Origin of the sequence: Thauera sp. WB-2, from assembly GCF_027594845.1 — a bacterium.
Taxonomy (GTDB): Bacteria; Pseudomonadota; Gammaproteobacteria; order Burkholderiales; family Rhodocyclaceae; genus Thauera; species Thauera mechernichensis.
The window spans coordinates 1,251,315-1,366,657 of the sequence record NZ_CP088935.1 but is presented as its reverse complement, the minus strand read 5'-3'; the positions used below and the strand labels follow the sequence as shown (position 1 = coordinate 1,366,657).

Below are 115,343 nucleotides of genomic sequence, written 5' to 3'. Positions count from 1 at the left end.
CGGCTTCGAAGAAGTACCCGATGGGTGCATCGGGCTGGCCAGCCTGGATGTCACGGGCAATACGCAGCGCCTCAGCAGCGTCGCCGCGCGCCATCACAGCGGCGATCAGACGCTGCTGGATGTCAACCGCGGCGGGCGCAATGGAGAGTGCGCGGCGCAACGACTGCTCCGCCGCCGTCTTGTCGCCCAGCATGGTGTAGACCTCGGCAAGGAACAAGTGCGGCTGCGGCGAACGCGGCATCAGACCCGCTAGCCGGTTGAGCGAGGAGATACCCTGCTGGCTGTCACCCGCAGCGACCTGCGCCCGGGCAAGGGCTTCGACCGCACGCACCTCGTCAGGGTGCGCGGCGGCCAGCTTCTGCGCAACCTGCAGCGCACGCGGGAATTCGCGCTGCTGCAGGTGATGTGACACCAGGGCGAGACTGGCCGCTACACCGCCCGGTGCGGCACCGTCGGCGCGCTCCAGGGTGGCAAGTACTTCCGCAGCAGCCGCGCCGGTGGCGCGCTGAAGTTCGGCCAGTGCAAGGTGTGCTTCCACGTTTCGCGGATCGCGCTGGATGACCGCCCTGATCCGTGCCAAAGCGCCCTCCGGCTGACGCTCTGCGAGATCCAGACGCGCAAGGTTGACCGCTGCGGCAAGATAACCCGGCTGCAGCGCGAGCGCCTTTTCGAACGCGGCACGTGCCGCGGGAACGTCGCGCTTCGCGAGCATCAGGCCACCGCGCAGATTGTGCACCAGCGGGTTGTCGGGCTGCTTCTCTTCAAGTTGCAGTTGCGCCTCGAGGGCCTTGTCCGCCTCCCCCCTGCGCAGATGCGCCACGACAAGGGCAAGGTCGGCCTGAATCGCAGCCTGATCCATCTGTGCGGCGGACTCCAGGTCGGCAAACGCGGCATCGGCATCGCCGCTGGCCATGCGTGCCACCCCCAGGCGCAAGCGCGCGCGGGCATCCTCCGGGGCAGCCTCGGCCGCCTTGGCGAAATACTCCTCGGCACGCTGGTAGTCGTTGTTGGCAATGAACACCTGCCCGGCCAGCGCCAGTACGCGGGGGCTCGGATCGGGCATCTGCAGCATGGGCTGGAGCAATTCGAGCGCGCGCGTCGCGTCGCCGGTGGCGAGATGCGACGCGATGAGCATCTGCCTCGCCATCAGCTGTCCGGGCGCGCGCTCCAGCACTCGCCCGAGATGTGTGCGCCCGAGCACATGCTCGTTCATGCGCACCATCACCGTGCCGGCGAGGAGCTCAGCGGGAAGATAGTTCGGTGCCTGCTTGAGGACCTGCATCAGGCCATCGCGCGCTTCGCTCAGGCGCTCGGCGCGGTAATCCATGAAGGCACGCAGGTAGCGCGTGGTCGGATGGGCAGCCGCAACCGATTGCATGGCGGCCAGTGCCCGCTCGGCTTCTTCGAACTGCCCCTTGCGCATCAGCAGAGAGACGTGATTGAAGTGATAGTGGACGGTCCCGGGCGAGGCCTTGAGCGCAGCCTGCAGCGCCTGCACCGCCACATCGAGGTCTCCCTTGCTGACGAGAATGTCGCTGAGCACTGCATGTGCCTCTGCATGCGCCTCGGCACGGGCGATCGCATCCCTGGCCTGAGCCTCCGCAGCATCGAGTTCGCCCTTTACCAACAGGGCACGAGCCAGCCCGACGCGGGCATCGGCCTGGGCCGGATCGGCCGCGATCGCATCGCGGTAGGCCTTGAGCGCCTTGTCGACATCACCCTTGCCAAAGTGGGCGTCGCCAAGCGCGCCAAACACTACAGCCTGCGCTCTTGCGTCGGGCAGGCGGGTGCCTTCGAACTCCTTGAGCACCGCGTCGAACTCGCCGGCGCGGACCATCGCCTGAAGCAATAGCGGAATGACCTCCTCGCGCGCATGCCCCAGCTCGCTGGCACGGCGCAACTCCTTGACGGCACCTGGAATCTCGCCCTGCTGGAGATTGATCTTGCCCAGCAGGAAACGCGCCTCGGTCAGGCTGCCATCTTCCTGTAGCGCATTCTTGAGCTGGATGCTGGCCGCGGTGAGGTCGTTCTTTGCGATGTAGTCCTTGGCCGACCCGAGCATCTCCTCGGTACTGGCGCCGCAGCCAGTCAACAGGGCGGACACCAGCGCGGTCACCGCCAGCCCACCCGCAGCACGCGACCAGCTGCTACGAGGCATCGAGTGGTTTTCTTGACTCACGAACCATTCTCCTTCTTGAGGCCGAAGCGGCCCAGCAGATCATAGAGCGAGGGCCGGCTCACGCCGAGTATCTCGGCTGCGCGGGCAACATTGCCGTTCGTACGTGCCATCACCTTGAGCACGGCACCGCGCTCGGCCTCATCGCGAACCTGGCGCAGGTTGAGGTGCTCGAGACTATCGTCGGGCGTCTGCAGTCCGAGGTCGGCTGCGGTGATGCAGTCGCCCTCGGCCATGATGACGGCGCGCTTCATGCAGTTCTCGAGCTCGCGCACGTTGCCGGGCCAGCGATGCGCCTCGATCGCCGACAACGCATCATCGGCAAGTACGAGCGAACGCCGTGCATTATCACGCGCAAAACGTTGCGCGAATGCGTGCGCAAGCAAGGTCGCGTCACCCTCGCGCTCACGCAACGCGGGAATCTCCACGACGATCTCGGCCAACCTGTAGTAGAGATCCTCGCGGAATACACCGGCGTGGATCTGCGCCTTCAGGTCACGGTGCGTTGCACATACGATGCGCACGTCGACCGGTATCTCCTCGCGCCCACCGATGCGTTCGATGCAGCGTTCCTGCAGGAAGCGCAGCAGCTTGGCCTGCAGGGGAAGCGGCAGATCGCCGATCTCGTCGAGGAAGAGCGTGCCACGGTGAGCGGTCTCGATCTTGCCTTGGGTCTGCTTGACCGCGCCGGTGAAGGCCCCCTTCTCGTAACCGAAAAGCTCGCTCTCGAGCAGAGCGTCGGGGATGGCGGCACAGTTGATCGCGACGAAACGCTCGTTGGCGCGCGGCGACAGTGCATGCAGGCCGCGCGCAAGGATCTCCTTGCCCGTCCCGCTTTCTCCAAGCAGGGCTACCGTCACCGAGGCCGAGGCCAGCTTCTCGATCGTTCGGCAGATCTTGAGCATCGCCGGGTCGCGCGTGAGCAGACCGGACAGGGGCCCCGCCTGCAGCGCAGACAGGCGCGCATTTTCCATCTGCAGGTCGTGCATGCGGAAAGCGCGATCGATGGTGAGGATCAGCAGTTCGGGCTCGAAGGGCTTCGCAAAGAAATCGTAGGCCCCCATTCCTACCGCCTTCACCGCATTCTCACGGTCATGCTGGCCGGTGAGTACGATGACTTTGGTATCGGGCGCAAGCGTGAGGATCTCTCGCAACAGCCTGAAGCCTTCAGTGACATCATCGGGCGCGGGCGGCAGGCCAAGGTCCATCGTGACGACCGCAGGCTCATGCTTGCGCAGTTGCGCAATCGCACTCTCACGATCACCGGCCACAACCGTGTCACAAGCGTCGAGCGCCCAGCGCATCTGTTTCTGCAGCGCCGGGTCGTCCTCGACGATCAAAAGCGTTCGCTGCTTGTCTGACATGGGATTCCGTTACTCCTGCACCCGATACCGGGATCACTGGCCGCGCTGATTGCGCGGCAGGGTTATCGTCACACGCGTCCCCTTGCCCACTTCGCTCTCGAAACGGACTTGACCACCAATCTCACCGAGATACTGGCGTGTCTCGAACACACCGATCCCCATGCCGCTCGTCTTGGTCGTCTGAAAGGGTCGCGACAATCGCTCGCGAAGAAAGTCCGCGGTCATGCCACAACCGCTGTCCTCTACCACAACCTGCAGCGCATCGCCGGCCTCGGTTACGGTCACGGCCACCTTACCATCCTCATCCGTGGCATCCAGTGCATTTTGCACGACATGCCCAATGATTCGCTCCAGCCGCTGCGGATGCGCATTGACCTCGAGCGGCGCTGCCGCTTCGAGCCGCAGTTCGACCGCTGGCCGCAGTGCCCGCCTCGAATGACAGACCGCCTCGAGGAGCGTGACAAGCTCGACTGGCCGCGGGGGATCGATCGAGCGCTTCTCCTGGAGTTGTGTCATCAGCCCGCGCATGCGCGCCTCAACATGGGCAACGGTTTCGAGCATGTCCTGCTGGAACTCCGGGTTGTCTCGATGCCGCTCGGCGTTGCGCAACATCAGCGAGAGCTGCGCAACGAGGTTCTTCAGATCGTGCACGACAAAGGCCGACATGCGATTGAAGGAATCGAACTTGCGCGCCTCCAGTAGCGCCTCGGCGGCGAGCATCCGCTCGAGATAGCCCGCAGCTTGTCGCTGTGCGGTCTTCAGCAGGTCCAGCACCTCCCAGTCGATCTCGAACGGCGTACGCGGCGAGCCAAGCACGACAAAGCCGATGAGCTTGTCCGAAGCCTTGAGGGGAATCACCAGCCACGCGTCACCAAGATCGGACAAGCCAGAGGGCAGCACCAGGCCCTCGTAGTGCCCCGGCCGCGCACGGAACTCCGCCAGGTTGATGACCCATTCGCGCTCATCCAGGAAGCGGACAAAAACGGAATCCTGCGCCTCGACCCAGTCGGACGCGGGCTGATTGAGGCGCGAGTGCATTGCAAAGTTGCCAAACGCGTCGCGCAACCAGAGCCCCCCTCCCGGACTCTCGACGAGGTCACACAGCGCCTTGACCACCGATTGTCCAAGGTCGAGCCCCGAATCGCTCGATGACAGCGCCTGGGTGAAGCGCAGCCACTCATTGCGGTAGTCGTAGCGGTACGAGAACAGGTGCTTGCTGATCAGGACGCGCAAGCGTGCTCGCAAGCTGCCCGAGAACAACAGAGCGCCAAGCAGGACCATGCCGGCGAACAGCAGGGTCATCTGCAGCGCCCGGCCCCAATCACCGCCGAAGTAGCGCACGTAGTACGCTGCCCCCGCGATGACCAGCAGATAGACCCCGGCTCCAGCCAGCGCTGTCGAGTGAAAGACCACCTCGCGCGAAACGGACATCCTGAGCGTCCACGACGGACTGCGGATACCCGCAAGCACGATCAGCGGAATGAGCAAGGCATGTACGAGACCGCGAACCGCCCAGACGTCGAAATCGATTCGCGAGAACAGGAACGCGTCGGCGAAAAGATAAAGGTCAAAGATGTACCCTGCCGCCAATGCCAGACAAAGCGGCTTGATACCCCACCGCGAGTTGGCCGGAAGTCCCCGGTACAGCTGCTCGACCAGCATTAGACCAATAACCGCGTGCGCGAGCCAGGCCACCAAGGCCGGCTGTACGGGCAACGCTGCGCGATCGACGACAGCCTCGGTCGCGAGCGCGGCGAACTGGGCCACCAGCACGGCAAGCGCGAGCAGCGCCGGCCAGCGCAGACGCCGCCCCCACAATGGCAGGGAAAGAATGATCAGGAATGCAAACCAGGCACCACCACGCAGCACGTCGAGCAATGCAGCCGCGAGCAAGCCCGCCACGCCCTCGCCGGCAACATTGAACGACGACGCGATCGCCCAAGCACTGGACAGCACGACCGCGGCGAGCAATACACCGCCAGGCAACCCTCCCCGCCAAGCGACGAAGATATACAGCGCGAAAAGCAGATAGGCGGCACCGGCAATTCCGTAGCCCCACGTCGCGATCTCACCCAAGATCAGGCCTCCTCACCTGCCCCGGGCCGGCGCTGAACGGTTGCACTCAGTGCGCACCCTCGCCCGTCAGCACGACGCGCACGGTCTCGAACAACACCAAGGTGTCGAGGATGAGCGTGTGATTCTTCACGTAGTACAGGTCGTACTGCAGCTTTTCGGCCGAGTCATCAACGGACGCACCATACTGATAGCGCACCTGCGCCCAGCCGGTCACGCCCGGCTTGACGCAATGCCGAACCGCGTAGAACGGAATCTGCTGAGTAAGCTGATCAACGAAGTAGGGACGCTCGGGACGCGGCCCCACCAGACTCATGTCACCGACAAGCACATTGAAGAGCTGCGGCAACTCATCGATGCGAAGCTTGCGGATCACCCGACCCACGCGGGTCACGCGATCATCGTTCGAACTCGCCCAACGAGGCTTGCCATCACGCTCCGCATCGCGGCGCATGCTACGGAACTTGATCACACGGAATGGCTTTCCGCCCAGCCCCACGCGCTCCTGGCCGTAGAACACTGGCGCACCATCCTCAAGCAGGATCAATATCGCAGTGATGATCATCACTGGCAGGGCCAGAATCAGGAGAAGCGAACCAACCACAAGGTCGAACACCCGCTTGATGAACGTCCGCGCCCACCCCTGACGAAAGCCATCACCGTAGATCAGCCAACTCGCACGCAGCGAATCCAGCCGAATCTGACCGAGCGAGCGCTCGAAGAAAGTGGACAGGTCCAGGATCCGGATACCACCAAGCTTGCAATCGAGCAGTTCGCGCAGGGATAGAACTCCACCTCGCCGCTCGCGCACAGCGACGATCACCTCGTCTACACGGAGCTTGCCAGCAACGTCAAGCAGGCTACCCGGAGGCAAAACCTGACGTGGCTCGACCTCGACACGCTCCTGCCCACCCACAGGAAGGAACCCCACGACATCCACGCTGCGCTGCAAAGGCCGCGTCAGATCCCTGTACACAGCCAGGGCATCCCGTCCGGTCCCCACGATCAGGACACGCGGCACGAAGAAACCTGCAGCCTGGCGCTGATTGACCACCACCCTGAGCATCAGCAGCGAGCACAACAAGACAAGGATGCTCACCTGCATCGGGTGCGGCGCGATCTCCGGCCAGGGCATCAGGCCAAACGTCACGTACGCCACCGGCACACTGACGACGAGGGAGAGTGCCACGCGCGCAAATGCCTGCCTGCGGCAACGCTGATACACAGGCCGGTACAAGCCCATCGCGGCATTGAGACCGATCATGGATGCCGCGAACACCAGCGCGGCAGGCACCCAGGCCGCCCAGTCAAGGGCACCGGGCGCAGCCTGGAAGGCAACAGCCCCCAGCACCACGATGAACAACAGCGCAGCATCGAACAAGACCTGATGCAGCGTATGCGTTGGTAGGTAATGGCTGAAGATCTTCAGCATGGAGAACCTCTGCGTCCGTGGTCGTGTTCGTCGGCTAGACCTTCCGGTCTGCCAGCTCGCCACCAAGATAGCTGATCGACCCATGCACGCCTATTAAATCGATCACGCTCATCGACCAAGAGTCGAAGTTAAAAAATCAATCGAAACAACAGATTCAAGCAAAACCGCAGATCGACACATCCCGCGAGCATTGATTTTAGCATGTGGAGACGGTAGCTTTCCGAGGCTAGACCCCTCACCCACCCCAGGAGAAAAGCATGAGCAGCACGGCCCGCGATTTCGCTGAAGTTTATGGATATCGATTCGAAGACCTCACCGTTGGCATGAACGCCGCAGTCTCACGCACCGTCAGCGAAGCGGACATCCTGCTGTTCGCTGGCGTTTCGGGGGACACCAACCCAGTACACCTGGACGAAGAGTTCGCTGCCAGCACGATGTTTGGCGGACGTATCGCGCACGGCATGCTCTCCGCAGGCTTGATCTCCGCCGTCTTCGGAACCCGCCTGCCCGGTCCCGGCTGCATCTACCTTTCCCAGAACCTCAAGTTCAAGGCACCGGTCAAGGTCGGTGATACGGTCGTTGCGCGTGTTACGGTCAAAGAGCTGAAAGTCGAAAAACGCCGCGCCGTTTTCTCGACGGTTTGCACTGTGCGAGGGGCAGTCGTTCTCGACGGCGAAGCCGAGCTGCTCGTACCGGCACGCGACTGACTCATCCCCCACTACGCGCCCGACCGAACGTCAGCCTTGCCGCGTTTTCGAGCGCGTTGTGGGTGGCGTTTATGTTTATTCGGCGCGTTGACGTAACAAAGCCCTGCTTTCTTTTGAGAGCAGGGCTTTGTTTTGTGGGTTAGTCTGACGATGACCTACTTTCACGAGGGCGGACCTCACTATCATCGGCGCATGTGCGTTTCACGGTCCTGTTCGGGAAGGGAAGGGGTGGTTCCACACAGCTATGGTCGTCAGACTTTGACTTGTTCTTCAGCGTATTGAGCTGAAGCAAAGTTAGGAAGAAGTGTTGTGTGATTGTCTGGTGTGTTGATGCTTTCACCAGAGAGTCGAGTTCGTTTTGTGTTGAAGGTTATAGGATCAAGCCACACGGGCAATTAGTACCGGTTAGCTGAACGTGTTGCCACGCTTACACACCCGGCCTATCAACGTTGTGGTCTTCAACGACCCTTCAGGGGGCTCGAGGCCCCGGGGAAGTCTCATCTTGAGGCGAGTTTCCCGCTTAGATGCTTTCAGCGGTTATCTCTTCCGCACATAGCTACCCGGCGATGCGACTGGCGTCACAACCGGTACACCAGGGGTGCGTCCACTCCGGTCCTCTCGTACTAGGAGCAGGCCCTCTCAAACTTCCAGCGCCCACGGCAGATAGGGACCAAACTGTCTCACGACGTTTTAAACCCAGCTCACGTACCACTTTAAATGGCGAACAGCCATACCCTTGGGACCGGCTACAGCCCCAGGATGTGATGAGCCGACATCGAGGTGCCAAACTCCGCCGTCGATGTGAACTCTTGGGCGGAATCAGCCTGTTATCCCCAGAGTACCTTTTATCCGTTGAGCGATGGCCCTTCCATACAGAACCACCGGATCACTATGACCTGCTTTCGCACCTGCTCGTCTTGTTGGACTCGCAGTCAAGCCACCTTTTGCCATTGCACTATCAGTACGATGTCCGACCGTACCTAGGTGACCTTCGTACTCCTCCGTTACCTTTTGGGAGGAGACCGCCCCAGTCAAACTGCCCACCATGCACGGTCCCCGACCTGGATTCACAGGCCTGGGTTAGAACCTCAACGACACCAGGGTGGTATTTCAAGGTTGGCTCCACCGGAACTGGCGTCCCGGTTTCATAGCCTCCCACCTATCCTACACAAGTCCCGTCAAAGTCCAATGCAAAGCTACAGTAAAGGTTCATGGGGTCTTTCCGTCTAGCCGCGGGGAGATTGCATCTTCACAAACATTTCAACTTCGCTGAGTCTCAGGAGGAGACAGTGTGGCCATCGTTACGCCATTCGTGCAGGTCGGAACTTACCCGACAAGGAATTTCGCTACCTTAGGACCGTTATAGTTACGGCCGCCGTTTACCGGGGCTTCGATCAAGAGCTTGCACCCCATCACTTAACCTTCCGGCACCGGGCAGGCGTCACACCCTATACGTCCACTTTCGTGTTTGCAGAGTGCTGTGTTTTTAATAAACAGTCGCAGCCACCGATTCTCTGCGACCCCGTTCCGCTCCGGCCGCGAGGGCCTTCACGTACCAGGGGCATACCTTCTCCCGAAGTTACGGTATCAATTTGCCGAGTTCCTTCTCCTGAGTTCTCTCAAGCGCCTTGGTATTCTCTACCAGCCCACCTGTGTCGGTTTGCGGTACGGTCACTCTTAGACTGAAGCTTAGAGGCTTTTCCTGGAAGCCGGGTATCACTCACTTCGGATCCGAAGATCCTCGTCATCACGCCTCAGCTAAGCCACGCGGATTTGCCTACGCAGCACGCCTACACGCTTAAACCACCTATTCCAACAGATGGCTGAGCTAACCTTCTCCGTCCCCCCATCGCATCTAAGAGCGGTACAGGAATATTGACCTGTTTCCCATCGACTACGCATTTCTGCCTCGCCTTAGGGGCCGACTCACCCTGCGCCGATGAACGTTGCGCAGGAAACCTTGGGCTTACGGCGAGGGTGCTTTTCACACCCTTTATCGCTACTCATGTCAGCATTCGCACTTCCGATACCTCCAGCATCCCTTACGAGACACCTTCGCAGGCTTACGGAACGCTCCCCTACCACGTGTCAAAGACACATCCGCAGCTTCGGTTCATGGCTTGAGCCCCGTTACATCTTCCGCGCAGGACGACTCGACTAGTGAGCTATTACGCTTTCTTTAAAGGGTGGCTGCTTCTAAGCCAACCTCCTAGCTGTCTATGCCTTCCCACCTCGTTTGCCACTTAGCCATGCATTTGGGACCTTAGCTGGCGGTCTGGGTTGTTTCCCTCTTGACACCGGACGTTAGCACCCGATGTCTGTCTGCCGTATATCACTTTGCGGTATTCGGAGTTTGCTATCGCGGGGTAGATCGCAATGACCCCCCCAACGATTACAGTGCTCTACCCCCGCAAGTGTCCGTACGACGCACTACCTAAATAGTTTTCGGGGAGAACCAGCTATTTCCGGATTTGTTTAGCCTTTCACCCCTATCCACAGCTCATCCCCTAACTTTTCAACGTTAGTGGGTTCGGACCTCCAGTACCTGTTACGGCACCTTCATCCTGGCCATGGATAGATCATCCGGTTTCGGGTCTACGCCCAGCGACTAAGTCGCCCTTATCAGACTCGCTTTCGCTACGCCTCCCCTATTCGGTTAAGCTCGCCACTGAACGTAAGTCGCTGACCCATTATACAAAAGGTACGCAGTCACCCCTTACGAGGCTCCCACTGTTTGTATGCATGCGGTTTCAGGATCTATTTCACTCCCCTCCCGGGGTTCTTTTCGCCTTTCCCTCACGGTACTGGTTCACTATCGGTCGATCACGAGTATTTAGCCTTGGAGGATGGTCCCCCCATCTTCAGACAGGATTTCTCGTGTCCCGCCCTACTTGTCGCACGCTCAGACCCGCCACCGGCTTTTCGCATACGGGACTATCACCCTGTATCGTCGGACTTTCCAGACCGTTTTGCTAAGCTGATGGTTTAGTCGTGCAGGCTGCTCCGCGTTCGCTCGCCACTACTTGCGGAATCTCGGTTGATTTCTGTTCCTGCGGCTACTTAGATGTTTCAGTTCGCCGCGTTCGCCTCCTCAGACCTATGTATTCAGTCTGGGATACCCCTTGCGGGGTGGGTTTCCCCATTCGGACATCGTGGGATCAAAGCTCTATTGCCAGCTCCCCCACGCTTTTCGCAGGCTTACACGTCCTTCATCGCCTGTGATCGCCAAGGCATCCACCACATGCACTTAGTCGCTTGATCCTATAACCTTGGATCCTCTCCGATCTTGCGATCTCGAAGACCCTTCGTACAGGAACGAACTCGTTTGTGCGATCCGGCACTACGCTGACAAGCTCAGCACCGGATCAATGCAATCACACAACTTGCAGTACGCACCGGCTCGGTACGTACTACACTTCTTCCACTTTGTTAAAGAGCGAACCTCAAACAACCGACAACCGACTCGAACGGAGTCGCCCATCGATCAAGAAGTCAGACATGACGACATCGATCACCATGTCTGACTTCTCGAACGCCTACTTGCAGCACCTGCTTTCATGCCGCACGAGTTCTGGTGGAGCTGGTCGGGATCGAACCGACGACCTACGGCTTGCAAAGCCGCCGCTCTCCCAGCTGAGCTACAGCCCCCTCTCGTGTCGAGCAACCAAAAAGACTTGGTGGGTCTGGTTGGGTTCGAACCAACGACCCCCGCCTTATCAAGACGGTGCTCTAACCAGCTGAGCTACAGACCCTCTCATATGCTTCGAGGCTCTTCGCCTGAACAACCGATAAGCTGTGGATACTTGGCAGACCGTGATCTGTTCTCTTGAAAGGAGGTGATCCAGCCGCACCTTCCGATACGGCTACCTTGTTACGACTTCACCCCAGTCATGAATCTCACCGTGGTAAGCGCCCTCCCGAAGGTTAAGCTACCTACTTCTGGTGAAACCCACTCCCATGGTGTGACGGGCGGTGTGTACAAGACCCGGGAACGTATTCACCGCAGCATGCTGATCTGCGATTACTAGCGATTCCGACTTCACGTAGTCGAGTTGCAGACTACGATCCGGACTACGATCGGCTTTAAGGGATTGGCTCCACCTCGCGGCTTGGCAACCCTCTGTACCGACCATTGTATGACGTGTGAAGCCCTACCCATAAGGGCCATGAGGACTTGACGTCATCCCCACCTTCCTCCGGTTTGTCACCGGCAGTCTCACTAGAGTGCCCAACTAAATGATGGCAACTAGTGACAAGGGTTGCGCTCGTTGCGGGACTTAACCCAACATCTCACGACACGAGCTGACGACAGCCATGCAGCACCTGTGTTCTGGCTCCCGAAGGCACCCTCGCCTCTCAGCAAGGTTCCAGACATGTCAAGGGTAGGTAAGGTTTTTCGCGTTGCATCGAATTAATCCACATCATCCACCGCTTGTGCGGGTCCCCGTCAATTCCTTTGAGTTTTAACCTTGCGGCCGTACTCCCCAGGCGGTCGACTTCACGCGTTAGCTGCGTCACTCAGTGCATTGCTGCTCCGAACGACTAGTCGACATCGTTTAGGGCGTGGACTACCAGGGTATCTAATCCTGTTTGCTCCCCACGCTTTCGTGCATGAGCGTCAGTACAGGCCCAGGGGGCTGCCTTCGCCATCGGTGTTCCTCCTGATATCTACGCATTTCACTGCTACACCAGGAATTCCACCCCCCTCTGCCGTACTCTAGCCTTGCAGTCACAAACGCAGTTCCCAGGTTAAGCCCGGGGATTTCACATCTGTCTTACAAAACCGCCTGCGCACGCTTTACGCCCAGTAATTCCGATTAACGCTCGCACCCTACGTATTACCGCGGCTGCTGGCACGTAGTTAGCCGGTGCTTCTTAGTCCGGTACCGTCATCCATGGCCTATGTTAGAGACCACGATTTCTTCCCGGCCGAAAGAGCTTTACAACCCGAAGGCCTTCTTCACTCACGCGGCATGGCTGGATCAGGGTTGCCCCCATTGTCCAAAATTCCCCACTGCTGCCTCCCGTAGGAGTCTGGGCCGTGTCTCAGTCCCAGTGTGGCGGATCATCCTCTCAGACCCGCTACGGATCGTCGCCTAGGTGAGCCTTTACCTCACCTACTAGCTAATCCGACATCGGCCGCTCCAATCGCGCGAGGTCTTGCGATCCCCCGCTTTCTCCCTCAGGACGTATGCGGTATTAGCGTACCTTTCGATACGTTATCCCCCACGACATGGGCACGTTCCGATGCATTACTCACCCGTTCGCCACTCGCCGGCAGGCCGAAGCCCCCGCTGCCGTTCGACTTGCATGTGTAAAGCATGCCGCCAGCGTTCAATCTGAGCCAGGATCAAACTCTTAAGTTCAATCCAGCAAAGTACTCAAAATACTGACTTTAATCAGCATGAGCACCTAATCATTGTGAAACCAAAACGACCGAAGTCGCTTTCGACCACAACCACCAAGCACCCACACTTATCGGTTGTTCAATTTTTTAAAGAGCGCTACATTCGCTGCAGCAGAGAAACGAGATTATGATCAGCTTCAAACTCACTGTCAAGCATTTCGTGAATCTTTTTTTACCGCCGCCCGGCTACGCCGAACAAAGATCCACCAAACACCCACCTCACTTCCCAACCCCACCGCCGCCTGCACTTCCGAAGAAACCGCTGCAGCGCTGAAGAGGTGCGCATTATAGACACCCAATCCATACCGTCAAGAAAAATAACGATCAAGGTTTTAAATGGATGTATGCAGCCGAACTTCAGCAAGGTAGCGAGCCTGGGCATCCAATCGCGACCGGCGCCGCTCAGTCGATGCCTGCTCGAACACCAAGGGCGGATGACTATCAGCCAACCTGAAACACTTGCAGCCGGTAACCTCGAGCGTCACCAAACGGCGAGGGCTGCTCCCCAAGCAAGCGTAGTTTGAGCACCCCCCCACCGTGCTTCATGAACACGGTCTCCGTGCCCACCGCCTCTTCCGGCCCCAGCAGCAGGCGCACAGCCTCCCCGCGCGCAGGCTGATCGCACAGCAGCGCCTCAATTGAGAGCCGACCATCATCCAGTACAACCAGCACCGGATGACGTGACACCAGCTCAAGTCCGAGGCGGGCATGATCGGGCCACATCTGAAGGCGCCTGACGACGGCGAGTTGCCAGCCCTCGCCATCGGTGAAGCGGACTCCAAGCAACTCACCGACGTCAGGCCAAGCACCAGAGGGGTCGCTTGCAGCCCTTATCTGCAGGCCGCTGCGACTGAGGTCGCAGACCCGCCAGACTCTCGCGAGCTGCCGCACCTCACCAGCAAGCACCTGACGCAACTCCATCAGTCCGCGTGTGATCTCTACCGTAGCATCCTGCGCATAACGCTTGCGCAAGCGAACCGGGGGCGTCCTGGACCACTGATTGCGCAGCCTCCTTACGGCCTCCAGCATCAGCTCACGGGGAAGCTTGCCAAAAACGAGCGGCACGTTACCTTCAGCGAGCTGCCGCTCGAAACCAACCAGCAGCTCGTCGGCCCCCCAGGGAGCAAAGCACAGCTGACTGACAGCGCCAGTCGAATACCGCCGCTGCGGTGCGCCCCCGGCACCGAGGTCTATCACGTACTGGGGCGCCCCCGATACGGCAGAGCCAAGAGACAGAAAAGGTACGCAGGTATCGACGAGATGGACCATGGCGAGCGCTCGATCCAGCTCCAGCTGATCAAGACCAACGCTGTGATAGGCAACAGCACGCAGAAACTCTCGCGCCACCCCGGGCACGTCGCCCACGATCAGGCCTGCGTCCGCGCTGACGGTTTCAACGAGCAAGCCTGACAGGCGCTGCCAGAGCACCTCGTCCGGACTGAAGCGATCGCAGGCCGACCACTTGATGGCCTCTACGAGACTGCCGGCAAGACGCAGACGAACGGTTCCGTTCCCCGCCGCTGCCAACGCCTCCGGTGATATGCACCAGTAGGCATCGCAGACAGCCATTGATGCGTCACGAACACCGGCAAGCCACCGCCCCCACCAATTTGCACCGCGACTCGGGTCGCGCTCGACACCACGCGCCACCGAGAGCGGCGCTGCGCGCTCGATAGCCGTACGCAACGCATCGTCAAAGGCGGATGCCACCGAGAAGCCGGCGGCCTCGGCTCGCGGACTACCAGGCTTGTAGAGGGCACGCAGGGTGGCTGTGGCTGCCTCCAGCCCAGCGACAGGATTACCTCCACCCGCCAACACCCCGGCAGGCGTGAAATCGAGCGTCGCTGCCATATTATCCACCCCTGCCCCCCAGATCGCGGCGGCTCGTACGCGGACAGCCTCCGGCTTCGCGCAAGTCGGACCTGCGCATATTTCATATAGTCGAGCTTAGCACAATGTTCGCCCTGCACGCCGCTCGGCGCCTGGGCTTGCGCCCCGTCGCCAGGGCATCCGCACGCCGCGCGCGGGAGGCCCTATCATCACTCCGCCGCAGGCCCACCGGGACACACCGACACGGATCGCTGGCGACGTTTTCATTGCGGGCTAAAATCACGCTTTTACACGAGATGAAGCGATGCAACAGTACCTGGATCTGATGCGGCATGTGCTCGAGCACGGTGATGCAAAAACTGACCGCACTGGGACAGGCACCCTGTCCGTGTTCGGTTGGCAGATGCGATTTGATCTGCGCGCCGGCTTTCCATTGGTCACGACCAAGAAGCTCCATACGCGCTCGATCATTCACGAACTGCTGTGGTTCCTGCAAGGCGATACCAACATTCGCTACCTGAAGGAGAATGGGGTGTCGATCTGGGACGAGTGGGCAGCGCCCGATGGTGAGCTTGGCCCGGTGTACGGCAAGCAATGGCGCCGGTGGGAGACAGCCGACGGTCGCAGCATCGACCAGATCGCCCGCCTGGTTGAGGGCATCCGGCGCAACCCCGACTCCCGCCGCCACATCGTGTCCGCGTGGAACCCAGGCGAGGTCGACAACATGGCACTGCCGCCCTGCCACGCCCTTTTTCAGTTCTACGTCGCGAACGGCAAACTGTCTTGCCAGTTGTATCAGCGCAGTGCGGACATCTTCCTCGGCGTGCCCTTCAATATTGCTTCCTACGCCTTGCTGACCCACATGGTTGCACAGGCGTGCGAACTCGAAGTCGCCGATTTTGTCTGGACGGGTGGAGATTGCCATCTCTACATGAATCACCTCGAACAGGCTCGCGAGCAGCTCAGCCGCACGCCGCGCGCCTTGCCGCGGCTCGTACTCAACCCGCAGGTGAAAGACATCCTGGCGTTCCGCTTCGAGGACTTCGCCCTCGATGGTTACGACCCCCACCCGCACATCAAGGCCCCTGTTGCCGTATGAATGACAATACCCCCGAGATCGTGATCGTCGCAGCAGTCGCCCGCAACGGGGTGATCGGGCGCGACAACGGACTGCCCTGGCGCCTCAAGGCTGACCTGCAGCATTTCCGCACCCTGACCATGGGACACCCCATCCTGATGGGCCGCAACACGTGGACGTCCCTGGGACGCCCGCTGCCCGGACGGCGCAACATGGTGGTCACCCGCGACCCCGCGTTCACCGCGGACGGCGCCGAAGTCTTCCATGACCCTCAAGCCGCCATTGCAGCCGCAGCCGGCGCCAGCACCTTGTTCGTGATTGGTGGCGCTCAGCTCTACAACACCCTGCTCAGGCAGGCCGACCGCATGGTGTTGACCGAGGTGTGGGCAGACGTTGACGGCGACGCGCACTTCCCGATGCTGGACCGCTCGCAGTTCATCGAACTGCGTCGCGACGCACGCACGGCCGATACCGACAACGAGTACGACTTCGACTTCGTCGAATACCAGCGCTGCTGAGCCAGCGAAGAAAATGAAAAAGGGCCGCTCAGCGGCCCTTTTTCACGTGTTGCGGCTACGAGCGCGCTCAGTCGGCAACGCAGTCGACGTGGTAGCGCCCATCTTCGCCCTTCACGAGACCATGGATATCAGTCTCAAAGCCAGGGAAGCGGGCATTGAAATCGCGCGCGAACTTGAGGTAGCGCACAATCGTGGCGTTGAAGCGCTCGCCCGGGATGAGCAGCGGAATACCCGGCGGATAAGGGGTTACCAGCATCGCGGTGACCCGACCCTCGAGCTCGTCCAGAGCCACGCGCTCGATCTCACGGTGAGCCATCTTCGCAAAGGCATTGGCAGGCTTCATTGCCGGCACCATGTCCGACAAGTACATCTCCGTGGTCAGGCGCGCGACATCATGCGCCTTGTAGAAGCTGTGGATCTGGTCGCAGAGATCCTTCAGGCCCACGCGCTCGTAGCGCGGGTGCTTGGCGATGAACTCGGGCATCACCCGCCATAGCGGCTGGTTGCGGTCGTAGTCGTCCTTGAACTGCTGCAACTCCGTCACCATGGTGTTCCAGCGGCCCTTGGTGATACCGATGGTGAACATGATGAAGAAGGAATAGAGCCCGGTCTTCTCGACAATGATGCCGTGCTCGGCGAGATACTTGGTGACGATCGCCGCCGGAATGCCCGTATGCTCGGCGAAGTCTCCGTCCATGTTGAGGCCCGGCGTGATGATCGTGGCCTTGATCGGGTCAAGGATGTTGAAGCCATCGGCCAGGTCTCCGAAACCATGCCAGCGCTCGCCCGCCTTAAGGGTCCAGTCTTCACGCGTACCGATACCCTCTTCGGCCAGGAACTCCGGCCCCCACACCTTGAACCACCAGTCGTCATCGCCGAACTCGGCGTCGACCTTGCGCATTGCGCGGCGGAACTCGACAGCCTCCGACAGCGACTCATTGACCAGCGCCGGCCCGCCAGGCGCCTCCATCATCGCCGCAGCGACGTCGCAGGACGCGATGATCGCGTACTGTGGCGAGGTCGAGGTATGCATCAGGTAGGCCTCGTTGAAGATGTCGCGATCGAGCTTGCGCGTCTGCGAGTCCTGCACCAGGATCTGCGAGGCCTGGCTCAGGCCGGCCAGCAGCTTGTGCGTGGATTGGGTCGAGAACACCATCGACTCGCGGCAGCGCGGACGATCGGCGCCGATGGCGTGGTAATCGCCGTAGAAATCGTGGAACGCCGCATGGGGCAGCCAGGCTTCGTCGAAGTGCAGCGTATCGATCTCGCCGTCGAGCATGTCCTTGATCGTCTCGACGTTGTACACCACGCCGTCATAGGTCGACTGGGTGATGGTGAGGATACGCGGCTTCTTGCTCTTGGCTTCACGTGCGAAAGGGTTCGCCTCGATCTTCTTCTGGATATTCTCGACCGAGAACTCCTCGAGCGGAATCGGTCCGATGATGCCGTAATGGTTGCGCGTCGGCGTCAGGAACACCGGTACCGCGCCGGTCATGATGATCGAGTGGAGGATGGACTTGTGGCAGTTGCGGTCCACCACGACGATGTCACCGGGCGCGACCGTGGTGTGCCACACCATCTTGTTCGAGGTCGATGTGCCGTTGGTGACGAAGTACAGGTGATCGCAGTTGAAGATGCGCGCCGCGTTGCGCTCCGAGGCCGCCACCGGGCCGGTGTGGTCGAGCAGTTGGCCGAGTTCGTCGACCGCATTGCACACGTCCGCGCGCAGCATGTTCTCACCGAAGAACTGGTGGAACATCTGCCCCACCGGGCTCTTGAGGAAGGCGACGCCGCCCGAGTGCCCCGGGCAGTGCCATGAATACGAGCTGTCGGCCGCGTAGTGCGTGAGCGCACGGAAGAACGGCGGTGCCAGCGAATCGAGGTAGTTCTTCGCCTCGCGCACCACATAGCGAGCGATGAACTCCGGCGTATCTTCGAACATGTGGATGAAGCCGTGCATCTCGCGCAGTACATCGTTGGGGATGTGCCGCGTGGTGCGCGTCTCGCCGTGCAGGAAGATCGGGATGTCCGCATTGCGGAAGCGAATCTCGACCACGAATGCGCGCAGATCGGCAATCGCCTTGGCCGAGGCCTCGGGCGACGAGAACTCCTCGTCGTCGATCGACAGAATGAACGTCGATCCGCGGCTCTGCTGCTGGGCAAACGAAGTCAGGTCGCCGTAGCTGGTGACGCCCAGCACCTCCATGCCCTCGTCCTCGATCGCCTTGGCAAGCGCGCGGATCCCCAGTCCGGACGTATTCTCCGAGCGGAAATCCTCGTCGATGATGATGATGGGGAAATGGAATTTCATCCTGGTCCTCTCCAGCGGGGTCCTTGCGGGACGGACAAAACAGGCAATTTACTCGTCGAGCGTTGCCTGCACGTTACCGAAAGTGGTTCGAGAAAGCACAAGGGGCCGTCAGGCGGCCCCGTTCATGCAGTGGTGGCACACGCCAGCGCTCAGATCTTGGGCAGGGTCACGCCAGTCTGTCCGAGGTACTTGCCACCCCGGTCCTTGTAGGACGTTTCACACACGTCGTCCGACTCGAAGAAGAGCATCTGCGCAACACCTTCGTTGGCGTAGATCTTGGCCGGCAGCGGCGTGGTATTGGAGAACTCGAGCGTCACATGGCCCTCCCACTCCGGTTCGAGCGGGGTGACGTTGACGATGATGCCGCAGCGCGCGTAGGTGCTCTTGCCCAGGCACACCGTCAGCACGCTGCGCGGAATGCGGAAGTACTCGACCGTACGCGCCAGCGCAAAGGAATTCGGCGGGATGATGCACACGTCGCCAGTGAAATCGACGAAGTTGCGCGCGTCGAAATCCTTCGGATCGACGATGGTCGAGTTGATGTTGGTGAAGATCTTGAATTCGTTGGCCACGCGCACGTCGTAGCCATAGCTTGACGTGCCGTAGGAGACGATGCGGCCGCTGTCGTTGCTACGCACCAACTCCGGCGCGAACGGCTCGATCATGCCGGCCTCGTCGGCCATGCGGCGGATCCACTTGTCGGACTTGATGGACATCGGCGCGTTTCCAGTGCGGCCCCGGGGGCCGGTTTCAAAGCGCGTGAGTGTAGGGCAAGCGCGCGCCGCAGGAAAGGGCATCGCGCGCGAGCTGCCCTCCTGCAGCATCCCGCACGCCCGGCCCGTGAACTCAGCTGTTCTTGACCACGATGTTAGGGAACTTGTGGGTCATGTCCTTGGCCTTCTCTGCAATACGCACCGCGACCTTGCGCGCGATCTGCTTGTAGAGCGCAGCAATGCGGCCGTCCGGATCGGCCACCACGGTGGGGGCCCCGCTATCGGCCTCGGAGCGGATCTGGATGTCGAGCGGCAAGGCGCCAAGGAAGGGGGTGTCGAAATCGGCACACATCTTCTCACCCCCGCCCTGCCCGAAGATGTGCTCCTCGTGGCCGCACTTCGAACAGATGTGGATGCTCATGTTCTCGACCACGCCGAGGATGGGCACCCCCACCTTCTCGAACATCTTCACCCCCTTGCGTGCGTCGAGCAAGGCGATGTCCTGCGGCGTGGTGACGATCACAGCCCCGGTTACGGGCACGCTCTGCGACAGCGTGAGCTGGATGTCTCCGGTACCCGGCGGCATGTCGATGACGAGATAGTCGAGGTCGTGCCAGGCGGTGTCCTTGAGCAACTGGTTGAGGGCCTGCGTTGCCATCGGGCCGCGCCACACCATCGGCGTATCCTGCTCGATCAGGAAGCCGATCGACATCGCCTGCAGGCCGTAGGCCTCGAGCGGGATCATGGTCTTGCCATCGTCCGACACCGGACGCTGGTCACCGATGCCCAGCATCTGGGGCTGCGATGGCCCATAGATGTCGGCATCGAGGATACCCACGCGCGCGCCCTCGGCCGCCAGCGCCAATGCCAGGTTGACCGCCGTCGTGCTCTTGCCGACACCGCCCTTGCCCGAAGCCACTGCGATGATGTTGCGCACGCCCGGCAGCAGCTTTACCCCCTGCTGCACTGCATGGGCCACCACCTTGCTGCTGACGCGCGCTTCTACGCTGGTCACGCCGGGCAACTTGGCCAGCGCATCCGCGAGCAAGGCCCGGATCGGCTCATGCTGGCTCTTCGCCGGATACCCCAGTTCGACGTCGAAGCGAACGCTGCCGCCCTCGACCACCAGATTGCGGATGCTGCGCCCGGTAATGAAATCCTTGCCCGTGTTCGGGTCGATCAGCTGGCGGAGGGCTTCGGTTACGGTTTCCTGATCAAGACTCATCGCGTTTTCCTTGATAATCCGGGATCGCCGAACATTGGCGAAATCCGCCGCATCATACCGGAGCGCAACGTTTCGCTCATCCGCGACGGCAGCAGGGTTTCCCCCCTGCTGCGAACGCTCCCTTCAGACTCGACCACACACCCTAGCCATGATGAAAGCACGCCCCCCCAAACCGTCATGCCTCGCCCTGCTTCCCCTGGCTCTTCTGGCCGCCTGCGCAACCCCCGGCCTCGCACCCGGCGAAAAGGCCGGCGGCGACCCTGTGCACAAGCATGCCTTGGTACGGCCGGCCACTGCAGCGCCGGACTGGCAGGCACTGCGCACCGAACTGGGCACGGTGGCCAGCACGCTGCCCGCCATTCAGATCGGCCCCATCGACGCTGCAGGCATCAACCTGCAGATCCCAGTCGCGGACGGCTTCACTTCGGGCAGCACCGAGATCCGCCCGTCGCTCGCACACGTGCTCGACACCCTCGCCCCCGTCCTCGCCGAGAACCTCAACGTGCTGGTGAAGGTCATCGGCCACACCGACAGCCAGGGCAGCGAGATGGTCAATCTGCGCTTGTCGATCGCGCGCGCGGAGGCCGTCGTCGAACACCTGCGCCAGCGCGGCATCGGGCTCGAGCGTCTGCAGGCCGACGGCCGCGGCGAGGCCGACCCGCTCACCAGCAACGCCACCGAAGAGGGGCGCATGCGCAACCGCCGAGTCGAACTGCTGCTGCGCCAGTTGCCCTGATCTCCTGCGCGCCGCGCCGCGAACCATACGTCGGCGGCTGCGTTTGATAAACTCGGCGTCTTTAATCTGCGCACGCCCAACATGTCCCGCAAGCTCCTCGTCACCAACGCCCTGCCCTACGCCAACGGCGACATCCACCTCGGCCACCTGGTGGGTTACATCCAGGCCGACATCTGGGTGCGCTACCAGCGCATGCGCGGCCATGCGGTGCACTACGTCTGTGCGGACGACACCCATGGCACGCCGGTCATGCTGCGCGCCGAAAAGGAAGGCCTGACCCCCGAGCAGCTCATCGACCGCGTGCACGGCGAGCACCTGCGCGACTTCACCGCCTTTGGCGTCGCCTTCGACAACTACCACTCCACGCACAGCGCCGAGAACCGCTTCTACGCCGAGGACATCTACGGCAAGCTCAAGACCGGCGGCCTCATCGACACGCGCTCGATCGAGCAGTACTACGACCCGGTCAAGGAGATGTTCCTGCCCGACCGCTTCATCAAGGGCGAGTGCCCCAAATGCGGTGCCGCCGACCAGTACGGCGACAACTGCGAAGCCTGCGGCGCGGCCTACGCCCCCACCGAACTCAAGAACCCCTACTCCGCGGTATCCGGCGCCAAGCCGGTGCTGAAGACCTCGGAGCACTACTTCTTCCGCCTCTCGGACGAGCGCGCGGTCGCCTTCCTGCGCGAATGGACGCGCGGCACCAACACCGCCGGTGAGCGCCGCCTGCAGGCGGAGGCCGCCAACAAGATGAAGGAGTGGCTCGGCGAAGCTGGCGAAAACAAGCTTTCCGACTGGGACATCTCGCGCGACGCGCCCTACTTCGGCTTCGAGATCCCGGGCGCGCCGGGCAAGTACTTCTACGTCTGGCTGGACGCGCCGATCGGCTACCTCGCCAGCTTCCGCAACCTCGCCGAGAAGCGCGCCGCCACGGGCGAGACGATTGCAGTCGAGGATTACACCGACGCCTCCCGCGCCGCCGTGGCCGGCACCGAGATGGTGCACTTCATCGGCAAGGACATCCTCTATTTCCACGCCCTGTTCTGGCCGGCGATGCTGAAGTTCGCCGGCTATGCCACCCCCAGCCAGTTGTGCGTCAACGGCTTTCTCACCGTCGACGGCGCCAAGATGAGCAAGAGCCGCGGCACCTTCATCACCGCGCACTCCTACATCGCTCAGAAGCTCAACCCCGAGTGGCTGCGCTACTACTTCGCCGGCAAGTCCAACGGCACCATGGAAGACGTCGACCTCAACCTCGACGACATGATCGCCAAGGTCAATGCCGACCTCGTCGGCAAGTTCGTGAATATCGCCAGCCGCTGCGCCGGCTTCATCGGCAAGCGCTTCGACGGCAAGCTGGGCGAAGTCGATGCCGCCGCCTGTGCCGAGTTCGCAGCGGCCTGGACCGAGGGTCGCATCGCCGCCGCCTATGACGAGCGCGACTACAGCCGCGCGCTGCGCGAGATCATGCGCCTGGCCGATGTCGCCAATCAGTACGTCAACGACCACAAGCCGTGGGAGCTCGCCAAGCAGGAAGGCCAGGAGGCCCGCCTGCACGCCGTGTGCAGCACCGCGCTGACCATGTTCCGCGACCTCACCCGCTACCTCAAGCCGGTGCTGCCGGCGCTGGCCGCGCAGGTCGAGGCCTTCCTCGCCATCCCGGCGATGGACTGGCGGGGCGACTGGGCAGCACTGCCCGCCGGCCACGCCATCCAGGCCTATAGCCACCTGATGACGCGCGTCGAGCGCAAGCAGATCGATGCCCTGCTCGAGGCCAACCGCGAGTCGCTCGCACCTGCCGCGGCGCCGGCCAAGGACGCTGCGGTAGCCAAGGCTGCGTCCTCACAGCAGCGCCACGCCGAGAAGCAGCAACACGCTGCGCAGTCAGCCGAGACACCCTCGGCCCACATCTCGATCGATGACTTCACCAAGGTCGACCTGCGCATCGCAAAGATCGTCAACGCAGAGCATGTCGAGGGTGCGGACAAGCTGATCCGCCTCTCGCTCGACATCGGCGAGACGGATGAGGCCGGCAACCCCAAGCCGCGCCAGGTCTTCGCCGGCATCAAGTCGGCCTACGATCCCGCCTCGCTGGTCGGGCGCATGACGGTGATGGTCGCCAACCTGGCACCGCGCAAGATGAAGTTCGGCATGAGCGAGGGCATGGTGCTGGCGGCCTCGGACACCGACGGCAGCACCCCAGGGCTCTTCATCCTGTCGCCTGACGCCGGCGCCCTGCCTGGCATGAAGGTCAAGTAAGGCGCCGACTTCATGCCGCTCACGCCCTCGAAACGCTGGATGGTCCTGCATCACGCAGGTCGAGGGCGGCTGTCTCCCTAGCGCCGCCCGTCGGGCGGTGCTGCAAGCTTCGTCCAGACCTGCACCGGAGACAGCATGAAGATCCAGTTCCGCCCCAAACTCCTCGACACCCTGCCCGGCTATGGCCGCAGCGGCCTCGCCGGGGATATCTCCGCCGGCATCACCGTCGGCGTGCTCGCACTGCCGCTGGCGATGGCCTTCGCCATTGCCTCGGGCATGTCGCCCACGGCCGGCATCTGGACGGCAATCGTCGCCGGCCTGCTCATCTCCTTGCTGGGTGGCTCGAAGGTTCAGATCGGCGGCCCCACCGGCGCCTTCATCCCCATCATCTACGCCATCGTCGTCGACCACGGCGTGCAGAACCTGCTCATCGCCACCATGATGTCGGGCGTGCTGCTGTTCGCCATGGGTGCGCTGCGCCTGGGCAACATGATCCGCTTCATCCCGCTGTCGGTCGTCATCGGCTTCACCAACGGCATCGCGGTGGTCATCTTCATCTCGCAGATCAAGGACTTCCTCGGCCTGCAGGTCGACAATCTGCCGGGTGAGTTCTTCGCCAAGATGGCGGCGCTGTGGAGCGCGCTGCCGAGCATCGACCCTGCCACTGTCGCCGTCGCCACCGCCTCGCTCGTCATTCTGGTGGGCTGGAACCGGCAGGCTGCACGCTCTGCCTGGATGCGCCGCCTGCCCGGCCCACTGGCAGTGCTGATCGTCATGACGGCAGTCAATGCCCTGTTCGCCCTGCCGGTCGACACCATCGGCAGCCGCTTCGGCGGCATTCCGCAGGAGATCCCCAGCTTCGGCCTGCCCGAACTCAGCCTGGGCACGCTGGGCAAGCTGATCACACCGGCACTCACCATTGCGCTACTCGGCGCCATCGAGTCGCTGCTGTCGGCCCGCGTTGCCGACAGCCAGATCGACGACCGCCACGACCCCAATCAGGAGTTGATGGCACAAGGCATCGCCAACGTCGCCGCGCCGCTGTTCGGCGGCTTCGCCGCCACCGGCGCCATCGCGCGCACCGCCACCAATATCCGCAGCGGCGGCCGCACTCCGATCGCAGGCGTGATCCATGCCGGCGTGCTGCTGGCGATCGTGCTCGCACTCGCCCCCCTGGCCAGCCACATCCCGCTCGCCACGCTGTCGGCCATCGTAGTGGTGGTCGCCATCAACATGGGCGAATGGCACGCCTTCGCACCTGGCGAGCTGACACGCTACTCGCTGCAGTACCGCACCATCCTGCTCGGCACCTTCTTCATCACCGTGCTGTTCGACCTCACGCTGGCAGTCGAGATCGGCATGGTGCTGGCGAGCCTGTTCTTCATCTACCGGATGTCGGATCTCACCCGTATCGAGCGCGTGGCACTCGAGGACTACTACGGTGCAGGTGCAGTCGAACGTACAGACGGTACGCCACGCATTCTCGCCTACAAGATGTTCGGCAGCCTGTTCTTCGGCGCCGCCAACAAGCTCGAGAACCTGCTGCTGATGCAGGATGGACATCCCGACGTGGTCATTCTGGACATGGACAAGGTCATCAGCATCGACACCACCGGCCTGGACATCCTGCAGACCCTGCATCGCAACCTCGGCAAACGCGGCGCCTACCTGGTGCTCTGCGGCCTGAACGCGCAGCCGGGCTCGCTGGTTTTCCGCTCGGGCTTCCTGGACCAGCTTGGCGACGGAAACGTCACCGACAACCTCACCGCAGCGCTGATCCGTGCCCAGCAACTCAGCGGCAAGGAACCGGAGCTGGCCTATGCCTGAACAACGCGGTGGCAATGCTCACGCCGGGTAAACCACCTCGACGGCCTCGGGTGGCAGCCACTCGCGCAGACTCTCGAGCAAGGCGTCCTCGAGCCTGACGCGCCACGCCTCGCCCAAGGGCAGTTCGGCCTCGGCCGCAGCATTGCGGTAACGCACGCGAATCGGACAGCCGCCGTCACGGAAGGGCTCGAGCAGGGTCTGCAGTTTGCCCGCCGCAGCGAGGGGGCCTCCGCTCGCTGCGGCCTCGCCGTTGATGCGCAAAGCCAGCGCGCGCGCGAAGCGGCTGCGCGCCTCGCCAAGCGTGAGCAGGCGGTCGGCGTTGATGCGCAGCCCGCCGGAGAAGTCGTCGTTGCTCACCTTGGCCTCGACCACCAGCACCTCGTCGGTGACGATCTTGCCGCGGCTGGCCTCCAGAACCTCGGAGTACACCGTGACCTCGCGCGGCTGGGTGCCATCATCGAGCAGAATGAAGGCCATCTTGCCGCGGTTGCCAACCTTGGTGCGCTGCTCCATCACAACGCCGGCGAGCATGGTCAGGTCGCGCGAGGGCTCGAGCTGGGCCAGCGTGCGGCGGACGAAGCGACGCACCTCGGACTTGAAGGCATTGAATGGGTGGCCGGAGAGGAAGAAGCCGATCGCAAGCTTCTCCTCCTTGAGCCGCTCGCGCTCGGTCCAGGGGCGGATCCTGGCGAACTCGGGCGCCGCACCCGCAGCCTCCGGCATCAGGTCGAAAAGGCCTCCCTGCATGGCGTTGGCCGCCGCCTGCTCGGCAGCTTCCATCGCCAGTGCCACGGTGGCCATCAGCTGGGCGCGGTCCAGGCCCTGGTGGCCTGACAACGTGTCCATTGCGCCAGCGCGGATGAGCGCCTCGATGACGCGGCGGTTCACCATGCGGCGGTCGACGCGCTCGCAAAAATCGAACAGGTCGCGGAAAACACCCGCTTTCTCGCGCGCCGCGAGGATCGCCCGCACCGCTGGCTCACCCACGCCCTTCACCGCACCCAGGCCGTAGCGGATGGTCTTGCGGTCCACCGGCACGAAGCGGTAGTCGGATTCGTTCACGTCCGGCGGCAACACCGCGATGCCGTTGGCGACCGTATCCTCGTAGAAGATCTTGACGGTGTCGGTATTGTCCAGGTCGGACGACATCGTCGCCGCCATGAAGGCAGCGCAGTGGTGCGCCTTGAGCCAGGCAGTGTGGTAGGTGACGACCGCGTAGGCGGCGGTGTGCGACTTGTTGAAGCCGTACTCCGCGAACTTGGTCATCAGGTCGAAGAGTTGCTCGGCGAGCGCCGGGTCGTAGCCCTTGTGCTTGGCGCCCTCGGCAATGGTGGCGCGATGCTTGGCCATCTCATCGGCCTTCTTCTTGCCCATCGCGCGACGCAGCATGTCGGCGCCGCCCAGGGTGTAGCCGCCGATGATCTGCGAGATCTGCATCACCTGTTCCTGGTACACGATGACGCCGTAGGTCGGTTCCAGGCAGGCTTTCAGGTCGGGGTGGAAGTAGTCGATCTCCTGCTGGCCCTTCTTGCGCAGGATGAAGTCATCCACCATGCCCGAGCCGAGCGGACCGGGGCGGTAGAGCGCGAGCACCGCGATGATGTCCTCGAAGCGGTCGGGCGCGAGCTTCTTGAGCAGCTTCTTCATGCCGTCCGATTCGACCTGGAAGATCGCCGTGGTGTTGGCGTCCTTCAGGATCTGGTAGGCGGCGGGGTCCTCGAAGCCCAGGCTCATGAGGTCGGGGCGGTTCCCCGTCATGCGCTCGATGTACTCCAGCGCGAGCTCGATGATGGTGAGGTTGCGCAGGCCGAGGAAGTCGAACTTGACCAGGCCGACGGCTTCGACGTCGTCCTTGTCGAACTGGGAAACCGGCGTGGCGTCATCGCCGTCGGCGATGTAGAGCGGGCAGAAGTCGGTGAGCTTGCCTGGCGCGATCAGCACGCCGCCGGCGTGCATGCCGACGTTGCGGGACAGGCCCTCGAGCGGCTGCGCCAGGCCCCACAAGGTCTGGATGGCCTCGCCGTCGTTGCCGTCCTTCATCATCTCGCCGATCTGCGGCTCCATCTCGTAGGCTTTGTTCAGCGAGACGGGCTTGGCGCCCTCGATCGGGATCAGCTTGGACAGGCGGTCGCACAGGCCGTAGGGCAGGTCGAGCACACGGCCCACGTCACGCACCACCGCCTTCGATGCCATGGTGCCGAAGGTGGCGATCTGGCTGACTGCGTCCTTGCCGTAGCGCTCGCGCACGTACTCGATGACGCGGTAGCGGTTGTCCTGGCAGAAGTCGATGTCGAAGTCGGGCATCGACACCCGCTCCGGGTTCAGGAAGCGCTCGAACAGCAGCGCGTACTCGAGCGGGTCGAGGTCGGTGATGTCGAGCGAATAGGCCACCAGCGAACCCGCGCCCGAGCCGCGGCCCGGACCGACCGGCACGCCGTTCTTCTTGCCCCAGCGAATGAAGTCGGCAACGATCAGGAAGTAGCCCGGAAAACCCATCTGGATGATGGTGTCGGTCTCGAACTTGAGCCGCTCCTCATAGCGCGGACGCTGCTTCTCGCGTTCTTCGGGATGGGGGTAGAGCTGGGCGAGGCGCCGCTCGAGGCCGGCCTTGGCCTCGTGGACGAGAAAGTCGTCCAGCGTCATGCCCTCGGGGGTCGGGAACAGCGGCAGGAAGTTCTTGCCCAGCTGTACCGTGAGCGAGCAGCGGCGTGCGATCTCGACCGCGTTCTCGAGCGCCTCGGGGAGGTCGGCGAAGAGCTCGCACATTTCGGCCTGGCTCTTGAGGTACTGCTCCTCGGTGAAGTCGCGCGGCCTGCGCTTGTCGGCGAGCACATAGCCCTGGGCAATGCACACGCGCGCCTCGTGGGCGCGGAAGTCCTCGCGCTTGAGGAACTGCACCGGGTGGGTCGCCACCACCGGCAGTCCGAGCCGCCCGGCGATGTCCACCGCATGGCGTATGTATGCTTCGGTGCCGGGATGGCCGGCGCGCTGGACCTCGATGTAGAACGCACCCGGGAAGAGGCGGGCCCAGTCGGCCGCGAGTTGCTCGGCAAGGTCGCGGTTGCCGGCAGCGATGGCGGCGCCGATGTCGCCGCTCATCGCACCTGACAGGCACAACAGTTCGCTCGCTGCACCGCCCTCGAACCACGCACGACGCATCTCGGCACGGCCGCGGTGCTTGTTCTCCAGATAGGCGCGCGTCAGCAGCTCGCACAGCTGACCGTAGCCTGCACGGCTCTTGCAGATGAGCAGCACGCGCTGCGGCTTGTCGCGCTCGGCTTCGTTCTGGATCCAGGCATCTACGCCGATGATCGGCTTGATGCCCTTGCCACGCGCACCCTTGTAGAACTTGACCATGCCGAACAGGTTGGCAAGATCGGACATGCCGAGCGCCGGCATGCCATCGGCCGCGGCGACGGCGATCGCCTGGTCGAGCTGGACGATACCGTCGGTGATCGAGTATTCGGAGTGCAGGCGGAGGTGGACGAAGCGCGGAGCGCTGGGGGCGAGGCTCGACTCGCCCGGGGAACTGGCTGCGGAATTCATGGCGCCAATTCTACCCGACCCGCCCCCTCGCCCGTACTCAGGGCAGCAGCACCGTGGAACCGGTCGTTCTACGCCCTTCGAGCTCACGATGCGCCTGTGCGGCATCCTTGAGCGCAAAGCGCTGCATGATCTCGATCCGGACCTTGCCGCCGCGCACCACCTCGAACAGCGCTGCTGCACGCTCGAGCAGCTCCTCGCGCGTGGCGATGTAGTCGGGCAGACCGGGGCGGGTCACGAACACCGAGCCCGACTTGTGCAACAGCGCGCAGTCGAACGGCGCAACCGGCCCGGTGGCATTGCCATAGCTCACCATGGTACCGCGCCGCTGCAGGCAGGACACCGAGTCGAGGAAGGTGTCGCGTCCGACCGAGTCATAGACCACGGCCACGCCCCTACCCGCGGTCAGTTCGCGCACGCGCTCGGGAAAGCGCTCGCGCGCATAGACGATGACGTGGTCGCAACCAAGTGCCAGCGCGCGCGCCGCCTTGTCGTCATTGCCCACCGTGCCGATCACGGTGGCGCCGAGCAGCTTGGCCCACTGTACGAGGATCGAGCCCACGCCGCCCGCGGCCGCATGCACCAGGATCGTCTCGCCGGCCTTCAGCGGGTAGGTCGAATGCAGCAGGTAGTGTGCGGTGATCCCCTGCAGCATCATCGCCGCGCCCTGCTCGAAGGAGATGTCGTCGGGCAGCGGTACCAGGAAGCGCGCCGGGATGTTGCGCTGCTCGGAATAGGCATCGAGCGGGCCGTTGGTGTAGGCCACGCGGTCGCCTGCCTTCACCTCGGTAACGCCCTCGCCCACCGCCTCGACCACGCCCGCCGCCTCCATGCCCAGACCGGAGGGCAGCGCAAGCGGATAGAGCCCGCTGCGATGATAGGTATCGATGAAGTTGAGTCCAACCGCGTGGTGGCGCAGCCGCACCTCGCCCGCCGCCGGAGGCGGCAACACAACCGCCTCCCACTGCAGGACTTCGGGGCCGCCGGTGCGGTGAAAACGAATCGCGTGGCTCATGCGTGATCTCCTCTTTGTCGTTGCCCGCCCAGATGGGCGGCTCCTCATGGTGGCGCTCAGCGTACCAGCGAAATCCCCAGTCGGTACTGTGGGTCCTTCTTCTCGTCGTACTCGAGCAGGGTCTCGCCGTACCCTCTGTAGGCCTGCAGGTGCACGAATGCGCCCACACCGGAAAACACGCTGCGCCGGATGGGGTAGGACAGGTCGTACTGCGTACCGATCTTGCCGGCAGTCCCGCGCCGGACCAGTGCGGAGAACAGCAAGCCGTCATCGCGCCCGAGACGCAGTGCGAGCTCGCCATGGCCACGGTAGCGAGCGATATCCGGGTTGTCGTCACGATCGAGATAAGTCCACAGCTTTGGCGCCACACCGAGATAGGTGCGTCCGTCGGCAAACAGGTAACGCCCCTCGGCGCGCAGGAACAGGAGGTCGATACTGCGCGACGGCGTGTCCTCCTCGCCGTTCGACTCATGTTCGTAGCCGCCGGACAAGGTCAGCGCGAGGCGATCCTCGGCGTCTGTCGCTGCGACGCTGTAGAACAGCGTTGGCCGGAAGCTCGAGTCGCGAAAGGGCTTGGATTCGGACTGCAGATCCCACAAGGAGGTCTGTGTGAAGCCGAAGTACAGCCCTGTCGCCACCGGGATATTCTCGCCGACGATGCCCCGCTCGGCGAAGATGCGGTACTTGAAGCTGAACTGAAAACGCGCCGACACGGGGTCCCTGCCACCGACCAGGAAGTACATCGGCTCATGGAAGGCGAGGCCCGACGGCTCGACCGGCGGCGTGCCGGCAGCCATCCTGGCAACGGGCGCCATCTGCTCGAGTGCGCCCGCCGGCGAAAGCTCCGCTGAATCGGTGGCGGTCGTTGCGGCGGCGGCCAGCAGCAAACGCGCCTGCGGCTGGTCAGCCAGGGCCAGCGTGACCACGCCATTGACCTCCATCGGCCAGCGCGCAAAGTAGCGCCGCTGGCCCGCAGCCCCTGGAGCCGCGGCCATGGCCACGAGTTCGATCGCGACCTGGGGCGAGCCGCCGGGCAGCTCGATACGCGCCGGCAGTCGATCCGGCCACTGTGCCGAGCTACCCGCAGCGACGACGACGACCTCGAAGCGTTGGCCGGGAACGACTCGTGTGTCGGTCGCCGCGAGCAACCAATCGCCAGCCTGCACGGGTGCCGAGAAGGCAAGCAACAGCGCCGCCCCGACCACACAGAGCGGACGCGACAGAAGATCAGGCAATACAATCAAGACCGCATGCTCCCTTGAAACGATGTGGGGCAGCCGCTCGCGCGGCCACCCCATGTCATGGGCGACGCCTGCGCCCACATCAAAAGCACCCGCCCGAATCAAGCTCTGGCGTTGCGCGACTCCTTGGCATCCACTACGGCGAGCGCTGTCATGTTCACCAGCCGGCGCACGGTCGCCGACGGCGTCACGATGTGCACCGACTTCGCCGCCCCGAGCAGGATCGGCCCAACCGACACGCCATCGCCATTCGCCATCTTCATCAGGTTGAAGGAGATGTTGGCGGCGTCGAGGTTGGGCATCACCAGCAGGTTGGCTTCCCCCTTCAGGTCGGAGTCCGGGTGCAGCTTGTCGCGAATCTCTTCGGAGAGCGCGGCATCGCCGTGCATCTCGCCATCGACATTCAGGCCAGGCACGGTCGCACGCAGGATCTCGCAGGCTTCGCGCATCTTGCGTGCCGAGGCCGAGCCCGAGCTGCCAAAGTTGGAGTGCGACAGCAGCGCCACGCTCGGCTCGATGCCAAAACGGCTCAGCTCTTCAGCAGCCATGCGGGCAATCTCGGCCACCTCTGCGGCGCTCGGATTCTCATTGACGTAGGTATCGGTGATCGCCAGCATGCGCTTGGACAGCAGCAGCAGGTTCATCGCTGCGAACTGCTTGGCGCCCGGCGCGAGGCCAATGACGTCCTCCACCTGCTTGAGATGGTAATCGTAGGTACCGAAGGTGCCGCACACCATCGCGTCGGCGTCCCCGCGGCGCAGCAGCATGGCGCCGATCAGGGTGGTATCGCGGCGGATCTTGGCCTTGGCGAGGTCGGGCGTCACGCCGTCGCGCTTCATCAACCGGTAGTACTCGTTCCACAGTTCGCGGTAGCGCGGATCGGATTCCGGATTGACGATCTCGAAGTCGCGCTCGGGCCGGAGGTTGAGGCCGATCTTCTTGATGCGCATCTCGATGACCTCGGGACGGCCGATCAGGATCGGGCGCGCCAGGCCTTCGTCGAGCACCACGCGCACTGCGTGCAACACGCGCTCGTCCTCACCCTCGCAGTAGATCACGCGCTTTTGCTCGGGCGGCACGGCCTTGGCCGCCGAGAACACGGGCTTCATGACGATGCCGGACTGATAGACGAAGGCGTTGAGGCTGGTGACGTAGGCGTCGAAATCCTCGATCGGCTTGGTCGCCACGCCCGAGTCCATCGCCGCCCTCGCCACCGCGGGGGCGATCTTGACGATCAGGCGCGGATCGAAGGGCTTGGGGATGATGTACTCGGGGCCGAAGCTCAGCTCCTGGCCACCGTAGGCGCTGGCGACGATGTCGCTGGCCTCGGCTTCGGCCAGTTCGGCGATCGCCTTCACGCAGGCGAGCTTCATCTCCTCGTTGATCGTGGTCGCGCCCACATCCAGCGCACCACGGAAGATGAAGGGGAAGCACAGCACGTTATTGACCTGGTTCGGGAAGTCCGAACGGCCGGTAGCGACGATGCAGTCCGGACGCACGGCCTTGGCGTCGGCCGGCAGGATCTCGGGGTTCGGGTTGGCGAGCGCGAAGATCAGCGGCTGGTCGGCCATCTTCGCGACCATCTCGGGCTTGAGCACACCGGCGGTTGACAGGCCAAGGAAGACGTCGGCGCCGACGATCGCATCGCCCAGCGTGCGCGCATCGGTCGTCTGGGCGTAGCGCGCCTTGGTCGGCTCCATGTTGGCCTCGCGGCCCACGAAGATCACCCCCTTGGAGTCGCAGACGAAGATGTTCTCGCGCTTCAGACCGAGGCTGACCATCAGGTCGAGGCAGGCGATCGCCGCCGCGCCGGCACCCGAGCACACCAGCTTGACCTTGTCGATGTCCTTGCCGATGACCTTGAGGCCATTGAGCAGGCCCGCGGCAGAGATGATGGCGGTGCCGTGCTGGTCGTCATGGAAGACCGGGATCTTCATGCGCTCGCGCAGCTTCTGCTCGATATAGAAGCACTCGGGCGCCTTGATGTCCTCGAGATTGATACCGCCCAACGTGGGCTCGAGCGCGGCGATGATCTCGATCAGCTTGTCGGGATCGTTCTCTGCCAGTTCGATATCGAAGACGTCGATATTGGCGAACTTCTTGAACAGGCAGCCCTTGCCCTCCATGACCGGCTTCGAGGCCAGCGGCCCGATGTTGCCCAGGCCGAGCACCGCTGTACCGTTGGTGACCACCGCAACCAGATTGCCACGGCTGGTGAGTTCGAAGGCCTCCGCAGGATCGGCAACGATGGCGTCGCAGGCTGCCGCCACGCCGGGCGAATAGGCAAGCGCGAGGTCACGCTGGTTGGTGAGCCCCTTGGTGGGCACGACTGAAATCTTGCCGCGTGTCGGCGAGCGGTGATAGTCGAGTGCGGCGGCGATGAAATCCTGGTCCATGTTCTCCCCTCTGCGAGTCTTGAGGTATGTCGTGTCTGAAACGCGGGCGAGCACTTCGCCCGCGGGGCGACAGCGGACCGGGACGGTCGCGCTGCGTGGGCATCGTTCGGGATGTTCTCGGAAAAGCGGAATTGTTTTTGTGGCTGCGCGTCGAGCGGCGCAGGAACGACCTCGATTGACGTCGCGGAAGTTTAGCGCAGCCGCCCCCATTTGGCATCGCGCCGGACTGATCTGGCGCATCACGACGGCGATGGACACCGCCACACACCCCGCCAGCGGCCGTTTTTGGCAGAATGCGGGCTCCGGACGCGCCGCAGGCAGGGCGTGGCGCATACGAACAGGGGGAGAAAGGCATGCGGCGAGTGGTGTTCAATCAGAAGGGCGGAGTCGGCAAATCCACCATCACCTGCAACCTGGCGGCGATCAGCGCGCAACAGGGCAAGCGCACCCTCGTCGTGGACCTCGACCCGCAAGGCAACTCGACCCAATACCTCCTCGGCGCGAATGGCGAGGACCTCGAAGCCACACTGGCGGATTTCTTCGACCAGACGCTCAACTTCAAGCTCAACCCGCGCGGTACCGAGGACTTCATCGTCGCCACCCCTTTCGAGGGCCTGCACGTGATGCCCTCGCATCCGCAACTCGAGGAGCTGCAGTCCAAACTCGAGTCGCGCTACAAGATCTACAAGCTGCGCGATGCGCTCGAAGAGCTGGCAAAGGACTTCGACTGCGTCTACATCGACACGCCGCCCGCGCTCAACTTCTTCACCCGTTCGGCGCTGATCGCGGCCGACGCCTGCCTGATCCCCTTCGACTGCGACGAGTTTTCGCGCAAGGCCCTGTACTCGCTGCTCGAGAACGTGCAGGAGATCAAGTCCGACCACAACCGCAACCTGCAGGTCGAGGGCATCGTGGTCAACCAGTTCCAGCCGCGCGCCACCCTGCCGCAAAAGGTGGTGCAGGAACTCATCGATGAAGGTCTGCCCGTGTTGCAGCCCTACCTGTCGGCTTCGGTGAAGATCAAGGAATCGCACGAGCAGGCCAAACCGATGGTCCACCTCGATCCCAAGCACAAGCTGTCGCAAGAGTTCGTCGCCCTGCACGACACGCTGGCACGCAAGTACGGCGCATGACGTGTTGCACGGGCGGCGATGACGCTGCCCGTGCCTTACCGTGCGAAGCCGCTCAGAGCTTCGCCGCCACCCAGTCCTTCACCGCCGCCAGCGCCGCCGGCAGGTTCTCCGGCTGGGTGCCGCCGGCCTGGGCCATGTCGGGACGGCCGCCGCCCTTGCCGCCGACCTGCTGGGCGACAAAGTTGACCAGCTCGCCGGCCTTGACCTTGGCGGTCTGGTCGGCAGTGACACCGGCAATCAGGCTGACCTTGCCCTCGCCCACGCTCGCCAGCACGATCGCGGCCGACTTGAGCTTGTCCTTGAGCTTGTCCATGGTGTCGCGCAAGGTCGGCACGTCAGCGCCTTCGAGCATCGCGGCGAGCACCTTGAGGCCGCCAAGCTCCACCGCCTGGCTCACCAGCTCGTCACCCTGGCTGGCGGCAAGCTTGCCCTTGAGGCGGGCGAGTTCCTTCTCCAGCGCGCGTACGTTGTCGAGAATGCCGGCGACGCGCTCGGCGACCTCGTCGGGCTGGACCTTGAGCAGTGCGGACATGCCCTGCACACGACGCTCCTGCTCCTGGGTGTAGCGCAGCGCGTTCTCACCGGTGATCGCCTCCACACGGCGGATGCCGGCGGCGACGCCGCCCTCGCCGACGATCTTGAACAGGCCGATGTCGCCAGTACGCTCGACATGGGTCCCGCCACACAACTCCTTGGAGCTGCCGATCGACAGCACGCGCACCTCGTCGGCGTACTTCTCGCCGAACAGCATCATCGCGCCGGACTTCTGCGCTGCTTCCAGCGCCATCACCTCGGCGCGGGTGTCGGTGTTGGCGAGGACCTCACGGTTCACCAACTCCTCGACCTCACGGATCTCCTCGGCCGTCATCGGCGCAGTATGGGCGAAGTCGAAGCGGGTCTTGTCGGGGTCCACCAGCGAGCCCTTCTGCTGCACGTGGGCGCCGAGCACCTCGCGCAGGGCCTTGTGCATGATGTGGGTGACCGAATGGTTGCGCGCAGTGGCGGCTCGTGCGGCCACGTCCACCCGGGCGCTCACGCCCTGGCCCACCGACAGCCTGCCGGTGCGCACCACGCCGTGGTGGCCGAACACCGCGGCCTGGATCTTCTGCGTATCTTCCACACCGAAGATGCCTGCGCCGCCGCGCAGCTCGCCGCGGTCGCCGACCTGGCCGCCGGATTCGGCGTAGAACGGCGTGTGGTCGAGCACCACCACCCCCATCTCGCCCTCGAGCAGCTCATTGACCGGTGCGCCATCCTTGTACAGCGCGAGGATGTTGCCCTTCTCCTCCAGCAGCGTGTAGCCGTGGAAGGCGGTCTCGGGGCCGTCGTAGTCCAGGTTGGCCGCCATCTTGAACTTGCCTGCGGCACGCGCCTGCTCCTTCTGGCGTGCCATCGCGGCGTCGAAGGCGAGGGCATCGACGGTCACATCACGCTCTCGGCAGATGTCCGCGGTGAGGTCGAGCGGGAAGCCGTAGGTGTCGTGCAGCTTGAAAGCGGTGTTGCCGTCGAAGACCTTCTTGCCCGCGGCCTCCATCGCCGCGAGCTCGGCCTCGACGATCGCCATGCCGTTCTCGATGGTGGCGAAGAAGCGCTCTTCTTCCTGGCGCAGCACGTCCACGATGCGGCGCTCGCCGTCCTTGAGCTCGGGATAGGCGCTGCCCATCTCGCCGACGAGGTCTGGCACCATCTTGTGGAAGAAGGCGGCGCGCGCGCCAAGCTTGTAACCGTGGCGGATCGCACGGCGGATGATGCGACGCAGCACGTAGCCGCGACCTTCGTTGCCCGGGATCACGCCATCGGCGATCAGGAAGGAACAGGCACGGATGTGGTCGGCCAGCACCTTCAGCGACGGCGAGTCCATGTCGGCCGGTTTATTGGCAGATGAGGTTTCGCGGGCAGCGGCCTTGATCAACGCCTGGAACAGGTCGATCTCGTAGTTGGCGTGCACGCCCTGCAGCACCGCCGAGATGCGCTCCAGACCCATGCCGGTGTCCACCGAGGGCTTGGGCAGCGGATGCATCACGCCCTGCTCATCGCGGTTGAACTGCATGAACACGTTGTTCCAGATCTCGATGTAGCGGTCGCCGTCTTCCTCGGGCGATCCCGGGGGGCCGCCCCAGATGTGCTCGCCGTGGTCGTAGAAGATCTCGGTGCACGGACCGCAAGGCCCCGTATCGCCCATCATCCAGAAGTTGTCCGAGGCGTAGCGCGCGCCCTTGTTGTCGCCGATGCGGATCACGCGCTCGGCGGGCACGCCGACTTCCTTGGTCCAGATGTCGTAGGCCTCATCGTCCTCGGCATACACGGTGACCCAGAGCTTGTCCTTGGGCAGCTTGAAGACCTCGGTGAGCAGCTCCCAGGCGTACGAAATCGCATCGCGCTTGAAGTAGTCGCCGAAGCTGAAGTTGCCCAGCATCTCGAAAAAGGTGTGGTGGCGCGCGGTATAGCCGACGTTCTCGAGGTCGTTGTGCTTGCCGCCGGCGCGCACGCACTTCTGCGAGGTGGTGGCGCGCGTGTAGGCACGCTTGTCGAAGCCGAGGAACACATCCTTGAACTGGTTCATCCCGGCGTTGGTAAACAGCAGCGTCGGGTCTTCGTGTGGTACGAGCGAACTCGAGGCCACGATCTGGTGGCCCTTGGACTCGAAGAATTTGAGGAAGGCGTCGCGGATTTCAGCGGATTTCATGAAGGGTCCAGATATGAGAGAAGTTCAAGCCGTGTTCTTCGGTTGCGCGCGCGGGGCGCAATTCAATGCTTATTGTCGCGCAGCGGGTTGTTGAGCCAGGCGCCATCCGGCAGCCGGTAAACGTCGAAGTCGCTGTCGATCGACAGCACCTCGCGACAGCCACTCTGTGTGGAAAGCTGCACGACAGAGGCGTCTGCGAGATCCATCGGACGGTCACGGTACTTGTCCATCAGGGCGGCGATGGCGCCAACGCAACCTTGCTCCAGTTCGACGATCGCCAGCCCGCCGCGATCGATCCAGCTCAGCAGGCGCAACTGCGCGTCCACACTGTAGCGCAGCAGATGCATGACCTCGGTCAGCACGGGCCAGGTCGTCACCAGCGAAACCTCGTTGCCGCGCAGGAAGGACACGCATGCCTGATGGTGTCGGTCGGCCGGGTTGAACAATGCCAGCAGCGGACCCGCGTCAACGATCATGCTTCGCACGCAGCGACTCCGAGAGATAGTCCTTGCGGCGTTCGGCGAGGTCGCCCGGTCCTGCGTCGGGGCCTCCGAAAAGATCCTTACCGAGTTCATACGGTGTCTTGCGCGGCGCGACGCGGGCGAGATACTCCCGCAAGCTGGCCTTCACCAGTTCGCTCTTGCTGCGCCCGGTCTGCGCCGCAGCACGCGCGAGTTCGGACTCGAGTTCGGGGTCGAGACGGATCGACAGGGTCATCGTGTCGGCTCCTTGCCATTTTTGTAATACACAACGTATTGCATGCTACGTCCTCGCCCGGCAACAAGTCAATTTCAGCGCATGGCATGCAGGCGCAAGCGGCGCCTATAATTGACGCTTACGTCAACCAACCACGGGACACGAGCACACCATGGGTAACCGCCTCTCCAAGATCTACACCCGTACCGGCGACGCCGGCACCACCGGCCTGGGCGACGGCAAGCGCGTCTCCAAGAACAGCCTGCGCATCCATGCCCTGGGCGAGGTGGACGAGACCAACGCCATCATCGGCCTGCTACTGTGCGAGGAGCTTCCCGAGGAGGTGCGCGCCCTGCTCACCAACGTGCAGCACGACCTCTTCGATCTCGGCGGCGAGGTCTGCATCCCGGGCATGAGCATGATCACCGACAAGCAGGTGACCCACCTCGAAGAGGAGCTCGACCGCTTCAACGACGACCTCGAGCCGCTCAAGGACTTCATCCTGCCCGGTGGCACCCGCGCTGCGGCCTACGCCCACCACGCCCGCACCGTGTGCCGTCGCGCCGAACGCGCGCTGGTGGCGCTGGCACTGGAAGAAGCGGTCAATGACGCCCCGCGCCAGTACCTCAACCGCCTGTCTGATCTGCTGTTCGTGCTCGGCCGCGTGCTCAACCGCGCCGGCGGCCGCGGCGACGTGCTGTGGCAGAAGCGCAAGAACGCCTGACGTTCATCCGCCCGGCGCAGGGTCGAAAAGCGGGATCTGTGCCGGGCCAGGGTCCGCGGCCTCGGCCGCAAAACGCACGCCGACCCCGAGCAGGCGCACCGCCAGCGGGCTGCGGGCGTGAGCTTCGTCCAGCAGCCGCAGCCAAACGCCCTCATCGGGCGCACTACTGACGCACTCCGCCGTGGTGCGGCTGAAGTCGGCGAACCTCACCTTGACGAAGGCCTTGTGGACCGGAGGCCGGTCCTGTGCCCGCTCGAAGCGGCGGCGAAAGTCCTCCAGCAGCGCCAGCAACGCGCTCCGGCACGAGGCCAGATCGCGCAGGTCCGGCGTATAGGTGGTCTCCACCGACAGCGACTTGCGCACCCGGTCGGGCTGCACCGGGCGCTCGTCGATGCCCCGGCACAGCCGGTAGAGGCTGGCGCCAAAGCTGCCGAACTCACGGGTCAGCTCGGCCGCGCTCCAGGCCCGCAGCTCGCCACAGGTATTCACGCCAAGCCGGCTGAGCTTCTCCGCGGTGACCTTGCCAACGCCGAAGATCTTCTTCACCGGCAGCGCTGCAACGAACGCATCCACCTCTTCGGGCCGCACCACGAACTGCCCGTCGGGCTTATTCCAGTCACTCGCCACCTTGGCGATGAACTTGTTGGGCGCGATGCCCGCTGAGGCGGTAATACCGACCTCGGCATGGATGCGCGCCCGGATCTCCTGCGCCATCAGCGTGGCAGAGCCCCGGCAGCGCTCGACGCCACTCACATCCAGGTAGGCTTCGTCCAGCGACAGGGGCTCGACCAGCGGGGTGTAGTCGCGATAGATGGCGAGGATCTGGCGCGAGGCTGCGCGATAGCGCTCGAAATCCGGCGCCAGCAGGATGAGCTGGGGACAGCGTTGCAGCGCGCGCGCCGTCGGCATTGCCGAATGCACACCGAAGGCGCGCGCCTCGTAGTTGCAGGTGGCGATCACACCGCGCGTCTCGGCGCGCCCGCCAACGGCCACCGGCCGGCCGACGAGCGCGGGGTCGTCGCGCATCTCGATCGCGGCATAGAAGCAGTCGCAATCGCAATGGATGATCTTGCGCAGCCGCGGCTCAAGCAAGGCCATGGCCCCGACTCCGCCCGCTCACTGTAAACGTGTGCGCCCCGCTGACGGCAGGACGCGTCGTGCCGTCAGGAACCGAGGCTCACTCGAACTCGGCTGCGCGCTTGACGCGGCGCTGGCGCACCGCCTCGGCGAGGATATCGAGCACCTCGACACTATCCTCCCAGCCGATGCAGGCATCGGTGATGCTCTTGCCGTACTCGAGCGCCTTGCCCGGCACCAAGTCCTGGCGGCCTTCGTTGAGATGGGACTCGACCATCACGCCCATGATGCGATCGTCACCGGCCGCCATCTGCCCGGCCACGTCACGCGCAACCTCGATCTGCAGGCGGTGCTGCTTGCGGCTGTTGGCGTGGGAGAAATCGACCATCAGCTTGGAGCACACGCCGGCGCCGGCAAGCTCGCGCGAGGCAGCCTCGACACTGGCCGCATCGAAGTTGGGTTCCTTGCCGCCGCGCAGGATGGCGTGGCAGTCCTCGTTGCCGCGGGTCGACACGATGGCCGAGTGACCGGCCTTGGTTACCGACAGGAAGTGGTGCGGCGCCTGCGCGGCCTTGATCGCATCAACGGCGATGCGCAGGTTGCCATCGGTACCGTTCTTGAAGCCAACCGGACAGGACAGGCCGGAGGCAAGCTCGCGGTGCACCTGGCTCTCGGTCGTGCGCGCACCGATCGCGCCCCAGGAGATGAGGTCGCCGATGTACTGCGGCGTGATCATGTCAAGGAACTCGGTACCGGCGGGCAGGCCGAGCTCGTTGACCTCCCACAGCAGCTTGCGCGCCAGGCGCACGCCGTCGTTGATACGGAAGCTGTTGTCCAGCCCGGGGTCGTTGATCAGCCCCTTCCAGCCCACCGTGGTGCGCGGCTTCTCGAAATACACGCGCATCACCACCAGCAGGTCGTCCTTGAGGCGCTCGGCCTCGGTCTTGAGCCGGGTGGCGTACTCGATCGCGGCATCGGGATCGTGGATGGAGCACGGCCCGATCACCACCAGCAGGCGGTCATCCGCGCCGTAGAGAATGCGGTGGATGGCCTGGCGCGCCTCGTAAGCGACCTCTGCCGACTTCGGAGTGGCCGGAAACTCACGCAGCACGTGCGCGGGCGGCACAAGCTCCTTGATCTCCTGAATGCGGACGTCGTCGATGTGGATCTTCATGGAGGCGGACATTCGGCTACTCGGCGTCTTGACTGAAGGAAGCGCCCGATTCTAGCCGAAACCACCCCGAGCCGACATGCGGCCACCGCTATGCCAACGATGCACTGAACCGATCGTCGTTCAGCGCGTCTGTTCGTACACTTCACAAACGTTTTTTCGTGCAGCCTCCACGCTCATGCTCATCAAGCGCCCCTCAGACATTCTCAATTCCGAAATCACCGACCGTCGGCTGTTCGAAAACCGGCGCGCCTTCATCACCCGCTCGGGTGTCGGCCTTGCCGCCGGCGCCGCGCTCTGGCACGGACTGACATCCCCGGCACGGGCCGCGCGAAGCAGTACCAATACGGCCCTCGCCGGCCTACCGTCGGCACTCAGCACCGACGAGGCGAAGACTGATTACCAGTCGGTCACGACCTACAACAACTTCTACGAATTCGGCACCGGCAAGGACGACCCGGCGCGTAACGCGGGTCGCATGGCTGTGCGTCCATGGACGGTGAGCGTCGAAGGCCTGGCTGGCAAACCGCGCACCTTCGACATCGACGACCTGATCAAGCTCGCGCCGCTCGAGGAGCGCATCTACCGCATGCGCTGCGTCGAAGGCTGGTCGATGGTGATCCCCTGGGTGGGCTTCCCGCTCGCAGCCCTGCTCAAGGAGGTCGATCCTCTCGGCAGCGCCAAGTACGTCGAGTTCCTGACCCATTACGACCGCGAAATCATGACCCGCCGCCCGGTGCTCGACTGGCCCTATGGCGAGGGCCTGCGCATGGATGAGGCACTGCATCCGCTCACCCTGCTCGCGGTCGGCCTGTATGGCGAGACCCTGCCCAACCAGAACGGAGCCCCGGTACGCCTGGTGGTGCCCTGGAAGTACGGCTTCAAGAGCGCAAAGTCCATTGTCACCATCCGCCTCACGGAGAAGCAACCGCCCACCGCCTGGAACCGCGCCGCACCGCAGGAGTACGGCTTCTACTCGAACGTCAACCCGGAGGTCTCGCATCCGCGCTGGAGCCAGGCTACCGAGCGCCGTATCGGCGAACTGCGCCGACGGCCGACCCTGATGTTCAACGGCTACGGCGAACAGGTCGCCAGCCTCTACCAGGGCATGGACCTGAGGAAGCACTACTGATGCTGCGCACCCCCTCGCCGCTCGCGCTGAACGCGATCAAGGCGCTCGTCTTCGTGCTCTGCCTGATCCCCGCAGGGCAGCTCGCCCTCGGCTGGCAGGCCGACACCCTCGGCGCCAACCCGATCGAAACCCTCACCCACGCAACCGGCGACTGGGCGCTGCGGCTGCTGCTGCTCACGCTCGCGGTCACGCCCCTGCGCCGCCTCAGCGGCCTGCACTGGCTGCTGCGCCTGCGCCGCATGCTGGGCTTGTTCGCCTTCGCTTATGCGCTCGGCCATTTTGCAATCTGGATCTGGCTCGACCTGTATCTCGACTGGCCCGCGATCGCACGCGACATCCTCGAGCGCCCCTTCGTCACCGTGGGCTTCGCGGCCCTGGTGCTGATGATTCCGCTCGCGGCGACCTCCAACACCTTCGCCATCCGCCGCATGGGCGGGCGCAGGTGGCAGGCCCTGCACCGCGCCACCTACGGCATCGCCATCCTCGGCGTACTGCACTTCTGGTGGCTGGTGAAGGCCGACGTGCTCGAACCGCTCGTGTATGCACTGGTGCTCGCCGTGCTGCTCGGCCTGCGCGCCTGGTGGCGCGAGCAGGAACGCCAGCGTCAGCTGTCGGTGCCACCACCGGCCAAGCACCTGCAGCGGCCGGTGATCCGGATCATGCCGAAATAGCCAGCCGCCACAGCGAGGTGATCTCCGCTGCACGCGCCGCGTGCAGCGCATCGCCACTGTCAGCCGCCTTGGCGTGGCGCGGGCGGATGTCCTCTCGACCGAGCACACGCAGGCCTGCGCCCTCGATCCAGCCCAGCAGCTGCGCGCGCGTGCGCAGGCCGAGGTGCTCGGCGAGGTCGGACAGGATCAGCCAGCCCTCACCGTCCGCCGTCAGGTGCTCGGCGAGGCCCTCGAGGAAGCCGCGCAGCATGCGGCTGTCGGGGTCGTAGACCGCGCGCTCGATTGCTGCCGTCGGCTTGGCCGGCACCCAGGGCGGATTGCACACCACCAGCGGCGCACGACCGGGCGGGAACAGATCGGCCTCGACCACCTCGACCCGCTCGCCGACGCCGAGCCGGGCAAGGTTGTCGCGGGCGCAGCCGAGCGCGCGCGGATCCTGGTCGGTCGCCACCACGCGCGCCACCCCGCGGCGGGCGAGTACAGCCGCGATCACGCCTGTGCCGGTGCCGATATCGAAGGCGAGCGTGCTCGCCGGCAAGGGCGCGCGCGCGACGAGGTCGAGATATTCACCGCGGATCGGCGAGAACACGCCATACCATGGGTGGATGAGCGCGCCGAGCGCCGCCACCGTCACGCCCTTGCTGCGCCATTCGTGCGCGCCAACAAGGCCGAGCAACTCGCGCAGCGAGATCACGAAGGGCGCATCGAGCAGATCGGCATCGCGCGTGCCCACGACCGCCTCGGCCAGCACCTGAGCGACGTCGGGCGCGCGCCGCAGCGGGATGCGCCCGCCCGCCTCGACCGGAATCAGCAGCATGCCGAGCGTACGCGCGCGCTGCGCCTGGGCCATGCGGTGGAGATGAAAGACCTCCGCCGTCGTAGCCGGCGCCTGCGTGCGCTTGCGCGGACGCGAATCGGCGCGGCGCCCCATGGCCTGCAACAACTGGCGGGCGTTGTGGTAATCGCCGCGCCAGAGCACTGCCGTACCCTCGCAGGCCAGACGCCAGGCGGTGTCCGCTTTCATCGTGTCGTCGGCGACGACCACCCGGCGCGGCGGCGGCAGTCCATTCTCCGAGCGCCAGCGTGCGCGGCGAGCGATCGGCGTGCAGCCCGCCGACGCCCCGGGCGCGACGGCGGGCTCCTCCCAGCACAGCTCGGCCACCGTCTCCACGTCGGCCTCAGGCCTGCCGGGGACGGATCGCATGCTTGGGCCGGAAGGCCTTGACCACGGCTTCGTCGGTCTCGATGTAGGGCCCACCGATGAGATCGATGCAGTACGGAACCGCGGCGAAGATGCCGACATGGCGCACCGCGCCTTCCGCGTCGCGCACCCCCTCGAGCGTCTCGCGGATCGACTTGGGCTGGCCGGGCAGGTTGATGATGAGGCTCTTGCCGCGGATCACCGCGACCTGACGCGACAGGATCGCGGTGGGCACGAAGTTGAGGCTGATGCGGCGCATCTCCTCGCCGAAGCCCGGCATCTCCTTGTCGCCGATGGCCAGCGTGGCCTCCGGTGTGACGTCGCGCGGCGCCGGACCGGTACCCCCGGTGGTGAGGATCAGGTTGCAGCCGGCCACATCGGCCAAGTCGACGAGGGTACGTTCGATGGTGGCACGATCATCCGGAATCAGGCGAGCCTCGGCGGTCCATGGCGAACTCAGCGCCTTGCCCAGCCAATCCTTCAGGGCCGGAATACCCTGGTCCTCATAGGTGCCTTCGGAGGCGCGGTCGCTGATCGACACCAGGCCGATACGGATGTGTTCGCTCATGCAGGAGTTCTCGGTATGGGTTTATGTGGGGTCAGGATTGAGCGTGACTACCGCTCTCGGCACCGTCGTCCGCGTCGGCATCATCCTGTCCGGCACCCTCTGCTTCAGTTTCAGCCTCGGCCTGGAGCTGCAACTGGCGCAGCACCTGGAAAATCTCGCGGAAGGCCTTGGGCGGCTTGCCGGCCTCGCGCTCCTTGAGCGCGTTGCGGCGCAGGGTGCGCAGGTATTGAAGATCGGCGCCCGGCCAGGTCTCGGCGATGACGCCGATCACTTTGTCGTCCTCGAGCAGGTCTGCACGCAGGCGTTCGAGGCGGTGCATCTTCGCCACCTCGGCAGCGGAATTGCCGGCGAAGACTTCGAGCTGGGCCTGGATGGGCTCGGGGTCGATCTTGCGCATCAGCTTGCCGATGTACTGCAGCTGGCGACGGCGCGCTTCCATCTTGAAGCCCTGGGCGGCGCGGATGGCGTCGAACAGCGATTCGGGCAGGGGCACCTTCTTCAACTGGTCTACCGACAGCGCGACGAGCTGCTCGCCGAGATCCTGCAAGGCCAGCATTTCGCGCTTGCGGCTACTCTTGCTCGGCGGTTCGGCATAGGCCTCGTCGTCGGACTCGGGATGGGGGGACTGGCGCGAATCTGGACGCATTGCGGACATGGGGGCTGGCTTGATCGGGTTAAGATTATAGCCTTTGCACGCACCCGGCCCGCTCCATGTCCGCTCAAGGCTTCTCCTTCTCCCAGGCGCACCTCGCCGATATCGCCACCGACATTCTCAAGTACGCCCGAAAGCGCGGCGCCTCGGCGTGCGAAACCGACGTCTCGGAAGGCTTCGGCCAGTCGATCGCAGTACGCAAGAGCGAAGTCGACACCGTCGAATACAACCGCGACAAGGGCGTCGGCGTCACGGTGTACGTCGGCCAGCAGCGCGGTTACGCCAGCACCTCGGACTTCTCCAGGAAGGCGCTCAAGGCCACCGTCGACGCGGCGCTGTCGATCGCGCGCTTCACCGCGCCCGACCCTTGCGCAGGCCTGGCCGATGCGGCACTGATGGCGCGCGCCAAGGACATGCCCGAGCTTGACCTGTTCCACCCCTGGGCGATCGACGTCAATGAGGCGATCGTGCTTGCTCGACGCTGCGAGGACGCAGCATTCGCGGTAAGCCCGCAGATCAGCAACTCTGAGGGGGCGAACACCTCGATCCAGCAGTCGCACTTCGTATCGGCCAACAGCCACGGCTTCATCGGCGGCTATGCCACCACCCGCCACGGCCTGTCGTGCTCGGTGATCGCCGGCGAGGGCGACGCGATGCAGCGCGAGTACTGGTACGACTCGCGCCGCGACCCGGCCGAGCTGATGTCGCCGGAGGAGATCGGCCGCCGCGCCGGCGAACGCGCCATTGCTCGCCTGGGGGCGCGGAAGATCCGCACCTGCGAGGTGCCGGTGCTGTTCGAGGCCCCGCTGGCGGTGGCGCTGATCGGCAACTTCGTGCAGGCGGTGAGCGGCGGTTCGCTGTACCGCAAGTCGAGCTTCCTGCTCGACAGCCTTGGCCAGCAGGTCTTCTCGCCGCTGGTCAGCATCTCCGAGCGCCCCCACCTCAAACGCGCCTTCGGCTCCAGCCCCTTCGACAGCGATGGCGTCGCCACCCGCGACCGCGAAGTCGTCACCGATGGCGTACTCAACGGCTACTTCCTTTCCGCCTACTCGGCACGCAAGCTCGGCATGCAGACGACCGCCAACGCCGGCGGCTCGCACAACCTGATCGTCAAGGCCGGCGACAAGGACCTCGCAGGCCTGATCAAGCACATGGACAAGGGCCTGCTGGTCACCGAGCTGCTCGGCCACGGCGTCAACTATGTGACCGGAGACTACTCGCGCGGCGCGGCGGGCTTCTGGGTGGAAAAGGGCCGGATCAAGCACGCGGTGGAGGAAGTCACCATCGCCGGCAACCTGCGCGACATGTTCCGCAACATCGTCGCCATCGGTAACGATGCACTGCCGCGCGGCGCCAAACTGTGCGGCTCGGTACTGATCGAGCACATGAAGGTTGCAGGCCGCTGAAGGCGACGCCCTGCCCGGCCGCAGGGGCGATTAGGGTTTTCCGTGCTTTCGACGCCCGAGGCGCTACATATAATCGTCGTCAGCCGAGAACCATCAGAACACAGGCTTTTCCACAGGAGGAACCATGGAGCGTCGCAAATTCATCAAGAGCGCCGGCATTGCCGGCATCCTCGCCTCGGGCACCGCACCGGCCATCGTCAACGCACAGGAACAAGTCCGCTGGCGTCTGACCTCGAGCTTCCCCAAGGCACTCGACACCATCCACGGCGCGGCCGACGTGTTCGCCAAGCTGGTATCGGACGCCTCCGGCGGCAAGTTCCAGGTCTCGGTTCATGCACCGGGCGAACTGGTGCCGGCCTTCGGCGTCGTCGATGCCGTACAGCAGGGCACGGTCGAGTGCGGCCATACCTGCGGCTACTACTTCTTTGGCAAGGACGAGACCTTTGCCATCGACACCGCCATCCCCTTCGGCATGAACTCGCGCTCGCTCACGGCGTGGTTCTACGACGGCAACGGCCTCAAGCTCATGCGTGAGTTCTTCGCCGGCTACAACATCGTGAACTTCCCGATGGGCAACAGCGGCGCGCAGATGGGTGGCTGGTACCGCAAGGAAATCAAGACGCCGGCCGACCTCAACGGCCTCAAGATGCGCATCGGCGGCTTCGCCGGCCGCGTCGTCAGCAAGCTCGGCGGCGTACCGCAGAACATTCCTGGCGGCGAGATCTATCAGGCGCTCGAGCGCGGCACCATCGACGCCACCGAGTGGGTCGGCCCCTACGATGATCTCAAGCTCGGCTTCCACAAGGTCGCTCCGTTCTACTACTACCCCGGCTGGTGGGAAGGCGGTGCGCAGATCTCGCTGTACGTCAATGACAAGGCCTACAACGCCCTGTCGCCCGAGTACAAGACGATCGTGCAGATTGCGGCATCGCACGCCCACGTCAACATGCAGGCCATGTACGACGCGCGCAACCCGACCGCGCTCAAGCAACTCATCGCCGAAGGCGCCAAGCTGCAGCGCTTCCCGCGCGAAGTCATGGACGCCGCGCTCAAGGCACGCAACGAGGTCTACAAGGAACTGAACGACACCAACGCCAACTGGCGCAAGGTGTTCGCTGACTACGAGCGCTTCATGCGCGACCAGTATCAGTGGATTCCGCTGGCGGATGGCAGCTACGACCAGTACATGGCGGCACAGAAGCTCTGATCGACACCTGAGGCAATGACCCGCTCCGGCAGGGCGTTGCCTGATGATCACCGCCCTCGTGCGCCGCGTGGACACGAGGGCGGAATCGTGTCCGCGCGGCACGCATTCACCTTAGGAAAGCCTGCCCTGCCATGGGACCGCTACTCAAGATATCCAGACTGATCGATGCGATCAGCAACCTCGTCGGCCGCACACTGATCTGGCTCGTGCTTGCAGCCACCCTCATCAGCGCAGGCAATGCCATCGTACGTAAGACGCTCAACATTGGCTCGAACGCAATGCTCGAGATCCAGTGGTACCTCTATGCGGCGGTCTTCATGCTGGGCGGCGGCTACGCCCTGCTCAAGAACACGCATGTCCGCATCGACGTGCTGTCGAACAAGTTTTCAGCGCGTACACGCGCCTGGGTTGATATCGGCGGAATCGTCATCTTCCTGCTGCCGATGTGCTACCTGCTGTCTGTCTTTGCCTGGCCGATCGTGATGTCCGCAATCAAGACCGGCGAGGTATCGTCGAACGCTGGCGGCCTCATCCGCTGGCCCCTGTACGCCCTCGTTCCCGCCGGTTTCGGCCTGCTCGCCCTGCAAGGGCTGTCGGAGCTGATCAAGCGCATCGCCTTCCTGCGCGGCGCCGGCACCGACCCGATGGCTTTGCCCCATGACCCGCACGCCGACTCCGGCGCTGCACCCGACGCACCTGCAGCCAAGGCCGGACAATGATCGAGTTCATTTCTGCCAACCTCGCGCCGATCATGTTCGGCGCCGTCGTGTTCTTCCTGATTTCGGGCTTTCCGGTCGCGTTCGCGCTGGCGGCTTGCGGCTTGCTGTTCGGCTTCATCGGCATGGAGCTTGGCCTGCTGCCAGGCACCTTGTTCCAGGCCCTGCCGCTGCGGGTGTTCGGCATCATGCAGAACGACATCCTGCTCGCCATCCCCTTTTTCACCCTGATGGGGCTCGTGCTCGAACGTAGCGGCATGGCCGAGGACCTCCTCGACACCGCCGGTCAGGTCTTCGGCCCAGTGCGCGGCGGCCTCGCGCTGGCGGTGATCTTCGTCGGCGCACTGCTCGCCGCCACCACTGGCGTCGTCTCGGCCTCGGTCATCTCGATGGGCCTGATTTCGCTGCCGATCATGCTGCGCTACGGCTACAGCCGGCCGATCGCATGCGGCGCGATCACGGCCTCCGGCACGTTGGCACAAGCGATTCCACCCTCGCTGGTGTTGATCGTGATGGCAGACCAACTCGGTCGCAGCGTCGGAGACCTGTACAAGGGCGCCTTCCTGCCCGCCTTCATCCTGGTGTCGATGTACGCCCTGTTCATCATCGGCGTGGCAATCTTCCGGCCCAAGCTGGTGCCTGCCCTGCCGCCCGAGGCGCTCAAGTTCCGCCAACCCGATGGCAGTTCGGGCCTTCGCTCACTGGTTGTGTTCGGCGTCCTGATCGCGCTGGCCACCATCGGCTTCGCCGGGATCTACCCGCAACTCAGCGGCAGCGCGGTTCCACCGGGGCGCGAGGAGGTTGCGGTGGTGGCGCTCACCTTCGGCACCGCGCTGGCACTCGTTCTGGCCGGCATCAACAAGCTGCTCGGCCTTGGCCTGCTGTCACGCATCAGCGAACGCGTCACCTTCGTGCTCGTGCCCCCGCTGGCGCTGATCTTCCTGGTACTCGGCACGATCTTCCTCGGCATCGCGACGCCGACCGAAGGTGGTGCGATGGGCGCACTCGGCGCATTGCTGATGGCTTTCGCCCGTCGCCGTCTGAGCTTCGGCAAGCTGGTAGAGGCGCTCGAAGCTACGACAAAGCTGTCGGTGTTCGTGATGTTCATCCTCATCGGCGCCACGGTGTTCAGCTTCACGTTCACTGCAGTCGATGGCAAGCAGTGGGTCGAGCATCTGTTCGACCAGCTTCCGGGCGGACAGATCGGCTTTCTGCTGTTCGTGAATGCGATGATCTTCTTCCTCGGCTTCTTCCTCGACTTCTTCGAGATCGCCTTCATCCTGATCCCGCTGCTCGCGCCGGTCGCCGACAAGCTTGGCATCGATCTGATCTGGTTCGGGGTCCTGATCGCGATGAACCTGCAGACCTCCTTCCTCACGCCGCCCTTCGGCTTCGCGCTCTTCTACCTGCGCAGCGTGGCCCCCGTATCCTCCTTCATCGACCGCGTCACGGGGCAGCGCGTGCCGGGCGTGCGCACCCAGGAGATCTATGCGGGCTCGGTCGCATTCGTGATCATCCAGATCATCATGATCGCCCTGCTGATTGCGTTCCCGCAGTTGGTCACGGGCAATCTCGATGCCAAGGTGGAGGTCGACCTCGACACCATCCGCATCGAGGCCCCGGGCGGCGGCGGAGGCTGGGGCGAGGAAGGCGGCGAGAAGGACGGTTGGTAAGAACGTGCTGACCCGCTTCTGTCTCGTACGCCATGGCGAAACCCCCTGGAACGCAGAACTGCGCCTCCAGGGGCATATCGACGTGCCGCTCAATGACACCGGTCGCCGCCAGGCGGCCGCCACGGCCCGCGTATTGTCCGCGCACCGCTTCGACGCGCTGTACAGCAGCGACCTCGCCCGCGCACTGCAGACAGCAGCCGCAGCCGCCAGCGCCTGCGGGCTGCAGCCGCTACCTCACAGCGGGCTGCGCGAGCGCCACTACGGAGTGCTCCAGGGGCGGACCTATGATGAGGCCGAGGCCCAGCACCCTGAAGTCTGGCGGCACTTCAAAGGACGCAACCCGGCCTACTCATTCCCCGGCGGCGGCGAGAGCCTGGCCGAGTTCGATGCCCGCGTGCGTCAAGCAATGGACGCGATCCTGCGCGCCCACACAGGGCAGACAGTGCTGGTCGTCACCCATGGCGGCGTGCTCGACATCATCCACCGGCTGGCGTCCGGAAAGCCGCTCGAGGCCGCACGCGACTTCGCGATTCCGAACGCGGCGCTCAACTGGATCGCGCACGACACGCAGGGGTGGCGGCTGGAGTGCTGGGCAGACCAGACCCATCTTGGCAGCAGCATGGACGAACTGCCTCACCCCTGAGGCGGACGCACCGGGGCACACCAGCGAACACCGGGCCCACTCGCTTGCGGCGGCGCACCACATGGTAGAATTCCTTTTTAATCAACCGCTGAAGACTTCGCCCCATGTTCTCCGCGCAAGACACCCTCGCCAAGGTCGACCCTGAACTCTGGGCTGCCGTGCAGGCAGAAAACCGCCGTCAGGAAGATCACATCGAGCTGATCGCCTCCGAAAACTACGTCTCCACCGCGGTCATGGAGGCTCAAGGCTCCCAGCTCACCAACAAGTACGCCGAGGGTTACCCCGGCAAGCGTTACTACGGCGGCTGCGAGCATGTCGATGTGGCCGAGCAGCTCGCCATCGACCGCCTCAAGGCACTGTTCGGCGCCGAGGCCGCGAACGTGCAGCCGAACTCCGGCTCCCAGGCCAACCAGGCCGTGCTGATGGCCTTCGCCAAGCCGGGCGACACCATCATGGGCATGAGCCTGGCCGAAGGCGGCCACCTCACCCACGGCATGCCGCTGAACATGTCCGGCAAGTGGTTCAACGTTGTCGCCTACGGTCTCAACGACAAGGAAGAGATCGACTACGACAAGATGGAAGCACTCGCGCGCGAACACAAGCCGCGCATCATCATCGCAGGCGCCTCCGCCTATTCGTTGCGCATCGACTTCGAGCGCTTTGCGAAGATCGCCAAGGAGATCGGCGCCATTTTCTGGGTCGACATGGCACACTATGCCGGCCTCATCGCTGCGGGCTTCTACCCCAACCCGGTGCCGCACGCCGACGTCGTCACTTCGACCACCCACAAGACGCTGCGCGGCCCGCGCGGCGGCATCATCCTGATGAAGGCCGAGCACGAGAAGGCGATCAACTCTGCGATCTTCCCCGGCCTGCAGGGTGGCCCGCTGATGCACGTGATCGCGGCCAAGGCGGTAGCCTTCAAGGAAGCGGCGACACCCGAGTTCCGCAACTACCAGGAACAGGTCATCGCCAACGCGCGCGTGATGGCGCGCGTACTGGGAGAGGAGCGCGGCCTGCGCATCATCTCCGGTCGCACCGAATCGCACGTCTTCCTGGTTGATCTGCGCAACAAGAAGATCACCGGCAAGGCTGCCGAAGCCGTGCTGGGTAGCGCCCATATCACGGTCAACAAGAACTCGATTCCCAACGACCCGGAGAAACCGTTCACCACCTCGGGCATCCGTATCGGCTCGCCGGCGATGACCACGCGCGGCTTTACCGAGATCGAGTCCGAGCGTATTGCACACCTCATCGCCGACGTGCTCGACGCCCCGGAAGACCAGGCAGTCATCGAGCGCGTGCGCGGCCAGGTGGCCGAGCTGTGCGCCAGGTTCCCGGTCTACGGCAAGTAAGCTGCGGGGCGGGGCGCGTGCCGACTTGAGGCCCGCTCCGCCCACGAGCCCCCCCCCCCGGCCATGAAATGCCCCTTCTGCGGCGACCCCAACACCCAGGTCACCGACACCCGCGAGAATGAGGACGGTGACGTCGTCCGCCGCCGCCGCCGCTGCGTGAGCTGTGACAAGCGCTTCACCACCTACGAGCGCATCGACCTGAAGATGCCGCATATCGTCAAGCGCAACGGCAACCGCAGCGAGTTCGACCACGCCAAGCTCGCCGGCAGCATGAAGCTGGCGCTGCGCAAGCGACCTGTCACCATCGAGGCCATTGATGCTGCGGTCGACCGCATCGAAGCGCGCCTGCTCTCCATGGGCGAACCGGAAGTCCCGAGCGAGAAGATTGGCGAACTGGTCATGAAGGAGCTGAAGAAGCTCGACAAGGTGGCATACATCCGATTTGCATCTGTGTATCGCAACTTCGCCGATGTCGACGAGTTCTCGGAAGTGATCCGTGAGGTACAGAGTCGCCCCAAGCGGGGACGCGGTGCAGCAAACCCGCCTGCCACATCCGAAGATGACCTTTTCGGCAACTGACCATGCCGCGATGGCGCGCGCGCTCACGCTCGCCCGGCGCGGACTGGAAAGCACTTCTCCCAACCCTCGCGTCGGCTGCGTGCTGCTGCGCGACGGCAGGACGGTGGGCGAAGGCTGGCATCAACGTGCGGGCGAACCGCACGCCGAGATCCACGCCTTGCAGCAGGCTGGCGCCGACGCACGCGGAGCCACCGCCTATGTCACGCTCGAGCCATGCTCGCACTTCGGTCGCACGCCGCCATGTGCCGACGCCCTCATCGAGGCAGGCGTCAGCCGCGTCGTCGCGGCAATGGAAGACCCCAACCCGCTGGTGGCCGGCCGCGGCATGGCACGCCTGCGCGCGGCAGGAATCGTCACCGAACACGGCCTGCTCGACACCGAAGCACGCGAACTCAACATCGGCTTCGTGTCGCGCATGACCCGCGGCCGGCCCTGGCTGCGCCTCAAGGCCGCTGCCACCCTCGACGGCAAGACTGCGCTTAACAACGGCGTCAGCCAGTGGATCACGGGCGCGGAGGCGCGACGGGACGGTCACCGCTGGCGCGCACGTGCCTGCGCCATCCTCACCGGGATTGGCACCGTACGCGAAGACGATCCACAGCTGACCGTACGCGACATAGTCTGTGAACGTCAGCCGCAGCGCATCCTCATCGATGCGCGACTGGAGGTTCCCGCAGCGGCTCGTATTCTGCAGGGTGCTCCGATCCTGATCGCCACCGCGTGCGAGGAGCACGCGCGCATGGCGCCGTTGCTCGAGAGCGGACACCAGATCATCGTGCTGCCAGACACAAACGGGAAAGTAGCCCTGCCTGCGCTGATGCGAGAGCTCGGCCGCCTCGGTTTCAACGAGGTACACGCCGAAGCGGGACTGAAGCTCAACGGCTCCTTGCTGCGCGAGGGCTGCGTCGATGAATTGCTGCTCTACTTCGCACCCATGCTGGCCGGCGACACCGCCCAGGGGCTGTTCAACCTGCCCGCCCTGACCCGGCTGGACGACGCGACCCAACTCGATGTGACCGACATGCGCACGATCGGTCGTGACCTGCGCGTCATCGCACGTCCCAGACGCTGAACGCACGCTGCGTAACCAGCCCCGCAGTCAGGCGGCCGCACGCGCGCACACTGCACAGCCTGGATCCTTGCCGAGGCTGATGCTGCGCCACTCCATGCCCAGGCCGTCAAGCAGCAGCAAGCGGCCGTCCAGCGAGGTACCGCAGCCAATCACGAGCTTGAGCGCCTCGGCCGCCTGCGTGGTGCCAACAATGCCGACAATCGGAGCGAACACGCCCATGACGGCACAGCGGACCTCTTCAAGATCCTCGCCCTCCGGAAACAGGCAGTGGTAACAGGCGCTGTCGGCTCGGCGCAGATCGAACACCGACACCTGCCCATCAAAGCGAATCGCCGCACCCGAGACCAGCGGCTTGCGGTGCTGCAGACAGGCGCGGTTGATGGCATGCCGGGTGGCGAAATTGTCGGAACAGTCGAGCACCACGTCCGCACGCGCGACTTCGGCAGCAAGGGACTCGCCCTCCAGCCGCAACTTGAGCGGCTCGACGCGCGTGAGCGGATTGAGCCGGTTCAGTGTCAGGCGCGCTGATTCGACCTTGGGCGCCCCCACCATGTCGGCCGTATGCAGGATCTGTCGCTGCAGATTGGTGAGATCGACCTCATCATCGTCGGCGATCGCAATGGTACCGACGCCGGCGGCTGCAAGATACATGGCAGCAGGCGACCCCAGCCCCCCGGCGCCGATGATGAGCATGCGCGCGTCCAGCAAAGCCTGCTGACCCTCGACGCCGATCTCGGGCAGGAGAATGTGCCGACTGTAACGCAGCAGTTGCTCGTCATCCATTGCAGAACTCACTTGTACTCGCGCAACTCCGGCGGAGTGTCATCGTGGTCACCATGGGCATGGTGGTTCCATGCCTGGATATAGACCTCGTTCGACTGTTTGATCAGGCGCTCGGGCGAGAGCAGGTTGTGACGCTGGGTCTCCTCGCTGAAATACACGATTGCCCGCACCAGCCTCACATAAAGCGAGTTCTCGAGTGCAAAGCCGGCCTCGCGCAGCGCGTCCTCGAGCGTCTCGAGCGAATAGTCGAGCACCGAGTAGCGCACCACGACACACAGCGGGTCGGCCGTGCGCTCGATGTGAAGATCCTTGAGCAGGCGCAGCGCCCGCCAAGCCTTCTCCATCTGCCCCGGCGGCAAAGGCTTGAAGCGGATCTCACGCTGCTTGTGGATGTCCGCGCCCGGCACGGGACGATCATGATGCCTGCCTGCAAGCTTATAGGCGGTCTCCCTGCGCATCATGCCCCTCCCTTTATCATGGATTATTCCTGATTCTGGACGATCTGCTCACCCTTGAGAAGGCGGATAGCCTGCTGGAGCTGATGATCGTTCTCGCCGGCGAGCTCGAATCGGACCGGCTCGGCCTCCTCGGCACCGGCATCGGCGCCACGACCAGCCTCCGGTTTCGCGGCCTCACCCTCGCCGCCCTTGCCGTTGCCAAGGTGGCCGACGAGGTCGGCCTCCCGCACACGGCGGCTCGACCCATTGGCGCTTTCCTCGACGACGACATCGGGCTCGATCCCCTTGGCCTGGATGGAGCGCCCACTGGGCGTGTAGTAAAGCGCCGTCGTCAACTTGATGGCGGTGTTGTTGTTCAGCGGCAGGATGGTCTGCACCGAGCCCTTGCCGAAGGTCTGCGTCCCCATGACGGTGGCGCGCTTGTGGTCCTGCAGCGCACCGGCGACGATCTCTGACGCGGATGCGGAGCCGGCGTTGACCAGCACCACCATCGGCACGTCCTTCGCTGCGGGCGGCAACCGGCGCAGGAAGTCGTCCCGCGTGCCGCGCAGGTAGTCCGCAGGGGTGGCGCGGTATTCGCGCCGGGCATCATCGGTACGCCCATCGGTGGACACGACCAGCGTGTTGGCAGGCAGGAACGCCGCCGAAACGCCCACCGCGCCATGCAACAGACCACCCGGATCGTTGCGCAGGTCCAGCACCAGTCCCTTCAGCGGAGCGTCCGCAGCGAGCTTGTTGAAATGCTCGACCACCGAGGCCGCGGTGTTCTCCTGGAACTGCGCAATGCGCAGGTAGCCGAAGCCAGGCTCGATCACCTTGGAACGCACGCTCTGCACCTTGATGACCTCACGCGTGAGGGTGAGCACGATCGGACGCGACTCGCCCTTGCGCATGATGGTGAGCGTGATGTCGGTACGCGGCTTGCCGCGCATGCGCTTGACCGCGTCGTTCAGGCTCATGCCCTTGACCGGCGTTTCGTCGAGCTTGACGATCAGGTCGCCGGCTTGCACACCCGCCCGGAACGCAGGCGTATCCTCGATCGGCGAAATCACCTTGACGAAGCCGTCCTCCATGCCAACCTCGATACCCAGGCCGCCGAACTCGCCCTGGGTGCCGACCTGAAGGTCCTTGAAGGCCTCGGCATCGAGATAGGCCGAATGCGGGTCGAGACCCGACAGCATGCCGCTGATCGAGTCGGTGATGAGCTTCTTGTCCTCGACCGGCTCGACATAGCCCTGCTTGATCGCATTGAATACGTCGGCGTAGGCACGCAACTCATCGACCGGCAGCGGCATCGGCGCGCTACGGTCGGCGTTTGCGGAAAAATTTAGGCTGATCATCACGCCGGCGACCACGCCGGTCATCACCAGACCGAACTGCTTCAGCTTGCTGCCCATGAAAACTCCGTTGTTTCGCCCACCCGGGCGCGCGTCCCGTGGCCGTAAGCTAGTTGAGCCGCACCCATTGCATCGGGTCCAGCGGCTGTCCTTGGTGGCGGATCTCGAAGTATAAACCCGAATCCTCGCCCCCCCCGCTGCTGCCCACGCTGGCAACCGTATCGCCACCGGCCACGCGATCTCCGACCTCTTTCAGCAAGGCATCATTGTTGCCGTAGATCGAGAGATAGTCGCCACCATGATCGATGATGAGGAGGTTGCCGTAACCCCGCAGCCAGTCGGAGAACACCACCTCCCCGCCAGCAACGGCCTTCACTTCGGCACCCGCGCCTGTACGGATGAATACACCCTTCCAGGTTGTGCCGCTACCGGCTCTTTGAGCACCAAAACGGCCAACGAGTTCGCCCCGCACCGGGAAGCGCAACTGTCCGCGCAGTTGTGCGAAACGCACGCCGGTCGGCGTCGGCGTCGGCGTCGCACGCACCTCGCCAACCGCAGGCTCGGCACGGCGCGTGGGCCGCGATGCGGCACCCTCTGCAGGCTGGCGCTGCGCCTGTGCAGCCAGAGCGGCCTGCGCAGCGCGACGCTCGGCTTCGCGCTGCTCGGCGAGCCGACGCGCAGCCTCGCGCGCTGCGGCCTCGCGCGCCCTGCGCACCAGGGTATCGATGACCTTGGCCAGGCGCTGCTCGTCCTGCTGCAGCGTGCTGACCTGCTTCTTCTGGTCCTGCAACTGGCGCGAAACCTCCGCCAGCGCCTGTTTGCGCCGCGCCTGCACGGCTTCGAGCTCGGCCTGCCGACTGCGCTGCGTAGCCTCGAGCGCCACCAGGCCGTCACGGCGCGACTGGATCTCGGCGGCACGCGCCGCCGTCTCGCGCAAGTCTGTGCGCAGGCCATCGATCAGCCCCAGGCGCGCGCGCCCCAGGTGTTCGAGATAGTGCGCGTCACGCGCAAGCTGGTTCGGATCCCGCGCGGACAGCAGCGGCGCCACGCCATCGGCACCGCCATGCACGTAGTGACGCCTCAACCACTCCGCGAGTTCGCCACGCCGAGCCTCGATACGCTGCTCCGTGGCACGCTGTTCCGCCTCGAGCAGGCGGAGCATCTTCTCCACCTCACGGCGCTCGCCCTCGATGCGGGCAAGCTCCCGGCGGACGCGCGACACGCCGCGTTCGGCCTCGACCACCGCCTCGGCAGCGCCGGAGCGCACCTGCTCGGTACGGGCGATGTCCTGCTGAAGATCCTGGATACGCTTCTTGAGGTCTTCGAGATCGGAGCGGCGCTCCACGATCTCGCCCCCCGACTGAGCCTGTGCTGCCGCGGGCGACGAGAGCACGGCGCCGATACAGGCCAGCGCCAGTCCCGCCAGCATTGCCCTGGAGCGATCACGCATGTTCGCTTCGACGCCCGGCACGAGAGTTCGGTTTCCCCGGATACGGGAAGCAATGCACGTACATCAGAATGCGCCTTCGTCCACCTGCAATAATCGTCGCCAACAGCGGCCACCCCTGCATCAGGGCAACACGTTATTTTATACTAGCGCTTTCCAATGAGCCGACTTCATCGTGAACAATGACGACATATTCGCCCTCATCGACAAGCACGAGCACATCGAAACCGCTGCTCGCGCCCTGAAGGCGATCGCCCATCCGCTGCGCCTCAAGATCCTGTGCGTACTCGGCGAAGGCGAGGAGTGCGTCCAGGACATCGTCGATGCGGTCGGCACCTCGCAGAGCAACATCTCCCAGCATCTTGCCATCCTCCGCGACAAGGGCGTGCTGCAGACGCGCAAGGACGCCAACCGGGTCTACTACCGGGTAGGCGACCAACGCACCCTGCAGCTGATCGTCCTGATGCGCGAGGTCTTCTGCGGCGTAGAACCCGGCAAGAGCTGACCCCAACCGAACCCAACAGACGGAGCACCCCCTTTCGTGGATTTTCTGCAGCAGAACTGGTACTGGACCGCCCTCGCAGCCCTCTCGGGCACCTGGCTCATGGTCGACATGATCCGCAACCGCGGCGACAAGAGCCAACTCTCGCCGATCGAGGCGACGCTCCTTGTGAACCGTGAAGACGCGGTGATCATCGATGTGCGCGAACAAGGCGAATATGCCCAGGGCCATATTCCCAACGCGCGCCACATCCCGCTCGGCGAGCTCGAGCGCCGCAGCAAAGAGATGGACAAGTACAAGAGCCATCCTGTGATCCTGTGCTGCGCCACCGGCAACCGCTCCAGCACAGCGATCAAGCAACTCCGCCAGGCGGGCTTCGAAAAGCTCTACAACCTGCGCGGCGGCATGATGGAATGGCAGAAGGCCGGCCAGCCGGTCAGCAAGAAGCGCAAATGAGCACTCAGCCCCGCGTCCGCATGTATGCGACCGCCACCTGCCCCTACTGCATCCGGGCAGAGCAGCTTCTTCTGCACAAGGGCGTCGGCGAGTTCGACAAGATCCGCGTGGACCTCGACCCTGCACGCCGCGAAGAAATGATGAAGGCAAGCGGGCGGCGAACGGTTCCACAGATCTTCATTGGCGACTACCATGTCGGTGGCTGCGACGACCTCCACGCACTCGACCGCGCAGGCAAGCTCGATGCATTGCTGCGTGGCGAGCCTGCCTGAAGCACGGACCAGCGCAACCGCCCTTTACTGAACGAACCCTGAACGGACTCTCATCCATGTCGGAAAATACCCAACCCGTCTTCTCCATCGAAAAGCTGTACGTAAAGGACCTCTCGCTCGAGGTTCCCGGCGCACCGCAGATCTTCCTCGAACGCGAGAGCCCGCAGATCAACGTTCAGCTGCGCACTTCCGGGCAGGCGGTCGACGAGGGCGTCTATGAGGTTGCGCTGACCGTCACCGTAAGCGCGAAGATCGGCGAGGACCGCACCCTGTTCCTCGTCGAAGTAGCCCAGTGCGGCATCTTCCAGATCCGCAATCTGCCCGAAGCCGATCTCGAGCCGGTGATGATGATCGGCTGCCCGAACATTCTCTTCCCGTATGCCCGCGAAGCGGTTTCCGACGCCGTCACCCGCGCCGGCTTCCAGCCCGTGCTGCTGTCGCCGGTCAACTTCGAGGCGCTCTACCAGGCGCAGCGCCAGCAGGCCAGCCAGGGCGCGCCTGCCGAAGTCCCCATTCAGTGAGACCACGCTCATGAACGCCGGGCATCGCAGGACCGCACACTGGCAGACCGGGCTACGGTTCCTGTCAGTGCTTGTCGCGAGCGCGGCCCCGGCCATGGCGAGCGCCCAGGCGATCGAGTTCCGCTCGCTCGGCGAGGAGGCAGTCGTCCGCGACGCACCCTCGCCGCAAGGGCGACAGCTGTTCGTGCTGCGTGCAGGCACACCGCTCGAGATCATCGTCACTCAGGACGGCTGGGTACGGGTGCGCGACCCTGAAGGCAGCCTGAGCTGGATTGAAGGCCATGTGCTCGTGCCGCGACGCACCGTGATGGTGTCCGTCGAACGCGCAAGCATCCGCCGGGAAGCTCGCGAGGATGCAGCCGTGAGCTTCGAAGCCACGCGAAACGTCGTGCTCGATCTCGTCGAACCGGCAGCGGTGGGCTGGGCGCGCGTGCGCCATCGCGACGGCGTCGAGGGCTACGTGCGCGTGAGAGAGGTGTGGGGCCTGTGAAGCGCTGCCGCATTACCGTTTTCGGCGCGGGCGCCTGGGGCACCGCGCTCGCCCAGGCTTTCAGCGCCAGCCACGACGTCTGCCTGTGGGGCCGCGACCGCGTACATCTCGGCGAGATGGCGGATCGCCGCGAAAACCTGCGATACCTGGCGGGCGTTCGGCTACACGACGCCTTGGCCATCGAACCCGATTTTGAAACGGCGGCACACCGCGCCGACCTTCATCTCGTCGTGACCCCGCTGTCCGGGCTGCGTGACACCGCACGCCAGCTCCACCGCCTGCAGCCGGCGACCCCGCTGATATGGGCCTGCAAAGGCTTCGAGGCGGGTACCGGCCTGCTCCCGCACGAGATCGTGGCCGAAGAGCTCGGTACGGATGCGCCGTGCGGGGTTCTGACTGGCCCGAGCTTCGCCGCAGAGGTCGCACGCGGACTGCCTGCCGCCATCACCCTGGCTGCCCACGACCCCGCCTTTGCCCGCCACTGGATCGGAGCGCTGCATCAACCGCGCCTGCGCCTGTACGCCAACACCGACCTCGTCGGCTGCGAAATCGGCGGCGCGGTCAAGAATGTGATGGCAATTGCTGCGGGGGTCTCCGACGGCATGGGCTTCGGCCTCAATGCCCGTGCCGCGCTCATTACGCGCGGACTGGCCGAAATCGCCCGCCTCGCCCAGGCGCTGGGCGGTCGCGCGGAAACGCTGATGGGCCTTGCCGGCATGGGCGACCTGATCCTGACCTGCACCGGCGACCTTTCACGCAACCGGCGTGTCGGCCTCGCCCTGGCTGCCGGAAAGACGCTGGACGACATCCTGCGCGAACTTGGTCATGTTGCCGAAGGGGTATCGACGGCGCGCGAAGTGGTGGGGCTCGCCCATCGCCACGCCATCGAGATGCCGATCTGCGAGGCGATCGACGCCCTGCTCCACCACGGCCTCAATGCTCGCAAGGCGGTTGAGCTGCTGCTCGCCCGCGACCCCCGCGACGAGTAACCCGCATGGACCGCGCAGTGCTACGGGCCGCATCGGCTCGGCGCCGTAGCATGCGACGTCGATCCGCAGCCTTTGGGCGCTAAACCGCAAGCGCCCCGGCAAAATCGTGCTGGCGCCAGGCCTCATAGGTCACGATCGCGACCGAGTTCGAAAGATTCACGCTGCGATTGGTCGGGCGCATCGGGATGCGAATGCGCTGCTCCGGCGCGAACGTATCCAGAACGGCGTCGGGCAAGCCCCTGCTTTCGGGACCGAAGACGAGAACATCGCCGGGCAGCCAAGCCACCTTGTCATGACGTAGCGTTCCGCGCGTAGTAAGGGCGAACATCCGGCGACCAGCAAGCGCCTCCAGGCAATGCGCCCAATCGTGGTGTACGCTCACGCAGGTGAGGTCGTGGTAGTCGAGCCCGGCCCGGACCAACTGCTTGTCCGTAAGGTCGAAACCAAGCGGTTCGACCAGATGCAGGCGGCAGCCGCTGTTGGCCGCGAGGCGGATCACATTGCCGGTATTGGGCGGAATCTCGGGCTGGTAGAGGACGATCTCGAACATCGGGGCGAACGCGAAAACGGAGAGGATATCGGGCGCGCACTGTACCGCAGCACGGCCTGTTCAGTAAGGGGCGGGGGTACGCGCGACCACCAGGTTGCCGACCCAGGCAGCACCGCACAACTTGAGACAGCGTGCAAGTTCGTCGAGGGTAGCGCCCGTAGTCATCACGTCATCCACCACGATGACCCGCTTGCCATTGAGTGCGGTGTCGCAGCCGAAAGCGCCGCGCGGATTGCGCAAGCGTGCCGCGCGGTCCAGGCCGGCCTGCGGCTCGGCGTTGCGCACCTTGGCGACAAGGGCGAGCGCGAGCGGCAAGCCCCTTGCTCTCGCATAGGGGCGTGCGATCTCGACTGCCTGGTTGAACCCACGCTCGGCCAGGCGCAGCGGATGCAATGGCATCGGCAATACCAGGTCCGCATCGCCGCCGAAATCGCGCGCAAGCGCGATGAGCGCATCGGCAAAGAACGATGCCAGCGCGAGTTGATGCCGATACTTGAGCGCATGCACCATCGCATCGACAGGGAATGCGAAATCGTACAGGGCCCGTGTCGCATCGAACGCGGGAGGCGTACGCTGACAGGCTGCGCACTCGGCACCCGCCAGGCCCGGCAAGGCGCAACGCGGACACGCCGTTGCCGGACGCCGCGGCAACTCTGCAACGCAGTGCTCGCACACCGCCTGGCCACCCGCATTCGCTCCACAGACGAAGCAATCCTGCGGCGCAAGGACGTCGGCGACGCGTTGCCACAGGGCGAGCAGATCAAGCGCGGAGTTTGACAAGTTTTCTTCCGATGAAAGAACATGCGCACCTCGCAATTACAGCCCGGAATGCCGCTCATGACAACGGTGTCGAAGCCGCCAGACCGCAACCCGCAGCGATGAGCACCGATACCGCCCCGGTGTTCGCGCTCGACCGCGCACTACTGCGCCGCCGCTGCGAGCGTGCAGCGGGCACGGTCGACGGCGCCGACGTCCTTGCCCGCGAAGTCTCACGGCGAATGGACGAGCGTCTCGACTACATACGCATCGCGCCGCGGCGCATCCTCGACCTCGGCTGCGGCACCGGCGCAGACCTCGCCCGCCTCAGCGCACGCTTCCCCGAGGCAAGTGTACTGGCCGCCGACTTTTCCCCCGCCATGCTGGCCCGGGCCAGCGCGCGCGCGCGCGCGAACACGGGTGGTCGCGGCCTGCTCGACCGCCTCTTCGGCAGGCATCCCGCAACCCCACTGCCGCACCTGGTGGCCGACGCTGCAGCGCTGCCGCTGGCGCGAGCGAGCCTGGGCCTGATCTGGTCCAACCTCATGCTGCCGGCGCTGATCGACCCTTTGCCGGTATTCAAGGAGGCTCACCGCAGCCTCGAGGTGGGCGGACTGCTGATGTTCTCCACCCTCGGCCCCGACACGCTGCGCGAACTGCGTGCGACCCTGCCGACCACCCACGGCGAACGCGTGCACCGCTTCATCGACATGCACGACCTCGGCGACGCCCTTGTGCAAGCCGGTTTCTCCGACCCGGTGATGGACATGGAAGTGCTGACCCTCACCTACACCGATCTCGACACCCTGTTCGCCGACCTGCGTGCCTGCGGCGCACGCAACGCGGCGACGAACCGCCCGCGCGGCCTGTCCGGGCGCAGCGGCTGGCAAGCCGCGCGCGCCGCATACGAGCGCCTGCGCAAGGACGGCCGACTGCCCGCAACCTTCGAGATCATCCAGGGCCATGCCTGGAAAACGGCAGCGAAGACCACCGACGATGGCCGCAGCATCGTGCGGTTCCAGCCTCGCCACGGCGGACGCTGACCCCGACACGGAAGCCGAACAAGATGCCCCGCACCCCGATCTGGCTATTCGACCTCGACAACACCCTGCACAACGCCAGCCCGCACATCTTCCCGCACATCAACCGCAGCATGACGGACTATCTCGAGCAGCACCTCGGGCTGGCCCGCGGCGAGGCCAACGCCTTGCGCACACACTACTGGCACCGCTACGGCGCCACGCTGCTCGGCCTGATGCGCCACCACGGCACCGATCCACACCATTTCCTGCACGAAACTCACCGCTTCGACCGCCTGCACGAAATGATGGTATTCGATCGCGCCCTGCGCGGCATGCTGCGCAAACTGCCCGGTCGGCGCTTCGTGTTCTCCAACGCACCCCGCCATTATGCCAACGCCGTCCTCGACATCATGGGCGTGTCCGATCTGTTCGAGACAGTGATCGGCATCGAGGACCTGGACTTCCACCCCAAACCCGGCATTCGCGCCTATCGCAGCCTGCTGAGTTCGCACCGTCTCAACCCGGCGCACTGCATCATGCTCGAAGACTCGGCGGTAAATCTGCGCACGGCCAAGCGCCTGGGCATGCGCACGGTGCTGGTTGGCCGAGGTCTGCGCACGCCGGGATATGTGGATCTGAAGCTGGCCTCGATCCTAGACCTGCGCCGACGCCTCGGCGCCCTGCTTGCCTGAGGCGATCAGACCGCGGAGCGACGCATGTAGAGCGCCCCTGCACCGTACCCACAGGGCAACTCAGCGCCATCGGCAGCAAAACCAAGCCCGCGCCAGAAATCGATCGCATCGGCGAGCGCGACCAAGCCGAGAGCCTGCAGATTGCTCGCCCGAGACCAGGCCTGCACCTTGCCGAACAAGGCCCGTCCAAGGCCCAGCCCGCGCGCTGCGGGCGACACCGCGAGATCGTGCAGGAAGCCCTGCTCGAGGACGTCCGGCAGGCGCTCGATCGGCGAATGCAGGCGAGGAACACCCGACGACCAGGGGTGAGCAAAGACATAGCCGAGTGCCTTATCCCCATGCTCGGCAAACCAGCACGCAGCGGGCGCGAGTGCGAGCTTGCGGGCGAACACCTCGGCGCCCTCCTGGTAATCGTCGCCGTAGGCGAGGCGCTGAATTGCCAGCACCGCGTCAAGGTCAGCCTGCCGCATCGGTCGCAGCGTCACGCCGTTTGCGACCTCCTCCATCTCCATCCACCCACTCACGCGCCGGCTTTCATCCAGCGCGCGGCGTCGAGCGCGTAGTAAGTGAGGATGCCATCCGCGCCCGCGCGCTTGAAGGCAAGCAGCGCCTCGAGTGCGCACGCCTTCTCGTCGAGCCAGCCATTGGCCGCAGCCGCCTTGAGCATCGCATACTCGCCGCTGACCTGATAAACGTAGGTCGGCACCTCGAGCTCCTGCTTGACCCGCCGCACGATATCGAGATAGGGCATGCCCGGCTTCACCATGAACATGTCCGCCCCCTCTGCGATGTCGAGCGCAACCTCACGGATCGCCTCGTCGCTGTTGGCCGGATCCATCTGGTAGGTGTACTTGTTGCCCTTGCCCAGGTTGCCCGCGGAACCGACGGCATCACGGAAAGGGCCGTAGAAGCTCGAGGCATACTTGGCCGAGTAGGCGAGGATGCGCGTGTGGATGTGCCCGCCCGCATCGAGCTCGGCACGGATGCGCCCGACCCGCCCATCCATCATGTCGGAGGGTGCCACCACGTCCGCGCCCGCCTGTGCATGGCACAGCGCCTGCTTCGCCAGCGCCTCGAGCGTCTCGTCGTTCATGACATAGCCGCGCGGGTCTGCAGGATCGATCAGACCATCCTGGCCGTGGCTGGTGTAGGGATCGAGCGCGACGTCGGTGATCACACCAAGCTCGGGAAAACGCGCCTTGAGGGCCTGGACGGTGCGCGGCACAAGACCATCGGGATTCCACGCCTCCTCAGCCCCCTCGGTCTTGCCTGCGGCATCGATGACTGGAAACAGCGCCAACGCCGGCACACCCAGCGCCACCGCCTCCTCGGCCACCTTCAGCAGGCGGTCGATCGACACCCGCTCCACGCCAGGCATGGACGGCACGGCCTCGCTGCGCGCGCTGCCATCGAGGACGAAAACCGGGTAGATGAGGTCGTCCGCAGTCAGCACATGCTCGCGCATCAATCGCCGCGAAAAATCGTCACGACGCATGCGGCGCATGCGGATCGAGGGGAATGCTCCAGTCGGTCGCATAGTGTGTTCTCGCTGTTTTCGCAAATTCTCAAAGGCTGCCCGGGCAGTGGCCGCGGAACTTCCGGCGGAAGTCATGCATCTTAGCAAGCAGATGGCGCCCGGCCGCTTGCCGGCCATCTCCCGCTTCACCTCCCTGAGCGGGTGCCTCACGCCCCGTGAGGCATTTTTGGCCCCCGACTAAGTCCCCTGGTCGGGGGCTTTTGTTTCCTCTCCAGCTTCATCGGGGGGCGCAGCCTCCCCGTTGAGCCAGCCACCGATCACCCTCTCCGCCTCCTCCACGCCGCTCTTCTTCAAGCTCGAAAAGAGTTGCACGGTAACGAGCGGACCGAGCGGACGCAGCTGCGCTCGCACATCCTGCAAGGTGGCCGCAGCCGCGCCACGCGACAGCTTGTCGCTCTTGGTCAGCAGGACATGCATCGGTCGCCCGGTGCCAGCGAACCAGTTGATCATCTGGCGATCGAGCGGCGTGAGCGGGTGGCGCGAGTCCATGATGAGCACCAGGCCGATGAGGCTCTCGCGCTTCTTCAGGTAGGTCTCGATCAGGCCTTGCCAGTCACGCCTGACCTTCTCCGGGACGGCCGCGTAACCGTAGCCCGGCAGGTCGACGAGCAGCGCGCCATTGTTCAGACGAAAGAAGTTGATGAGCTGGGTACGCCCAGGCGTCTTCGACACGTAAGCCAGGCGGACGTGTCCGGCGAGCGTATTGATCGCGCTCGACTTGCCGGCATTGGAACGCCCCGCGAAGGCAACCTCCGGCCCGGAGGGCGGAGGCAGGCCGGATGGCTTGGCGATCGAGATCTCGAATTGTGCGTTGCGGAAAATTGGCATGAAGAATCGGCCGGAAAAGCCGGTTGGCTGCGGGATAAACCCCACTTCGCATCGCGCAAGCGGGGTTTCGTGTTATAGAATACCGCGTTTGAAATAATCACTCACGGCTTTCCGAGGACATCATGATCAAGCGTTCCCTGCTGCTCTCGTCGTTGTTGCTGGTCGCCGGCAGCCTCCAGGCTCAGGACCAGGCTCCGGACCTCGCCAAGGCGAAACAGACCGCCGAGACGCTCTGCGCGGCCTGTCACGGCGCCGATGGCAACAGCCAGCTCTCGGCCAACCCGAAGATCGCCGGGCAGCATGAAGACTACCTCTTCAAGCAACTGCGCGAATTCAAGGGCTGGAACGGCAACACCCCGGCGCGTGAAAACGCAGTCATGTCGGCCATGGTCGCCGGCCTCGAGGAAGACGACATGCGGGCGCTGGCACGCTACTACGCCTCCTTCGAGCTGCAGCCCGAGCCGGCCAAGAACCTCGACACCATCGAGCGCGGCCGTGCCATCTGGCGTGCCGGCATCGCCGACAAGGGCGTGCCTGCGTGCGCAGCCTGTCACGGCCCCGCCGGCGCCGGCATGCCTGCACAGTACCCGCGCCTGTCCGGGCAGTTCGCCGAGTACACCGAAGCGCAGATGAAGTCCTTCCGCGACGGCGTTCGCCACAACGACCCGAACAGCATGATGCGCATGATTGCGCTCAAGATGACCGATGCGGAAATCAAGGCCGTTTCGGACTACGCTGCCGGCCTGCGCTAAGCAACTGCAGTCCGCGGCAACGGGGGCGGCCCACCCGCCCTGGTTGCCGCGGCGGGCCGCAGCCCTGCCCTCCTTGAGCGCCGCAGCCCTCCCTTCCGGCTGGTTTCCAGCCCCTCGGCGCCGATTCGTCGGTCCGCTCCAGCCGTCCCAGGTGAGCCCTGCGCTGCTGGCTCCGCGCGCGTGCGGCGCCGCTCCGGTGAGCCTCCGCGCCCGGATTGCGCCGCCTGAGATCGCCGTACCGCCCCGCTTTCGCGTCCGCATGCAGAGGCGACGGTGGCGCCCCGCCCACGATCACGCTGGCGACCTGCCGCACACCAGACCCTTGACGCCGAAGGCCGGCCCTCACTCAGGACCACGACAGCCATGAATTCCTCCAGCACAAGCGCCGATCCCGCACGCAGCTTTCTGTCGGTCGATACGGCACGCGCAGCCATACTGGACTCACTCTCTCCGCTGTGCGGCTGGGAAAAAGTGGCTGTGCGAGCGGCGCTTGGCCGCGTACTGCGTACCGACGTCATCGCCCCTTACAACGTCCCTTCGCATGACAACTCGGCGATGGACGGGTACGCGATCCGTGCGGCAGATCTCGATGCGGGCACCGACACCGCGCTCGCCGTGGTCGGCACGGCCTACGCCGGACGGCCGTTCTCGGGCATCGTCGGCGCGGGCCAGGCAGTGCGCATCATGACGGGCGCTTCGATCCCGCAAGGCGCGGACACCATCGTCGTGCAGGAGGTCGTGCGCCGCAGCGACGACCGGGTCTTCGTGCCTGCAGGCCAGAAGAAGGGCCAGAACCTTCGCCGCGCAGGCGAGGATCTCGCCGAAGGCGGGGTCGCCCTTGCCGCGGGCCGGCGCTGCGGCCCGGCGGAACTCGGCCTGATCGCCTCCCTGGGCATTGCCGAAGTGGATGTATACCGGCCACTGCGCGTGGCATTTTTCTCCACCGGCGACGAGATCGCCTCGATCGGCCGGCCGCTCTGCCCTGGCGAGGTCTATGACAGCAACCGCTACACCCTCTTCGGCGCACTGTCCCGGCTGGGCTGCGACTTGATTGACATGGGGGTCATCCCCGACCGGCCCGATGCGCTGGAGGCGGCCTTTCGCGACGCGTCGGAAGCGGCCGACGTGATCATCACCAGCGGCGGCGTCTCGGTGGGAGAGGCGGACTTCATCCGCGAGATGATGGCGCGCATGGGCGAGGTCGCGTTCTGGAAGCTGGCGATCAAGCCTGGACGGCCGATGGCCTTCGGCCGCATCCGCAATGCAGTGCTGTTCGGACTCCCGGGCAACCCGGTCGCCGTCATGGTCACCTACTTTCAGTTCGTCCAGGACGCGTTGCTCAAGCTCATGGGCGTCACCCCACTGCCACCCGCCCAGCGCTTTGCCGTCCAGGCGGCCTTCACCCTGCGCAAGCAGCCAGGACGTACCGAGTACCTGCGCGGACGCCTGCAGCGCGACGGCGCAGCATGCTCGGTCGCCCTCGCCGGCGCTCAGGGCTCGGGCGTGCTCAGCTCGATGTCGGAGGCCGACTGCTTCGTCGTCCTTCCCGACGACTGCCTGTCGGTGCAACCGGGCGACACCGTTTACGTTCAACCCTTCCACGGCCTGCTCTGAGCAGCCATCCTCCCGGACTCCAAGCCATGACCCAGGACGAACTCAAGAAAGCCGCCGCCCATGCCGCGCTGGACTACATCACCGAGGGCACCATCGTCGGCGTCGGCACCGGCTCGACGGTCAACCACTTCATCGACGCCCTGGCCGGCATGCGTGAACGCATCCGCGGCGCCGTATCGAGCTCCGAGGCGAGTTCGGCCCGCCTGCGCGCGCACGGCATCGACGTGTTCGATCTGAACAGCATCGACACCCTCCCTGTATACGTCGATGGCGCCGACGAGATCGACGCAGGCTTCGCCATGATCAAGGGCGGCGGCGGCGCCCTGACACGCGAGAAGATCGTCGCCGCGGTTGCCGAGCGCTTCGTGTGCATCTGCGACGCCAGCAAGCGCGTCGACGTGCTTGGCCGCTTCCCGCTACCGGTCGAGGTGATCCCGATGGCGAGCAGCCATGTCGCCCGTGCGCTGCGGCGCCTGGGCGGCGAGCCTCGCATGCGCGAGGGCTTCGTGACCGATAACGGCAACCTGATCCTCGACGTCCACGGACTGTCGATCGATGCCCCGATCGAGATGGAAGCGCGCATCAACCAGATCGTCGGCGTCGTCACCAACGGCCTGTTCGCCGAGCGCGGCGCCGACATCCTGCTGCTGGCAACCGCCGGCGGCGTCGAGCGCTACGTTCGATAGGGCGGAGCAAATCAGGACGGCAAGAGCAGGATGAAACAAAAGCTTAACAAATGCCTGCTAGCCTTCCATTTCTTCCGACTGGACCATGGCAACAATGACTCAACACACTCTCAAGCAGTTCGACGTCGAACTCGAAGAAATCCGCCGCGGCGTACTGCAGATGGGCGGTCTGGTCGAAACCCAGGTCGCACGCGCGCTGGAAGGCCTGGCAAGTGGCGACCTGGCCCTGCTGGATGCGGTTACAGCGGGAGACAAGGAAGTCAACCTGGCACAGATCCAGCTCGATGACGAATGCAGCCGGCTCATCGCCCGGCGCCAACCTGCCGCCACCGACCTGCGCTTCGTACTGTCGGCAATCAAGGCCGTGGCCGACCTCGAGCGCATCGGAGACGAAGCCAAGAAGATCGCGAAGGCAGCCCGCCGCCTGCATTCGGCCGACGTACCTTTCACGCCGCGCGTGGGCCTGAGCCAGTCCGCTCAACTCGTGCTCGAGATGCTGCGTACCGCGCTCGACGGCTTCGCCCGCGCAGACGCCAGCCACGCTCAGGAGATCAAGCTCAAGGACGCCGAGGTCGACACCCAGTTCAAGGGCACGATGCGCCAGCTCATCACCTACATGATGGAAGATCCGCGCACCATCACCAGCAGCCTGGAGACGCTGTTCATCGCCAAGTCGATCGAGCGCATCGGTGATCACGCGATGAACGTCGCCGAGCACGTCGTCTATATGGTGAGCGGCGAAGACGTCCGCTTCGAAAACACGCAAGCCGTGCTCGGCGGAAAGCACTGAGCGGCCGCACGAATCGAAGCCGCGGTAAAAGAAAAACGGGGATGCGCAGGCATCCCCGTTTTTCTTGCCGATCGCCCGGGTTCAGTTGCTGGGCGGTACGTAGCCTGAGACCTGATCCGCGCCACCTTCGAAGAAGTGCTTCTCCATCTGTTCGGCGAGGTACTTGCGCGCGCGCGCATCCATCAGGTTGAGGCGGTTCTCGTTGATCAGCATGGTCTGGTACTTGACCCACTGCTGCCATGCCTCTTTCGAAACGCTCTCGAAGATGCGCTTGCCGAGCGCGCCCGGAACCGGCGGAAGGTCCAGACCTTCGGCCTCACGACCGAGCTTCACGCAGTTGACCATGCGAGCCATCTTTCAATCCTCTCTGCTGTCGGGTTCATTGATACACGAAGCCCCGATTCTAGCCGATTCGGCGCAAACCCTAGGCGCCCATCCGTCCCGACACCGTCGCGCGGTTGCGCCCCTCGCTCTTGGAGCGGTAGAGCGCCTCGTCGGCCGCCGCCACGAGCGCGTCACCACGTCGGGCATTTGCCGGGAAGCGCGCAATGCCCACGCTCGCGGTAACACCCACTTCATCACCCTCGAAGCAGAATCGCGACGCCGCGACCGTCTCGAGCAAACGGTGCGAAAGCTCGAGCAACTCATCAATGCTCGCATCGGGCACAAGCAGGGCAAATTCGTCGCCACCGATACGGAAAAGCAGTTCGTTCCTGCGCACGATGCGCCCGAGCGCCCGTGCAAGTCCAACGAGCACCTCGTCTCCCGCCTGGTGCCCGAATGAGTCGTTGATGGGCTTGAAGCCATCGAGATCGAAAGCGAGCAGGCCCACTGCCGAATGTCGCCGCTCGGCGTCCGCGAGCAAGCGCTCGAGCTCCTCGTGGAAACGGCGGCGATTGTAGAGCCCGGTCAGTTCGTCGCGCACCGCCAGCTCCACCAACTGCCGCGAGGTCCGGCGTGCCTCGCTCACGTCCTCGTAGATCCACACCCGGCCGATACCTCGCCCCTGCTCCCCCCCCTGCACGACGGCCGAGCGATCGGTCACCACACGACCATCAGCGAATACGAACTCGTGCTCCTCGCTTGCGGATTCCCGGCCACCCACCACCGCATCGATATGACCGAAGTACGCTTCAGGATCTGCCAGCACGTGCGCGGCCTGGCGCTTGAGCACGGCCTCCCTGCTGCCGACCAGCTCCGTAGCGGGCGGATAGGCCCAGATTTCGAGCATGGCGCGGTTGTGGTAAAGCACGCGACGGTCATGATCGATGAACAGGATCCCCAAGCGGATCAGATTCAAGAGGGCCGACAAACGCTGGCGCTCGTCGTTGCTGCGCAACAGGTAGTGCTCACGCAGGGCCTGAGCGCGGCGCAACTCGGCCACCGTCTCGAGCAATGCGTACTCGGCCTCCTTGCGCGCCTGGATATCCTCGGCCGACAGGCGCAGGCCGCCAGCCCGACGCCGCCAGTGCATGGCGACCCACACCACCCGCCCATCGCGCGCCACCAGACGCAACTCGAAATCCTGCGGCAAGCCGGTGTCGAGCACCTGCCTGGCCATACGCCGACAGAAATCGCGATCCGACTCGTGGAGCAGGAACGCAAAGAAGTCCCCGGCCGCAATGCAGTCGGCAGGCGCCTGCGCGGTGAGCCGGCCAATCGAGGGACTGATCCAGGTCAGACGCAGCGCCTCGTCGAACAAGGCTTCGACGCCGTGAACGCCCTCGGCCAGCTCGCGCAGGCTGGCGAGCTCATCGTCCCGGTCCAGCTTGCGCCCCCAGATCATAAGGTCTTGACGAACACCTTCGAGCGCCGCTGAAGGTTGTAGAGCTCGCGCTTCTGGCGCGGCAGCGCCTCCGGGCCGATCTCGCTGAAGCCGCGCTCGCGGAACCAGTGTGCGGTGCGCGTGGTGAGCACGAACAGGCGCTCCAGGCGCTGCAGGCGCGCCCGCCGCTCGATGCGCCGCAGCAGCTGGTCGCCAAGCCCGGCTCGGCGATACTCGGGCATGACCGCCAGGCAGGCGAGTTCGGCGGCGTTTTCCTCGCTGAACGGATAAAGCGCTGCGCAGCCGACCAGAACACCATCGTGTTCGACCACGGTGAAGCGTTCGATCTCTTGTTCCAGCAGTTCACGCCCGCGCCTGACCAGGGTGCCGTCGGCCTCCATCGGCGATATCAACGACACCAGCGCCGCCACGTCGTCCACCGAGGCCTCACGCAGGCGGAACAGCGGGTCGCGCGACACCACCGTACCGACGCCGGCATGGGTGAAGAACTCGAGCAGCAGGCCGCCGTCGAGGTCGCGATCGATGAGGTGGCAGCGAGCAACACCCTTGCGCACTGCACGAATCGCACTCGGCAGGAAGAAGTGCAGGTCCTCGGTCAGGCCTTCGCCAGTGTCGAGCTTGCGCTGGGCCTCGTCCGCGGTGACCGACTCGATGAGCAGGCCTGCTTCGTCAAGCAAGCCAGGGGCGTCGCACAGGTAAATGAGCTTCTCGGCCTTGAGTGCGACCGCCACCGCCTCGGCCACTTCTTCCATGGCCAGATTGAAGATCTCGCCGGCCGGCGACACGCCGAGCGGCGTGATGAGCACAACGTTCTGCTGGTCGAGGTCGGCGTTGATCTCGTCGGCGATGATCTTGCGCACGGCGCCGGTGTACTGGTAATCGACGCCTTCCATCACCCCGACTGGCCGCGCGGTGATGAAATTGCCACCGGTCACGCGCATATAGCTGCCGGCCATCGGGGTATTGGGCAAGCCCTGGGAGAGCAGCGCCTCGACCTCGAAGCGGGTCACCGCCATGGCCGACTTGACGCACTCGAGCGCCTCTGCATCGGTGACGCGCAAACCGTGGTGGAAGCGCGACTCCAGGCCGCGACGAGCAAGCTCGGCGTCGATCTGGGGACGCGCGCCATGCACCAGCACGAGGCGGATGCCGAGCGCCGCGAGAAGGTTGCAGTCGTAGGCGAGGCTTTGTGCGCGCTCACCGGCTGCCACCTCGCCACCGAATCCGACGACGAAGGTACGGCCGCGAAAGGCGTGGATATAAGGCGCCGCGCCGCGCACCCAGGCGACGAACTGAGCCGTGGCGTCATCGACCCGCGGCACGGTGGGAGAGGAAGAAGTAGATCCGGGGCTGGCGTTGTTGTTTTCGGCGCTCACACATTCACCGCTGCTGAAGCCGGGCGTGCGCGCGGGCTGCCCGGCCAAATGGAATTGATGCCGGAATTCTAGCCCGGATCCTCCGCCGCAGCGCGGCCCTCGCCGCCGAAAGGGCGGTGCAGCGCGCTAATCGGCCTTGTACGGCCCCGCACCAAGCCCGATCGGCGCCGGTGCGGCAGCGACCAGCCGGGAGAAGATCTGCGCAAAGTCCTCCTCGCCTGCCCTGGCGCCCGCGCGCGCGCCGCTCAAGGGATCATCGGCAATGAAGCCGGCATTGGCCCTGTCCCAGTCCTCGGCGGTGAAGTACTTGCGGATCAGCGGCAGCACCTCACGCTCCTCGGTGATCATGTGGCTGCGGTAGAAGGCCGCATAGTCCTCGAAAGCACGCTTGAAAGCCTCGAATCCGCCCGTGGGGTCCTGCGCGTAGCCCTTGACCGCAGCGTCCAGCACGGCGATGCGCGCCTCGGCTTGAGCGTGCTCGGCTTCGAGACGGTCGAGCGCGGCATCGGCATCATGCGTGAGTGCGCGCAGCGGCCCGAAGAGGAACTCGTCTTCCTTCGGGTGGTGGCGCCTTTCGGGGTAGGCATCGAGGTAGTGCACCATCGCCTCGAGCAACTTGTGGTCGGGCTGCAGGCGGCCCGCACCGATCTCGCCGATCATGTGGCGGATGGCGTGGATGATCGCCGCCAGCGACTGGTGTTCGTCCATCAGGATGCGCATCGCGTCCATGGGAATGTCCTTTAACGTTTGGGGTCCGGCTTCGCGGGCGAGCTCAGGTCGACAGCATCGCCTGGTGCTTGCCACCAAAGCCGAGATAGGCCTCGATCACGCGCGGGTCGTCCGCGAGTTCGTGCGCCGGGCCCTGCATGGCGATCTGGCCGGTCTCGAGCACATAGGCGTAGTCGGCCACCTGCAGCGCGGCGCGCGCGTTCTGCTCGACAAGCAGGATCGACACGCCGCGCCGGCGCAGCTCGCTGATGATGCGGAAGATCTCGCGCACGATCAGCGGCGCAAGCCCGAGGCTCGGCTCGTCGAGCATCAGCAGCTTGGGCTTGGCCATCAGCGCGCGGCCCACCGCCAGCATCTGGCGCTCGCCACCCGACATCGTGCCGGCGTGCTGATCGCGGCGCTCCTTCAGACGCGGGAACAGCGCATAGACCTCCTCGAGCGTCTGCGCGTGGTCGCGCTTGCCCATGCGGTAGCGCTGGAAGGCGCCAAGCACCAGGTTGTCCTCGACACTCATCTCGCCGAAAAGCTCGCGCTTCTCCGGCACCAGGGTCATGCCGCGCGCAACCATGCGCTCGACCTCGGGTACCACCTCCAGGCTGCCGTCGAAGGCGACCTGGCCTCTGGAACCGAGCACACCCATGATCGCCGACAGCATCGTCGTCTTGCCCGCCCCGTTGGGGCCGATCACGGTGACGATCTGGCCCTCGCCGACGGTGATGCTGGCGTTGGTCAGCGCCTCCACCTTGCCGTAGGACACACACAGCTCCTTGACCTCGAGCACCGGGTTCTTCGCACTCGCGTTCGAGGGCGCGCTGGCTTGGGTTTGTTGTGTCATCGCGTTCTCCTCGCTCACTCCACGCCGCCCAGATAGGCTTCAAGCACCGCCGGGTTCTGCTGCACCTCTTCCGGCAGGCCTTCGGCGATCTTCTGGCCGAACTCCATCACCACCACGCGATCGACCAGGTTCATCACGAAATCCATGTCGTGCTCGACGATCAGCGTGGCCATGCCTTCCGAGCGCAGCCTCTTCAGGAGTTCGGCGAGCGCCTGCTTTTCCTTGTAGCGCAGGCCGGCCGCGGGCTCGTCGAGCAGCAGCAGGCAGGGGTCGGCACACAGGGCACGTGCGATCTCAAGGATGCGCTGCTGGCCAAGCGCAAGACTGCCGGCCTCGTCGAACATATGGTCCTTGAGACCCACACGCTCGATCTGGTGCGCGGCCTCCTTGAGGATGCGCGCCTCTTCGGCGCGGTCCAGGCGCCAGGCCGAGCTGAGCACGCCCTTGTGGCTGCGCAGGTGTGCGCCGATGGCCACGTTCTCGAGCACGCTCATGGTGGGCAGCAGCTTCACATGCTGGAACGTGCGGCTCATGCCCATGCGGGCGATCTCACGCGAGTCACGACCGGCCACCGGCTTGCCCAGGAACAGCACCTCGCCCGAGGTCGGCGTATCGACACCCGAGATCTGGTTGAACATCGTGCTCTTGCCCGCACCGTTGGGGCCGATCAAGGCGAGGATCTCGCCGGCCTTGACCTCGAGGCTCATGTTGTTGTTCGCTACCAGACCGCCGAACCTGCGCGTGACGTCCTTGGCCTCGAGGATCAGCGTCCCGGGCGCGGGCAGCGTACGCCGCGGCAGAGGCTCGGCCTGGGCATCGATCGTCTTGTGGATGGTACGCATCGGCACAAGCTTCTTGAGGATCGGCCACAGGCCCTCGCGGGCGCGGTGCAGCACCAGCACCATCAGGATGCCGAATACGATCATCTCGAAGTTGCCGCTCGCGCCCAACAGGCTCGGCAGCCAATCCTGCAGCCACTGTTTGAGCACGGTGATGACGCCTGCGCCGACGATCGCCCCCCACACATAGCCAGCACCGCCGACCACCGCCATGAAGAGATACTCGATGCCGATATGCACACCGAACGGAGTCGGGTTCACGAAGCGCTGCATGTGCGCATACAGCCAGCCCGAGGCACAGGCCAGCAGCGCGGCGATCACGAAGATGATCATGCGCGCACGGCCGGTGTCGACACCCATCGCCTCTGCCATCACCCTGCCGCCTTTCAAGGCGCGGATCGCGCGCCCTTCGCGCGAGTCGAGCAGGTTGTGGGTGGTGAGCATGCCCAGCAGCAGGAAGGCCCAGATCAGGTAGAAGATCTCGCCGCCGCCATCGAGCGTCCAGCCGAACAACTCGATGGGCGGAATGCCGGTGATGCCGGTGTGCCCGCCCAGGCTTTGCATGGTGCCGAACAGGAAGTACAGGCTGATGCCCCAGGCGATCGTACCCAAGGGCAGGAAATGGCCCGACAGCTTGAGCGTGAGCGAACCCAGCAGGACCGCCACTGCAGCGGTAATGAGCAAGCCCGCCACAAGCGTGAGCCAGGGCGAAGCCCCCACCCAGGCCAGCCAGGCCGGCAGGTCCGTCGCCGTGGTCAGCGCAGCGGTGGTGTAGGCCCCCAGGCCGACGAAGGCCGCCTGGCCAAAGCTCGTGAGCCCGCCCACGCCGGTGAGCAGCACCAGGCCGAGGGCGACCATCGCATACAGGCCGATGTAGTTGAGCAGCGTCACGTAGTACGGCGAAAGGATCGCCGGCACCATCAACAGCAGGGCAAGGAAGGCCCCCAGCACCAGACGGTCGGTTCTCATTCTTCCTCCTCCACGTGGTGGCTGGTCAGCGAACGCCACAGCAGCACGGGGATGATCAGCGTAAACACGATGACTTCCTTGTACGCGCTGGCCCAGAATGAAGCGAAGGCTTCGAGCAACCCGACTGCAATGGCGCCCAGCGCGGCGATCGGGTAGCTGGCCAGGCCGCCGATGATGGCGGCAACGAAGCCCTTGAGCCCGATCAGGAATCCGGTGTCGTAATAGATGGTGGTGATCGGGGCGATCAGCACGCCCGAGAGCGCGCCAATGAAAGCGGCCAGGAAGAAGGTGAGCTTGCCGGCAAGCGCGGGCGAGATCCCCATCAACTGCGCCCCGACGCGGTTGATCGCGGTTGCGCGCAAGGCCTTGCCGTACAGCGTGCGTTCGAAGAACTGGTAGAGCGCCACGATCAGCAGCACCGACACCACCAGCACCCAGATCGTCTGCCCCGTCACCATCAGCGGGCCGAGATCGAAGCTGAGCTCGCTGAAGGCCGGCGTCCTGTGCCCCTCGGCACCGAAGAACAGCAGCCCCAGGCCCACCATCGCGATATGCAGGGCCACGGACACGATCAGCAGGATCAGCACCGGCGCAGAGGCGATCGGCTGGTACATCAGGCGGTACATCATCGGTCCCATCGGCACCACGATCGCCAGCGTGAGCACAACCTGCAGCACCAGCGGCAGTTCATTGACCGGCAGCGCGGACAACACAGCCACCAGCGCCAACGGATAGGCCAGGTTCCAGCCCGCCACCATGCCCGCACGCTGCATCTGGCCGGCCTTGAGGGCTTTGAGGCCGTCGAACGCCGTCACCAGCCCCCCCATCGCCACCAGCAGCCAAACCGTCGCAGGGGTCGCACCCGACTGCATCATCGCCAGTGTCAGCGCGCCGTAGGCCACGAACTCGCCCTGCTGGATGAAGATCACCCGTGTGACCGCAAACACCAGTACCAGAGCCAGCGCCAGCAGCGCGTAGATCGCGCCGTTGGTGATGCCGTCCTGGCCCAGGATCAGTGCAATTGACATATCCATGGATGTACCCCATGTCCGCTGGCCGCCATAAAACGCCAGTCGAGTTGAAAACACCGTGCCGGCCGCGCGACACGGGCAGGCGCGGAGCGCAAGCGCTCCGCGCCTCAGGACTTACTTGAGCAGCGACCAGGTGCCGTTGCGGATCTCGATCATCACGCGCGAGCGCTCGTCCAGACCAAGGTGGTCATCCGCGCTCATGGTGTAGATGCCGGTCGCACCCGCCACCTCCTTCACGCCCTCGAGCGCGTCGCGCAAGGCGCTGCGGAACTCGGCCGACCCGGGCTTGGCCACCTGCAGCGCAACCGGAGCGGCCGCTTCGAGCAGCACGCCCGCATCCCAGGCGTAGGCACCAAAGCTCGACACCGAACCCTCGCCATGCACCGCCTCGTACTTCTCCACATAGGCCAGCGCGCTCGCCTTGACCGGGTGGCTGTCGTCGAGGCTGCGTGCCATCTGCACCGGACCGACCGGCAGCAGCGTGCCTTCGCAGTCCTTGCCGCAGATACGCAGGAAGTCGTTGTTGGCCACGCCGTGCGTCTGGTAGATCGGCCCCTTGTAGCCACGCTCGCGCAGCGTCTTCTGCGGCAGCGCGGACGGCGTACCCGAACCGGCGATGAAGACGGCATCCGGCTTGGCGGCCATGAGCTTGAGTGCCTGGCCGGTCACCGAGGTGTCGGCCGGGTTGAAGCGCTCGTTGGCAACGAGCTCGATCCCCTTCTCCTCGGCCTGCTTCTTGAACTGCTCGAACCAGCCTTCGCCGTAGGCGTTGGCAAAGCCGATGAAGGACACCCGCTTCACGTTGTTGGCGGTCATGTGCTCGACGATCGCCGAAGCCATCTGCTGGTCGTTCTGCGGCGTCTTGAAAATCCAGCGCTTCTTGTCGTCCATCGGCGACACGATGCGCGCCGAAGCGGCAAGGGAGATCATCGGCGTACTGGTCTCGGCCGCGACATCGATCATCGCCAGCGAGGCCGGGCTGGTCGTCGAACCGATCAGCACATCGACCTTGTCCTCGGCAACCAGCTTGCGCGCGTTCTTGACCGCCGTGGTGGTGTCCGAAGCGTCGTCGAGCACGATGTAGCGCACCGGCTCGCCACCGATGGTGGTCGGCAGCAGCGCCACGGTGTTGCGCTCCGGGATGCCCAGCGACGCCGCAGGACCGGTGGCCGAGACGACGACACCGACCTTGATTTCGGCGTGGGCGGCGGAGGCGGCAAAGGCGAGGCTGATTGCTGCCAGCAGGGTGTGACGCAGTTTCATGGTTTCTCCTCCGATATTGATGCAAACAGCCGGGTACCCGTGACGGGCCTGTCTCACGGCGCCGCCCCGGACTTCGGCGCCTTGTGCTTCTGGACCTTGCCGAGAACCTGGCCGAGGCATCTGCCCGGACCAAATTCTGCATTACAGAAAACGTTTCTCTTATTAGAAATGATACAAAACAGCGCGTCAAGACATTATTTTGTATCGCATGAACACCCTGCCTGCGCCCCTCAGCCCCAACAACGAAAAAGGCAGGAGGACGCTCACCATCGAGCCTCCTCCTGCCTCATCCGCACTCTCATCCGCGACCTTCGCCGCGGTCGTGCCAAGCCCGCGCCGTGCCGCTCTATTGAATGTCGGCGTCCATCGCAAGCGAGTCCAACGTGGCGCCAAGCCGTCGCGAGAGCGCTGCCGCGGTACGACGCAGCGCCGCAATCGTCTCGCCATCCATGGAGAGATCCATCGACCCTTCGACACCGACGAGCGCGATCGCCATGGTGATCTCGTTCTTGAAGTTGAAAACCGGCGCCGCAGCAGCTTCGACGCCGCGCGCAAAATAGTCGCCACTGAGGACGACGACACCGGACTCGCGCACCTGCGCCAGCAGCGCCCGCGCGTCCTCAAGGTTCGCAACCCCCGCGGGCGCCCTGCCCGTCTCCAGTTCACGACGCAGCAGGGCTTCGGTCTGGCGCTCGGGGAGCCAGGCCGCAAACACGCGCCCACCCGCCGAGCGCAGCAGACTCAGGTGCGTACCGGTGACAACGTTCACCGTGATCGGTCGGCGCGGACGCTCCCAGCGCACCACCACCGGACCGGCATCGCTCCACACTGTGAGGGCGACGGTCTCGTTGGTTTCGTCACGCAGATCAGTGATCGCGAGCAGACCCAGACGGATGCGATCAATGCGATCGAGGGCCACCAGGCCGAGGTTGAGCGCAAAGGGTCCCAGGTCGTAGCGCGAGGTCAGCCGGTCCTGCTCGACCAGCCCGCTGCGGATGAGGCTGACCAGATAGCGGTGCGCCTTCGACGGCGGCATGCCAGCTGCCTCGGCGATCTCCTTGAGCATCATCGAACGCCTTCCCGTCGCCATCGCGCGCAGAATGCTCATGCCCACCTCGAGCGACTGAACCCCATGCTTGCCGTCAAGTTCTTCGTTCGCGCTGCCCATCGGGACTGTTCCTTATTGGAGAAATCGTTTATTTATATGTAACACAAACCTCAGGAGCGCGCGCGTGATCAAGCCGGAACTCAAAGTCTATGCAATCGATGGCATCGTGCCCGTGGTCGACCCGACCGCCTACGTTCACCCCTCGGCGATCCTTATCGGCGACGTGATCATCGGCCCGGGCTGCTATGTCGGCCCCTGTGCCAGCCTGCGCGGCGACTTCGGCCGCCTCATCCTGGAACGCGGTGCAAACCTGCAGGACACCTGCGTCATGCACGGTTTCCCGGGCACCGACACGGTGGTTGAAGAGGACGGCCACATCGGTCACGGCGCCGTACTGCACGGCTGCCGCATCGGGCGCAATGCGCTGATCGGAATGAACGCGGTGATCATGGACAACGTGGTGATCGGCGAGGAAGCCATCGTCGCCGCCTCGGCCTTCGTCAAGGCGGGTGCGGAGATCCCGGCACGCGTGCTCGTCGCCGGCGTGCCGGCAAAGGTCGTCCGCCCGCTCAGTGAAGACGAGATCCGCTGGAAGAGCCAGGGCACCGCGACCTACCAGGACCTGACCCGGCGCTGCCTGGCAACGCTATGCGAAACGACACCGCTGGCCGCGGTCGAACCTGGCCGCAAGCGCATCGAGATGCCGGACGTGATCCCGCTCGTCGAAACCCGCAAGCGCGAGGGCTGAGCCCCGCGCAAGCACTGCATCAGGTCGGCAGGGAAAGCAGGTCCGGGTCCCGGAAACGCTCATGCAGGCGCGGCGACGCCTCGGGCACCGAACCGTCGGCAAGCTGGAAGCAGGCATCGAGGTGGCGTTCCGACGCGCTCAGAAGCCTGCGGTAAAGCTCTCGGCAAAGCAGCCGGGCCTTCTGACCCGGCCAGTCGGACGGCAGCAGGACGTCGGGCAGCACCGGATCGCGCAGGAGCAGACGACGGTAGTCGTGGATCAGCAGCACGCGCAGCAGCAGGGCTGTCTCATCGCTCGTCTCGAAGCTGCCCTCGCGCAATTGCCCCAGCACGGGCCGATAGCGCGCCACGAAGTCCCGATACAAGTCAGCAAGGTGCGCCAGGTCCCAGGCCGAATGCACCATCGCCGCATCCGTCGCCGCCGCGCCCAGCGCAGCGTCCGCCGCGATCAGCGGCTTCAGCCGATCGAGCAGGCTGCCCAGGCCCTCGGCCACGAGCGCGTCAAAGGTTGCGATCAAGTCAACGCTTGGATGCACGAAGCAGTCGTTGTTGAGTGCCCCGAAGCCGTGCCACGTCAAGGCCTTGCGCAGGCGATCACGGTCCCGGGACGAAAACTCGCCGACAGTGACGATCAGCCGCCAACGCCGGTCCCATTGCGGCATCGCAGCTGCGTAGATGAGCCGCGACGCCTCATCCATGCGCTGCTCTGCCGACGGCGTGAGCAGGTAGTCGGTCCGCCGCCCTGCAGGCGCACTCGCCAGCCACTCGTCACGCACCAGACGAAACACCGCCGTCCGCACGAGACGCTCATTGAGACCCAGAGGCTGGAGCAAGCGGATGAGGCTCCCCAGCCAGATGCGCCCTCCCCGCGGCACCACGGCATCGCCGAACACCGAGATGATGAGCGAGCCCGCATGCACACGGTCTTTGCGACGGAAATCGTCGAGGATCTGCTGCGAGGGAGAGGACACGATAGTGGCGGGAGAGCGTGCATTTTGGGGGCGGAAGTCTAGCGGATTCAGTGGCTTGCGTACAGGCAGATGACGCCCTTCAGGCACCTCTTCGGCAACGCCGAGCCCCCGTTTCGAAGCCATCGCAGCACCGCCGCCGATCACTCGCGCCACGCCCCACCCACCATATCGAAGCCGGTCCGAGGGCAGGCTCTCGGCGCTGCAGCGGACGATCTGAAAGAATCCACAAAACGACTCCTGAAAACACTTTTTATTGTCATTTTTGTATCACATCAACAACCACCATAGATCATAAAAACTTTCTATGGAAAATATACAGGACCTGAAGTACAGACGAAATAAATCATATCTATATGTTTTTATTGTTATTTTGTTTTACGGAACATCTTTCCAATAGTGTAATACGAGCATTTTCAACAACATCAGAACGATACTTTCTATTGACCATTCGGCATCACATTTGTATCGTTTGAACACAGAACCACTCCCCCGGAGAGAGACGAATGAGCCACCCCCTTCTTGACAAGCACCGTGACACCCTCGATGGCGCGCTGTCCGCGATTGCGACGCGTGGCTACTGGACGCCCTTCCCGGAGATGCCGAGCCCGAAGCTCTACGGCGAAACCTCAGCCGACGACGGCAAGCGTGCCTTCGAGGCGCACCTGGGCAAGCGCTTCGAGTTCGATCAGCCAGGCCAGACCGGCTGGCACGGAGGCGAAGCCTCGCCCTACGGCATCGCGCTCGACGTCAGCTACCCGGTGTGCGACCCGGATGCACTGATCTCTGCCGGTCTCGAGGCCATGAAGGGCTGGCAGGCCGTGGGAGCGGATGGCCGCACCGGAATCTGCCTGGAGATCCTCGACCGCCTCAACAAACAGAGCTTCGAGATCGCTCACGCAGTGATGATGACCACCGGCCAGGGCTGGATGATGGCTTTCCAGGCCGGCGGCCCGCACGCCCAGGACCGCGGGCTCGAGGCCGTAACCTATGCCTGGCGCGAACAGAGCTTCGTGCCCGCTGAGACCACCTGGGAAAAGCCGCAGGGCAAGAACCCGCCCCTGGTCATGAAGAAGGACTTCCAGGTCGTCGGCCGCGGCGTAGGCCTGGTGATCGGTTGCGGTACCTTCCCGACCTGGAACACCTACCCGGGCCTGTTTGCAGCACTCGCCACCGGCAATGCAGTCATCGTCAAGCCGCACAGCAACGCCATCCTGCCGGCAGCGATCACCGTACGCACCATCCGCGCCGTGCTCGCCGAGAATGGCATCGACCCCAATCTGGTGAGCCTGTGCGTCGCCACCCAGCGCAGTGTCACCCAGAAGCTCGCCACCCACCCGGCGGTCAAGTCGGTCGATTTCACCGGCAGCAACGTGTTCGGCCAGTGGCTGATCGACAACTGCCGCCAGGCCCAGGTCTATGCCGAGCTCGCTGGCGTGAACAACATCGTCATCGACTCCACCGACAGCTACAAGGCAATGCTCGGCAACCTGGCCTTCACGCTGTCGCTTTACTCCGGCCAGATGTGCACCACCTCGCAGGCGATCTTCGTGCCCGCGGGCGGCATCGAGACCGAAGACGGCCACAAGAGCTACGACGAGTTCTGCGCCGACCTCGCCCGCGCCGTCGAGCGTTTCCTGTCCAAGCCCGAGGTCGCTCACGCGGTGCTCGGCGCGATCCAGTCGGCCGACACCGCAGAGCGCATCGACATCGCCAACAGCGGCGAACTGGGCAAGGTGGTGCTCGCCTCGCAGAAGCTCGACAACCCGGAGTTCCCGAACGCCAAGGTACGCACCCCGGTGCTGCTCGCCTGCGACGCCGCCGACGAAAAGGCCTACATGGAGGAGCGCTTCGGACCGATCAGCTTCATTGTCAAGGTCGCCGACACCGCCGCCGGCATCGCGCTGTCCGAGCGCGTAGTCAGCGTCCATGGTGCGCTCACAGTCGGCCTGTACTCGACCAAGCAGGCCGTCATCGACGCCATGACCGAGGCCACCTGGCGCGGCAAGGTTGCGTTGTCGATCAACCTCACCGGCGGCGTGTTCGTGAACCAGTCGGCCGCCTTCTCCGACTACCACGGCACAGGTGGCAACCCGGCTGCCAACGCCTCGTACGCGGACTCCGCCTTCGTCGCCAACCGCTTCCGTGTCGTTCAGCGCCGCTATCACGTCTGAGGAGGCGCTCGTGGAATACCAGAACATCCAGTTCGCGGTGGAGGCGGGCGTCGCCCGCCTGACACTCAACCGCCCCGACAAGCTCAACAGCTTCACTGGCGACATGCATGCCGAACTGCGTGACGCACTGGACCGCGTGCACGCCGACCATGCCACGCGCGTGCTGGTGCTGAGCGGCGCCGGGCGGGCCTTCTGCGCCGGCCAGGACCTCGCCGACCCCGACATGGCTACGCAGCCCGACGGCCGCCTACCCGACATCGGCGACGTCGTCGACAAGAACTACAAACCGCTGGTGCTGCGCCTGCAGAACCTGCGCGTACCCACCATGGCTGCCGTCAATGGCATCGCCGCCGGTGCCGGCGCCAGCCTGGCGCTGGCCTGCGACCTGGTGGTGGCGACGAAGTCGGCGTCCTTCCTGCAGGCGTTCAGCAAGATCGGCCTCATCCCCGACACCGGCGGCACCTGGTTCCTGCCCCAGCGCGTCGGCATGGCACGCGCCATGGGCCTGGCCCTGCTCGCCGACAAGCTGCCCGCGGAGAAGGCCGCCGACTGGGGCCTGATCTGGGCCGCGTACGACGACGCCGAGTTCGGCGCCAAGGTCGACGCGCTCGCCACCCAGCTCGCCGCCATGCCCACCAAGGCGCTGGTGCGCACCCGCCAGGCCATGCACGCCGCCCCCGGCCACACCCTCGAACAGCAGCTCTCCTTCGAAGGCGGCTTCATGCGCGAGTTGGGCTGGAGCGCGGACTACGCCGAGGGCGTCGCCGCCTTCACTGAAAAGCGCGCGCCGAGGTTCACCGGGAAATGATCGTGAACGCCACCCAGACCTGCAAACCCGTCGCACACGCATTGCCCACCTCGGCCATCGTCGCCGTGGTCGGTACCGGTGCCATGGGTGCCGGCATCGCACAGGTCGCGGCTGCGGCCGGCCACGTGGTCAAGCTGCTCGATAACCGACCGGGCGCCGCCGCCAAGGCAATCGAGGGCATCCGCGCCCAGTTCGGCAAGCTTGCCGACAAGGCGAAGATGAGTGCCGAGGCCGCACAGGCCGCAAGCGCGCGCCTGGTCGCCGTCGAGCAGCTCGGCGATCTCGCCGATGCCGCACTGGTCATCGAAGCTATCGTCGAGAACCTCGAAGCCAAGCAGACGCTGTACCGCAACCTGGAAGAGATCGTCGCTGCCGACTGCATCTTCGGCACCAATACCTCCTCCATCTCGGTGACCTCGATCGGCGCCGCACTGCAGCGCCCCGAGCGCCTGGCCGGCCTGCACTTCTTCAACCCGGCGCCGCTGATGAAGCTGGTCGAGATCGTCTCCGGGCTTGCCACCGAGCGCGCCGTGGCCGACACCCTGTTCGCCACCGCTGCGGCTTGGGGCAAGACGCCGGTGCATGCACGCTCGACCCCGGGTTTCATCGTCAACCGTGTCGCCCGGCCGTACTACGCCGAGGCACTGCGCGTCCTCAATGAAGGCGGTGGCGACTGTGCCACGGTGGATGCCATCATGCGTGACGCCGGCGGCTTCCGCATGGGGCCGTTCGAACTGATGGACATGATCGGCCACGACGTAAACTTCGCCGTGACCCGTTCGGTATGGAACGCGTTCTACAACGATCCGCGCTTCACCCCCTCCCTGATCCAGCAGGAGCTGGTCGACGCCGGTTTCTACGGGCGCAAGTCGGGACGCGGCTTCTATGATTACCGCGACGGCGCCGAGCGTCCCGGTGCGCAGGTCGCCGTGGCGCAGCAGGCACCCGGCGACATCGTGCTGCATGGCCACTCGGCCGTGGCCCATGCGCTTGCCGATCGCCTGTTCGAACGCAAGATCGCCCACACCTGGGGTGAGGCCGCAGACGGCCGCATCGCCGAGGTGGGCGGCGCAGTGATCTTCGTGACTGACGGCCGCACGGCCACCCAGCGCGCCGCCGAGTCGGGCATCGACAATGTGGTGTTGATCGACCTCGCACTCGACTACGCCAGCGCTCCCCGCCTGGCCGTCGGCGCCGCGATCAACTGCTTCGCCCCAGCCGTCGGCGCCGCTATCGGACTGCTTCAGGCCGCCGGCTTCGAGGTCTGCCGCCTCGGTGATACGCCGGGCCTGGCGGTGATGCGCACGGTCGCCATGCTCGCCAACGAAGCCGCCGACGCCGTGCATCAGGGCGTATGCGATGCCGCGGCCGCCGATGCGGCAATGAAGCTCGGCGTTAACTACCCGCGCGGCCCGCTCGAGTGGGCCGACCGCATCGGCCTCCCGGCCATCTGCACGGTGCTCGCCAACCTCGCCCGCTTCTATGGCGAAGACCGCTACCGCGTCTCGCCGCTGATCCAGCAGCGCGTCCTTGCCGGAAAGAAGATCCATGACTGATATCCAGACCATCCCCACGGACCCGCAGGCCCTGGCCGAAGCCGTGGCCGCTGCAATGTGGTCGCGCGACCGCGCCGCCCAGGCGCTGGGCATCCGCATCGAGGCCGTCGGCCCCGGCACCGCCACGCTCAGCATGCTGGTGCGCGGCGACATGGTGAATGGCCACCACATCTGCCACGGCGGCCTCATCTTCTCGCTTGCCGACACCGCCTTCGCCTACGCCTGCAACGCCTACAACCGCAACACCGTGGCCTCGGGCTGCAACATCGACTTCGTCGCCCCCGGCAAGGAAGGCGACACGCTCACCGCCGAGGCCATCGAGCGCTCGGCCTCGGGACGCACCGGCGTCTATGACATCACCGTGCGCGACGGCAGCGGCAGGACGGTCGCGCTTTTCCGTGGCAAGAGCTACCGCATCGCCGGCGAGGTCATCGCCGGCCTGGCAGCAGAACAGGCCTGAGCGGCCCCCGAAGAACAGAGAGGAGAGGACAACATCATGACCGTGAAGCGCCCCCAGCCCGGCGAACTCGACCCGATCGAGACCGCCAGCCGTGACGAGATCTCCGCCCTGCAACTGCAGCGCCTGCAGTGGTCGGTGCGCCACACCTACGACAACGTCGCAGCCTACCGCATGCGCTGCCAAGAAAAGGGCGTGCACCCCGACGACCTCAAGTCGCTCGCCGACCTCGCCAGGTTCCCGTTCATGACCAAGACGGACCTGCGCGACAACTACCCCTTCGGCCTGTTCGCCGTGCCGCGCGACAAGGTACTGCGCCTGCATGCCTCGAGCGGTACCACCGGCAAGTCGGTGGTGGTCGGCTATACCCGCAACGACCTCGACAACTGGGCCGACGTCGTCGCCCGTTCGCTGCGCGCCGCCGGCGTGCGCGCCGGCGACATGGTGCACAACGCCTATGGCTACGGCATGTTCACGGGCGGCCTCGGCGCCCACTACGGCATCGAGCGCCTGGGCTGCACCGTGGTGCCGATGTCGGGCGGGCAGACCGAGAAACAGGTGCAACAGATCGTCGATTTCCGCCCCGACGCAATCATGGTCACGCCGTCGTACTCGCTGGTGATCGCAGAGGAGTTCGAGCGCCTCAACATCAAGCCCGAGGAGATCTCGCTCAAGGTCGGCATCTTCGGCGCCGAGCCCTGGGGTGAAGGCATGCGCGCCGAGATCGAGCGCAAGCTCGGCATCGACGCCATCGACATCTACGGCCTCACCGAAGTCATGGGGCCGGGCGTAGCCTGCGAGTGCATCGAGACCAAGGACGGCCCGGTGATCTGGGAAGATCATTTCTACCCCGAGATCATCGACCCCGACACCGGCGAGGTGCTGCCCGACGGCGAGGAAGGCGAGCTCGTGTTCACCTCGCTCACCAAGGAAGCCTTCCCGGTCATCCGCTACCGCACCCGCGACCTCACCCGCCTGCTGCCGCCGACTGCACGTTCGTTCCGCCGTATCGGCAAGATCACCGGGCGCTCGGACGACATGCTGATCGTGCGCGGTGTGAACGTGTTCCCGACCCAGATCGAGGAGCAGATCCTGCGCGACAAGCGCCTGTCCGGCAATTACCAGATCGTGCTCACCCGCGACGGTCACATGGACAACGTCGAGGTGCGCTGCGAAGTCCAGCGCGAGTTGTCGGGAGCGCTCAGCCGCAACGACACCGAGCTGATCGCGCGCGAACTGCAGTCCCACATCAAGACCATCATCGGCATCACCACCAAGGTGAGCGTGATGGAGTTCGATACCATTCCGCGCACGCTGACCGGCAAGGCCCGCCGCGTCATCGACCAGCGCCCGAAGCAGCTCTGAGGAGCGCACGATGACACAAGCCTCAACGCCCCAAGCCTTCATCTGCGACGCCATTCGCACCCCGATCGGCCGCTACGGCGGCACGCTCGCAGCAGTGCGCGCCGACGATCTCGGTGCCGTGCCGCTCAAGGCCCTGATGACCCGTAACCCGCAGGTCGACTGGGCTGCGGTGGAGGACATCATCTACGGCTGCGCCAACCAGGCCGGCGAGGACAACCGCAACGTCGCACGCATGTCCGGCCTGCTCGCCAGGCTGCCGATCGAGGTCCCCGGCACCACGGTCAACCGCCTGTGCGGCTCCGGCATGGACGCCATCGGCCTGGCCGCGCGCTCGATCAAGTCGGGCGAGACCGCGCTGATGATCGCTGGCGGCGTCGAGAGCATGTCGCGCGCGCCCTTCGTGATGGGCAAGGCCGAAAGCGCGTTCTCGCGCCAGGCCGCGATCTACGACACCACCATCGGCTGGCGCTTCATCAACCCGATGATGAAGAAGCTGTACGACACGCACTCGATGCCGCAGACCGCGGACAATGTCGCCGCCGAGTTCGACATCTCGCGCGCCGACCAGGACGCCTTCGCGCTGCGCTCGCAACAGCGCTGGGCCGCCGCCCACGCCGCCGGCCGTTTCGCGGACGAGCTGGTACCGGTAGAGATCCCGCGCAAGAAGGGCGAACCGATCGTGTTCGACACCGATGAGCATCCGCGCCCCGACACCACGCTCGAGATGCTGGCCAAGCTCAAGGGCGTCAACGGTCCCGAACTCAGCGTCACCGCCGGCAACGCCTCGGGCGTCAATGATGGCGCGTGCGCAGTGCTGCTGGCCTCCGAAGCCGCCGCCGCGGCGCACGGCCTCACCCCCCGCGCGCGCGTCGTCGCCATGGCCACTGCCGGCGTGCCGCCGCGCATCATGGGCTTCGGCCCGGCGCCCGCGGTGCGCAAGGTGCTGGCCAAGGCCGGCCTCACCCTCGACCAGATGGATGTCATCGAACTCAACGAAGCCTTCGCCGCACAGGCGCTCGCCGTGGTCCGCGACCTCGGCCTCGCCGACGACGAGGCGCGCGTGAACCCCAACGGCGGCGCGATCGCCATGGGCCACCCGCTCGGCATGAGCGGCGCGCGCCTGGTCACCACCGCGGCCTACGAGCTGAAGCGCCGCAATGGCCGTTACGCGCTGTGCACCATGTGCATCGGTGTCGGCCAGGGGATCGCGATGATCATCGAGCGCGTCTGAAGCACAGGACATGGCCATGACCTACGACACTCTTGCCATAGAACGCTGCGGCGCCGTCGCCACCGTCTGGATGGATCGCCCTGAGGTATTCAACGCCTTCGACGAGCAGCTCATCGCCGAACTCGCCGCTGCCTGCGCGGCGCTCGACGCCGACGCTGGCGTGCGCGTGGTCGTGCTCGCCGGCCGTGGCAAGCACTTCTCGGCGGGTGCAGACCTGAACTGGATGCGCCGCGCCGCCGACAGCAGCGAAGCCGACAACCTCGCCGATTCGCGCAAGTTCGCCGCCATGCTGCATACGCTGGCAAGCATGTCGAAACCGACAATCGCCCGCGTACAGGGCGCCGCACTTGGCGGTGGCACCGGCCTGACCGCGGCCTGCGACATGGCGATTGCCGCGGCCGACGCCAGCTTTGCGACCTCCGAGGTCAAGTTCGGCATCATCCCCGCGGTCATCAGCCCGTACGTACTGCGCGCCATCGGCCCGCGCCACGCGCTGCGCTACTTCCAGAGCGCCGAACGCTTCGGTGCAGCGGAGGCCAAAGCAATGGGACTGGTCAGCGAGGTCGTTGCCGTGGATGAACTCGACGCTGCCGTGGACCGCCTGGTCCAGGCCCTGCTGGCCTGCGGCCCGCAGGCCCAGCTCGCAGCCAAACAGCTGATCGCGGCGATCAACGGGCGTCCGATCGACCCCGAGGTCGGCGAGGAAACCGCGACCCGCATTGCCCGCCAGCGCGCCACCGCAGAGGCACGCGAGGGCTTCGCAGCCTTCTTCGAGAAGCGCCAGCCCGCATGGATGGCATGAACCCCCGCCGCGCCCGGAGCGCAGCGGACCACTGAGGAAAGGGCGGGCCACACGTCCCGCGTTCCGCACCGGCATTCTCCGGCGCGGTGTTTGCTAGGAGGAAACACATGTACACCCAGGCAATGGACATACCGGATGAGTCCGGGAAGAAGCTCGCCGTCGTCGCAGGGCAGAGCGAGCAGGAAGCCGCGTTCGAGGCCCGCATCGACGCCGACGGCCGCATCGAGCCGCAGGACTGGATGCCGGACGCCTACCGCAAGACCCTGGTGCGCCAGATCAGTCAGCATGCCCACAGCGAGGTCGTCGGCATGCTGCCCGAGGGCAACTGGATCTCGCGCGCGCCCAGCCTCAAGCGCAAGGCGATCCTGATCGCCAAGGTGCAGGACGAGGGCGGCCACGGCCTCTACCTTTACTCCGCCGCCGAAACGCTTGGCACCAGCCGCGACGAAATGATCGACGGCCTGCTCTCGGGCCGTGCCAAGTACAGCTCGATCTTCAACTATCCGACCCTGAACTGGGCCGACGTGGGCGTCATCGGCTGGCTGGTCGACGGCGCTGCGATCATGAACCAGATCCCGCTCTGCCGCTGCTCCTACGGCCCCTACTCGCGCGCCATGATCCGCGTGTGCAAGGAGGAATCCTTCCACCAGCGCCAGGGCTACGAGGCCCTGCTGGTGATGATGAAGGGCACCGAGGCACAGCGCGAGATGGTGCAGGACGCAGTCAACCGCTACTGGTGGAAGTGCCTGGCCATGTTCGGGCCGCCCGACGCCGACAGTGCGCACAGCGCACAGGGCATGCGCTGGGGCATCAAGCGCATCAGCAACGACGACCTGCGCCAGAAATTCATCGACGCCACCGTGCCGCAGGCCAAGGTGCTGGGCGTCACCCTGCCCGACCCCGACCTCAAGTGGAACGAGGCGCGCGGCCACTACGACTACGGCCAGATCGACTGGCAGGAATTCTGGAACACCGTCGAGGGCAACGGCCCCTGCAACAAGGAACGCCTGGCCACCCGCGTCAAGGCACACAAGGACGGCCAGTGGGTCCGCGACGCGGCCATGGCCCATGCACGCAAGCAACAAGAACGCGCACAAAAGGAGGCAGCATGAACACCCCCGCACTCAAGGATTGGCCGCTCTGGGAAGTCTTCGTCCGCAGCAAGCAGGGTCTCGAGCACAAGCACTGTGGCAGCCTGCACGCAGCCGACGCCGCCCAGGCCCTGCACATGGCGCGCGACGTCTACACCCGCCGCCAGGAGGGCGTGAGCATCTGGGTCGTGCCTTCGGCCGCGATCACCGCCAGCAACCCGGACGACAAGGGCGAGCTCTTCGACCCGGCTGCGGACAAGATCTACCGCCACCCGACCTTCTACGAAATTCCTGAAGAAGTGGGGCACATGTGATGAGCAAGGCACCCGTCGAATACCTGCTGCACCTGGCCGACAACGCCGTGGTGCTCGGCCAGCGCGACGCCGAATGGTGTGGCCACGGCCCCATCCTGGAAGAGGACCTCGCGCTCGCCAACGTCAGCCTCGACCTCATCGGCCAGGCCCGCCTGCTCTACCAGCTCGCCGCGGCGCGCATGGGCAACGGCGCCACCGAGGACGCCCTGGCCTACTTCCGCGATGACAAGGACTTCCTGAACTACACGCTGGTCGAGCTGCCCAACCACGGTGCCCTGGTCGGCTACGCGGCCGCAGACCGCGACTACGCCACCACCATCGTGCGCAACTTCCTCTACAGCGCGCTGATGGTGCTGGTGTGGGATGCGCTGCAGAAGTCGCCCGACAGCGACCTCGCCGCCATCGCCGCCAAGTCGCTCAAGGAGGCACGCTACCACCTGCACCACGCCGCCGACTGGCTGGTGAAGTTCGGCGACGGCACCGAAGAGTCGCATGCCCGTGCCCAGGCTGCGCTCGACCACCTGTTCCGCTACACCGAGGAGTTCTGGACGCCGAGCGCAGTGGAAGACGCCGCCATCGCCTCCGGTGCCGCAGTCGACGTGCGCACCCTGCGTGCCGCCTGGGACGCCATCGTCGCCGACACCCTCGCCGAGGCCACGCTGAAGCGACCCGAGGTGCGCGGTTACATCCCCGAGGGCAAGCACGGCCGCCACTCCGAGCACCTGAGCTACCTGCTGGGCGAGATGCAGGGCCTGGCGCGCGCCCACCCCGGCGCAACCTGGTAAGGCGGCAAGCCATGAGCAGCACGATCGAAAAAGTCTGGGCCACCCTCGAGCACCTCACCGATCCCGAGATCCCGGTGGTGACCCTGCGCGAGCTGGGCATCCTGCGCGAGGTGCGCGAGACCGACGCGGGCATCGAGGTGGTCATCACGCCGACCTACAGCGGCTGCCCGGCCATGGGCCAGATCGAGGACGACGTGCGCGCAAGCCTGGACCAGGCCGGCATCGCAGCGCGGGTGATCACCCAGCTCGCGCCGGCCTGGACTACCGACTGGATGAGCGACGAGGCCAAGGAAAAGCTGCGCGCCTACGGCATCGCCCCGCCCCACCGCACCTGCGGCAGCGGCGGCGACGTCAGCGTGGTGCACTTCGTGCGCCGCGTGCAGGCCGAGCCCGTAGCCTGCCCGCGCTGCGGCTCCATCCACACCACGGTCACCTCCCAGTACGGGTCGACGGCGTGCAAGGCACTGTACAAGTGCCTCGACTGCCAGGAGCCCTTCGACTACTTCAAACCCTATTAAAGCCGGAGCCCAAACGCCATGTCAGCACTCCGTTTCCAAGAACTCGCCGTCAAGCGCGTGAGCCCAGAGGCCGCCGGCGCGGTGGCAATCACGTTCGACATCCCGCCTGCCGAGCGCGAACGCTTCACCTTCGAGCCGGGCCAGTTCCTCACCCTGCGCGCCACCATCGACGGCCAGGACGTACGCCGCAACTACTCGATCAGCAGCCCACGCAGCCGCCTCGCCCGCGATGGCGAACTCGAGATCGGCATCCGCCCGGTCGAGGGCGGCCTGTTCTCGAACTGGGCCACGCGTGCGATCAAGGCCGGCGACACCCTTCAGGTCATGCCGCCCGATGGACGCTTCGTGGTCAGGAAGAAGCGCGCACTGCACCGCGTTGGCTTTGCCGCCGGCTCGGGCATCACCCCGATCCTGTCGATCGCCGCGACCACGCTCGAGGAGCAGCCGGACGCCAAGTTCACGCTCATCTACGGCAACCGCCGCATGTCCACGGTGATGTTCAACGAGGAGCTGCAGGACCTCAAGGACCGCTACCGTGACCGCTTGACGATGATCCATGTGCTATCGCGTCAGGCCCAGGAGGTCGACCTGCTGCAAGGCCGCATCGACGGTGACAAGGTGCGCGCCATCATCGGCGCCCTGCTCCCCGTGGGCAGCATGGACGAAGTCTTCATCTGCGGCCCCGATGAGATGATCACGGCCACCGAATCGGCTCTGGTCGAGGCCGGCGTGCCGGCAGACCGTATCCGCACCGAGCGCTTCACTGTCAACCTGCCCGCCGGCGCCCAGCCCGTCGGCGCATCGAGCAGCGCCGAAGCCGCCGCCGCCGCAACCAAGGACATCACCATGACCTTGGTGCTCGACGGCAAGGAACACGAGATCGCCATCGGCCCGGACGACCACCTGCTCGACGCCGCGCTCAACGTCGGCCTAGACCTGCCGTTCTCGTGCAAGGCGGGCGTGTGCTGCACCTGCCGTGCCAAGGTGCAGGAGGGCGAGGTGGTGATGGACAAGAACTTCACCCTCGAGGCGGCCGAAGTGGCACAGGGCTTCGTGCTCAGCTGTCAGGCACGGGCGACGACCAAGCGGCTCAAGATCAGCTTCGACGAACGCTGAGCGCGCGGTGCGGCCAAGGGCCCGCGGCTGGCGCCGTGGGAGCGGGCCGAGCCGCGAGCGGTTGAAGGCAATCGCGGCAACTGCCCTGCCCGCATCCGTACCCTTGCAACGGCCGTCTCGACGGCCGTTGGCGTTTTCGAGGCGAGGCACCAGCGGACGCTTACTGATACACATCAACAAAGAAAATCAATTTATCTGGTATCACTTAAGCCCTAGCCACCTCTGCGCCCACCGCCATGTCCAGCCACCACGCCCTGAGCACCGCCTTCGAACCGGCGTCGATCGCCGTCATCGGCGCTTCGGACTCACCCGGCTCGGTCGGCCGCATCATCTTCCGCAACCTGGTCGAGGGCGGCTACCGCGGCACGCTGCACGCGGTGAACCCGAAGTACGAGCGCATCCAGGACCACCCCTGCCATCGCTCGATCGAGGACATCGGCCGCCCGGTCGACCTCGCCATCATTGCCACGCCCGCGCGCATGCTGCACAACGTCACTGCCCAGTGCGGGCGCAGCGGTGTGCGCAATGCCATCATCGTCGGCACCACCGGGCGCACACTCGAGCGCCGCATCATCGAGACCGCGCGTGAAAGCGGCTTGCGCCTGCTCGGACCCGGCAGCCTGGGTATCGCCCGCCCGGGCAGCGGGCTCAACGCCGCGCTCACCCGCATCGCGGTCAAGCCGGGCGAAATCGCCCTGGTGTCGCAGTCGGGCGCACTGTGCTCGGTCGTGCTGGACTGGGCCTCCACACAGGGCGTGGGCTTCTCGTCGGTGATCTCGCTCGGCGGCACCGTGGACATCGACTTCGGCGAGACCCTCGAATACCTGACCCACGACCCGCAGACGCGCTACATCCTGCTCTACGTCGACCACATCCGTAATGCCCGCCACTTCATGAGCGCACTGCGCTCGGCGGCACGCATCAAGCCGATCATCGTGCTCAAGGCGGGCCGTCACGGCGCGGACGAGAACGACACGACCGCAGCTGCACACGGTGGACTCGCCGACGTGGTTTTCGACGCGGCCATGCGCCGTGCGGGGGTGGTGCGGGTCAACAATCTCGACCAATTGTTCTTCGCCACCAAGGCGCTCTCCTGCGGCTTCCGTCCGCGCGAGGACAGCCTCGCCATCGTCTCCAACGGCAGCGGCCCGGCCGACCTCGCCGCCGACCGCGCCAAGGACCTCGGCACCACCCTGGTCAATCTCGGCTCGCCCACCATCGCGGCACTCGAGCGCCTGGGCGGACGCGAGCGCCGCAGCCACAACCCGCTCGACCTCGGCGGCGACGCGAGTCCGCAACGCTATCGCGACGCCATCCTGGCACTCGCCGAGGACGCCGCAGTGACCAACCTGCTGGTGATCCTGTCGCCGCATGCCCTCGTGGAGCCGGTCGAAGTCGCCCAGGAGATCATCGACCTCTCGGCGCAGCTGCGGCTCAAGCTGTGCTGCTGCTGGATGGGCGGTGGCCAGGTGGCCGAGGCGCGCAGCCTGCTCGAACAGGCCGGCATCCCGGTATTCAGCGCCCCCGAGGCCGCGGTCGAGTTGCTCCACGACATCTCCCGCTTCCATCACAGCCAGACACTGCTGCTGCAGACCGCGGGCGGCGGCGCGGCGGCCTACCGTCGCAGCGGCGGGGCACGCGTGCTGATCGAAACCTTGCTCAACCAGCGCCGCCACGCCCTGTCGGCGATGGAGTCCAAGGCCCTGCTACGCAGCTACGGCATCGCGGTCACGCCCACCACGGTCGCCCACGATGCCACCCAGGCCCTGTTCGTCGCCGAGCAGGTCGGCTTCCCGGTGGCGATGAAGGTCGACGCTGCCGAGCTTGCCAGCAAGTCGGAGTCGGGCGGCGTACGCCTCAACATCAACACCGCCGAATCGGTGTGGAGCGCCTACCACGACATCGTCGATGCGGTCCGCCTGCGCCACCCCGAGGCGCACATCACTGGCGTAGCGATCGAGCCCTACCTGTACCGGCCGCGCGCCCGCGAGTTCAGCATCCAGGTCGTACGCGACGCCATCTTCGGCCCGGTGATCAGTCTCGGGCCAGAGGACGCCTCGGCGCCACGCACCTTTGCGCTGCCGCCGCTCAACCCGGTGCTGGCGCGCGACCTCATCGACACGGCTATGCCGACTGCGCCGCGCGGCCCCCGCAGCCCTGCGGGCACGCTCAACCGCGCCGCCGTCGAGCAGGTGTTGGTATCGGTGTCCGACCTGGTGTGCGAATTGCCCTGGGTGCGCGAACTGGAGATCGGCCCGCTCATCATCGACGCTGAGGGTGCAGTGGCGGCGGACGCGCGCGTCGTCATCGACCAGGGCCTGCCTGCCGGCAGCGACCGCTATGCCCACATGGCGATCCATCCCTATCCGCTGCACCTCGTCCAGGACTGGAAGGTCGGCGACGGCCGCGCCGTGCGCACCCGCCCGATACGCCCGGAAGACGCCGGGCTGCTGCTGGCCTTCTTCAACGGCCTGAGCGCCGAGACCCGCTACATGCGCTTCATGGAGGAGCTGGACGAACTCAGCCCGGCGATGGTCGCGCGCTTCACGCAGATCGACTACGACCGCGAGATGGCACTGATCGCCACGACGCCCGACGACGCGGGTACCGAGCAGATGATCGGCAGCGCGCGCTATGCGCTCGCTGCCGATGGCGAGTCGGTCGAGTTCGCCCTCGTCGTCGCCGACGGCTGGCAGCGCTTCGGCCTCGGCCGCCGACTCATGGGGGCGCTCATCGAAGTCGCCCGCGCCAAGGGCTATCGCAGCATCTTCGGCGACGTGCTCGGCAACAACCCGAAGATGCTGCGCCTGATGCACGGCCTCGGCTTCCTGGTCCAGCCCCACCCCGAGGAGAGCGCGCTGCGGCGGGTCGTCAAGGCGCTGCACGGCAAGTGAGCGCTCCCGCGCCGCAGCCTCAGCCGAGTGCTGCCTCGAGGCGTTCGCAGATCGTGCGCAGCACCTTGATGCGGGCGAAATGCTTGTCGTCAGCCTCGACCAGGGTCCACGGCGCGTACTCGGTGCTGGTGCGATCGACCATGTCGCACACCGCACGGCTGTACTCGTCCCACTTGTCGCGGTTGCGCCAGTCCTCCTCGGTGATCTTGAAGTGCTTGTGCGGCTCGGATTCACGCTCCTTGAAGCGGGCGAGTTGCTCGTCCTTGCTGATCGCAAGCCAGAACTTGACGACAACCGCGCCGGCACTCGCCAGTTCGTCCTCGAAGTCGTTGATCTCGGCGTAGGCACGCATCCAGTCGGCCTCGGAACAGAAGCCCTCGACGCGCTCGACCAGCACACGGCCATACCAGGAGCGGTCGAATACGACCACCTTGCCGCGCCGCGGCAGGTGGCGCCAGAAGCGCCACAAGTAGGGCTGGGCGCTTTCCTCGTCGGTCGGCGCCGCGACCGGGATGACGCGGTACTGGCGCGCATCGAGCGCGCCGACCACGCGGCGGATCGCGCCGCCCTTGCCCGCCGCATCCATGCCTTCGAACACCAGCACCAGCGCGCGCGTGCGAAACGCCGGCGAGCGCGACAGCAGGGCAAGTCGCCCCTGCAGGCGCTCGAGCTGGTCGTCGTAGTCCTTGCGTTTCATGTCCTGGCGCACGAGCGCGTCGAGCACATTGAGCCCATCGACGCGCGGCGGCAGCGGCGCGACCGACAGCCGCGGCGTCCAGTGCTGGGATGCGGCATCGAGCCGGCGGCGCAGCGCCGACAACAGCGTGCGGCCGACGAACAGGGCGCGGTAGTTGGCGTCCGAGCCATCCACGATCAGCCAGGGCGCCGCAGCCGTGCTCGTCGTCCGCAACACATGCCCCGCCACCTCCCGGTAGCGCTCGTAAAGGTTGTAGTAGCGCCAGTCGCGCTCGGTCACCCGCCAGCGCGTGCGCGGATCCTTCTCGAGCGCCTTCAGGCGCGCCTTCTGTGCGTCCCGCGGCAGATGGAACCAGAACTTGATCAGCAACACGCCCTCTTGCGCGAGCATCGACTCGAAACGGCGGATGTCGTCGAGGCGCTTGTCGAGCTCGGCCTTCTTCGAGGTCCGGTCGACGCACTCGAAGATGGGCTGGGTATACCAGTTGCCGAACATGACGGCGATCTTTCCGCGCGGCGGCAGCGCCCGCCAGAAGCGCCACATGTAGGGGCGCTCCGACTCCTCCGCGCTCGGCGCGTCAAACGCCCAGGTCTGGATGTGGCGCGGATCCATCCACTCGTTGAGCAGGTTCACCGTCTCACCCTTGCCGGCCTTGTCGACGCCATTGACGAGGACGACGACGGCGAACTGCCTGAGTTCGAGCAGGTCCAGCTGCGCATCGAGCAGCTCTGCACGCAATGCCGGCACCGCCTGACGGTAGGTGTCCTTGTCGGTGCTATGGCCAAGCTCTGCAGATTCGAACATTCCCCCTCCCCCTTCGATCTTCGTTGTCGCGCCGCGGGCGCTGTGCGGACCTGCCGATCCGTTCAGTAGTCGCCCCAGCGCGCCTGCAGTACCGCCAGCGCCGCCAGACCTGCGGTCTCGGTGCGCAGTACGCGGGGGCCGAGCACGATGCGCCGGCAGCCAGCAGCATCGAAAGCAGCCAGTTCGCCCTCGCTCCACCCCCCCTCGGGACCGACAAGCAGGTGAACCGGCCCCGCGGGCGGCGGCTCTTGCGCAAGCCCCACCCGCCCACCCGGGGCCAGCACGTAGTTGGTCGCCGCCCTGTTCGCGGCGAGCCATTGCAGCACCGGCTGCATCGGCCGCAGCTGGGGAATGCGGTTGCGACCGCACTGCTCGCAGGCCGACACCGCGACCTGCTGCCAATGCGCCAGCCGCTTGTCCGCGCGCTCGCCGGCCAGGCGCAACACCGAGCGCTCAGCCTGCACCGGCTGGACAGCGGCGACGCCGAGCTCGACCGCCTTCTGCACCACCCAGTCCATCTTGTCGCCCGTGGCCAGGGCCTGCACCAGCACCACCTGCAGCGGCGACTCGCGCTCGATGTCGCGCCGCGCCCCGAGACGCGCGAACGCGGCCTTGCCGCGCACCACCAGCTCGGCATCGACCTCGCCGCCATGGCCGTCGAAAAGCACCAGACCAGCCCCGTCCGGCAGCCGCAGAACACGCACCGCGTGGTGTGCCAGCGCCTCCGGCAGGGCGACCTCGCCACCGTCCGGGAGGCGACCATCAAAGTGGAATCGTGAAATCATCGTAAAATTATAGGCCCGAGCATCGCTCCCCCGAGCGCAAGGAGTTCCGCATGCCCACTGCAGCCATACGCCTGTCCCGCGCCCGCGCCCTCGAATCGATGGTGCGCGAGGTGGCACGCGAGGAAATCCTGCCCCGTTATCTCAAGTCCGCGCGCAACCGCAAGGAGGACGGCTCGCTCTTCACCGAGGCCGATGTCGAGTCCCAGCGCCGCTTCAGCGAGGAGCTGCCGAAGCTGCTGCCCGGCGCGGTGCTCGGTGAGGAAATGACCGCGGCCGAGCAGGCCCACCTGTGGAACGAGGGCGCTCGCGGCCTGTGGTGCATCGACCCGATCGACGGCACCACCAACTTCGCCAACGGCATCCCGCTGTTCGCAGTGTCGATCGCCTACCTGATCGACCACCAGCCGGTGATCGGTGTCGTGTACAACCCGATCACCGACGAATCCTTCTACGCCGCCCGCGGTGCGGGCGCCTTCCTCAACGGCGCCGAGCTGCCGCTGCGCAGCGGCGCCGTCAGCCTGCGCGACGCCGTCGCCGGCGTGGACTTCAAGCGCATCAGCCACCACCTGGGCGACGAACTCGCGGTGCGCCCGCCCTACTACTCGCAGCGCAACTTCGGCTCCAGCGCACTCGAATGGTGCTTTGTCGCCGCCGGCCGGCTCGATGTCTATCTGCACGGCGGACAGATGCTGTGGGACTACGCCGCTGGCCGCCTCATCCTCGCCGAGGCCGGCGGCCAGGCCGAAGCGCTCGACGGTGGCGAACTCATGGCCGGTCCAGCCATCAAGCGCGGCGTGATCGCAGCGGTCACCCCCTCGCTATTCACCGAGTGGTCGGCGTGGGTGAAGGGACGCTCCTGAGCGCCCCCGCGCCTCTGCACGCACCCGAGAATACATCCAAGCCCGCAACACCCCACAGCCGTCGGCCGTAGGCGGAGAACCCCCATGTCCATGAAGCACCCCATCATCGCGGTCACCGGCTCTTCGGGCGCGGGCACCACCACGGTCAAGCACACCTTCGAGGCGATCTTCCATCGCGAGAACGTGAACCCCGCAATCGTCGAGGGCGACAGCTTCCACCGCTACACCCGCGCCGAGATGAAAACGCTCATCGAGGACGCCGAACGCGCAGGCCAGCGCGGCATCAGCCACTTCGGCCCGGAAGCCAACCTGCTTGCCGACCTCGAGAGCCTGTTCCGCTCATACGGCGATGCCGCCACCGGTCGCCGCCGCTACTACATACACAACGAGGCGCAGTCGATGCGCTGGAACCTGCCGATGGGTACCTTCACCGAATGGGAAGACCTGCCGGTCGGCACCGACTGCCTGTTCTACGAGGGCCTGCATGGGGCCGTCGTCACCGACAGTTCCGATGTGGCGCGCCATGTCGACCTGTTGATCGGCGTCGTGCCCACGATCAACCTGGAGTGGATCCAGAAGCTGCACCGCGACACCAAGCTGCGCGGCTACACCGCCGAGGCCGTGCAGGACACCATCCTGCGCCGCATGCACGACTACGTGCATTACATCGTGCCGCAGTTCGCCCGCACCCACATCAACTTCCAGCGCGTGCCGGTCGTCGACACCTCCAACCCCTTCATCGCCCGCGACGTGCCGACGCAGGACGAATCCATGGTGGTGATCCGCTTCAAGGATCCGCGCGGCGTCGACTTCCCCTACCTGCTGCGCATGATCCACGACGCCTTCATGAGCCGGGCCAACACCATCGTGATTCCGGGCGGCAAGCTCGACCTGGCCATGCAACTGATCCTCACCCCGCTGATCTGGAAGCTCATGGAACGACGCCGGCAGTGGGTATGAAAGCGCTCAAGTCAGCCCCCGGCGCGCCGTTAGCAGCATGAACGGCGCCGTCCGCGGGACTGCTGCCCCACCCCGACTCACAAGGATCGACCAGCCATGCCCGGAATGTTGTCCAGCCTTCGTGCAAAGCTGCTGACCGCCACGCTTGCCGTGGTGGCTACAGGTTTCACCGTCACCATCGGCGTGATGTCCTACCAGAGCTACAACGCCGTGCTCGAGCAAGGTGACATTCGCGCCAAGCGCACCGCCGAACTCGCAGCCAAGACCGTATCGCAGCACCTCGACCATTCGATGACCACCGCACTCGGCCTGCGCCATGTGCTCGAAGGCCTGCGCAGCCACGGCGCGACCGACCGCGATGCGGTCAATGCCATCCTGCGCCGCCAGCTCGACGGCAATCCAGCCCTGCTTGGCCTGTTCACCGGCTGGGAACCCGATGCCTTTGATGGTGATGACGAACAGTTCGCCAACACCCCCGGTCACGATGCCAGCGGCCGTCTGGTGCCTTACTGGAACCGGGGCGACGGCAGCCTCGCAGTGGAGCCGCTGGTCGACTACGACCAGGCAGGCGCCGGTGACTATTACCAGACCCCCAAGCGCACCGGCCAAGCGTTTGTATCCGATCCGTACGAATACGAGGTGGGGGGTCGCAAGATGCTCATCGCCTCGCTGGTGCACCCCATCATGGTCGGGGGCCGCTTCCACGGCATCGCCGGCGCGGACATCGCACTCGATGCGATGGGTCAATGGCTTGGCGGCATCAAGCCTTTCGGCGTAGGCCATGTCACCGTCCTCAGCCAGTCGGGGACCATAGTCTATGGCCCCGACCGCAGTGCGGTCGGCAAGATGGCGAGCACGCTGCCGGCTGCGGCGCTCAATGCCCTGGCCAGAGGGGAAGAGTACCGTTGGCTGGACGACGCCGGCATCAGCCACTTCCTCGAACGCATCGACATCAAGGGCGCCGAGCGCGCATGGGGAGCGATCGTATCGGTACCCCAACACGTCATCACCGCATCGGCGGATCAACTGCTGCGCACCGCAATCATGCTCGGCCTGCTCAGCCTGGCGCTGACTGCCGGCGTCATCTTTACCCTGTTGACCGCACTGACGCGCCCACTCAACCAACTCGCAGGGGCGATGGAAGAGCTCGCAGGTGGCGAGGGCGACCTCACCCGTCGCCTGGACATTCGCAGCAACGACGAACTCGGGCGTGTCGCTGGCAGCGTCAACGCCTTCCTGAGCACGCTGCAGCGCATGTTCGTCGAGGTTCGCGACCAGAGCACGACCCTGGAGCACGGCCTGCGCACAGTCACCCAGGCAACCCAGCAGGTCGCGAGCAGCTCGCGCACCCTGGCAGGCACCTCCAGCAGCAACGCTGCCACCGTCGAGCAAGTCACCGTCTCCATCGGACATATCGCCGAACACGCCCGCGAAGCGGACGAAACCATGCTCCATACAAGCGCAGTGTCGCGTCGCAGCGCAGCGGCGGTGGGCGCCATGGAACAGCAGATGCAAGGCATTGGCTCCACAATGGAAGGACTTGCCGCCTCGCTCAGCGGGCTGGAGCAGCGCTCGGAGCAGATTGCCGGGGTCGCCCAGGTCATCCGCGACATCGCCGACCAGACCAATCTGCTGGCGCTCAATGCGGCCATCGAGGCCGCCCGGGCAGGCGAACAGGGTCGTGGCTTCGCCGTGGTCGCCGACGAGGTGCGCAAGCTGGCCGAACGCACCGGCTCAGCCACGCTGGAGATTCGTGCCACCATCGAGTCCATCCGCAACGAAACACAGGCGGCGGTCGACGGCATGAAGCAGGCTCGCAAGGCCGTCGACCTGGGGATGGTCAAAGCGCACGAGGTCGCCGGCGAGATCGGATCGATCGAGACACAGATGGACCAGGCGGCAGGGCGTGTCAGGGAGATCGCCGAAGCCACCCAGGAGCAAAGCGCCGCCGCCACACAGCTGGCACAGTCGATCGAGGAGGCCTCGCTCATGGTGCAGACCACCGATGAAGCCATTCAGGACGCCTCGAATACCATCGACGAACTCGGACAGACTGCCGAACGCCTCGGCAAGCTGGTGGGGCGCTTCCGCCTCTAGCATTCCTTCGACATATCCCCCTGCAGTTGGCGCCAGCGCGCGCAATTGCAGGGCCGTGGTTCCTGAATTTCCAAAAATGCCGAGGTTTCAGCGATAATTCTGGTTTTTTCCAGCCGCCCCGGCGGCGTCGAGGCAACCATGTCGCAGTCCAGAAACGTCAAGCCCCCGGTTTTCAACCCGCTTACCGGCGCCATCCGCGCGCTGGCGATGGATGCCGTGCAACAGGCCAACTCCGGCCATCCGGGCGCGCCGATGGGCATGGCCGAGATCGCCGAGGTGCTGTGGCGCCACCATCTGCGCCACAACCCGGCCAACCCCAAGTGGGCCGACCGCGACCGCTTCGTGCTGTCGAACGGCCACGGTTCGATGCTGATCTACGCGCTGCTCCACCTCACCGGCTACGATCTGCCGATCGAGGAGCTCAAGCGCTTCCGCCAGCTGCACAGCAAGACCCCGGGCCACCCGGAATACGGTTACGCCCCCGGCGTCGAGACCACCACCGGCCCGCTCGGCCAGGGCATCACCAACGCCGTCGGCATGGCACTCGCCGAGAAGATCCTCGCCGCCGAGTTCAATCGGCCTGGCCACGAGGTCGTCAATCACAACACCTATGTATTCCTGGGCGACGGCTGCCTGATGGAAGGCATTTCGCACGAGGCCTGCTCGCTCGCCGGCACCTGGGGCCTGGGCAAGCTCATCGCCTTCTACGACGACAACAACATCTCCATCGACGGCCACGTCGAGGGCTGGTTCACCGACGACACCCCGAAGCGCTTCGAAGCCTACGGCTGGCAGGTCATCCGCGACGTTCAGGGCCACGACCCGGTCGCCATCGAAGCAGCCATCCAGCAGGCCAAGGCCAACACTGCCCAGCCCACGCTGATCTGTTGCAAGACCATCATCGGCGCCGGCGCGCCCAACAAGCAGGACAGCCATGATGTGCACGGCGCCCCGCTCGGCGCCGCCGAGATCGAGGCCGCGCGTGCCCACATCGGCTGGAACCATCCCCCCTTCCACATCCCGGCCGACGTCTACGCTGCCTGGGACGCGCGCACCAAGGGCGCCTCGCTCGAGGCGCAGTGGAATGCCACCTTTGCCGCCTACCGTGCAGCCCACCCCGAACTCGCCGCCGAGTTCGAGCGCCGCATGGCCGGCGAGCTGCCTGCCGACTGGGACAGCCACGTCGCCGCGGTGCTCGCCAAGGTTGTCGACAAGGCCGAGACCATCGCCACCCGCAAGGCCAGCCAGAACAGCATCGAAGCCTACGCCCCCAAGCTGCCCGAACTGCTCGGCGGCTCGGCCGACCTCGCCGGCTCCAACCTCACGCTGTGGTCCGGCGCCAAGGGTGTCAGCAGGACCAGCGGCGGCAACTACGTGTATTACGGCGTACGTGAGTTCGGCATGGCGGCAATCGCCAACGGCGTCGCGCTGCACGGCGGCCTGATCCCCTACACCGCCACCTTCCTGATGTTCAGCGAGTACGCGCGCAACGCCTTGCGCATGGCCGCGCTGATGAAGGTGCGCCAGATCTTCGTGTTCACCCACGACTCGATCGGCCTCGGCGAGGACGGCCCCACTCACCAACCGGTGGAGCAGACCGCAACGCTGCGCCTGATCCCCAACATGGACGTATGGCGCCCCTGCGACACCACCGAATCGGCAGTGGCCTGGGCGAGCGCGATCGAACGCAAGGACGGCCCGACCAGCATGTGCTTCTCGCGCCAGAACCTGCCCTTCCAGGCGCGCACGGCCGAACAGGTCGCCGCAATCCGCAAGGGCGGCTACGTCCTGTCGGAAGCTGAGGGTGGCACGCCGCAGGCGGTGATCCTCGCCACCGGCTCCGAAGTCGCCCTCGCCATCGCTGCGCAGCAGGCCCTGGCCGAACAAGGCGTCGCGGTGCGCGTGGTGTCCATGCCCTCGACCAACGTCTTCGACCGTCAGGATGCTGCCTACAAGGCCAGCGTGCTGCCCGCCGGCCTGCCGCGCGTCGCGGTCGAGGCCGGCAGCACCGACGGCTGGTACAAGTACGTCGGCCTCGAAGGTCGTGTCATCGGCATCGACCGCTTCGGCGAATCGGCACCCGCCGGCGAGCTGTTCAAGTATTTCGGCATCACCGCGGATGCGGTCGTGCAGGCAGTGAAAGCGGTGCTCTGAAGAAGGCCTGGCGCGGGAGCGGCTCCGGAAACGGACCGCTCCCGCTGCACATCAAGGCACGGACCGGCGCGGGCCGGCAGCGCATCAACAAGGACAAACACCCGGTTTTCCACTCTTACCTTCATTCCAGGGAGAAGCATCGATGAGCATCAAGGTCGCCATCAACGGTTTCGGTCGTATCGGTCGCTGCACGCTGCGCGCCATCTACGAGCAGGGCCTGCAGAACGAATTCGAAGTGGTCGCCATCAACGCCTCAGGCGATCTGGCCACCAACGCCCACCTGCTCAAGTACGACACCACGCATGGCCGCTTCGCCACCTCGGTCGAGACCGAAGGCGAGAACTGCATCATCATCGATGGCAAGAAGATCCCCTTCTACTCCACCAAGGACCCGAAGGGCGTCAACTGGGGCAGCCACGGCGTTGACGTGCTGCTCGAATGCACCGGCGCCTACACCACCAAGGCCAAGGCCCAAGCCCTGCTCGACATGGGTGCCAAGCGCGTGCTGATCTCCGCCCCGGGCGGCGATGACGTGGACACCACCATCGTCATGGGTGTGAACGAAGAAGTGCTGCGCGGCGACATGACCGTCGTCTCCAACGCCTCTTGCACCACCAACTGCCTGGCCCCGGTTGCCAAGATCCTGGCCGACAGCGTCGGCATCAAGCAGGGCCTGATGACCACCATCCACGCCTACACCAACGACCAGGTGACCGTGGACGTGCGCCACAAGGACCTGCGCCGCGCCCGCGCCGCCGCCGCCAACATCATCCCGACCAAGACCGGTGCCGCCAAGGCCGTCGGCCTGGTGCTGCCGCAGCTCGTCGGCAAGGTCGATGGCTTCGCGCTGCGCGTGCCCACCATCAACGTGTCGCTGGTCGACCTCACCTTCACCGCCGAGCGCGCCACCACCAAGGAAGAGATCAACGCATTGATGACCGCCGCCGCCAACGGCCCGCTCAAGGGCATCCTGGCGGTGAACAACGAGCCGCTGGTGTCGTCGGACTTCAACCACACTACCGTCTCGTCCACCTTCGATGCCACCCAGACCCGCGTCATCAAGGGCGAGGACGGCTCGGTGCTGGTCAAGGTGCTGGCCTGGTACGACAACGAGTGGGGCTACTCCTGCCGCATGCTCGACGCCGCGCGCGCCTTCTACAACGCCAAGTAAGCCGGCCACCGATAGCACAACCCCAACGCCCTGCCCTGCAGGGCGTTTTCACGAGCCTGATACGACCATGCAAGTCAAGAAACTCACCGAACTCGACGTCAGCGGCAAGAAGGTGTTCATCCGTGCCGACCTCAACGTGCCGCAGGACGAAGCCGGCAACATCACCGAGGACACCCGCATCCGCGCCTCCATCCCCTCCATTCGCTACTGCCTCGAGCACGGCGCTGCAGTGATGGTCACCTCCCACCTCGGCCGCCCCACCGAAGGCGAACTGCGCGCCGAAGACTCGCTGATGCCGGTCGCCGTACGCCTGGGCCAGCTCCTCGACAAGCCGGTACGGCTGATCCAGGGCTGGGTCGACGGCGGCTTCGAAGTCAAGCCGGGCGAGGTCGTGCTGCTCGAGAACTGCCGCTGCAACAAGGGCGAGAAGAAGGACAACGAAGAGCTCGCCAGGAAGATGGCCGCGCTGTGCGACATCTACGTCAATGACGCCTTTGGCACCGCTCACCGCGCCGAAGCCACCACCCACGGCATCGCCCGCTTCGCCCCGGTCGCCTGCGCGGGCATCCTGATGGGCGCCGAGATCGACGCGCTGTCCAAGGCGCTGCACAACCCGGCCCGCCCGCTGGTGGCGATCGTCGGCGGTGCCAAGGTGTCGACCAAGCTCACCATCCTGCGCACGCTGGCCGACAAGGTCGACCAGCTCATCGTCGGTGGCGGTATCGCCAACACCTTCCTGCTCGCCGCCGGCAAGCGCATCGGCGAGTCGCTCGCCGAACCCGAGATGGTGCGCGAGGCGCAGCAGGTGATGGACATCATGAAGGCACGCGGCGCCGAAGTGCCGCTGCCTGTGGACGTGGTCGTGGCCGACGAGGTCTCGGCGCTCGCCCGTGCCAACCGCATTTCGGTGGACGAAGTCGGCCCCCACGACCGCATCCTCGACTTCGGCCCGAAGAGTTCGGCGCGCCTGGCGGACATCATCGCCCACGCCGGCACCATCGTCTGGAACGGCCCGGTCGGCGTCTTCGAGCACCCGCAGTTCGCCGGCGGCACCAAGATGATGGCCTCGGCCATCGCCCACTCCGAGGCCTTCTCGATCGCCGGCGGCGGCGACACCCTGGCGGCCATCGCCAAGTTCGACATCGCCCAGGACGTCGGCTACATCTCCACCGGCGGCGGCGCCTTCCTCGAATTCCTCGAGGGCAAGACGCTGCCCGCGATCGAGGCACTGGAAGAACGCTTCGCAGCCTGACCCAGGCCACAGCCTGCGCCGTCGGAAGGCCGTCCCACGCGACGGCCTTTTTCTCGTGCGGCGCTAGAATGCCGGCTGACAAGCGCTTTCAGGCCTGCCGCCCCCCGGCCATCACGTACCCCGCCTCGCTGGAGTCCTACATGTCCCGCCACACCAAGATCGTCGCCACCCTCGGCCCCGCCTCATCAGACCCCCACGTCCTGCAACGCATGGTCCAGGCCGGCGTCGATGTGGTGCGCATGAACTTCTCCCACGGCAAGGCCGAGGACCACGTCGCGCGCGCCGAGGCAATCCGCGAGGCCTCGGCACTCGCCGGTCGGCCGGTCGGCATCCTCGCCGACCTGCAAGGTCCCAAGATCCGCGTCGGCAAGTTCGCAGACGGCCGGATCACACTCACCAAGGACCAACCCTTCATCCTCGACGCACGCTGCGAGCTCGGCAGCGGCGAGCGTGTCGGACTCGACTACAAGGACCTGCCCAAGGACGTCAAGCCGGGCGACGTGCTGCTGCTCGACGACGGCCGCCTCAAGCTCACCGTGCAGCGCGTGCTCGGCCACGAGATCCACACCACGGTGAAGGTGGGCGGCGAGCTGTCGAACAACAAGGGCATCAACCGTCAGGGCGGCGGGCTCACCGCCCCCGCGCTCACCGCCAAGGACATGGATGACATCCGCACCGCGGCGCAGATCGGCGTGGACTTTGTTGCCGTGTCCTTCCCCAAGAGCGCGGCCGACATGTACATGGCCCGCCAGCTGCTGCGCGCCGCCGGCAGCAGCGCGGTGCTGATCGCCAAGATCGAGCGCACCGAGGCCGTCGCCAACCTGGAGGAGATCCTAGGCGCCTCAGACGGCATCATGGTGGCGCGCGGCGACCTCGCAGTCGAGGTCGGCGACGCCGCCGTGCCTGCCCTGCAGAAGAAGATGATCCGCGCCGCGCGTGACCGTAACAAGCTCACCATCACTGCCACGCAGATGATGGAATCGATGATCACCAGCCCGGTGCCGACGCGCGCCGAGGTGTCCGATGTCGCCAACGCGGTGCTCGACGGCACCGACGCGGTGATGCTGTCGGCCGAGACCGCCGCCGGCAAGTACCCGGTGGAAGTCATCGAGGCGATGAGCCGGGTCTGCCTGGAGGCCGAGAAGTCGTCCGAGATCGGACTGGACCGCGAGATGCTCAACCGTGTGTTCTCCCGCATCGACCAGTCGATCGCGATGGCGGCGATCTGGACCGCCTACCACCTCAAGGTCAAGGCCATCGCCTCGCTCACCCAGACCGGGTCGACCGCACTGTGGATGAGCCGGCTCAATGCCGGCGTGCCGATCTATGCCCTCACCCCGGAGGTAACGGCGCGCAATCTGATGACGCTGTACCGCGAGGTGCACCCGTTGCTGATGAGCCAGACCCACCAGGACCGCGACGTACTGCTGTGGGAGGCCGAACAGGTCCTGCTCGAGCAGGGCGTAGTCGACTACGGCGACCTCATCGTGCTCACCATCGGCGAGCCGATCGGTGCCTCGGGCGGCACCAACACGCTCAAGATAGTGCGCGTGGGCGAACACCACCGCCCGGGCACCCTGGACGACCGCCTCTGAGGCCCGGCCGCCTGCCCCATACCTGTCGCGCCGGCATGACGCATGCACCGCGCGACAGGATAAAATAACGACTTTCGAACATCGAACCGCCGGTCACCGGCGCCCCCTCCCGGAGAAACCCATGCCCCTCGTTTCCATGCGCCAGCTGCTCGACCACGCGGCCGAACACAGTTACGGCCTGCCCGCCTTCAACGTGAACAACCTCGAACAGGTCCAGGCCATCATGGAAGCGGCGGCCGAATGCGACAGTCCGGTGATCATGCAGGCCTCGGCCGGCGCGCGTAAATACGCCGGCGAAGCCTTCCTTCGCCACCTCATCGACGCCGCCGTCGAAGCCTACCCGAACATCCCCATCGTCATGCACCAGGACCACGGCCAGAGCCCTGCGATCTGCATGGGTGCGATCCGCTCGGGCTTCTCCAGCGTGATGATGGACGGCTCGCTGCTGGAAGACGGTAAGACGCCTTCCTCCTACGACTACAACGTCGCCGTCACCCGCGAAGTGGTGAAGTTCTCGCACGCCATCGGCGTCAGCGTCGAAGGCGAGCTCGGCTGCCTCGGCTCGCTCGAGACCGGCCAGGCCGGCGAGGAAGACGGTGTCGGCGCCGAGGGCACGCTCGACCACAGCCAGATGCTGACCGACCCCGACCAGGCCGCCGACTTCGTCAAGCAGACCGACTGCGACGCGCTTGCCATCGCCATCGGCACCAGCCACGGCGCCTACAAGTTCAGCCGCAAGCCCACCGGCGACATCCTCGCCATCGAGCGCGTCAAGGCCATCCATGCCCGCATTCCCAACACCCACCTGGTGATGCACGGCTCGAGCTCGGTGCCCCAGGAGCTGCTCGAGATCATCCGCCAGTACGGCGGCGACATGAAGGAAACCTACGGCGTGCCGGTCGAGGAGATCGTGCAGGGCATCAAGTACGGCGTGCGCAAGATCAACATCGACACTGACATCCGCCTGGCGATGACCGGTGCAGTGCGCAAGTTCCTGGTCGAGAATCCCTCCAAGTTCGACCCGCGCGAGTTCAACAAGCCCGCGCGTGAAGCCGCCAAGCTGGTGTGCAAGGCCCGCTTCGAAGCCTTCGGCTGCGCCGGCATGGCCAGCAAGATCAAGGCGATCTCGCTCGACAAGATGGCTGTGCGCTACAAGGCAGGCGAGCTGACGCAGATCGTGCGCTGAGCCGACGCGGCTTTCCAGTCAGATCGAAACGCGCCCACGTGGCGCGTTTTCTTTTTTGCGCTGGCCTCAGCGCTCCATCGCCCGCATCCGCGCCGCCCCCTCGGTCTGCAGGAACTCCAGCAACGCGTCGAGCGCGGGCGTCATTGGCCGGTCGGTGCGCGAGACCACGTTCCACTCGCGGATGACCGGCGTGTCGGCTACATCCAACCGCACCAGGCGCCCGCTTTCCACCTCCATTGCAAAGGTGTGATGCGACAGGAAGGCGATGCCCATGCCGGCCATCACCGCCTGCTTCAGAGTCTCGTTGCTGCCGAGCTCGTCCGCCGCCAGCGGCTTGACGCCGTGCGCGCGCAGGAAGCGCTCGAGGTTGTCGCGCGTGCCCGAGCCCTGCTCGCGCAGCAGCAGGCGCTCGTCGGTCAGCGCCGCGGGCGGGATGCGCTTGCGTCCGGCCAGGCGGTGGTCCGGGCGCGCCACGAAGGACAGCCGGTGCGGAGCGAAGGGAATCCGGCGCAAGTCTATGCCGCGCGGCGGCTGCCCCATGATCGCCACGTCACAGCGCTGTTCCTGCAGCAGCGTGCGCACCCGCTCGCGGTTCTCCACCGTCAGGCGGAAGGTGATGTCCGGGTGGCGACGACCGAACTCGGCCAGCAGGTGCGGCACGAAGTACTCCGCAGTCGTGATCGCCACCACGTCCAGCGTGCCGGCCGCCACGCCCATGCGCGCCTTCAGCTCGACCTCGGCCAGTTCGAGCGCCTGCAGTGCCTGGCGCGCCGCCCGCGCCACGATCTCGCCCGCCGGGGTCAGGTGGATCTCGCGCCGGCCATCGACCAGCACCTGGCCCACGATCGCCTCCGCGTCGCGGATCTGCATCGAGATCGCCGGCTGGGTCAGGTGCAGCAGGCGTGCGGCCTGGGTGAAGCTGGCGCTGTCGGCCACCGCCACCAGGGCGCGGAGCTGCTTGAGGGTAAGGCGCTGGGCGAGCTTCATCAGAAAACCTTATCTCAATAAGCCAGAAAACCTCATTTGAGCTTATTAAAGCACCGCCCTATTGTCCAGTCACCACCGCTTGCAAGTCACCGCTTCACAGCCCCTGGCAGCACACAAACGGAAGGAGACACGACATGGGCGCCGCAGACACCCCGCAACAGATCCTCGACCCCAAGAAGCGCTACCAGGCCGGCGTGCTGAAGTATGCGCAGATGGGTTACTGGAACCCGGACTACGAGCCCAAGGACACCGACGTGCTCGCGGTCTTCCGCATCACCCCGCAGGAAGGCGTCGATCCGATCGAAGCGGCCGCTGCGGTCGCCGGCGAATCCTCCACCGCGACCTGGACCGTGGTGTGGACCGACCGCCTCACCGCCTGCGACATGTACCGCGCCAAGGCCTACCGCATCGAGCCGGTGCCCGGCCAGGAGGGCCAGTACTTCTGCTGGGTCGCCTACGATCTCGACCTGTTCGAGGAAGGCTCGATCGCCAACCTCACCGCGTCGATCATCGGCAACGTCTTCAGCTTCAAGCCGCTCAAGGCCGCGCGCCTGGAAGACATGCGCCTGCCCGTGGCCTATGTGAAGACCTTCCGCGGCCCCCCGACCGGCATCGTGGTCGAGCGCGAGCGCCTGGAAAAATACGGCCGCCCGCTGCTGGGCGCGACGATGAAGCCCAAGCTCGGCCTGTCCGGCAAGAACTACGGCCGCGTGGTGTATGAGGCCCTGCGCGGTGGCCTGGACTTCACCAAGGACGACGAGAACATCAACTCGCAGCCCTTCATGCACTGGCGTGACCGCTTCCTGTACTGCATGGAAGGCGTCAATCAGGCCGCGGCGCAGACCGGCGAATCCAAGGGCCACTACCTCAACATCACCGCCGGCACCATGGAGGAGATGTACAAGCGCGCGGAATTCGCCCGCGACCTCGGCTCCTGCATCGTCATGATCGACCTCATCGTCGGCTGGACCGCGATCCAGTCGATGAGCAACTGGTGCCGCGACAACGACATGATCCTGCACCTGCACCGCGCCGGCCACGGCACCTACACCAGGCAGAAGAACCACGGCGTGTCCTTCCGCGTCATCGCCAAGTGGCTGCGCCTGGCCGGCGTCGATCACATGCACGCCGGCACCGCGGTCGGCAAGCTCGAAGGCGACCCGATGACGGTACAAGGCTTCTACAACGTCTGCCGCGACACCTTCACCAGGCAGGACCTGCCGCGCGGCCTGTTCTTCGACCAGGACTGGGCCAGCATCAAGCGCGTGATGCCGGTGGCCTCGGGCGGCATCCATGCCGGCCAGATGCACCAGCTGCTCAGCCTGTTTGGCGACGAGGTCGTGCTGCAGTTCGGCGGCGGCACCATCGGCCACCCGATGGGCATCCAGGCCGGCGCCACCGCCAACCGCGTCGCGCTCGAGGCCATGGTGCTCGCCCGCAACGAAGGTCGCGACATCGCCAACGAAGGCCCGCAGATCCTCGCCGACGCCGCCAGGTGGTGCCAGCCGCTGCGCGCCGCGCTCGATACCTGGGGTGACATCACCTTCAACTACACCAGCACCGACACGTCGGACTTCGTGCCGACCGCCAGCGTGGCCTGAAGCTCAGCCCCATCCCGGAACCGAGGAGACCCATCATGCGCATCACCCAAGGCTGCTTTTCCTTCCTGCCCGACCTCACCGACACCCAGATCGCGGCCCAGATCAACTACTGCCTCGACCAGAACTGGGCGGTCGCGATCGAGTTCACCGACGACCCCCACCCGCGCAACACCTACTGGAACATGTGGGGCCTGCCGATGTTCGACCTGCGCGACCCCGCCGGCGTGATGGGCGAACTCAAGGCCTGCCGCGAGGCCAAGCCCGAGACCTACATCCGCATCAACGCCTTCGACTCGACCAAGGGCTGGGAGACGGTACGCATGTCCTTCATCGTCCAGCGCCCCACCGCCGAGCCCGGCTTCCGCGTGATCCGCCAGGAAACGCAGGGCCGCAAGCTGCGCTACACGATTGAGAGCTACGCCGTCGGCCGCAACCCGGAAGGCGCGCGCTACAGCGCCTGACCCCCGACGACAGCAGGAGACGAGTCCATGAACGCCCCCGAGAAGGCCCCCGCCCCCGCCCGCATCGACCTCGGTGCCGAGTTCCGGGACGCCGGTATCGGCGAGGTGCTCGAGTCCCTCGAGCGCGACCTGGTCGGCCTCGCCCCGGTCAAGCGCCGCGTGCGCGAGATCGCCGCCCTGCTGCTCGTCGACCGCGTGCGCCAACGCCTGGGGCTGACCACCGAACAGCCCTCGCTGCACATGAGCTTCACCGGGAACCCCGGCACCGGCAAGACCACCGTCGCCATGCGCATGGCCGAGATCCTGCACCGCCTCGGCTACTGCCGCCGCGGCCACGTCGTCGCGGTGACGCGCGACGACCTCGTCGGCCAGTACATCGGCCACACCGCGCCAAAAACCAAGGAGGTGTTGAAGCGCGCCATGGGCGGCGTCCTCTTCATCGACGAAGCCTACTACCTCTACCGCCCGGAGAACGAAAAGGACTACGGCCAGGAGGCGATCGAGATCCTGCTGCAGGTGATGGAGAACCAGCGCGACGACCTGGTGGTGATCCTCGCCGGCTACGCCGACCGCATGGAGCGCTTCTTCGAATCGAACCCAGGCATGAAATCGCGCATCGCCCACCACATCGACTTCCCCGACTACAGCAACAGCGAACTCGGCGAGATCGCCCAGCGCATGCTCGCCGGCTGGAACTACCGCTTCGACGAGGCCGCCTTCAGCGCCTTCGACGAATACATCGTCCTGCGTCGCCGCCAGTCGCACTTTGCCAACGCCCGCAGCATCCGCAACGCACTCGACCGCATGCGCCTGCGCCAGGCCCTTCGCCTGTTCGAATCCGGCGCCACGGTCGACGCTGAGGCGCTCACCACCATCACCGAATCCGATGTCCGCGCCAGCCGTCACTTCCAGCAGGCCGAGGCCGGCTGAACGCGCGCCGCACCCATAACGACAAGCACCGTTCCGGCACCACGCCGGGGGAGACAGACCATGTTCAACCTCGACCGCAGCACGCTCACCGAATACCTGATCGAACACCGCCGCCGCACCCCCGAGGCCACCGGCGAATTCAACGCTCTGATCCTGCAGATCGCCCAGGCATGCAAGGCCATCTCGCGCGCAGTCGCCCACGGCGCACTCGCCGACGTACTCGGCAGCCACGGCAGTGCCAACGTGCAGGGCGAGGAGCAGAAGAAGCTCGACGTGCTCGCCGACGAGATCTTCCTGCGCGCCACGCACTGGGGCGGCGACCTCGCCGGCATGGTGTCGGAAGAGA

Annotated in this window: 98 protein-coding genes, 2 tRNA genes and 3 rRNA genes (2 of these 103 cut by a window edge); 56 read left to right on the top strand and 47 right to left on the bottom strand. The window is 65.3% G+C overall.

Going from position 1 to position 115,343, the window contains the following annotated elements; genetic code table 11:
- The 4 genes in view from prsT to LQF09_RS06225 are tightly spaced (at most 46 nt apart) and all read right to left on the bottom strand, a layout consistent with a single transcriptional unit that may run on beyond the window.
- A protein-coding gene (prsT, locus tag LQF09_RS06240) for an XrtA/PEP-CTERM system TPR-repeat protein PrsT (RefSeq protein WP_270069457.1) crosses the window boundary here: on the bottom strand, positions 1-2,179 show its 5' portion. It extends 626 nt beyond the left edge of the window; only the first 2,179 of its 2,805 coding nucleotides appear in the window; its start codon is at positions 2,177-2,179; its stop codon lies off the left edge, out of view.
- A complete protein-coding gene (gene prsR, locus LQF09_RS06235; protein ID WP_002927670.1) occupies positions 2,176-3,540 on the bottom strand; it encodes a PEP-CTERM-box response regulator transcription factor in 1,365 nt (454 codons plus the stop codon). Before prsR ends, prsT begins: the two co-directional genes overlap by 4 nt.
- Positions 3,541-3,573: 33 nt before the next feature.
- Entirely contained in the window at positions 3,574-5,616 is a 2,043-nt protein-coding gene (prsK, locus tag LQF09_RS06230) for an XrtA/PEP-CTERM system histidine kinase PrsK (RefSeq protein WP_270069456.1), read from the bottom strand.
- A gap of 46 nt (positions 5,617-5,662) precedes the next feature.
- Positions 5,663-7,045, bottom strand: a complete 1,383-nt coding sequence (locus LQF09_RS06225) for a TIGR03013 family XrtA/PEP-CTERM system glycosyltransferase (RefSeq protein ID WP_002927680.1) — start codon at positions 7,043-7,045, stop codon at positions 5,663-5,665.
- Positions 7,046-7,302: 257 nt separating this feature from the next.
- On the opposite strand from LQF09_RS06225, the gene LQF09_RS06220 reads away from it, so the two are divergent.
- Positions 7,303-7,752, top strand: coding sequence for a MaoC family dehydratase (locus tag LQF09_RS06220; protein ID WP_002927682.1), 450 nt, complete (start codon positions 7,303-7,305; stop codon positions 7,750-7,752).
- A 142-nt stretch (positions 7,753-7,894) separates the two neighbouring features.
- Here LQF09_RS06220 and rrf read toward each other — a convergent pair.
- The 6 genes from rrf to LQF09_RS06190 all read right to left on the bottom strand — a co-directional run bounded on the left by rrf (position 7,895) and on the right by LQF09_RS06190 (position 15,010).
- Positions 7,895-8,008, bottom strand: a 5S ribosomal RNA gene (gene rrf, locus LQF09_RS06215).
- 118 nt (positions 8,009-8,126) lie between these two features.
- Positions 8,127-11,013, bottom strand: a 23S ribosomal RNA gene (locus tag LQF09_RS06210).
- Positions 11,014-11,324: 311 nt separating this feature from the next.
- A tRNA-Ala gene (locus LQF09_RS06205) sits at positions 11,325-11,400 on the bottom strand.
- Between the two features lie 27 nt (positions 11,401-11,427).
- Positions 11,428-11,504: transfer RNA gene (locus LQF09_RS06200), tRNA-Ile, on the bottom strand.
- Between the two features lie 77 nt (positions 11,505-11,581).
- Positions 11,582-13,118 (bottom strand): 16S ribosomal RNA (locus tag LQF09_RS06195).
- Together the 16S, 23S and 5S rRNA genes with 2 tRNA genes alongside form the textbook arrangement of a ribosomal RNA operon.
- A 482-nt stretch (positions 13,119-13,600) precedes the next feature.
- Positions 13,601-15,010 carry a hypothetical protein gene (locus LQF09_RS06190; protein WP_002931757.1) on the bottom strand — a complete coding sequence of 470 codons (1,410 nt, stop codon included), beginning with the start codon at positions 15,008-15,010 and terminating at the stop codon, positions 13,601-13,603.
- Between the two features lie 283 nt (positions 15,011-15,293).
- Here LQF09_RS06190 and LQF09_RS06185 point away from each other — a divergent pair, with 283 nt between their 5' ends.
- The gene (locus LQF09_RS06185) at positions 15,294-16,088 is read left to right on the top strand and encodes a thymidylate synthase (RefSeq protein WP_002938856.1); all 795 of its coding nucleotides are present in this window, start codon (positions 15,294-15,296) and stop codon (positions 16,086-16,088) included.
- Positions 16,085-16,585: a dihydrofolate reductase gene (locus LQF09_RS06180; protein WP_002931755.1), complete on the top strand. Its 501-nt coding sequence runs from the start codon at positions 16,085-16,087 to the stop codon at positions 16,583-16,585. Before LQF09_RS06185 ends, LQF09_RS06180 begins: the two co-directional genes overlap by 4 nt.
- Positions 16,586-16,652: 67 nt before the next feature.
- Here LQF09_RS06180 and LQF09_RS06175 read toward each other — a convergent pair whose 3' ends face one another.
- The 3 genes from LQF09_RS06175 to apbC form a co-directional block, all read right to left on the bottom strand.
- Positions 16,653-18,896, bottom strand: coding sequence for an arginine/lysine/ornithine decarboxylase (locus LQF09_RS06175; protein ID WP_002931754.1), 2,244 nt, complete (start codon positions 18,894-18,896; stop codon positions 16,653-16,655).
- A 149-nt stretch (positions 18,897-19,045) separates the two neighbouring features.
- On the bottom strand, positions 19,046-19,612 hold the full coding sequence (dcd, locus tag LQF09_RS06170; protein WP_002931753.1) for a dCTP deaminase: 567 nt from the start codon (positions 19,610-19,612) through the stop codon (positions 19,046-19,048).
- A 130-nt stretch (positions 19,613-19,742) separates the two neighbouring features.
- Positions 19,743-20,834 (bottom strand): iron-sulfur cluster carrier protein ApbC, encoded by a 1,092-nt coding sequence (apbC, locus tag LQF09_RS06165; RefSeq protein ID WP_002931746.1) that lies wholly within the window; start codon positions 20,832-20,834, stop codon positions 19,743-19,745.
- 148 nt (positions 20,835-20,982) lie between these two features.
- Here apbC and LQF09_RS06160 point away from each other — a divergent pair, with 148 nt between their 5' ends.
- From LQF09_RS06160 to LQF09_RS06150, 3 genes are all read left to right on the top strand, one after another.
- Positions 20,983-21,570 carry an OmpA family protein gene (locus tag LQF09_RS06160; protein ID WP_270069455.1) on the top strand — a complete coding sequence of 196 codons (588 nt, stop codon included), beginning with the start codon at positions 20,983-20,985 and terminating at the stop codon, positions 21,568-21,570.
- A gap of 81 nt (positions 21,571-21,651) precedes the next feature.
- The gene (metG, locus tag LQF09_RS06155) at positions 21,652-23,829 is read left to right on the top strand and encodes a methionine--tRNA ligase (RefSeq protein ID WP_270069454.1); all 2,178 of its coding nucleotides are present in this window, start codon (positions 21,652-21,654) and stop codon (positions 23,827-23,829) included.
- A gap of 135 nt (positions 23,830-23,964) precedes the next feature.
- A complete protein-coding gene (locus tag LQF09_RS06150; RefSeq protein WP_002931741.1) occupies positions 23,965-25,656 on the top strand; it encodes a SulP family inorganic anion transporter in 1,692 nt (563 codons plus the stop codon).
- An 18-nt stretch (positions 25,657-25,674) separates the two neighbouring features.
- Here LQF09_RS06150 and dnaE read toward each other — a convergent pair whose 3' ends face one another.
- The 4 genes from dnaE to LQF09_RS06130 form a co-directional block, all read right to left on the bottom strand.
- Complete coding sequence (dnaE, locus tag LQF09_RS06145) at positions 25,675-29,202, bottom strand: DNA polymerase III subunit alpha (protein ID WP_270069453.1); 3,528 nt, start codon at positions 29,200-29,202, stop codon at positions 25,675-25,677.
- Between the two features lie 37 nt (positions 29,203-29,239).
- The gene (locus LQF09_RS06140; RefSeq protein ID WP_270069452.1) at positions 29,240-30,214 is read right to left on the bottom strand and encodes a quinone oxidoreductase family protein; all 975 of its coding nucleotides are present in this window, start codon (positions 30,212-30,214) and stop codon (positions 29,240-29,242) included.
- Between the two features lie 56 nt (positions 30,215-30,270).
- The gene (locus LQF09_RS06135) at positions 30,271-31,458 is read right to left on the bottom strand and encodes a phospholipase A (protein ID WP_270069451.1); all 1,188 of its coding nucleotides are present in this window, start codon (positions 31,456-31,458) and stop codon (positions 30,271-30,273) included.
- 98 nt (positions 31,459-31,556) lie between these two features.
- Positions 31,557-33,851, bottom strand: a complete 2,295-nt coding sequence (locus LQF09_RS06130; protein ID WP_002931737.1) for an NADP-dependent malic enzyme — start codon at positions 33,849-33,851, stop codon at positions 31,557-31,559.
- Positions 33,852-34,204: 353 nt separating this feature from the next.
- Between LQF09_RS06130 and LQF09_RS06125 the strand changes: the two genes are divergently transcribed.
- A complete protein-coding gene (locus tag LQF09_RS06125; RefSeq protein WP_270069450.1) occupies positions 34,205-34,984 on the top strand; it encodes a ParA family protein in 780 nt (259 codons plus the stop codon).
- A 52-nt stretch (positions 34,985-35,036) separates the two neighbouring features.
- Here the strand turns inward: LQF09_RS06125 and alaS are convergent, their stop codons facing one another.
- The 3 genes from alaS to LQF09_RS06110 form a co-directional block, all read right to left on the bottom strand.
- A complete protein-coding gene (gene alaS, locus LQF09_RS06120; protein ID WP_270069449.1) occupies positions 35,037-37,670 on the bottom strand; it encodes an alanine--tRNA ligase in 2,634 nt (877 codons plus the stop codon).
- A 62-nt stretch (positions 37,671-37,732) separates the two neighbouring features.
- Complete coding sequence (locus tag LQF09_RS06115) at positions 37,733-38,146, bottom strand: type II toxin-antitoxin system VapC family toxin (protein ID WP_270069858.1); 414 nt, start codon at positions 38,144-38,146, stop codon at positions 37,733-37,735.
- Positions 38,136-38,387 carry a ribbon-helix-helix protein, CopG family gene (locus tag LQF09_RS06110; RefSeq protein WP_002931721.1) on the bottom strand — a complete coding sequence of 84 codons (252 nt, stop codon included), beginning with the start codon at positions 38,385-38,387 and terminating at the stop codon, positions 38,136-38,138. Before LQF09_RS06110 ends, LQF09_RS06115 begins: the two co-directional genes overlap by 11 nt.
- Before the next feature lie 151 nt (positions 38,388-38,538).
- Here LQF09_RS06110 and LQF09_RS06105 point away from each other — a divergent pair, with 151 nt between their 5' ends.
- The gene (locus tag LQF09_RS06105; RefSeq protein ID WP_270069448.1) at positions 38,539-39,090 is read left to right on the top strand and encodes a cob(I)yrinic acid a,c-diamide adenosyltransferase; all 552 of its coding nucleotides are present in this window, start codon (positions 38,539-38,541) and stop codon (positions 39,088-39,090) included.
- 3 nt (positions 39,091-39,093) lie between these two features.
- Here LQF09_RS06105 and dinB read toward each other — a convergent pair whose 3' ends face one another.
- Complete coding sequence (gene dinB, locus LQF09_RS06100) at positions 39,094-40,188, bottom strand: DNA polymerase IV (protein ID WP_002931716.1); 1,095 nt, start codon at positions 40,186-40,188, stop codon at positions 39,094-39,096.
- A gap of 79 nt (positions 40,189-40,267) precedes the next feature.
- Complete coding sequence (aroG, locus tag LQF09_RS06095; RefSeq protein ID WP_002931714.1) at positions 40,268-41,353, bottom strand: 3-deoxy-7-phosphoheptulonate synthase AroG; 1,086 nt, start codon at positions 41,351-41,353, stop codon at positions 40,268-40,270.
- Positions 41,354-41,516: 163 nt separating this feature from the next.
- Here aroG and msrP point away from each other — a divergent pair, with 163 nt between their 5' ends.
- Together msrP and LQF09_RS06085 are read left to right on the top strand one after the other, a co-directional pair.
- Positions 41,517-42,470: a protein-methionine-sulfoxide reductase catalytic subunit MsrP gene (gene msrP / locus LQF09_RS06090; RefSeq protein ID WP_002938877.1), complete on the top strand. Its 954-nt coding sequence runs from the start codon at positions 41,517-41,519 to the stop codon at positions 42,468-42,470.
- A complete protein-coding gene (locus LQF09_RS06085; protein ID WP_002931712.1) occupies positions 42,470-43,141 on the top strand; it encodes a sulfite oxidase heme-binding subunit YedZ in 672 nt (223 codons plus the stop codon). Before msrP ends, LQF09_RS06085 begins: the two co-directional genes overlap by 1 nt.
- Here the strand turns inward: LQF09_RS06085 and LQF09_RS06080 are convergent.
- The 3 genes from LQF09_RS06080 to yjgA are packed head-to-tail and all read right to left on the bottom strand — an operon-like array spanning position 43,128 to position 45,565.
- Positions 43,128-44,345 (bottom strand): class I SAM-dependent methyltransferase, encoded by a 1,218-nt coding sequence (locus LQF09_RS06080; RefSeq protein ID WP_270069447.1) that lies wholly within the window; start codon positions 44,343-44,345, stop codon positions 43,128-43,130. The genes LQF09_RS06085 and LQF09_RS06080 overlap by 14 nt on opposite strands.
- Positions 44,320-44,910 (bottom strand): molybdopterin adenylyltransferase, encoded by a 591-nt coding sequence (gene mog / locus LQF09_RS06075; RefSeq protein ID WP_270069446.1) that lies wholly within the window; start codon positions 44,908-44,910, stop codon positions 44,320-44,322. The genes LQF09_RS06080 and mog overlap by 26 nt, the downstream gene beginning before the upstream one ends.
- Positions 44,911-44,941: 31 nt before the next feature.
- Positions 44,942-45,565 carry a ribosome biogenesis factor YjgA gene (gene yjgA, locus LQF09_RS06070; protein ID WP_002938881.1) on the bottom strand — a complete coding sequence of 208 codons (624 nt, stop codon included), beginning with the start codon at positions 45,563-45,565 and terminating at the stop codon, positions 44,942-44,944.
- A gap of 56 nt (positions 45,566-45,621) precedes the next feature.
- On the opposite strand from yjgA, the gene pmbA reads away from it, so the two are divergent.
- From pmbA to ribD, 8 genes are all read left to right on the top strand, one after another.
- Positions 45,622-46,968 carry a metalloprotease PmbA gene (gene pmbA, locus LQF09_RS06065; protein WP_270069445.1) on the top strand — a complete coding sequence of 449 codons (1,347 nt, stop codon included), beginning with the start codon at positions 45,622-45,624 and terminating at the stop codon, positions 46,966-46,968.
- 124 nt (positions 46,969-47,092) lie between these two features.
- Positions 47,093-48,175, top strand: coding sequence for a TRAP transporter substrate-binding protein (locus tag LQF09_RS06060; RefSeq protein ID WP_002931697.1), 1,083 nt, complete (start codon positions 47,093-47,095; stop codon positions 48,173-48,175).
- A gap of 131 nt (positions 48,176-48,306) precedes the next feature.
- Positions 48,307-48,894, top strand: coding sequence for a TRAP transporter small permease subunit (locus LQF09_RS06055; RefSeq protein WP_270069444.1), 588 nt, complete (start codon positions 48,307-48,309; stop codon positions 48,892-48,894).
- Complete coding sequence (locus LQF09_RS06050) at positions 48,891-50,564, top strand: TRAP transporter large permease (RefSeq protein WP_270069443.1); 1,674 nt, start codon at positions 48,891-48,893, stop codon at positions 50,562-50,564. Before LQF09_RS06055 ends, LQF09_RS06050 begins: the two co-directional genes overlap by 4 nt.
- A 4-nt stretch (positions 50,565-50,568) precedes the next feature.
- Complete coding sequence (locus LQF09_RS06045) at positions 50,569-51,207, top strand: histidine phosphatase family protein (RefSeq protein ID WP_270069442.1); 639 nt, start codon at positions 50,569-50,571, stop codon at positions 51,205-51,207.
- Between the two features lie 104 nt (positions 51,208-51,311).
- Complete coding sequence (gene glyA, locus LQF09_RS06040; protein WP_002931687.1) at positions 51,312-52,562, top strand: serine hydroxymethyltransferase; 1,251 nt, start codon at positions 51,312-51,314, stop codon at positions 52,560-52,562.
- 63 nt (positions 52,563-52,625) lie between these two features.
- A complete protein-coding gene (gene nrdR, locus LQF09_RS06035) occupies positions 52,626-53,141 on the top strand; it encodes a transcriptional regulator NrdR (RefSeq protein ID WP_002931684.1) in 516 nt (171 codons plus the stop codon).
- The gene (gene ribD, locus LQF09_RS06030) at positions 53,122-54,213 is read left to right on the top strand and encodes a bifunctional diaminohydroxyphosphoribosylaminopyrimidine deaminase/5-amino-6-(5-phosphoribosylamino)uracil reductase RibD (RefSeq protein ID WP_270069441.1); all 1,092 of its coding nucleotides are present in this window, start codon (positions 53,122-53,124) and stop codon (positions 54,211-54,213) included. Before nrdR ends, ribD begins: the two co-directional genes overlap by 20 nt.
- 27 nt (positions 54,214-54,240) lie before the next feature.
- On the opposite strand, the gene LQF09_RS06025 is transcribed toward ribD, so the two are convergent.
- The 4 genes from LQF09_RS06025 to LQF09_RS06010 are packed head-to-tail and all read right to left on the bottom strand — an operon-like array spanning position 54,241 to position 58,241.
- On the bottom strand, positions 54,241-54,996 hold the full coding sequence (locus tag LQF09_RS06025; RefSeq protein WP_002931680.1) for a HesA/MoeB/ThiF family protein: 756 nt from the start codon (positions 54,994-54,996) through the stop codon (positions 54,241-54,243).
- 8 nt (positions 54,997-55,004) lie between these two features.
- A complete protein-coding gene (locus LQF09_RS06020) occupies positions 55,005-55,454 on the bottom strand; it encodes a hypothetical protein (protein WP_198291765.1) in 450 nt (149 codons plus the stop codon).
- 23 nt (positions 55,455-55,477) lie between these two features.
- Positions 55,478-56,851, bottom strand: coding sequence for a S41 family peptidase (locus LQF09_RS06015; RefSeq protein WP_270069440.1), 1,374 nt, complete (start codon positions 56,849-56,851; stop codon positions 55,478-55,480).
- Positions 56,852-56,900: 49 nt separating this feature from the next.
- On the bottom strand, positions 56,901-58,241 hold the full coding sequence (locus LQF09_RS06010; RefSeq protein ID WP_037982611.1) for a murein hydrolase activator EnvC family protein: 1,341 nt from the start codon (positions 58,239-58,241) through the stop codon (positions 56,901-56,903).
- A gap of 172 nt (positions 58,242-58,413) precedes the next feature.
- On the opposite strand from LQF09_RS06010, the gene LQF09_RS06005 reads away from it, so the two are divergent.
- From LQF09_RS06005 to LQF09_RS05980, 6 genes are read left to right on the top strand one after another with little or no spacing between them, the layout of a single operon-like run.
- A complete protein-coding gene (locus tag LQF09_RS06005) occupies positions 58,414-58,743 on the top strand; it encodes an ArsR/SmtB family transcription factor (RefSeq protein WP_002929327.1) in 330 nt (109 codons plus the stop codon).
- Between the two features lie 36 nt (positions 58,744-58,779).
- On the top strand, positions 58,780-59,196 hold the full coding sequence (locus LQF09_RS06000; protein WP_270069439.1) for a rhodanese-like domain-containing protein: 417 nt from the start codon (positions 58,780-58,782) through the stop codon (positions 59,194-59,196).
- Positions 59,193-59,468 carry a glutaredoxin 3 gene (gene grxC / locus LQF09_RS05995; protein WP_232431598.1) on the top strand — a complete coding sequence of 92 codons (276 nt, stop codon included), beginning with the start codon at positions 59,193-59,195 and terminating at the stop codon, positions 59,466-59,468. The genes LQF09_RS06000 and grxC overlap by 4 nt, the downstream gene beginning before the upstream one ends.
- A 56-nt stretch (positions 59,469-59,524) precedes the next feature.
- Entirely contained in the window at positions 59,525-59,989 is a 465-nt protein-coding gene (gene secB / locus LQF09_RS05990; RefSeq protein WP_002929331.1) for a protein-export chaperone SecB, read from the top strand.
- Positions 59,990-59,999: 10 nt separating this feature from the next.
- The gene (locus LQF09_RS05985; RefSeq protein WP_270069438.1) at positions 60,000-60,479 is read left to right on the top strand and encodes an SH3 domain-containing protein; all 480 of its coding nucleotides are present in this window, start codon (positions 60,000-60,002) and stop codon (positions 60,477-60,479) included.
- Positions 60,476-61,468 (top strand): NAD(P)H-dependent glycerol-3-phosphate dehydrogenase, encoded by a 993-nt coding sequence (locus tag LQF09_RS05980; RefSeq protein WP_270069437.1) that lies wholly within the window; start codon positions 60,476-60,478, stop codon positions 61,466-61,468. The genes LQF09_RS05985 and LQF09_RS05980 overlap by 4 nt, the downstream gene beginning before the upstream one ends.
- Before the next feature lie 79 nt (positions 61,469-61,547).
- On the opposite strand, the gene LQF09_RS05975 is transcribed toward LQF09_RS05980, so the two are convergent.
- Together LQF09_RS05975 and LQF09_RS05970 are read right to left on the bottom strand one after the other, a co-directional pair.
- The gene (locus tag LQF09_RS05975; RefSeq protein ID WP_270069436.1) at positions 61,548-62,018 is read right to left on the bottom strand and encodes a tRNA (cytidine(34)-2'-O)-methyltransferase; all 471 of its coding nucleotides are present in this window, start codon (positions 62,016-62,018) and stop codon (positions 61,548-61,550) included.
- Positions 62,019-62,078: 60 nt separating this feature from the next.
- Positions 62,079-62,798, bottom strand: a complete 720-nt coding sequence (locus LQF09_RS05970; protein WP_002929340.1) for a ComF family protein — start codon at positions 62,796-62,798, stop codon at positions 62,079-62,081.
- A 98-nt stretch (positions 62,799-62,896) separates the two neighbouring features.
- On the opposite strand from LQF09_RS05970, the gene LQF09_RS05965 reads away from it, so the two are divergent.
- Positions 62,897-63,817 (top strand): methyltransferase domain-containing protein, encoded by a 921-nt coding sequence (locus tag LQF09_RS05965; protein WP_270069435.1) that lies wholly within the window; start codon positions 62,897-62,899, stop codon positions 63,815-63,817.
- Positions 63,818-63,840: 23 nt separating this feature from the next.
- Positions 63,841-64,488: a pyrimidine 5'-nucleotidase gene (locus tag LQF09_RS05960; RefSeq protein ID WP_270069434.1), complete on the top strand. Its 648-nt coding sequence runs from the start codon at positions 63,841-63,843 to the stop codon at positions 64,486-64,488.
- 5 nt (positions 64,489-64,493) lie between these two features.
- Here LQF09_RS05960 and LQF09_RS05955 read toward each other — a convergent pair whose 3' ends face one another.
- From LQF09_RS05955 to yihA, 3 genes are all read right to left on the bottom strand, one after another.
- Positions 64,494-65,000: a GNAT family N-acetyltransferase gene (locus LQF09_RS05955; RefSeq protein ID WP_270069433.1), complete on the bottom strand. Its 507-nt coding sequence runs from the start codon at positions 64,998-65,000 to the stop codon at positions 64,494-64,496.
- An 8-nt stretch (positions 65,001-65,008) separates the two neighbouring features.
- Positions 65,009-66,025 carry a porphobilinogen synthase gene (hemB, locus tag LQF09_RS05950; protein WP_002929357.1) on the bottom strand — a complete coding sequence of 339 codons (1,017 nt, stop codon included), beginning with the start codon at positions 66,023-66,025 and terminating at the stop codon, positions 65,009-65,011.
- A 177-nt stretch (positions 66,026-66,202) separates the two neighbouring features.
- On the bottom strand, positions 66,203-66,853 hold the full coding sequence (yihA, locus tag LQF09_RS05945) for a ribosome biogenesis GTP-binding protein YihA/YsxC (RefSeq protein WP_270069432.1): 651 nt from the start codon (positions 66,851-66,853) through the stop codon (positions 66,203-66,205).
- Positions 66,854-66,975: 122 nt separating this feature from the next.
- Between yihA and LQF09_RS05940 the strand changes: the two genes are divergently transcribed.
- From LQF09_RS05940 to phoU, 4 genes are all read left to right on the top strand, one after another.
- The gene (locus LQF09_RS05940) at positions 66,976-67,605 is read left to right on the top strand and encodes a c-type cytochrome (RefSeq protein ID WP_002929361.1); all 630 of its coding nucleotides are present in this window, start codon (positions 66,976-66,978) and stop codon (positions 67,603-67,605) included.
- A 363-nt stretch (positions 67,606-67,968) separates the two neighbouring features.
- Positions 67,969-69,219, top strand: coding sequence for a molybdopterin molybdotransferase MoeA (gene moeA, locus LQF09_RS05935; protein ID WP_270069431.1), 1,251 nt, complete (start codon positions 67,969-67,971; stop codon positions 69,217-69,219).
- 26 nt (positions 69,220-69,245) lie between these two features.
- A complete protein-coding gene (gene rpiA / locus LQF09_RS05930; protein ID WP_002929366.1) occupies positions 69,246-69,905 on the top strand; it encodes a ribose-5-phosphate isomerase RpiA in 660 nt (219 codons plus the stop codon).
- Positions 69,906-69,999: 94 nt separating this feature from the next.
- Positions 70,000-70,695, top strand: a complete 696-nt coding sequence (phoU, locus tag LQF09_RS05925; RefSeq protein WP_002929368.1) for a phosphate signaling complex protein PhoU — start codon at positions 70,000-70,002, stop codon at positions 70,693-70,695.
- Positions 70,696-70,776: 81 nt separating this feature from the next.
- Here the strand turns inward: phoU and LQF09_RS05920 are convergent, their stop codons facing one another.
- The 9 genes from LQF09_RS05920 to LQF09_RS05880 form a co-directional block, all read right to left on the bottom strand.
- Complete coding sequence (locus LQF09_RS05920; RefSeq protein WP_002929370.1) at positions 70,777-71,049, bottom strand: oxidative damage protection protein; 273 nt, start codon at positions 71,047-71,049, stop codon at positions 70,777-70,779.
- A 70-nt stretch (positions 71,050-71,119) separates the two neighbouring features.
- A complete protein-coding gene (locus LQF09_RS05915) occupies positions 71,120-72,481 on the bottom strand; it encodes a GGDEF domain-containing protein (RefSeq protein ID WP_002929371.1) in 1,362 nt (453 codons plus the stop codon).
- On the bottom strand, positions 72,478-73,803 hold the full coding sequence (argA, locus tag LQF09_RS05910; protein WP_002929373.1) for an amino-acid N-acetyltransferase: 1,326 nt from the start codon (positions 73,801-73,803) through the stop codon (positions 72,478-72,480). The genes LQF09_RS05915 and argA overlap by 4 nt, the downstream gene beginning before the upstream one ends.
- A gap of 180 nt (positions 73,804-73,983) precedes the next feature.
- Positions 73,984-74,586 carry a hemerythrin domain-containing protein gene (locus LQF09_RS05905; protein ID WP_002929375.1) on the bottom strand — a complete coding sequence of 201 codons (603 nt, stop codon included), beginning with the start codon at positions 74,584-74,586 and terminating at the stop codon, positions 73,984-73,986.
- A gap of 43 nt (positions 74,587-74,629) precedes the next feature.
- Positions 74,630-75,421, bottom strand: coding sequence for an ABC transporter ATP-binding protein (locus LQF09_RS05900; RefSeq protein ID WP_002929376.1), 792 nt, complete (start codon positions 75,419-75,421; stop codon positions 74,630-74,632).
- A gap of 14 nt (positions 75,422-75,435) precedes the next feature.
- Positions 75,436-77,229, bottom strand: a complete 1,794-nt coding sequence (locus LQF09_RS05895) for a branched-chain amino acid ABC transporter ATP-binding protein/permease (RefSeq protein ID WP_002938928.1) — start codon at positions 77,227-77,229, stop codon at positions 75,436-75,438.
- Positions 77,226-78,263 (bottom strand): branched-chain amino acid ABC transporter permease, encoded by a 1,038-nt coding sequence (locus tag LQF09_RS05890; RefSeq protein WP_002929384.1) that lies wholly within the window; start codon positions 78,261-78,263, stop codon positions 77,226-77,228. Before LQF09_RS05890 ends, LQF09_RS05895 begins: the two co-directional genes overlap by 4 nt.
- 111 nt (positions 78,264-78,374) lie before the next feature.
- Positions 78,375-79,523 carry an ABC transporter substrate-binding protein gene (locus tag LQF09_RS05885; RefSeq protein ID WP_002938929.1) on the bottom strand — a complete coding sequence of 383 codons (1,149 nt, stop codon included), beginning with the start codon at positions 79,521-79,523 and terminating at the stop codon, positions 78,375-78,377.
- 346 nt (positions 79,524-79,869) lie between these two features.
- On the bottom strand, positions 79,870-80,691 hold the full coding sequence (locus LQF09_RS05880) for an IclR family transcriptional regulator (protein WP_002938931.1): 822 nt from the start codon (positions 80,689-80,691) through the stop codon (positions 79,870-79,872).
- Between the two features lie 64 nt (positions 80,692-80,755).
- Between LQF09_RS05880 and paaY the strand changes: the two genes are divergently transcribed.
- Positions 80,756-81,379 (top strand): phenylacetic acid degradation protein PaaY, encoded by a 624-nt coding sequence (paaY, locus tag LQF09_RS05875; protein WP_002929391.1) that lies wholly within the window; start codon positions 80,756-80,758, stop codon positions 81,377-81,379.
- A gap of 19 nt (positions 81,380-81,398) precedes the next feature.
- On the opposite strand, the gene paaX is transcribed toward paaY, so the two are convergent.
- Positions 81,399-82,493 carry a phenylacetic acid degradation operon negative regulatory protein PaaX gene (paaX, locus tag LQF09_RS05870; protein WP_232431600.1) on the bottom strand — a complete coding sequence of 365 codons (1,095 nt, stop codon included), beginning with the start codon at positions 82,491-82,493 and terminating at the stop codon, positions 81,399-81,401.
- A 359-nt stretch (positions 82,494-82,852) separates the two neighbouring features.
- Here paaX and paaN point away from each other — a divergent pair, with 359 nt between their 5' ends.
- From paaN to LQF09_RS05805, 13 genes are all read left to right on the top strand, one after another.
- Positions 82,853-84,520 carry a phenylacetic acid degradation protein PaaN gene (paaN, locus tag LQF09_RS05865; RefSeq protein WP_270069430.1) on the top strand — a complete coding sequence of 556 codons (1,668 nt, stop codon included), beginning with the start codon at positions 82,853-82,855 and terminating at the stop codon, positions 84,518-84,520.
- 10 nt (positions 84,521-84,530) lie between these two features.
- A complete protein-coding gene (gene paaG, locus LQF09_RS05860; protein WP_002929398.1) occupies positions 84,531-85,328 on the top strand; it encodes a 2-(1,2-epoxy-1,2-dihydrophenyl)acetyl-CoA isomerase PaaG in 798 nt (265 codons plus the stop codon).
- The gene (paaH, locus tag LQF09_RS05855) at positions 85,325-86,884 is read left to right on the top strand and encodes a 3-hydroxyacyl-CoA dehydrogenase PaaH (RefSeq protein ID WP_002938939.1); all 1,560 of its coding nucleotides are present in this window, start codon (positions 85,325-85,327) and stop codon (positions 86,882-86,884) included. The genes paaG and paaH overlap by 4 nt, the downstream gene beginning before the upstream one ends.
- On the top strand, positions 86,877-87,344 hold the full coding sequence (paaI, locus tag LQF09_RS05850) for a hydroxyphenylacetyl-CoA thioesterase PaaI (RefSeq protein ID WP_002929404.1): 468 nt from the start codon (positions 86,877-86,879) through the stop codon (positions 87,342-87,344). Before paaH ends, paaI begins: the two co-directional genes overlap by 8 nt.
- A 36-nt stretch (positions 87,345-87,380) precedes the next feature.
- Complete coding sequence (paaK, locus tag LQF09_RS05845) at positions 87,381-88,706, top strand: phenylacetate--CoA ligase PaaK (RefSeq protein ID WP_002938941.1); 1,326 nt, start codon at positions 87,381-87,383, stop codon at positions 88,704-88,706.
- A gap of 10 nt (positions 88,707-88,716) precedes the next feature.
- A complete protein-coding gene (pcaF, locus tag LQF09_RS05840; protein WP_002938942.1) occupies positions 88,717-89,937 on the top strand; it encodes a 3-oxoadipyl-CoA thiolase in 1,221 nt (406 codons plus the stop codon).
- 16 nt (positions 89,938-89,953) lie between these two features.
- Entirely contained in the window at positions 89,954-90,739 is a 786-nt protein-coding gene (locus LQF09_RS05835; RefSeq protein WP_002938943.1) for an enoyl-CoA hydratase-related protein, read from the top strand.
- Positions 90,740-90,846: 107 nt separating this feature from the next.
- Positions 90,847-91,851 (top strand): 1,2-phenylacetyl-CoA epoxidase subunit PaaA, encoded by a 1,005-nt coding sequence (paaA, locus tag LQF09_RS05830; protein WP_002929409.1) that lies wholly within the window; start codon positions 90,847-90,849, stop codon positions 91,849-91,851.
- Positions 91,848-92,144 carry a 1,2-phenylacetyl-CoA epoxidase subunit PaaB gene (gene paaB / locus LQF09_RS05825; RefSeq protein ID WP_002929410.1) on the top strand — a complete coding sequence of 99 codons (297 nt, stop codon included), beginning with the start codon at positions 91,848-91,850 and terminating at the stop codon, positions 92,142-92,144. The genes paaA and paaB overlap by 4 nt, the downstream gene beginning before the upstream one ends.
- Positions 92,144-92,929 (top strand): 1,2-phenylacetyl-CoA epoxidase subunit PaaC, encoded by a 786-nt coding sequence (gene paaC / locus LQF09_RS05820; RefSeq protein ID WP_002929411.1) that lies wholly within the window; start codon positions 92,144-92,146, stop codon positions 92,927-92,929. Before paaB ends, paaC begins: the two co-directional genes overlap by 1 nt.
- 11 nt (positions 92,930-92,940) lie before the next feature.
- The gene (paaD, locus tag LQF09_RS05815; protein ID WP_002929413.1) at positions 92,941-93,447 is read left to right on the top strand and encodes a 1,2-phenylacetyl-CoA epoxidase subunit PaaD; all 507 of its coding nucleotides are present in this window, start codon (positions 92,941-92,943) and stop codon (positions 93,445-93,447) included.
- Between the two features lie 18 nt (positions 93,448-93,465).
- A complete protein-coding gene (locus tag LQF09_RS05810; RefSeq protein ID WP_270069429.1) occupies positions 93,466-94,563 on the top strand; it encodes a 2Fe-2S iron-sulfur cluster-binding protein in 1,098 nt (365 codons plus the stop codon).
- Between the two features lie 236 nt (positions 94,564-94,799).
- Entirely contained in the window at positions 94,800-97,457 is a 2,658-nt protein-coding gene (locus LQF09_RS05805) for a bifunctional acetate--CoA ligase family protein/GNAT family N-acetyltransferase (protein WP_270069428.1), read from the top strand.
- A 19-nt stretch (positions 97,458-97,476) separates the two neighbouring features.
- Here LQF09_RS05805 and pap read toward each other — a convergent pair whose 3' ends face one another.
- Together pap and LQF09_RS05795 are read right to left on the bottom strand one after the other, a co-directional pair.
- A complete protein-coding gene (pap, locus tag LQF09_RS05800; RefSeq protein ID WP_270069427.1) occupies positions 97,477-98,958 on the bottom strand; it encodes a polyphosphate:AMP phosphotransferase in 1,482 nt (493 codons plus the stop codon).
- Between the two features lie 62 nt (positions 98,959-99,020).
- A complete protein-coding gene (locus LQF09_RS05795) occupies positions 99,021-99,743 on the bottom strand; it encodes a 16S rRNA (uracil(1498)-N(3))-methyltransferase (RefSeq protein ID WP_002929422.1) in 723 nt (240 codons plus the stop codon).
- A 50-nt stretch (positions 99,744-99,793) separates the two neighbouring features.
- On the opposite strand from LQF09_RS05795, the gene LQF09_RS05790 reads away from it, so the two are divergent.
- The 8 genes from LQF09_RS05790 to fba all read left to right on the top strand — a co-directional run bounded on the left by LQF09_RS05790 (position 99,794) and on the right by fba (position 111,018).
- On the top strand, positions 99,794-100,603 hold the full coding sequence (locus LQF09_RS05790) for an inositol monophosphatase family protein (RefSeq protein WP_002938948.1): 810 nt from the start codon (positions 99,794-99,796) through the stop codon (positions 100,601-100,603).
- 84 nt (positions 100,604-100,687) lie between these two features.
- Positions 100,688-101,563, top strand: a complete 876-nt coding sequence (locus LQF09_RS05785; RefSeq protein ID WP_270069426.1) for a phosphoribulokinase — start codon at positions 100,688-100,690, stop codon at positions 101,561-101,563.
- A gap of 96 nt (positions 101,564-101,659) precedes the next feature.
- Complete coding sequence (locus tag LQF09_RS05780; RefSeq protein ID WP_002929429.1) at positions 101,660-103,660, top strand: methyl-accepting chemotaxis protein; 2,001 nt, start codon at positions 101,660-101,662, stop codon at positions 103,658-103,660.
- Positions 103,661-103,798: 138 nt separating this feature from the next.
- Positions 103,799-105,814 (top strand): transketolase, encoded by a 2,016-nt coding sequence (gene tkt / locus LQF09_RS05775; protein ID WP_270069425.1) that lies wholly within the window; start codon positions 103,799-103,801, stop codon positions 105,812-105,814.
- Positions 105,815-105,956: 142 nt separating this feature from the next.
- Positions 105,957-106,985: a type I glyceraldehyde-3-phosphate dehydrogenase gene (gene gap / locus LQF09_RS05770; protein ID WP_270069424.1), complete on the top strand. Its 1,029-nt coding sequence runs from the start codon at positions 105,957-105,959 to the stop codon at positions 106,983-106,985.
- Positions 106,986-107,052: 67 nt separating this feature from the next.
- The gene (locus LQF09_RS05765) at positions 107,053-108,237 is read left to right on the top strand and encodes a phosphoglycerate kinase (protein ID WP_270069423.1); all 1,185 of its coding nucleotides are present in this window, start codon (positions 107,053-107,055) and stop codon (positions 108,235-108,237) included.
- Between the two features lie 140 nt (positions 108,238-108,377).
- Complete coding sequence (gene pyk, locus LQF09_RS05760; protein WP_002938954.1) at positions 108,378-109,832, top strand: pyruvate kinase; 1,455 nt, start codon at positions 108,378-108,380, stop codon at positions 109,830-109,832.
- Between the two features lie 121 nt (positions 109,833-109,953).
- Entirely contained in the window at positions 109,954-111,018 is a 1,065-nt protein-coding gene (gene fba / locus LQF09_RS05755; protein ID WP_270069422.1) for a class II fructose-bisphosphate aldolase, read from the top strand.
- Positions 111,019-111,084: 66 nt separating this feature from the next.
- Here fba and LQF09_RS05750 read toward each other — a convergent pair whose 3' ends face one another.
- Complete coding sequence (locus LQF09_RS05750) at positions 111,085-112,005, bottom strand: LysR family transcriptional regulator (protein ID WP_002929445.1); 921 nt, start codon at positions 112,003-112,005, stop codon at positions 111,085-111,087.
- Positions 112,006-112,139: 134 nt separating this feature from the next.
- Between LQF09_RS05750 and LQF09_RS05745 the strand changes: the two genes are divergently transcribed.
- The 4 genes in view from LQF09_RS05745 to LQF09_RS05730 are tightly spaced (at most 60 nt apart) and all read left to right on the top strand, a layout consistent with a single transcriptional unit that may run on beyond the window.
- Positions 112,140-113,606: a form I ribulose bisphosphate carboxylase large subunit gene (locus LQF09_RS05745; protein ID WP_270069421.1), complete on the top strand. Its 1,467-nt coding sequence runs from the start codon at positions 112,140-112,142 to the stop codon at positions 113,604-113,606.
- A 35-nt stretch (positions 113,607-113,641) separates the two neighbouring features.
- A complete protein-coding gene (locus tag LQF09_RS05740; protein WP_270069420.1) occupies positions 113,642-114,067 on the top strand; it encodes a ribulose bisphosphate carboxylase small subunit in 426 nt (141 codons plus the stop codon).
- A 27-nt stretch (positions 114,068-114,094) separates the two neighbouring features.
- Positions 114,095-114,997, top strand: a complete 903-nt coding sequence (gene cbbX / locus LQF09_RS05735) for a CbbX protein (protein ID WP_002929452.1) — start codon at positions 114,095-114,097, stop codon at positions 114,995-114,997.
- 60 nt (positions 114,998-115,057) lie between these two features.
- Positions 115,058-115,343 carry the beginning of a class 1 fructose-bisphosphatase gene (locus LQF09_RS05730; protein WP_270069419.1) on the top strand. 803 nt of this gene lie beyond the right edge of the window, so the window shows 286 of its 1,089 coding nt (coding positions 1-286); its start codon is at positions 115,058-115,060; its stop codon lies off the right edge, out of view.

Excerpts from the sequence above, each read along its gene's own strand:
- prsR (WP_002927670.1), bottom strand. The coding sequence starts at position 3,540 with ATGTCAGACAAGCAGCGAACGCTTTTGATCGTCGAGGACGACCCGGCG.
- LQF09_RS06225 (WP_002927680.1), bottom strand. The coding sequence starts at position 7,045 with ATGCTGAAGATCTTCAGCCATTACCTACCAACGCATACGCTGCATCAG.
- LQF09_RS06220 (WP_002927682.1), top strand. The coding sequence starts at position 7,303 with ATGAGCAGCACGGCCCGCGATTTCGCTGAAGTTTATGGATATCGATTC.
- LQF09_RS06190 (WP_002931757.1), bottom strand. The coding sequence starts at position 15,010 with ATGGCAGCGACGCTCGATTTCACGCCTGCCGGGGTGTTGGCGGGTGGA.
- LQF09_RS06185 (WP_002938856.1), top strand. The coding sequence starts at position 15,294 with ATGCAACAGTACCTGGATCTGATGCGGCATGTGCTCGAGCACGGTGAT.
- LQF09_RS06180 (WP_002931755.1), top strand. The coding sequence starts at position 16,085 with ATGAATGACAATACCCCCGAGATCGTGATCGTCGCAGCAGTCGCCCGC.
- LQF09_RS06175 (WP_002931754.1), bottom strand. The coding sequence starts at position 18,896 with ATGAAATTCCATTTCCCCATCATCATCATCGACGAGGATTTCCGCTCG.
- dcd (WP_002931753.1), bottom strand. The coding sequence starts at position 19,612 with ATGTCCATCAAGTCCGACAAGTGGATCCGCCGCATGGCCGACGAGGCC.
- apbC (WP_002931746.1), bottom strand. The coding sequence starts at position 20,834 with ATGAGTCTTGATCAGGAAACCGTAACCGAAGCCCTCCGCCAGCTGATC.
- LQF09_RS06160 (WP_270069455.1), top strand. The coding sequence starts at position 20,983 with ATGATGAAAGCACGCCCCCCCAAACCGTCATGCCTCGCCCTGCTTCCC.
- metG (WP_270069454.1), top strand. The coding sequence starts at position 21,652 with ATGTCCCGCAAGCTCCTCGTCACCAACGCCCTGCCCTACGCCAACGGC.
- LQF09_RS06150 (WP_002931741.1), top strand. The coding sequence starts at position 23,965 with ATGAAGATCCAGTTCCGCCCCAAACTCCTCGACACCCTGCCCGGCTAT.
- dnaE (WP_270069453.1), bottom strand. The coding sequence starts at position 29,202 with ATGAATTCCGCAGCCAGTTCCCCGGGCGAGTCGAGCCTCGCCCCCAGC.
- LQF09_RS06140 (WP_270069452.1), bottom strand. The coding sequence starts at position 30,214 with ATGAGCCACGCGATTCGTTTTCACCGCACCGGCGGCCCCGAAGTCCTG.
- LQF09_RS06130 (WP_002931737.1), bottom strand. The coding sequence starts at position 33,851 with ATGGACCAGGATTTCATCGCCGCCGCACTCGACTATCACCGCTCGCCG.
- LQF09_RS06125 (WP_270069450.1), top strand. The coding sequence starts at position 34,205 with ATGCGGCGAGTGGTGTTCAATCAGAAGGGCGGAGTCGGCAAATCCACC.
- alaS (WP_270069449.1), bottom strand. The coding sequence starts at position 37,670 with ATGAAATCCGCTGAAATCCGCGACGCCTTCCTCAAATTCTTCGAGTCC.
- LQF09_RS06115 (WP_270069858.1), bottom strand. The coding sequence starts at position 38,146 with ATGATCGTTGACGCGGGTCCGCTGCTGGCATTGTTCAACCCGGCCGAC.
- LQF09_RS06110 (WP_002931721.1), bottom strand. The coding sequence starts at position 38,387 with ATGACCCTGTCGATCCGTCTCGACCCCGAACTCGAGTCCGAACTCGCG.
- LQF09_RS06105 (WP_270069448.1), top strand. The coding sequence starts at position 38,539 with ATGGGTAACCGCCTCTCCAAGATCTACACCCGTACCGGCGACGCCGGC.
- dinB (WP_002931716.1), bottom strand. The coding sequence starts at position 40,188 with ATGGCCTTGCTTGAGCCGCGGCTGCGCAAGATCATCCATTGCGATTGC.
- aroG (WP_002931714.1), bottom strand. The coding sequence starts at position 41,353 with ATGTCCGCCTCCATGAAGATCCACATCGACGACGTCCGCATTCAGGAG.
- msrP (WP_002938877.1), top strand. The coding sequence starts at position 41,517 with ATGCTCATCAAGCGCCCCTCAGACATTCTCAATTCCGAAATCACCGAC.
- LQF09_RS06085 (WP_002931712.1), top strand. The coding sequence starts at position 42,470 with ATGCTGCGCACCCCCTCGCCGCTCGCGCTGAACGCGATCAAGGCGCTC.
- LQF09_RS06080 (WP_270069447.1), bottom strand. The coding sequence starts at position 44,345 with ATGCGATCCGTCCCCGGCAGGCCTGAGGCCGACGTGGAGACGGTGGCC.
- mog (WP_270069446.1), bottom strand. The coding sequence starts at position 44,910 with ATGAGCGAACACATCCGTATCGGCCTGGTGTCGATCAGCGACCGCGCC.
- yjgA (WP_002938881.1), bottom strand. The coding sequence starts at position 45,565 with ATGTCCGCAATGCGTCCAGATTCGCGCCAGTCCCCCCATCCCGAGTCC.
- pmbA (WP_270069445.1), top strand. The coding sequence starts at position 45,622 with ATGTCCGCTCAAGGCTTCTCCTTCTCCCAGGCGCACCTCGCCGATATC.
- LQF09_RS06060 (WP_002931697.1), top strand. The coding sequence starts at position 47,093 with ATGGAGCGTCGCAAATTCATCAAGAGCGCCGGCATTGCCGGCATCCTC.
- LQF09_RS06055 (WP_270069444.1), top strand. The coding sequence starts at position 48,307 with ATGGGACCGCTACTCAAGATATCCAGACTGATCGATGCGATCAGCAAC.
- LQF09_RS06050 (WP_270069443.1), top strand. The coding sequence starts at position 48,891 with ATGATCGAGTTCATTTCTGCCAACCTCGCGCCGATCATGTTCGGCGCC.
- glyA (WP_002931687.1), top strand. The coding sequence starts at position 51,312 with ATGTTCTCCGCGCAAGACACCCTCGCCAAGGTCGACCCTGAACTCTGG.
- nrdR (WP_002931684.1), top strand. The coding sequence starts at position 52,626 with ATGAAATGCCCCTTCTGCGGCGACCCCAACACCCAGGTCACCGACACC.
- ribD (WP_270069441.1), top strand. The coding sequence starts at position 53,122 with ATGACCTTTTCGGCAACTGACCATGCCGCGATGGCGCGCGCGCTCACG.
- LQF09_RS06025 (WP_002931680.1), bottom strand. The coding sequence starts at position 54,996 with ATGGATGACGAGCAACTGCTGCGTTACAGTCGGCACATTCTCCTGCCC.
- LQF09_RS06020 (WP_198291765.1), bottom strand. The coding sequence starts at position 55,454 with ATGCGCAGGGAGACCGCCTATAAGCTTGCAGGCAGGCATCATGATCGT.
- LQF09_RS06015 (WP_270069440.1), bottom strand. The coding sequence starts at position 56,851 with ATGGGCAGCAAGCTGAAGCAGTTCGGTCTGGTGATGACCGGCGTGGTC.
- LQF09_RS06010 (WP_037982611.1), bottom strand. The coding sequence starts at position 58,241 with ATGCGTGATCGCTCCAGGGCAATGCTGGCGGGACTGGCGCTGGCCTGT.
- grxC (WP_232431598.1), top strand. The coding sequence starts at position 59,193 with ATGAGCACTCAGCCCCGCGTCCGCATGTATGCGACCGCCACCTGCCCC.
- secB (WP_002929331.1), top strand. The coding sequence starts at position 59,525 with ATGTCGGAAAATACCCAACCCGTCTTCTCCATCGAAAAGCTGTACGTA.
- LQF09_RS05985 (WP_270069438.1), top strand. The coding sequence starts at position 60,000 with ATGAACGCCGGGCATCGCAGGACCGCACACTGGCAGACCGGGCTACGG.
- LQF09_RS05975 (WP_270069436.1), bottom strand. The coding sequence starts at position 62,018 with ATGTTCGAGATCGTCCTCTACCAGCCCGAGATTCCGCCCAATACCGGC.
- LQF09_RS05965 (WP_270069435.1), top strand. The coding sequence starts at position 62,897 with ATGAGCACCGATACCGCCCCGGTGTTCGCGCTCGACCGCGCACTACTG.
- LQF09_RS05960 (WP_270069434.1), top strand. The coding sequence starts at position 63,841 with ATGCCCCGCACCCCGATCTGGCTATTCGACCTCGACAACACCCTGCAC.
- LQF09_RS05955 (WP_270069433.1), bottom strand. The coding sequence starts at position 65,000 with ATGGAGATGGAGGAGGTCGCAAACGGCGTGACGCTGCGACCGATGCGG.
- hemB (WP_002929357.1), bottom strand. The coding sequence starts at position 66,025 with ATGCGACCGACTGGAGCATTCCCCTCGATCCGCATGCGCCGCATGCGT.
- yihA (WP_270069432.1), bottom strand. The coding sequence starts at position 66,853 with ATGCCAATTTTCCGCAACGCACAATTCGAGATCTCGATCGCCAAGCCA.
- LQF09_RS05940 (WP_002929361.1), top strand. The coding sequence starts at position 66,976 with ATGATCAAGCGTTCCCTGCTGCTCTCGTCGTTGTTGCTGGTCGCCGGC.
- moeA (WP_270069431.1), top strand. The coding sequence starts at position 67,969 with ATGAATTCCTCCAGCACAAGCGCCGATCCCGCACGCAGCTTTCTGTCG.
- rpiA (WP_002929366.1), top strand. The coding sequence starts at position 69,246 with ATGACCCAGGACGAACTCAAGAAAGCCGCCGCCCATGCCGCGCTGGAC.
- phoU (WP_002929368.1), top strand. The coding sequence starts at position 70,000 with ATGACTCAACACACTCTCAAGCAGTTCGACGTCGAACTCGAAGAAATC.
- LQF09_RS05920 (WP_002929370.1), bottom strand. The coding sequence starts at position 71,049 with ATGGCTCGCATGGTCAACTGCGTGAAGCTCGGTCGTGAGGCCGAAGGT.
- LQF09_RS05915 (WP_002929371.1), bottom strand. The coding sequence starts at position 72,481 with ATGATCTGGGGGCGCAAGCTGGACCGGGACGATGAGCTCGCCAGCCTG.
- LQF09_RS05905 (WP_002929375.1), bottom strand. The coding sequence starts at position 74,586 with ATGGACGCGATGCGCATCCTGATGGACGAACACCAGTCGCTGGCGGCG.
- LQF09_RS05900 (WP_002929376.1), bottom strand. The coding sequence starts at position 75,421 with ATGACACAACAAACCCAAGCCAGCGCGCCCTCGAACGCGAGTGCGAAG.
- LQF09_RS05895 (WP_002938928.1), bottom strand. The coding sequence starts at position 77,229 with ATGAGAACCGACCGTCTGGTGCTGGGGGCCTTCCTTGCCCTGCTGTTG.
- LQF09_RS05890 (WP_002929384.1), bottom strand. The coding sequence starts at position 78,263 with ATGGATATGTCAATTGCACTGATCCTGGGCCAGGACGGCATCACCAAC.
- LQF09_RS05885 (WP_002938929.1), bottom strand. The coding sequence starts at position 79,523 with ATGAAACTGCGTCACACCCTGCTGGCAGCAATCAGCCTCGCCTTTGCC.
- LQF09_RS05880 (WP_002938931.1), bottom strand. The coding sequence starts at position 80,691 with ATGGGCAGCGCGAACGAAGAACTTGACGGCAAGCATGGGGTTCAGTCG.
- paaN (WP_270069430.1), top strand. The coding sequence starts at position 82,853 with ATGAGCCACCCCCTTCTTGACAAGCACCGTGACACCCTCGATGGCGCG.
- paaH (WP_002938939.1), top strand. The coding sequence starts at position 85,325 with ATGATCGTGAACGCCACCCAGACCTGCAAACCCGTCGCACACGCATTG.
- paaI (WP_002929404.1), top strand. The coding sequence starts at position 86,877 with ATGACTGATATCCAGACCATCCCCACGGACCCGCAGGCCCTGGCCGAA.
- paaK (WP_002938941.1), top strand. The coding sequence starts at position 87,381 with ATGACCGTGAAGCGCCCCCAGCCCGGCGAACTCGACCCGATCGAGACC.
- pcaF (WP_002938942.1), top strand. The coding sequence starts at position 88,717 with ATGACACAAGCCTCAACGCCCCAAGCCTTCATCTGCGACGCCATTCGC.
- LQF09_RS05835 (WP_002938943.1), top strand. The coding sequence starts at position 89,954 with ATGACCTACGACACTCTTGCCATAGAACGCTGCGGCGCCGTCGCCACC.
- paaA (WP_002929409.1), top strand. The coding sequence starts at position 90,847 with ATGTACACCCAGGCAATGGACATACCGGATGAGTCCGGGAAGAAGCTC.
- paaB (WP_002929410.1), top strand. The coding sequence starts at position 91,848 with ATGAACACCCCCGCACTCAAGGATTGGCCGCTCTGGGAAGTCTTCGTC.
- paaC (WP_002929411.1), top strand. The coding sequence starts at position 92,144 with ATGAGCAAGGCACCCGTCGAATACCTGCTGCACCTGGCCGACAACGCC.
- paaD (WP_002929413.1), top strand. The coding sequence starts at position 92,941 with ATGAGCAGCACGATCGAAAAAGTCTGGGCCACCCTCGAGCACCTCACC.
- LQF09_RS05810 (WP_270069429.1), top strand. The coding sequence starts at position 93,466 with ATGTCAGCACTCCGTTTCCAAGAACTCGCCGTCAAGCGCGTGAGCCCA.
- LQF09_RS05805 (WP_270069428.1), top strand. The coding sequence starts at position 94,800 with ATGTCCAGCCACCACGCCCTGAGCACCGCCTTCGAACCGGCGTCGATC.
- pap (WP_270069427.1), bottom strand. The coding sequence starts at position 98,958 with ATGTTCGAATCTGCAGAGCTTGGCCATAGCACCGACAAGGACACCTAC.
- LQF09_RS05795 (WP_002929422.1), bottom strand. The coding sequence starts at position 99,743 with ATGATTTCACGATTCCACTTTGATGGTCGCCTCCCGGACGGTGGCGAG.
- LQF09_RS05790 (WP_002938948.1), top strand. The coding sequence starts at position 99,794 with ATGCCCACTGCAGCCATACGCCTGTCCCGCGCCCGCGCCCTCGAATCG.
- LQF09_RS05785 (WP_270069426.1), top strand. The coding sequence starts at position 100,688 with ATGTCCATGAAGCACCCCATCATCGCGGTCACCGGCTCTTCGGGCGCG.
- LQF09_RS05780 (WP_002929429.1), top strand. The coding sequence starts at position 101,660 with ATGCCCGGAATGTTGTCCAGCCTTCGTGCAAAGCTGCTGACCGCCACG.
- tkt (WP_270069425.1), top strand. The coding sequence starts at position 103,799 with ATGTCGCAGTCCAGAAACGTCAAGCCCCCGGTTTTCAACCCGCTTACC.
- gap (WP_270069424.1), top strand. The coding sequence starts at position 105,957 with ATGAGCATCAAGGTCGCCATCAACGGTTTCGGTCGTATCGGTCGCTGC.
- LQF09_RS05765 (WP_270069423.1), top strand. The coding sequence starts at position 107,053 with ATGCAAGTCAAGAAACTCACCGAACTCGACGTCAGCGGCAAGAAGGTG.
- pyk (WP_002938954.1), top strand. The coding sequence starts at position 108,378 with ATGTCCCGCCACACCAAGATCGTCGCCACCCTCGGCCCCGCCTCATCA.
- fba (WP_270069422.1), top strand. The coding sequence starts at position 109,954 with ATGCCCCTCGTTTCCATGCGCCAGCTGCTCGACCACGCGGCCGAACAC.
- LQF09_RS05750 (WP_002929445.1), bottom strand. The coding sequence starts at position 112,005 with ATGAAGCTCGCCCAGCGCCTTACCCTCAAGCAGCTCCGCGCCCTGGTG.
- LQF09_RS05745 (WP_270069421.1), top strand. The coding sequence starts at position 112,140 with ATGGGCGCCGCAGACACCCCGCAACAGATCCTCGACCCCAAGAAGCGC.
- LQF09_RS05740 (WP_270069420.1), top strand. The coding sequence starts at position 113,642 with ATGCGCATCACCCAAGGCTGCTTTTCCTTCCTGCCCGACCTCACCGAC.
- cbbX (WP_002929452.1), top strand. The coding sequence starts at position 114,095 with ATGAACGCCCCCGAGAAGGCCCCCGCCCCCGCCCGCATCGACCTCGGT.